The sequence below is a fragment of the Frateuria flava genome (assembly GCF_017837635.1).
In the GTDB taxonomy this organism is placed as follows: domain Bacteria; phylum Pseudomonadota; class Gammaproteobacteria; order Xanthomonadales; family Rhodanobacteraceae; genus Frateuria_A; species Frateuria_A flava.
In genome coordinates this window covers 1-115343 of sequence record NZ_JAGJRS010000031.1, presented here as the reverse complement: position 1 = coordinate 115343, position 115343 = coordinate 1, and the positions used below count along the sequence as shown (strand labels likewise).

At 66.7% G+C, this 115343-nt stretch carries 90 protein-coding genes and 1 riboswitch (1 of these 91 running past the window's edge); of the genes, 48 read left to right on the top strand and 42 right to left on the bottom strand.

What is annotated here, in order from left to right; genetic code table 11:
• On the bottom strand, positions 1-83 hold the 5' portion of the coding sequence (locus J7I44_RS14530) for a glutaredoxin family protein (protein WP_209622388.1). It extends 148 nt beyond the left edge of the window; the window shows 83 of its 231 coding nt (coding positions 1-83); the start codon lies at positions 81-83; the stop codon falls past the left edge of the window.
• Between the two features lie 76 nt (positions 84-159).
• Between J7I44_RS14530 and J7I44_RS14525 the strand changes: the two genes are divergently transcribed.
• The 13 genes from J7I44_RS14525 (at position 160) to J7I44_RS14465 (ending at position 19888) form a co-directional block, all read left to right on the top strand.
• The gene (locus tag J7I44_RS14525; protein ID WP_209622386.1) at positions 160-1542 is read left to right on the top strand and encodes an L-serine ammonia-lyase; all 1383 of its coding nucleotides are present in this window, start codon (positions 160-162) and stop codon (positions 1540-1542) included.
• Positions 1543-1986: 444 nt separating this feature from the next.
• Positions 1987-3690, top strand: a complete 1704-nt coding sequence (gene ilvD / locus J7I44_RS14520) for a dihydroxy-acid dehydratase (protein WP_342451990.1) — start codon at positions 1987-1989, stop codon at positions 3688-3690.
• A gap of 25 nt (positions 3691-3715) precedes the next feature.
• Positions 3716-4717 (top strand): ketol-acid reductoisomerase, encoded by a 1002-nt coding sequence (gene ilvC / locus J7I44_RS14515; RefSeq protein WP_209622384.1) that lies wholly within the window; start codon positions 3716-3718, stop codon positions 4715-4717.
• Positions 4714-6390: an acetolactate synthase 2 catalytic subunit gene (gene ilvG / locus J7I44_RS14510; protein WP_209622382.1), complete on the top strand. Its 1677-nt coding sequence runs from the start codon at positions 4714-4716 to the stop codon at positions 6388-6390. The genes ilvC and ilvG overlap by 4 nt, the downstream gene beginning before the upstream one ends.
• Positions 6371-6610 (top strand): ACT domain-containing protein, encoded by a 240-nt coding sequence (locus J7I44_RS14505; protein WP_209622380.1) that lies wholly within the window; start codon positions 6371-6373, stop codon positions 6608-6610. Before ilvG ends, J7I44_RS14505 begins: the two co-directional genes overlap by 20 nt.
• The gene (locus tag J7I44_RS14500) at positions 6601-7509 is read left to right on the top strand and encodes an aminotransferase class IV (protein ID WP_209622377.1); all 909 of its coding nucleotides are present in this window, start codon (positions 6601-6603) and stop codon (positions 7507-7509) included. Before J7I44_RS14505 ends, J7I44_RS14500 begins: the two co-directional genes overlap by 10 nt.
• A complete protein-coding gene (locus J7I44_RS14495) occupies positions 7451-8509 on the top strand; it encodes a threonine dehydratase (protein WP_425599763.1) in 1059 nt (352 codons plus the stop codon). Before J7I44_RS14500 ends, J7I44_RS14495 begins: the two co-directional genes overlap by 59 nt.
• A 650-nt stretch (positions 8510-9159) precedes the next feature.
• Positions 9160-9942, top strand: coding sequence for a copper homeostasis protein CutC (locus J7I44_RS14490; protein WP_209622369.1), 783 nt, complete (start codon positions 9160-9162; stop codon positions 9940-9942).
• On the top strand, positions 9939-12602 hold the full coding sequence (locus tag J7I44_RS14485) for a beta-mannosidase (RefSeq protein ID WP_209622366.1): 2664 nt from the start codon (positions 9939-9941) through the stop codon (positions 12600-12602). Before J7I44_RS14490 ends, J7I44_RS14485 begins: the two co-directional genes overlap by 4 nt.
• On the top strand, positions 12599-14026 hold the full coding sequence (locus J7I44_RS14480) for a glycoside hydrolase family 125 protein (RefSeq protein WP_209622451.1): 1428 nt from the start codon (positions 12599-12601) through the stop codon (positions 14024-14026). Before J7I44_RS14485 ends, J7I44_RS14480 begins: the two co-directional genes overlap by 4 nt.
• A 73-nt stretch (positions 14027-14099) precedes the next feature.
• Positions 14100-16529, top strand: a complete 2430-nt coding sequence (locus tag J7I44_RS14475) for a GH92 family glycosyl hydrolase (RefSeq protein ID WP_209622363.1) — start codon at positions 14100-14102, stop codon at positions 16527-16529.
• Positions 16530-17689: 1160 nt separating this feature from the next.
• The gene (locus J7I44_RS14470; protein WP_209622360.1) at positions 17690-19354 is read left to right on the top strand and encodes an APC family permease; all 1665 of its coding nucleotides are present in this window, start codon (positions 17690-17692) and stop codon (positions 19352-19354) included.
• Positions 19355-19642: 288 nt separating this feature from the next.
• Complete coding sequence (locus tag J7I44_RS14465; protein WP_209622358.1) at positions 19643-19888, top strand: DUF6582 domain-containing protein; 246 nt, start codon at positions 19643-19645, stop codon at positions 19886-19888.
• 118 nt (positions 19889-20006) lie between these two features.
• On the opposite strand, the gene J7I44_RS14460 is transcribed toward J7I44_RS14465, so the two are convergent.
• The 3 genes from J7I44_RS14460 to metX are packed head-to-tail and all read right to left on the bottom strand — an operon-like array spanning position 20007 to position 23302.
• A complete protein-coding gene (locus J7I44_RS14460) occupies positions 20007-21083 on the bottom strand; it encodes a homoserine dehydrogenase family protein (protein ID WP_209622356.1) in 1077 nt (358 codons plus the stop codon).
• A complete protein-coding gene (metB, locus tag J7I44_RS14455) occupies positions 21080-22267 on the bottom strand; it encodes a cystathionine gamma-synthase (RefSeq protein WP_209622354.1) in 1188 nt (395 codons plus the stop codon). Before metB ends, J7I44_RS14460 begins: the two co-directional genes overlap by 4 nt.
• Before the next feature lie 21 nt (positions 22268-22288).
• Entirely contained in the window at positions 22289-23302 is a 1014-nt protein-coding gene (metX, locus tag J7I44_RS14450) for a homoserine O-succinyltransferase MetX (RefSeq protein ID WP_209622352.1), read from the bottom strand.
• 81 nt (positions 23303-23383) lie between these two features.
• Positions 23384-23498, bottom strand: a riboswitch (SAM riboswitch).
• Positions 23499-23858: 360 nt separating this feature from the next.
• Here metX and J7I44_RS14445 point away from each other — a divergent pair.
• From J7I44_RS14445 to J7I44_RS14410, 8 genes are all read left to right on the top strand, one after another.
• Positions 23859-24578 carry a 2OG-Fe dioxygenase family protein gene (locus tag J7I44_RS14445; RefSeq protein WP_209622350.1) on the top strand — a complete coding sequence of 240 codons (720 nt, stop codon included), beginning with the start codon at positions 23859-23861 and terminating at the stop codon, positions 24576-24578.
• Positions 24575-25240, top strand: coding sequence for a M24 family metallopeptidase (locus J7I44_RS14440; RefSeq protein WP_209622348.1), 666 nt, complete (start codon positions 24575-24577; stop codon positions 25238-25240). Before J7I44_RS14445 ends, J7I44_RS14440 begins: the two co-directional genes overlap by 4 nt.
• Before the next feature lie 176 nt (positions 25241-25416).
• Entirely contained in the window at positions 25417-27018 is a 1602-nt protein-coding gene (locus J7I44_RS14435; protein WP_209622346.1) for a peptide chain release factor 3, read from the top strand.
• Positions 27019-27132: 114 nt separating this feature from the next.
• Positions 27133-28068, top strand: coding sequence for a CPBP family intramembrane glutamic endopeptidase (locus J7I44_RS14430; RefSeq protein ID WP_209622344.1), 936 nt, complete (start codon positions 27133-27135; stop codon positions 28066-28068).
• A 158-nt stretch (positions 28069-28226) separates the two neighbouring features.
• Complete coding sequence (locus tag J7I44_RS14425; protein ID WP_245188214.1) at positions 28227-31790, top strand: response regulator; 3564 nt, start codon at positions 28227-28229, stop codon at positions 31788-31790.
• Positions 31791-31800: 10 nt separating this feature from the next.
• Positions 31801-32655: a CheR family methyltransferase gene (locus tag J7I44_RS14420; RefSeq protein WP_209622339.1), complete on the top strand. Its 855-nt coding sequence runs from the start codon at positions 31801-31803 to the stop codon at positions 32653-32655.
• Complete coding sequence (locus tag J7I44_RS14415; protein WP_209622336.1) at positions 32642-33214, top strand: chemotaxis protein CheB; 573 nt, start codon at positions 32642-32644, stop codon at positions 33212-33214. Before J7I44_RS14420 ends, J7I44_RS14415 begins: the two co-directional genes overlap by 14 nt.
• Positions 33211-34209, top strand: coding sequence for a diguanylate cyclase (locus J7I44_RS14410; RefSeq protein WP_209622333.1), 999 nt, complete (start codon positions 33211-33213; stop codon positions 34207-34209). Before J7I44_RS14415 ends, J7I44_RS14410 begins: the two co-directional genes overlap by 4 nt.
• Before the next feature lie 605 nt (positions 34210-34814).
• On the opposite strand, the gene J7I44_RS14405 is transcribed toward J7I44_RS14410, so the two are convergent.
• The 4 genes from J7I44_RS14405 to J7I44_RS14390 all read right to left on the bottom strand — a co-directional run bounded on the left by J7I44_RS14405 (position 34815) and on the right by J7I44_RS14390 (position 43421).
• Positions 34815-36332 (bottom strand): tryptophan halogenase family protein, encoded by a 1518-nt coding sequence (locus J7I44_RS14405; RefSeq protein WP_209622330.1) that lies wholly within the window; start codon positions 36330-36332, stop codon positions 34815-34817.
• Between the two features lie 110 nt (positions 36333-36442).
• The gene (locus J7I44_RS14400) at positions 36443-39658 is read right to left on the bottom strand and encodes a TonB-dependent receptor (RefSeq protein ID WP_209622326.1); all 3216 of its coding nucleotides are present in this window, start codon (positions 39656-39658) and stop codon (positions 36443-36445) included.
• A gap of 405 nt (positions 39659-40063) precedes the next feature.
• Positions 40064-42535 (bottom strand): acyl-CoA dehydrogenase, encoded by a 2472-nt coding sequence (locus J7I44_RS14395; protein ID WP_209622321.1) that lies wholly within the window; start codon positions 42533-42535, stop codon positions 40064-40066.
• A 1-nt stretch (position 42536) separates the two neighbouring features.
• A complete protein-coding gene (locus tag J7I44_RS14390) occupies positions 42537-43421 on the bottom strand; it encodes an alpha/beta fold hydrolase (RefSeq protein ID WP_209622318.1) in 885 nt (294 codons plus the stop codon).
• 188 nt (positions 43422-43609) lie between these two features.
• Here J7I44_RS14390 and J7I44_RS14385 point away from each other — a divergent pair, with 188 nt between their 5' ends.
• The 5 genes from J7I44_RS14385 to J7I44_RS14365 all read left to right on the top strand — a co-directional run bounded on the left by J7I44_RS14385 (position 43610) and on the right by J7I44_RS14365 (position 48300).
• Positions 43610-44188 (top strand): TetR/AcrR family transcriptional regulator, encoded by a 579-nt coding sequence (locus tag J7I44_RS14385; protein ID WP_209622315.1) that lies wholly within the window; start codon positions 43610-43612, stop codon positions 44186-44188.
• A gap of 125 nt (positions 44189-44313) precedes the next feature.
• Positions 44314-46092, top strand: coding sequence for a phosphoenolpyruvate carboxykinase (GTP) (locus J7I44_RS14380; protein ID WP_209622312.1), 1779 nt, complete (start codon positions 44314-44316; stop codon positions 46090-46092).
• 306 nt (positions 46093-46398) lie between these two features.
• Positions 46399-46950: an RNA polymerase sigma factor gene (locus J7I44_RS14375; protein WP_209622310.1), complete on the top strand. Its 552-nt coding sequence runs from the start codon at positions 46399-46401 to the stop codon at positions 46948-46950.
• Positions 46947-47369 carry a hypothetical protein gene (locus tag J7I44_RS14370; protein ID WP_209622308.1) on the top strand — a complete coding sequence of 141 codons (423 nt, stop codon included), beginning with the start codon at positions 46947-46949 and terminating at the stop codon, positions 47367-47369. The genes J7I44_RS14375 and J7I44_RS14370 overlap by 4 nt, the downstream gene beginning before the upstream one ends.
• 22 nt (positions 47370-47391) lie before the next feature.
• Positions 47392-48300: a DUF4097 family beta strand repeat-containing protein gene (locus J7I44_RS14365; RefSeq protein WP_209622305.1), complete on the top strand. Its 909-nt coding sequence runs from the start codon at positions 47392-47394 to the stop codon at positions 48298-48300.
• Between the two features lie 150 nt (positions 48301-48450).
• On the opposite strand, the gene J7I44_RS14360 is transcribed toward J7I44_RS14365, so the two are convergent.
• Positions 48451-49323, bottom strand: a complete 873-nt coding sequence (locus tag J7I44_RS14360) for a hypothetical protein (protein WP_209622302.1) — start codon at positions 49321-49323, stop codon at positions 48451-48453.
• Between the two features lie 273 nt (positions 49324-49596).
• On the opposite strand from J7I44_RS14360, the gene J7I44_RS14355 reads away from it, so the two are divergent.
• A complete protein-coding gene (locus tag J7I44_RS14355; protein ID WP_209622299.1) occupies positions 49597-52491 on the top strand; it encodes a bifunctional diguanylate cyclase/phosphodiesterase in 2895 nt (964 codons plus the stop codon).
• Between the two features lie 209 nt (positions 52492-52700).
• On the opposite strand, the gene hslO is transcribed toward J7I44_RS14355, so the two are convergent.
• Positions 52701-53600, bottom strand: coding sequence for an Hsp33 family molecular chaperone HslO (hslO, locus tag J7I44_RS14350; RefSeq protein ID WP_209622296.1), 900 nt, complete (start codon positions 53598-53600; stop codon positions 52701-52703).
• A 109-nt stretch (positions 53601-53709) separates the two neighbouring features.
• Between hslO and mtgA the strand changes: the two genes are divergently transcribed.
• The 3 genes from mtgA (at position 53710) to J7I44_RS14335 (ending at position 55895) form a co-directional block, all read left to right on the top strand.
• Positions 53710-54450, top strand: coding sequence for a monofunctional biosynthetic peptidoglycan transglycosylase (gene mtgA, locus J7I44_RS14345; RefSeq protein ID WP_209622293.1), 741 nt, complete (start codon positions 53710-53712; stop codon positions 54448-54450).
• A gap of 3 nt (positions 54451-54453) precedes the next feature.
• Positions 54454-55377: a glycosyltransferase family 2 protein gene (locus J7I44_RS14340; protein WP_209622290.1), complete on the top strand. Its 924-nt coding sequence runs from the start codon at positions 54454-54456 to the stop codon at positions 55375-55377.
• An 89-nt stretch (positions 55378-55466) separates the two neighbouring features.
• A complete protein-coding gene (locus tag J7I44_RS14335; RefSeq protein ID WP_209622287.1) occupies positions 55467-55895 on the top strand; it encodes a CBS domain-containing protein in 429 nt (142 codons plus the stop codon).
• A gap of 85 nt (positions 55896-55980) precedes the next feature.
• Here the strand turns inward: J7I44_RS14335 and J7I44_RS14330 are convergent, their stop codons facing one another.
• A complete protein-coding gene (locus J7I44_RS14330; RefSeq protein ID WP_342451991.1) occupies positions 55981-57204 on the bottom strand; it encodes an NTP/NDP exchange transporter in 1224 nt (407 codons plus the stop codon).
• Positions 57205-57480: 276 nt separating this feature from the next.
• Here J7I44_RS14330 and J7I44_RS14325 point away from each other — a divergent pair, with 276 nt between their 5' ends.
• Entirely contained in the window at positions 57481-58767 is a 1287-nt protein-coding gene (locus J7I44_RS14325; protein WP_209622282.1) for a serine hydrolase domain-containing protein, read from the top strand.
• A 143-nt stretch (positions 58768-58910) separates the two neighbouring features.
• Here the strand turns inward: J7I44_RS14325 and J7I44_RS14320 are convergent, their stop codons facing one another.
• The 6 genes from J7I44_RS14320 to J7I44_RS14295 all read right to left on the bottom strand — a co-directional run bounded on the left by J7I44_RS14320 (position 58911) and on the right by J7I44_RS14295 (position 64869).
• The gene (locus J7I44_RS14320) at positions 58911-59903 is read right to left on the bottom strand and encodes an energy transducer TonB (protein ID WP_209622279.1); all 993 of its coding nucleotides are present in this window, start codon (positions 59901-59903) and stop codon (positions 58911-58913) included.
• A gap of 276 nt (positions 59904-60179) precedes the next feature.
• On the bottom strand, positions 60180-60719 hold the full coding sequence (gene metJ / locus J7I44_RS16940) for a met regulon transcriptional regulator MetJ (RefSeq protein ID WP_209622277.1): 540 nt from the start codon (positions 60717-60719) through the stop codon (positions 60180-60182).
• Positions 60720-61185: 466 nt separating this feature from the next.
• The gene (gene gcvH / locus J7I44_RS14310) at positions 61186-61581 is read right to left on the bottom strand and encodes a glycine cleavage system protein GcvH (RefSeq protein WP_209622274.1); all 396 of its coding nucleotides are present in this window, start codon (positions 61579-61581) and stop codon (positions 61186-61188) included.
• Between the two features lie 85 nt (positions 61582-61666).
• Positions 61667-62767, bottom strand: coding sequence for a glycine cleavage system aminomethyltransferase GcvT (gene gcvT, locus J7I44_RS14305; RefSeq protein ID WP_209622271.1), 1101 nt, complete (start codon positions 62765-62767; stop codon positions 61667-61669).
• A gap of 112 nt (positions 62768-62879) precedes the next feature.
• On the bottom strand, positions 62880-63467 hold the full coding sequence (locus tag J7I44_RS14300; RefSeq protein WP_209622268.1) for an alpha-ketoglutarate-dependent dioxygenase AlkB family protein: 588 nt from the start codon (positions 63465-63467) through the stop codon (positions 62880-62882).
• Between the two features lie 4 nt (positions 63468-63471).
• Positions 63472-64869, bottom strand: coding sequence for an amidase (locus J7I44_RS14295; protein ID WP_209622265.1), 1398 nt, complete (start codon positions 64867-64869; stop codon positions 63472-63474).
• A 150-nt stretch (positions 64870-65019) separates the two neighbouring features.
• Between J7I44_RS14295 and J7I44_RS14290 the strand changes: the two genes are divergently transcribed.
• Positions 65020-66636, top strand: coding sequence for an electron transfer flavoprotein-ubiquinone oxidoreductase (locus J7I44_RS14290; RefSeq protein ID WP_209622262.1), 1617 nt, complete (start codon positions 65020-65022; stop codon positions 66634-66636).
• A gap of 15 nt (positions 66637-66651) precedes the next feature.
• On the opposite strand, the gene J7I44_RS14285 is transcribed toward J7I44_RS14290, so the two are convergent.
• Positions 66652-67566: a glycosyltransferase family 2 protein gene (locus tag J7I44_RS14285; protein WP_209622259.1), complete on the bottom strand. Its 915-nt coding sequence runs from the start codon at positions 67564-67566 to the stop codon at positions 66652-66654.
• Between the two features lie 228 nt (positions 67567-67794).
• On the opposite strand from J7I44_RS14285, the gene J7I44_RS14280 reads away from it, so the two are divergent.
• The 6 genes from J7I44_RS14280 to J7I44_RS14255 all read left to right on the top strand — a co-directional run bounded on the left by J7I44_RS14280 (position 67795) and on the right by J7I44_RS14255 (position 74891).
• Entirely contained in the window at positions 67795-68541 is a 747-nt protein-coding gene (locus tag J7I44_RS14280; RefSeq protein WP_209622257.1) for an electron transfer flavoprotein subunit beta/FixA family protein, read from the top strand.
• 85 nt (positions 68542-68626) lie between these two features.
• Positions 68627-69568 carry an electron transfer flavoprotein subunit alpha/FixB family protein gene (locus J7I44_RS14275; protein WP_209622254.1) on the top strand — a complete coding sequence of 314 codons (942 nt, stop codon included), beginning with the start codon at positions 68627-68629 and terminating at the stop codon, positions 69566-69568.
• 99 nt (positions 69569-69667) lie between these two features.
• Positions 69668-71092, top strand: a complete 1425-nt coding sequence (locus J7I44_RS14270; RefSeq protein ID WP_209622252.1) for a UbiA family prenyltransferase — start codon at positions 69668-69670, stop codon at positions 71090-71092.
• A 45-nt stretch (positions 71093-71137) separates the two neighbouring features.
• A complete protein-coding gene (locus tag J7I44_RS14265; protein ID WP_209622249.1) occupies positions 71138-73366 on the top strand; it encodes a hypothetical protein in 2229 nt (742 codons plus the stop codon).
• Positions 73366-73725 carry an EamA family transporter gene (locus J7I44_RS14260; protein ID WP_209622246.1) on the top strand — a complete coding sequence of 120 codons (360 nt, stop codon included), beginning with the start codon at positions 73366-73368 and terminating at the stop codon, positions 73723-73725. Before J7I44_RS14265 ends, J7I44_RS14260 begins: the two co-directional genes overlap by 1 nt.
• On the top strand, positions 73725-74891 hold the full coding sequence (locus J7I44_RS14255) for a glycosyltransferase family 4 protein (RefSeq protein WP_209622243.1): 1167 nt from the start codon (positions 73725-73727) through the stop codon (positions 74889-74891). The genes J7I44_RS14260 and J7I44_RS14255 overlap by 1 nt, the downstream gene beginning before the upstream one ends.
• Before the next feature lie 82 nt (positions 74892-74973).
• Here the strand turns inward: J7I44_RS14255 and J7I44_RS14250 are convergent, their stop codons facing one another.
• Positions 74974-75843 (bottom strand): hypothetical protein, encoded by an 870-nt coding sequence (locus J7I44_RS14250; RefSeq protein ID WP_209622240.1) that lies wholly within the window; start codon positions 75841-75843, stop codon positions 74974-74976.
• A gap of 34 nt (positions 75844-75877) precedes the next feature.
• A complete protein-coding gene (locus tag J7I44_RS14245) occupies positions 75878-76495 on the bottom strand; it encodes a class I SAM-dependent methyltransferase (RefSeq protein ID WP_209622237.1) in 618 nt (205 codons plus the stop codon).
• A 190-nt stretch (positions 76496-76685) separates the two neighbouring features.
• On the opposite strand from J7I44_RS14245, the gene J7I44_RS14240 reads away from it, so the two are divergent.
• Together J7I44_RS14240 and J7I44_RS14235 are read left to right on the top strand one after the other, a co-directional pair.
• A complete protein-coding gene (locus tag J7I44_RS14240) occupies positions 76686-77630 on the top strand; it encodes a glycosyltransferase family 2 protein (protein WP_209622233.1) in 945 nt (314 codons plus the stop codon).
• 164 nt (positions 77631-77794) lie between these two features.
• The gene (locus tag J7I44_RS14235; RefSeq protein ID WP_209622231.1) at positions 77795-79204 is read left to right on the top strand and encodes a mannose-1-phosphate guanylyltransferase/mannose-6-phosphate isomerase; all 1410 of its coding nucleotides are present in this window, start codon (positions 77795-77797) and stop codon (positions 79202-79204) included.
• Positions 79205-79246: 42 nt separating this feature from the next.
• Here the strand turns inward: J7I44_RS14235 and J7I44_RS14230 are convergent, their stop codons facing one another.
• The 10 genes from J7I44_RS14230 to J7I44_RS14185 form a co-directional block, all read right to left on the bottom strand.
• Positions 79247-80593 carry a phosphohexomutase domain-containing protein gene (locus J7I44_RS14230; protein ID WP_209622229.1) on the bottom strand — a complete coding sequence of 449 codons (1347 nt, stop codon included), beginning with the start codon at positions 80591-80593 and terminating at the stop codon, positions 79247-79249.
• Positions 80594-80597: 4 nt separating this feature from the next.
• Positions 80598-83117: a phospholipid carrier-dependent glycosyltransferase gene (locus J7I44_RS14225; protein WP_209622227.1), complete on the bottom strand. Its 2520-nt coding sequence runs from the start codon at positions 83115-83117 to the stop codon at positions 80598-80600.
• Between the two features lie 86 nt (positions 83118-83203).
• Positions 83204-84097, bottom strand: coding sequence for an NAD-dependent epimerase/dehydratase family protein (locus J7I44_RS14220; RefSeq protein WP_209622225.1), 894 nt, complete (start codon positions 84095-84097; stop codon positions 83204-83206).
• Complete coding sequence (gmd, locus tag J7I44_RS14215; protein ID WP_209622223.1) at positions 84097-85131, bottom strand: GDP-mannose 4,6-dehydratase; 1035 nt, start codon at positions 85129-85131, stop codon at positions 84097-84099. Before gmd ends, J7I44_RS14220 begins: the two co-directional genes overlap by 1 nt.
• 56 nt (positions 85132-85187) lie before the next feature.
• Positions 85188-88649: a glycosyltransferase family 4 protein gene (locus J7I44_RS14210; RefSeq protein ID WP_209622221.1), complete on the bottom strand. Its 3462-nt coding sequence runs from the start codon at positions 88647-88649 to the stop codon at positions 85188-85190.
• 4 nt (positions 88650-88653) lie between these two features.
• Complete coding sequence (locus J7I44_RS14205) at positions 88654-90066, bottom strand: FkbM family methyltransferase (protein WP_209622218.1); 1413 nt, start codon at positions 90064-90066, stop codon at positions 88654-88656.
• A complete protein-coding gene (locus J7I44_RS14200; RefSeq protein WP_209622215.1) occupies positions 90063-91289 on the bottom strand; it encodes an ABC transporter ATP-binding protein in 1227 nt (408 codons plus the stop codon). The genes J7I44_RS14205 and J7I44_RS14200 overlap by 4 nt, the downstream gene beginning before the upstream one ends.
• Positions 91286-92080, bottom strand: a complete 795-nt coding sequence (locus J7I44_RS14195) for an ABC transporter permease (RefSeq protein ID WP_209622211.1) — start codon at positions 92078-92080, stop codon at positions 91286-91288. The genes J7I44_RS14200 and J7I44_RS14195 overlap by 4 nt, the downstream gene beginning before the upstream one ends.
• Positions 92077-93549: a glycosyltransferase gene (locus J7I44_RS14190; RefSeq protein ID WP_209622208.1), complete on the bottom strand. Its 1473-nt coding sequence runs from the start codon at positions 93547-93549 to the stop codon at positions 92077-92079. The genes J7I44_RS14195 and J7I44_RS14190 overlap by 4 nt, the downstream gene beginning before the upstream one ends.
• Positions 93546-94712: a trans-sulfuration enzyme family protein gene (locus J7I44_RS14185; RefSeq protein ID WP_209622204.1), complete on the bottom strand. Its 1167-nt coding sequence runs from the start codon at positions 94710-94712 to the stop codon at positions 93546-93548. Before J7I44_RS14185 ends, J7I44_RS14190 begins: the two co-directional genes overlap by 4 nt.
• 156 nt (positions 94713-94868) lie before the next feature.
• Between J7I44_RS14185 and rfbB the strand changes: the two genes are divergently transcribed.
• The 4 genes from rfbB to rfbD are packed head-to-tail and all read left to right on the top strand — an operon-like array spanning position 94869 to position 98297.
• Positions 94869-95918 (top strand): dTDP-glucose 4,6-dehydratase, encoded by a 1050-nt coding sequence (gene rfbB / locus J7I44_RS14180; RefSeq protein ID WP_209622201.1) that lies wholly within the window; start codon positions 94869-94871, stop codon positions 95916-95918.
• Positions 95919-95929: 11 nt separating this feature from the next.
• A complete protein-coding gene (gene rfbA / locus J7I44_RS14175; RefSeq protein ID WP_209622198.1) occupies positions 95930-96817 on the top strand; it encodes a glucose-1-phosphate thymidylyltransferase RfbA in 888 nt (295 codons plus the stop codon).
• Positions 96814-97371: a dTDP-4-dehydrorhamnose 3,5-epimerase gene (gene rfbC, locus J7I44_RS14170; protein ID WP_209622196.1), complete on the top strand. Its 558-nt coding sequence runs from the start codon at positions 96814-96816 to the stop codon at positions 97369-97371. The genes rfbA and rfbC overlap by 4 nt, the downstream gene beginning before the upstream one ends.
• Positions 97368-98297, top strand: a complete 930-nt coding sequence (gene rfbD / locus J7I44_RS14165) for a dTDP-4-dehydrorhamnose reductase (RefSeq protein WP_209622191.1) — start codon at positions 97368-97370, stop codon at positions 98295-98297. Before rfbC ends, rfbD begins: the two co-directional genes overlap by 4 nt.
• Positions 98298-98415: 118 nt before the next feature.
• Here the strand turns inward: rfbD and glmS are convergent, their stop codons facing one another.
• The 5 genes from glmS to J7I44_RS14140 form a co-directional block, all read right to left on the bottom strand.
• Positions 98416-100245, bottom strand: coding sequence for a glutamine--fructose-6-phosphate transaminase (isomerizing) (glmS, locus tag J7I44_RS14160; protein WP_209622189.1), 1830 nt, complete (start codon positions 100243-100245; stop codon positions 98416-98418).
• 72 nt (positions 100246-100317) lie between these two features.
• Entirely contained in the window at positions 100318-101688 is a 1371-nt protein-coding gene (locus J7I44_RS14155; RefSeq protein WP_209622186.1) for a pyridoxal-phosphate dependent enzyme, read from the bottom strand.
• Positions 101689-101930: 242 nt separating this feature from the next.
• Positions 101931-102158: an HP1242/YdcH family protein gene (locus tag J7I44_RS14150; protein WP_209622183.1), complete on the bottom strand. Its 228-nt coding sequence runs from the start codon at positions 102156-102158 to the stop codon at positions 101931-101933.
• Positions 102159-102494: 336 nt separating this feature from the next.
• Entirely contained in the window at positions 102495-103154 is a 660-nt protein-coding gene (locus J7I44_RS14145; RefSeq protein WP_209622180.1) for a hypothetical protein, read from the bottom strand.
• Positions 103151-103726 (bottom strand): DUF4398 domain-containing protein, encoded by a 576-nt coding sequence (locus J7I44_RS14140; protein ID WP_209622177.1) that lies wholly within the window; start codon positions 103724-103726, stop codon positions 103151-103153. The genes J7I44_RS14145 and J7I44_RS14140 overlap by 4 nt, the downstream gene beginning before the upstream one ends.
• Before the next feature lie 98 nt (positions 103727-103824).
• Here J7I44_RS14140 and J7I44_RS14135 point away from each other — a divergent pair, with 98 nt between their 5' ends.
• Entirely contained in the window at positions 103825-104940 is a 1116-nt protein-coding gene (locus J7I44_RS14135) for a PilT/PilU family type 4a pilus ATPase (RefSeq protein ID WP_342451989.1), read from the top strand.
• 261 nt (positions 104941-105201) lie between these two features.
• On the opposite strand, the gene mnhG is transcribed toward J7I44_RS14135, so the two are convergent.
• Genes mnhG through J7I44_RS14105 form a run of 6 tightly spaced genes read right to left on the bottom strand, consistent with a single transcriptional unit; the run spans position 105202 to position 111076 of the window.
• The gene (mnhG, locus tag J7I44_RS14130; RefSeq protein ID WP_209622174.1) at positions 105202-105543 is read right to left on the bottom strand and encodes a monovalent cation/H(+) antiporter subunit G; all 342 of its coding nucleotides are present in this window, start codon (positions 105541-105543) and stop codon (positions 105202-105204) included.
• Positions 105540-105821 (bottom strand): K+/H+ antiporter subunit F, encoded by a 282-nt coding sequence (locus J7I44_RS14125; RefSeq protein WP_209622171.1) that lies wholly within the window; start codon positions 105819-105821, stop codon positions 105540-105542. The genes mnhG and J7I44_RS14125 overlap by 4 nt, the downstream gene beginning before the upstream one ends.
• Positions 105818-106303 (bottom strand): Na+/H+ antiporter subunit E, encoded by a 486-nt coding sequence (locus J7I44_RS14120; RefSeq protein WP_209622168.1) that lies wholly within the window; start codon positions 106301-106303, stop codon positions 105818-105820. Before J7I44_RS14120 ends, J7I44_RS14125 begins: the two co-directional genes overlap by 4 nt.
• On the bottom strand, positions 106300-107853 hold the full coding sequence (locus tag J7I44_RS14115; protein WP_209622165.1) for a monovalent cation/H+ antiporter subunit D: 1554 nt from the start codon (positions 107851-107853) through the stop codon (positions 106300-106302). The genes J7I44_RS14120 and J7I44_RS14115 overlap by 4 nt, the downstream gene beginning before the upstream one ends.
• Positions 107850-108188: a Na+/H+ antiporter subunit C gene (locus J7I44_RS14110; protein WP_209622161.1), complete on the bottom strand. Its 339-nt coding sequence runs from the start codon at positions 108186-108188 to the stop codon at positions 107850-107852. The genes J7I44_RS14115 and J7I44_RS14110 overlap by 4 nt, the downstream gene beginning before the upstream one ends.
• Positions 108188-111076 (bottom strand): monovalent cation/H+ antiporter subunit A, encoded by a 2889-nt coding sequence (locus J7I44_RS14105; protein WP_209622158.1) that lies wholly within the window; start codon positions 111074-111076, stop codon positions 108188-108190. Before J7I44_RS14105 ends, J7I44_RS14110 begins: the two co-directional genes overlap by 1 nt.
• A gap of 195 nt (positions 111077-111271) precedes the next feature.
• On the opposite strand from J7I44_RS14105, the gene J7I44_RS14100 reads away from it, so the two are divergent.
• The gene (locus tag J7I44_RS14100) at positions 111272-112150 is read left to right on the top strand and encodes a universal stress protein (RefSeq protein WP_209622156.1); all 879 of its coding nucleotides are present in this window, start codon (positions 111272-111274) and stop codon (positions 112148-112150) included.
• 231 nt (positions 112151-112381) lie between these two features.
• Here J7I44_RS14100 and maiA read toward each other — a convergent pair whose 3' ends face one another.
• The gene (gene maiA, locus J7I44_RS14095; protein WP_209622152.1) at positions 112382-113041 is read right to left on the bottom strand and encodes a maleylacetoacetate isomerase; all 660 of its coding nucleotides are present in this window, start codon (positions 113039-113041) and stop codon (positions 112382-112384) included.
• 349 nt (positions 113042-113390) lie between these two features.
• On the opposite strand from maiA, the gene J7I44_RS14090 reads away from it, so the two are divergent.
• Both J7I44_RS14090 and J7I44_RS14085 read left to right on the top strand, forming a co-directional pair.
• Positions 113391-114569, top strand: a complete 1179-nt coding sequence (locus tag J7I44_RS14090; RefSeq protein WP_209622149.1) for a phosphoglycerate kinase — start codon at positions 113391-113393, stop codon at positions 114567-114569.
• Complete coding sequence (locus J7I44_RS14085; RefSeq protein WP_209622145.1) at positions 114569-115213, top strand: HAD hydrolase-like protein; 645 nt, start codon at positions 114569-114571, stop codon at positions 115211-115213. The genes J7I44_RS14090 and J7I44_RS14085 overlap by 1 nt, the downstream gene beginning before the upstream one ends.
• Positions 115214-115343: the final 130 nt, after the last annotated feature.

Below are 115343 nucleotides of genomic sequence, written 5' to 3'. Positions count from 1 at the left end.
GGCGCCCGCGCCGCGGCGAGCACGGCGAGCGCCTGATCGCACAGGTGGCAGTAGTCGCGCTGGTAGAGAACGAGGTCGGCCATGCGGCGGCGAATGGACTGCCAAACGTGAAGGGGGCGCGTAGAATAACGGGTTCACCCCTTTCCACGCAGCGCACTCATGGCCGTCAGCGTTTTCGACATCTTCAAGATCGGCATCGGGCCGTCGTCCTCGCACACGGTCGGGCCGATGCGTGCGGCCGCCCGCTTCGGCGAGCGCTGGCTGGAGGAAAAGGGGGTGCTGGACCGCGTCGTCCGCGTGCGTGCCGAACTCTACGGTTCGCTGGCCATGACCGGCCGTGGCCACGGCACCGACAAGGCGGTGCTGCTGGGCTTCGAGGGCCATCATCCGGACACCATCGATCCGGACCTGATCCCCGACATCCTCGCCCGTATCCGCGCTACCGGCCGCCTGCGCGTGCTGGGCAAACACGAGATCGCGTTTGACGAGAAGGCCGACCTGGTCTTTAACAAGCGCCAGAAGCTGCCGTTCCACACCAACGGCATGCGCTTCTCCGCCTACGACGCCGACGGCAACCAGCTGGCGACCCGCGACTACTACTCGGTCGGCGGCGGCTTCGTGGTCAACCACGACGAAGCGGCCGAAGACCGCATCGTGGCCGACACCACCGAACAGCCCTACCCGTTCTCCACCGGCGATCAACTGCTGGCGCTGTGCGAACGGCACGGCATGACCGTCGCCCAGCTGATGATGGCCAACGAAAGCGTGTGGCGTCCCGAGGCCGAGACCCGCGCCGGCCTGCTGACCATCTGGAAGGCCATGCAGCACTGCGTCAGCCGCGGCCTGCGCTCCCCCGGCACGCTGCCCGGCGGGCTGCACGTGGCGCGCCGCGCCCCGGCGATGGCCGATGAACTGCGCAACCAGCCCGAGGCCTCGCTCAAGGACCCGCTCACCATCCTGGACTGGGTCAACCTGTACGCACTGGCCGTCAACGAGGAAAACGCCGCCGGCGGCCGCGTGGTCACCGCGCCGACCAACGGCGCCGCCGGCATCGTCCCCGCGGTGGGCCATTACTACCTGCGCTTCTGCCCCAAGGCGGACGAGAACGGCATCGTCGACTACCTCCTGACCGCCGCCGCCATCGGCATCCTCTACAAGGAAAACGCCTCCATCTCCGGCGCCGAAGTCGGTTGCCAGGGCGAAGTCGGCGTCGCCTGCTCGATGGCCGCCGGCGGCCTCACCGCCGCCCTGGGCGGCAGCATCTGGCAAGTCGAGAACGCCGCCGAGATCGGCATGGAGCACAACCTCGGACTCACCTGCGACCCCATCGGCGGCCTGGTGCAGATCCCCTGCATCGAGCGCAACGCCATGGGTTCGGTCAAAGCGATCAACGCCAGCCGCATGGCGCTCAAGAGCGACGGCAAGCATCGCGTCAGCCTGGACAAGGTCATCAAGACCATGCGCGACACCGGCCGCGACATGAAGGACAAGTACAAGGAAACCAGCCGCGGCGGCCTGGCGGTCAACGTCATCGAGTGCTGAGTCACACTGTCTATTGCCCGGTGCGACGAGACGGAAGCTGATGAAGTGGGCCGGGAGCAAAACCCTCTATTTCCAAGCTGCGACCCCAACCGGATGCCCTTTTCCGGTCAAGCGATATCGCCTGAGGCGTACCGCTGTGTCGGCTGTTGACAGTTCCCAGTGGGCGTGTTGTTCTAGAAATATGACGCAGCACACCTTCCACCCGCAGACGTCCGCCATGTCCACTGGCATCGGTGCGTCGTCGCGCGTGCTGCCGGCTTCCCTTTCCGCGTCCGTCGCGATCGCCCTGATCAGCATTATTACCGTGCAGCCAAGCGCGGAGATCGGGCACGTCTAGCGACTAGACCACACCGACCAGGTCGAGAAACACAGACCCCGCGCCCGAAACGGCGCGGGGTTTTTGTTTTTGCGGCCTGGAACTTTTCCCTGCAGGAGTTCCCGTTCGTGAAAAGCAACGCCATCAAGCACGGCCCCGCCCGCGCCCCCGCCCGCGCCATGCTGCGCGCCACCGGCCTCGGCGATGAGGCCATCGCGCGGCCGATGGTCGCCGTGGTGCACACCTGGAGCGACGTATCGCCGTGCAACCTCACGCTACGTGACCTCGCGCAGCACGTGCGCGCTGGTGTGCAGGCGGGCGGCGGCACGCCGGTGGAGTTCAACACCATCGCCGTCACCGACGGCATCGCAATGGGTAGCGACGGCATGCGGGCGTCGCTGGCCTCGCGCGAGACGATCGCCGACTCGATCGAGCTTGCCGTCACAGGCCATTGCCTTGACGCGCTCGTGGTGCTGGTCGGCTGCGACAAGACCATCCCCGCCGCCGCGATGGCGGCCGCGCGCCTCGACCTGCCGACCGTGATCCTCTACGGCGGCACGATCATGCCAGGGCATTGCCCGCGCGACGGCCGCGCGATCACCGTGCAGGACGTGTTTGAAGCCGTGGGGGCGCATGCCGCCGGCCACATCGACGATGCGCAGCTGCATGCCGTGGAGTCCAGCGCCTGCCCCGGCGCCGGCGCTTGCGGAGGCCAGTTCACCGCCAACACGATGGCGATGGTGCTGACCTTCCTCGGCCTTTCGCCGCTGCAGCTCAACGACATCCCGGCGCTGCACCCGGATAAGCCTGCCGCCGCCTTCGCCTGCGGCGAACGGGTGATGCGGCTGCTTCGCGACGCCGGGCCGACGCCGCGCGCGCTGGTGTCGCGCGCGTCGCTGCGCAATGCCGCGCGCGCGGTGTCGGCTACGGCGGGCTCGACGAATGCCGCGTTGCACCTGCTCGCCATCGCGCACGAAGCCGGCGTCGCCTTCGACCTGGAGGACATGCACGCTGCCGCGGCCACACCGGTGATCGCCGACCTCAAGCCCGGCGGGCGCTACACCGCAGCGGAATTATTCAATGTCGGCGGCACGGCCCTCGTTGCCAAAGCCCTGCGCGACGCCGGTCTGCTCGACGACACGCCCACCGTCGACGGCCACCTGTTCGCCGCGCTCGATACCGCCGCGCCGGCTCTGCCGCAAGACATCGTACGCAGCGTCGACACACCGCTGAAGCCCGACGGCGGCTTCGCGATCCTCTACGGCGATCTTGCGCCGGACGGCTGCATCGTCAAGCTCGCCGGCCACGGGCGCACGCATTTCGAGGGTCGCGCGCGCGTGTTCGATTCCGAAGAAGCCGCGTTCGCCGCGGTCCAGGCGCGCCGCATCGTGGCTGGCGACGTCGTGGTCATCCGCTTCGAAGGTCCGGCCGGCGGTCCCGGCATGCGCGAGATGCTCGCGGTCACCGCGGCGCTGATCGGGCAAGGGCTCGGCAACGATGTCGCGCTGATCACCGACGGCCGCTTCAGCGGCGCCACACACGGCTTCATGGTCGGGCACGTCGCGCCGGAAGCGGCGCATGGTGGCCCGATCGCGCGGCTGCGCGATGGCGACGTGGTGCGCATCGACATCGCCACGCGTCGCATCGACGTCGGTGCCGACCTCGCCGCGCGCACGCCGGTTCGCCGCGAACCGCGCGTCGACACCGGCGTACTCGCCAAATACGCGCATAGCGTCGGATCGGCCTCACGCGGCGCCGTCACCGCGCCCGGCCCGCTCGATCGCGTGCCGCCGCGCGTCGTTCCCACCGTACTCGACTCCGAATCCGCCTGACCCCTCCCCTCCAAGGACATTCCCAATGACAACGCCCACCCTTCTCCCCCGCGTCGCCGTGCTCGGCTATGGCAGTCAGGGCCGCGCGCATGCGCTGAACCTGCGCGACTCCGGCATCGACGTTGTCATAGGCCTGCGCCCCGGCGGCCCCACGAGCGAGCGCGCACGCGCCGACGGCTTCGACGTCGCATCGCTGCGAGACGCCGTTGCGAGCGCAGGCCTGCTCGCGCTGCTCATCCCCGACATGGGCCAGGCGCAGCTGTACCGCGACGTGATCGCACCGAATGCGCGGCCCGGCGCCTGCCTGCTGTTCGCGCACGGCTTCAACGTGCACTACGGCCAGGTCGTGCCGCGCGACGACCTCGACGTGGTGCTCGTCGCGCCCAAGGGCCCAGGCGCACTGGTGCGGCGCGAGTTCGAGATCGGCCGCGGCGTACCCGTGCTGTACGCCGTGCACCAGGACCGCAGTCGCCACGCGGAAGCGTTCGCGCTCGCCTATTGCGCGGCCATCGGTGGCGCGCGCCAGACGCCGCTGCGCACCACCTTCAAGGACGAAACCGAGACTGATCTGTTCGGCGAACAGGCCGTGCTCTGCGGCGGTGTCACCCGGCTCGTGCAGGCCGGCTGGGACACGCTGGTCGACGCCGGCTATTCGCCGGAGCTCGCGTATTACGAATGCCTGCACGAGCTGAAGCTGATTGTCGACCTGTTCTACGAAGGCGGTGTGACGCGCATGCACGAGGTCGTGAGCGAGACCGCGCAGTACGGCGCGCTCACCCGCGGCAGCCGCGTGGTCGACGATGCCACGCGCGAGCGCATGCGCGCAGTGCTCGCCGAGATCCAGGATGGCACCTTCGCGCGGCAATGGATTGCCGAATACGCGTCTGGCAACGCGCGGTACCGTGCGCTGAAGCAGGCCGATCTCGCGCATCCGATCGAGGACGTCGGACGTTCGCTGCGCGCCCGCATGCCGTGGCTGGCGGGCGCCGCACAGCCTGCGACGAAAAACATGCAGGCCCCGGCATGAACGGCGCGCAATGGCTGGTACAGGCGCTGGTCGCCGAAGGCGTGGACACGCTGTTCGGCTACCCCGGCGGCGCAATCATGCCGTTCTACGACGCGCTCTACGGCGCGTCGCTGCGCCACATCCTCGTTCGCCATGAACAGGGCGCGGCGTTCGCCGCGAACGGGTACGCGCGCGCCAGCGGTCGCGTCGGTGTCTGCGTGGCGACCTCCGGACCGGGTGCGACCAATCTGCTGACCGGCATCGCCGACGCGATGCTTGACTCGGTGCCCATGGTGGTGATCACCGGCCAGGTACCCACACCGCTGATGGGCACCGATGCGTTCCAGGAAGTCGACGTGTTCGGCATGAGCCTGCCGGTGGTCAAGCACAGCTTCCTGGTGCGCGAGGTGGAAGCGTTGCCGGAAGCTGTCCGCGACGCCTTCCGCCTCGCTCGATCCGGCCGCCCTGGCCCGGTGCTGATCGACCTGCCGAAGGACGTTCAGACGGCCGATGCGTCACACCTGCCGCCGCACGCACCCGCACCCGCCGACGCGCTTCCTGCGCCCCTCCACGGCCCACTCGACGACGCGCTCGCGCTCATCGAGGGCGCGCAACGCCCGCTCGTCTACGGTGGCGGCGGCATCGCGCTGGGCGACACGGTCGGGGTGTTCCGCGCGTTCGTCGAGGCCACCCGGCTGCCCACGGTACTCACGCTCCGCGGGCTGGGCGCATTGCCGGCATCGCACCCGCTCAACCTAGGCATGCTCGGCATGCACGGCACCCGCGAGGCGAACCTCGCCGTGCAGGAAGCCGACCTTCTGGTGGTCGTCGGCGCACGCTTCGACGATCGGGCCACCGGCAAGCTGGATCAGTTCGCGCCGCGTGCACGCGTGGTGCATCTTGACGGGGACGCCGCCGAGGTCAACAAGCTGCGCCACGCCGAGGTGGCGGTGCTCGGCGACCTCTGCCTTGCACTGCGACGGTTGACTAGGGCACAGCCCGACTGCGACGACTGGCGCGCGCAGTGCCTTTCGCGCAAGACGGAGTACGCCGCGCGCTACGACGCCCCCGGCCCGTCGGTGTACGCGCCGCAACTGCTCGCGCGACTGTCGGCGCTGGCGCCCGAGGCGGTCGTCACCTGCGACGTCGGCCAGCACCAGATGTGGGTCGCCCAGCACTGGCGGCATACCCATCCGCGCCGCCATCTCACCAGTGGCGCACTCGGCGCGATGGGCTTCGGTTTGCCCGCGGCGATCGGCGCGCAGCTGCAGGACCCAGCCTCGCAGGTGATTTGCGTGAGCGGGGATGGCTCGTTCCTGATGAACGTGCAGGAGCTCGCCACGCTGGGCCGCTACCGGCTACCGGTGAAGATCGTGCTGCTGGACAACCAGCGCCTGGGCCTGGTGCGCCAGTGGCAGCAGCTGTTCTTCGACGGTCGCTACAGCGAAACCGACCTTTCCGACAACCCCGACTTCGGCGCGCTCGCGCACGCGTTCGGCATCGCCGCGTTCCGCCTGGAGCGCGCCGACGGCGTCGAGCACGCACTGCACTGCCTGCTCGCCTGCGAGGGCCCGGCGCTGCTGCACGTGTGCATCGACGCCGATGCCAACGTCTGGCCGCTGGTGCCGCCCAATCGAAACAACGCTCAGATGCTGTTCAACCCGGAGGATGCCGATGCACCGCTTCCAGCTTGACCTTACCCTGCGCCGCGCCGAAGGCGCGCTGGTTCGCGTGCTCGGCACTGTCGAGCGGCGCGGCTTCCGCCCGCTGGGCGTCGAGGGCGAAACGCGTGTCGATGGCGACCGCTGGCATCTTCGCCTGGCCGTCGAAGGCGAGCGCGCGCCCGGCACGCTCACCGCACAGCTGGCCAAGCTGCACGACTGCCTCGCCGTGGAGGCCACGCCATGTCGCTGACCGCCATGCCGACGACTGCCAGGCCCGAGCGCGACGACGGCACGCCGCGCATCTGGTTCGACGGCGCGCTCGTCGACGCCGCCGCCCCACACGCCACGCTCACCACGCACGCCATGCATTACGGCAGTGGCGTGTTCGAGGGCATCCGCAGCTACGCCACCGCAAATGGTGCCGCGGTTTTCCGGCTACCCGAGCACCTGGAACGCATGCGTGCGGGCTGCGATCTGCTCGGCATCCCGTTCGACCCCGCCCAGGCAACCCAGGCAGTCCTCGCCACCCTGCGCGCGAACTCGCATCGCGATGCCTACGTGCGCCCGCTAGCCTGGTGCGGCACCGGTTCGATCGGCCTGGATGTCGCGCCCACGGCCAAGCACCTGATGGTGACGACGATTGCAAGCAAGGTGCACCTGGCCGTCGACCGGGTGCGGCTCACCGTGTCGGCGTGGCAACGCAACCCGTCCACATCGCTGCCGCCGCTCAAACTGTGCGGCGGCTACGTCAATTCGATCCTCGCCAAGCAGGAGGCGCACGCGCGCGGGTTCGACGAGGCATTGTTCGTCGATACGGATGGCCGCGTGGTCGAATGCACCGGTGCGAACGTGTTCGCGGTTCATGACGGACGCATCACGGCGGTCGAGCACCCCGACGCGCTGCCCGGCATCACGCGTGACACAGTGATCGCGCTCAGCGGCGCGGCCTCGCGCGCGATGACGCTGACCGAGCTGCGGGAGGCCGACGAAGTGTTCGTCTGCGGCACCGCGGCCGAGGTGCTGCCGATCGGCGAACTCGACGGTCGCGCGTATGCCGCCGCACGCGTGGGCCGCGAACTCGGCGCGGCCTATGCCGACGTGGTTCGCGGCCGCGATACGACGCGAACCGGATGGCTCACACATGTCTGATAGCGCTCACACCGTCGACGCCGCCGATGTGCTGGCCGCGCAGGCGCGGCTGCGCCGCCATCTGCCGGTCACGCCCTTGCATCGCGCCGAGCGCTTCGACTGCTGGCTCAAGCTGGAGAATCTGCAGCGCACCGGCTCGTACAAGGTGCGCGGCGCGCTCAACGCGCTGCTGGTGGCGCGCGAGCGCGGCGACACGCGGCCGGTGGTCGCCGCATCGGCCGGCAACCATGCGCAGGGGCTGGCCTGGGCGGGGCAGCGGCTTGGCGTGCCCGTGGTCACGGTGATGCCGCGCTGTGCGCCGCAGACGAAGATCGCCGGCGTCGCGCACTGGGGCGCGCAGGTGCGGCTGCATGGCGAAACGTTCGACGAGGCGCGCCTGGTCGCTGCCGAGCTCGCCGGTGAGCACGGCTGGCGCCTGCTGTCTGCCTTCGACGATCCGGACGTGATCGCCGGCCAGGGCACGGTCGGGCTGGAGCTGGGCGAACTGGCGCCCGAGGCCGTGGTGGTGCCTATCGGTGGCGGCGGCCTCGCCGCGGGCGTCGCGCTGGCGTTGAAGAGCCAGGGGGTGCGCATCGTCGGCGCGCAGGTCGAGGGCGTCGACGCGATGGCGCGCGTGCTGCGCGGTGATGACAGTACGCGCGAGCCCCAGGCCACGCTGGCCGACGGCGTGCGGGTCACCGTGCCGGGCCTGCTCACGCGGCGCGTGCTCGCCGCGCAACTCGACGGGATCGTGATCGTGCGTGAGGATGAACTACGCGACACGCTCGTGCGCCTCGCGCTGGAGGAACGCGTGATCGCAGAGGGCGCGGGTGCACTCGCTCTTGCTGCGGCACGGCACGTCGACGCAGGTCACAAGTGTGCGGTCGTATCGGGTGGAAACGTTGATCCCGACGTGTTGGCTCGCCTGCTTTCGGAGCTGAGTCCGGCGGTGCGCGCGAAAGCGGCGCGGATCGGGGGCGCGGCCGACCAGACCCCGGGGCGGCTCAGCGGGTGGTCGTGACTACCGCGATCCTATCGGCCTGGGCCATTTTCGCGCTCCTGTCGTTATGTGGACCTCGCTTCGTTCCGCGACGCGCTGCAGCGGATCGACATGCACATATCGACTTGTGGCGGCGCACTGGTGCGCTCGGGCTTCTGCCTGGCCAGACCGGCTGCCCGATTGCACGCGGGTCAACTGCTCGCATCATCGTTGCCGTACTAGTGTTGGATGTTCTCGTTGGCAAGAAAATGGTGGCGAGCGGGAGGTAGCGCTGCATTCGTATCGAGCGCGACGCGCTCGCTGGCCGCCCGTGGTTCGGGCAAGCATCTGCTTCCACCCAGGAGCGGGTGTCCGCTCGCGAGCTCCAGCCACGGCCCCGTCCGATTCAGCGTCAGCCGCGCTTCCTGATGCCGACAGGAGCAGCAAAGCGCACCCGGGCCAACGGCTACCGTCGAGCCGCGCTGCTTGATGTCTCAGGCCACGGGTCCAGACCGGTAAAACCAAACCCGGATGCGTTACCGCAATGCGGCATGCAAGCTTTTCCAAGCGATGCTACCTTGCCATATAGATCGATCCAAACGGTAGACCATCGTGGGCCATCTGATCCCGTCTCCAGGCGCGTCCGTTCGCGCCAAACATGTTGCGACCGCCGCCTGGAAAGCGGCTTCCTGATGTCTGCACCTCCTCTGCCCGTGCTCGAAGTCGCCGCCAACTCGGTGGCCTCCGCACTGGCCGCGCAGGAGGGCGGTGCCGGGCGCATCGAGCTGTGCGCTGCGCTGGAGCTGGGAGGCGTGACGCCTTCCTATGCCGAGATCGCCACCGCGCGGGATCGGCTGACGATTCCGCTGTACGTGTTGATCCGGCCGCGCGCGGGCGATTTCCTGTACAACGACTTCGAGTGCGAAGTGATGCTGCGTGACGTCGAGGCCTGTGTGGCGCTGGGGTGCGACGGCGTGGTGCTTGGCGTGCTGGACGCCGAGGGTCGGGTCGACCAGGCGCGATGCCGGGCGCTGGTCGGTGCGGCCGGGCGGCTGGGCGTCACGTTCCATCGTGCCTTCGACATGGTCGCGGACCCGGCTCAGGCGTTGGATGCGGTGATCGGGCTGGGGTGCGAGCGCGTGCTCAGTTCCGGCGCGCGGGCGAGTGCGATGGAGGGCGCGGTCGCCTTGGGCGTATTGGTGCAACAGGCGGCCGGGCGGCTGGTGGTCATGCCCGGTGCGGGTATCCATGCCGGCAACATCGCGGCGCTGGCCCAGGCGACGGGCGCGCGAGAGTTCCATGCTTCGGCGAAGCGTGCGTTGCCGTCGGGCATGCGCCATCGGCAGACAGGGCTGGATGGCATGACGACGGGTGAATGGCGAAGCGACGCGGCGGAAGTCCACGCGATGGTATCCGTGCTCCAGGACCTGGCCGCCCGCGACATCGCGGCCTCGGCCCAGCGCGGCGCGTCATGACGATCCCGCCCGCACCCGCCAGAACGCGCCGGATGCCGGGCCTGGCCGGCCTCGTCGGTGCGCTGCTGTTGACGGGTCCGGGGTGGGCGGCACCGGCGACGCAGCGTCTGGACCAGGGCTGGCAGGTCCGCCTCGCAGCGGGCGATGCGCACGAGGTGGAGCACCCGCAAGCGGCCCGTTGGCTCGCCGCCACCGTGCCGGGCACGGTGCAGACCGACCTGATCGCGGCCGGGCTGGTGGCCGATCCTTTCGTGGGACGGAACGAGGCGGCGATCCAGTGGGTGGGTCTGTCCGACTGGGTCTACCGTACGCGCTTCGACGTCGATCAGGCCACGCTGGCGCGCCGCCACGTCCAACTGGTGTTCGACGGGCTGGACACCTTTGCCGAGGTCTACCTCAACGGGCACAAGCTGCTCGACGCGGACAACATGTTCCGGCGTTGGGCCGCACCCGCGAAGCCCTGGCTGCACGCTGGCGGCAACACGCTCGAAGTGCGGCTGTTCTCGCCCATCAAGCGCCTGCAGCCCTGGCTCAAGCGGCAGCCGTACGCGTTGCCGGGCGAGTTCGACTCGGCCTTCGGCGACGAGCCCAAGGGCCTGCAGACGGCCAACTACGTGCGCAAGGCCGCCTACCAGTACGGCTGGGACTGGGGTCCGCGCATCGTGACCGAAGGCGTCTGGCAGCCGGTGCATCTGGACAGTTGGGACGGGCCGCGCGTGGCCGGCGTCCATGTCGCGCAGCACCGCCTGGATGCGCAGGCGGCGCAGTTGGAGGTGCAGCTGGATATCGACTCGGACAGCGGCGCCGCGTTGCCCGCGGACATACGCGTGTACGGCCCGGATGGCCGGCCGGTGGCCCGGCGGCTTGCGGATGTGGAAGTGCTTGCCGGCCACCACCGCGTGGGAATACCACTGACGATCGCCCATCCGAAGCGGTGGTACCCGGCAGGGTACGGCGCGCAGGACCTGTACACGGTAGGCGTGCGGCTGGGTGACAGCGACAGCCCGCTTTACGAAGGTTCGCGCCAAATCGGGTTGCGCACGGTCGAGCTTCGGCGCGACAGGGACCGCTGGGGCCGCAGCTTCGCGTTCGTGGTCAACGGCATCCCGATCTTCGCCAAGGGCGCCAACCTGATTCCGTTCGACAGCTTCCCCACCCGCGTGGATGAGGCGCGCATGCGCCAGACGCTCGAGTCGGCGCGCGCGGCCAACATGAACATGCTGCGCGTGTGGGGCGGCGGCTACTACCTGCCGGACGCCTTCTATGCGATGGCCGACCGGATGGGCCTGATGATCTGGCAGGACTTCATGTTCGGCGGCGCGATCCCGCCACGTGACGCGGCGTTCGCGGCGAACGTGCGGCAGGAGGCGATCGAGCAGGTCGAGCGGCTGTCCGGCCATCCCGCGATCGTGCTCTGGTGCGGCAACAACGAAGTGCAGAGCAGCTGGTTGTCGTGGGGCGACCGCAAGGCACTGCAAGCCTCGCTCGCGCCCGCGGAAAACGAACGCATCAAGCAGGGCATGCGCGACCTCTTCGGCGACGTGCTGCGCGAGGTGGTGGCGCAACACGATCCGGACGTGCCGTATTGGCCAAGCTCGCCCAGCCAGGGCGGCGACGGCTTTGCCAACAGCCTGGACGATGGCGATTACCACTACTGGGACGTGTGGTCGGGCGCGGCCAAGCCGGCAACCGCCTACCTCGACGTGACGCCGCGTTTCCAGTCCGAATACGGCTTGCAGTCGTTTCCCGACATGCGCACGATCCGCGCCTTTGCGGGGCCGGAGCCGTTGCAGGCGGATGCGCCGGTGATGCGTGCGCACCAGAAGTTCGATGGCGGCAACGGCAACCGCCGGCTGCTCGACTACGTACGTCGCGCCTACGGCGAGCCGAAGGATTTTCCCGCGCTGGTGTACCTGAGCCAGGTGATGCAGGCCGATGGCATCGCGCTGGCGGCCGAGCACCTGCGCGCCTCGCGGCCGCGGTCGATGGGCTCGCTGTACTGGCAGCTCAACGACCTGTGGCCCGGCGTGACCTGGTCCAGCATCGATACCTACGGGCGATGGAAGGCGCTGCAATTCCGCGCCCGGCGCTTCTACGCGCCGCTGCTGGTGGCGGCCTTGCGTCATCAGGGCACCACCACCGTGTCGCTGGTCTCCGACCGCACGACCCCGCTTGCCACGCACTGGCGGCTGCGCCTGATGGACTTCGCCGGCCACGTGCGGCGCGAGGAAAACCACGACGTGACACTGGCTCCGCTGGCCAGCACGCAGGTCGCCCGTTATACCGACGCGCAACTGCTCGACGGCGCCGATCCACGCACCACGTTCGCCGCCTTCGAACTGATCGCAGACGGCAAGCGCGTCTCGCGCAACCTGGTGTTCTTCGCGCTGCCGAGGGACCTGCGCCTTCCGCAGCCACACGTCCAAGCGCAACTCGCGCCTGCGACCGGGGGTTACACGCTGACGCTCACCACCGATGCGCTGGCGCGCGACGTGTGGGTGTCTTTCGGCGATCTCGATGCCGGCCTGTCGGACAACGGCTTCGACCTGTTGCCGGGCGAGCCGGTCACGCTGGATGTCGGGAGCAAGGCCGCGGCCGAGGCGCTCCGGCAAGCCCTGCAGGTGCAGGACCTTGCACATGCCATGGAAACTGCGCCATGACCACCCGCCGCGACTTCCTCAAACTGCTGGGCACCACGGCAGCCGCCGGCGCCATCGGCGACGTCGCCATGGCCCGCACGCCCGGCTTTGCCAGCAAGCGCCCGCCGCCGGGCAAGCGCCGCTTCACCAGCGACGTGGTGGAGCGCGAGCTGGCGCGCGTGCAGGGCCTCATCGGCGATCCCAAGCTCGCCTGGATGTTCGGCAACTGCTATCCGAACACGCTCGATACGACGGTCGAGCTGGGCACGCTGGAGGGCGAGCCGGACACGTTTGTGATCACCGGCGACATCGAGGCGATGTGGCTGCGCGATTCCTCCGCGCAGGTGGCGCCCTACCTGCCGCTGGCGAAGCAGGACCGCGCGCTGCAGCGGCTGTTCCAGGGGCTGATCCGCCGCCAGGCGCGCTGCATCCGGCTCGATCCCTACGCCAACGCGTTCCTGCCCGATCCGCACGCCCAGCCGCTGTCGTGGGCGCGCAGCGACCAAACCGACATGAAGCCCGGCGTGGGCGAGCGCAAATGGGAGATCGACTCGCTGTGCTGGCCGATCCGCCTGGCGCACGGTTACTGGCAGGCGACCGGCGACACCACGCCGTTCGACGATGACTGGCGCGCGGCCATGCACCGGGTGGTGCAAACCTTCCGCGAACAGCAACGCCGGCACGGCCGCGGCCCGTACCACTTCCAGCGCACCAGCGACCGTCCCACCGAAACGCTGGCGCTGGAGGGCTACGGCCACCCGACCCGACCCAACGGCATGATCCATTCGATGTTCCGGCCATCCGACGATGCGTGCCTGTACCCGCTGTTCGTGCCGGCCAACCTGTTCGCCGTGGTCTCGCTGCGCCAGCTCGCCGCGATGAGCCGCGCCATCCATCGGGACGCCGGCTTCGCCGACGAGTGCACGGCACTGGCCGACGACGTGGCGAAGGCCACCGAGCGCGACGGCCGTGTGTCCGATGCCGACGGCGACTACTGGGCCTACGAGATCGACGGCTACGGCAACCGCCTGTTCATGGACGACGCCAACGCGCCGAGCCTGCTCAGCCTGCCTTACCTGGGGTGCTGCGCGGCGGACGATCCGCGTTACCGGCGCACGCGCGCGCGCGCCTGGAGCGGACAGAATCCGTATTTCTTCCGCGGCACGGCGGCTGACGGCATCGGCGGCCCCCACGAGGGCCTGCGCATGATCTGGCCGATGGCGATCACCATGCGCGCACTGACCAGCACCGATCCGGCCGAGGTCCGCCAATGCCTGCGCTGGTTGCGCGACACCGACGCGGGCACCGGCTTCATGCACGAGGCGTTCGACCAGGACGACCCGGCCCACTTCACGCGCGCGTGGTTCGCCTGGGCCAACAGCCTGTTCGGCGAGCTGATCGTCAGGCTCGCCGATACGCAGCCGGCGCTGCTGCGCAAGCCATGACCGGCATCACCCATCTTTCCACCCCGGGGCCGGCATTCCGCTTGCCACCCTTCGACCCACAGGAGAATCCGACATGGTGACGCGCAGACGCTTCCTGCAAGGCATGGGCGCCGTGGCCGCACTGGGCGGCACCGGCGCACTGCCGGGGTTCGCGATGAGTCGCTGGAGTGCCGCCCGGGCCCTCACGGGCGCCGGCGAAGGCGTGTCGCGCTTCGTCGACGTGTTCGTCGGCACCGGCGGCCATGGCCACACCTTTCCCGGCGCCGCCCTGCCCTACGGCATGGTGCAGCTCAGCCCCGACACCAACGACGCCGGCTGGGACGCCTGCTCGGGCTACCACCAGCGCGACGGCTCGATCATGGGCTTCTCGCACACGCACCTGTCCGGCACCGGCGCCAGCGACATGCTGGACGTGCTGGTGATGCCGGCGCGGGGGCCGGTGCTGCTGCAGCCGGGCGAGCGCGGACTGCCCGACAGGAACTACCAGTCGCACTTCGACGAGGCCGCGTTCGCCAGCACGCGGCTGCCGCCGGATGCGGTCGGCCAGCCTGGCCACGGCTACCGCTCGCGCTACGACAACGAGCAGGCGCAGCCCGGCTACTACCGCGTGCACCTGACCGACCACGACATCCTCGCCGAGCTCACCGCCACGCTGCGCGCCGGCCTGCACCGTTACACGTTCCACGGCGAAGGCGACGGCCACCTGCTGGTCGATCTGGCGCACGGCTACCACGACGACGCCAAGGTGCCGGCCAAGGTCAGCGACGCCACGCTCCAGCTCGTCGGCGACGACCTGCTGGTCGGCAGCCGGCGTGTGCACCAGTGGGCGAACGGGCGCTACATGCATTTCGCCATGAAGCTTTCCCGCCCGGTCACGCGTACCACGCTGTACGCCGAGGACGCGGCGCTGCCGGCCGGCTCGCGCGAGGCGCACGGCAAGCACCTGAAAGCGGCGCTGCATTTCGGCGACGTCGCCCGCCAGCCGCTGCTGGTGAAGGTCGGTATCTCCGCCGTCGACATCGACGGCGCCCGGCGCAACCTGGAAGCCGAAGTGCCCGGCTGGGACTTCGACGGCGTGCGGCAGCAGGCCGCCGACACCTGGGAGCGCGAGCTCTCGCGCATCCGCATCGACAGCCCGTCCGAGCCGGTCAAGCGCACTTTCTACAGCGCGCTCTACCACACCATGCTCGCGCCGACGCTGTTCAGCGACGTCGACGGCCGCTACCGCGGCATGGACCTGAAGGTCCACACGTTGCCGCAGGGCCGGCACAACTACAGCACCTATTCGCTGTGGGACACCTATCGCGCGCTGCATCCGCTGCTGACGCTGTTCCAGCCCGAACGCGTGCCGGACCTGGTCGACGGCCTGGTGCGGATGGCGGCGGAGAGCCCGGATGGCCCGCCGGTGTGGCCGCTGCAGGGCGTGGAAACCGGCTGCATGATCGGCTACCACTCCGCCGTGGTGATCGCCGAGGCGCAGGCCAAGGGCTTCACCGGCATCGACTACGCCAAGGCCTGGCCGCTCTATCGCAAGCGCGCGATGGAGGACGACTATCGCGGGCTCACCTGGTACCGCAAGCTCGGCTTCATCCCCAGCGACAAGGAATGGGAAGGCGCCAGCAAGACGCTCGAGTACGCCTACGACGACTGGGCAATGGCGAGCCTGGCCGAGGCCGCCGGCGCGCACGAGGACGCGAAGCATCTGCGCGAGCGCTCGCGCAACTACCGCAACCTGTTCGACAAGAAGCTGACCTTCATCCGCCCGCGCGGCAGCGACGGAAAGTGGCTGGAGCCGTTCGACCCGCGCGCGATGGGCCACTGGGACAAGTGGCGCGACTTCACCGAGTCCAACGCCTGGGAAGCGACCTTCCTCAACCAGCACGACCTGTACGGCTACATGCCGCTGTTCGGCGGCGAGCAGGCGTTCGAGCGCAAGCTGGACGAGCTGTTCGAGACCAGCTCGGCGCTGCCGGGCGACGCACCGCCGGACATCGCCGGCATGGTCGGCCAGTACGCGCACGGCAACGAGCCCAGCCACCACGTGGCCTACCTCTATGCCTACACCGGCGCGCACCACAAGACGCAGGCGCGCGTGCGCATGCTGCTGGAGAAGATGTACCGGCCCGAGCCGGACGGACTGGCCGGCAACGAAGACTGCGGGCAGACCAGTGCCTGGTACGTGCTGGGGGCGTTGGGGCTGTACGCGGTCGATCCGGTCAGCACGAACTACGTGTTCGGCAGCCCGCTGCTCGATCAGGCCGAGGTGAGCCTCGCAGGCGACAGGAAGCTGGTGGTGCGCACGCACGGGAACGGTCCGGACAAGCCCTACATCCAGTCGGTGCGCTTCAACGGCAAGCCGTGGACGAAGAGCTGGATCAGCCACGCCGAGCTGGCGGCCGGCGGGACGCTGGAGTTCGAGATGGGGGCTACGCCCAACCTTAGGTTTGGTGCGGCGCCGGGCGACCGGCCGCCGTCGTTCGGGCAGCCCGCACCGGCGGCGTAAGGTCGCCTCCGGCGTGAGGCCGAGGTGCTTCGACTCCACCTGCGCCTGAGTTCGGCACGAACGGGGATCCAAAGCCCCTCTCCCGCCGGGAGAGGGGTTGTCGCAATGGCCGGGTCGCACGCTTAGCCCGAACCCTCACCCGCCCTTCGGGCACCCTCTCCCGAGGGGAGAGGGAGAACAAGCCGTGGGCTGTGGCAAAGTGCTTCGACTCCGGCTTCGCCTACGCTCAGCACGAACGGGGATCTTCCCCCCGAACGGGGATCTGGAGCCCCTCTCCCGCCGGGAGAGGGGTTGGGGAGAGGGTTCGCAATGGCCGGGTCGCACGCTTCGCCCGGACCCTCACCCGCCCTTCGGGCACCCTCTCCCGAGGGGGGAGGGAGAACAAGCCGTGGGCTGTGGCAAGTGCTTCGACTCCGGCTTCGCCTACGCTCAGCACGAACGGAGATCTCAAGCCCCTCTCCCCCGAACGGGATCTGGAGCCTCTCTCCCGCCGGGAGAGGGGTTGGGGAGAGGGTTCGCAATGGCCAGGTCGCACGCTTCGCCCGGACCCTCACCCGCCCTTCGGGCACCCTCTCCCGAGGGGAGAGGGAGAACAAGCCGTGGGCTGCGGCAAGTGCTTCGACTTCGCCTGCGCCTACGCTCGGCACGAACGGAGATCTCAAGCCCCTCTGCCCCCGAACGGGGATCTGGAGTCCCTCTCCCGCCGGGAGAGGGGTTGGGGAGAGGGTTCGGAATGGCCGGGTCGTACGCTTCGCCCGAACCCTACCCGCCCTTCGGGCACCCTCTCCCGAGGGGAGAGGGACAACAAGCCGTGGGCTGCGGCAAGTGCTTCGACTCCGGCTGCGCCTACGCTCAGCACGAACGGGGATCTCAAGCCCCTCTCCCCCCGAACGGGGATCTGGAGCCCCTCTCCCGCCAGGAGAGGGGTTGGGGAGAGGGTTCGGCATGGCCGGGTCGCACCCTTCGCCCGAACACTCGCCCGCCCTTCCGGCAAATCTCCCGAGGGGAGAGGGAATAGAGGCGCGCGGCGCTGCACCTCACCGCAACGGACATCCGGACGTCCAGGGGCCACGTAGCGCCCATTGCAGGTGACAGGTCCTGCCCACTTTGCGACCATCAACGCTTTGGCGCTCAGCGCCTGACAGACACAGGGGCCCTCGATGGCGAACCAGACTTCCATCCGGCGTGACGTCGGTCCTTTCGCGCTCATGTTCACCGGCCTGGGCTCGATCATCGGCTCGGGCTGGCTGTTCGGCGCGTGGAACGCGGCCAAGCTCGCCGGACCCGGCGCAATCTGGGCCTGGGTGCTCGGCGCGGCGATCATCCTGTCGATCGCGCTGACCTACGCCGAGCTGGGCGCGATGTTCCCCGAGTCCGGCGGCATGGTGCGCTACGGCCACTACTCGCACGGCTCGCTGGTCGGCTTCATCGCGGCGTGGGCCAACTGGATCGCGATCGTCTCGGTGATCCCGGTCGAGGCCGAGGCCTCGGTGCAGTACATGGCCGGCTGGAAGTGGCAGTGGGCACAGGATCTCTACCACTCCGTGCCCGGCGCCCATGGCGAGCTCAGTCCGCTGGGCGTGGGCATCGCCGCGGTGCTGGTCATCGTGTACTTCCTGCTCAACTACTGGAGCGTCAAGCTCTTCGCCAAGTCGAACAGCCTGATCACGCTGGTCAAGCTGGTCATCCCGGCGGCCACCGGCGTGGCGCTGATCGCCAGCGGCTTCCACGGCGAGAACCTCGACGTGGGTGCGGCGGGCGGCAGCCATGCGAACGATTTCGCGGCGATCCTCACCGCCGTGGCCACCGCCGGCATCGTGTTCAGCTTCAACGGCTTCCAGAGCCCGGTGAATCTCGCCGGCGAAGCCCGCAACCCCGGCCGCAGCATCCCGTTCGCGATCATCGGCGCGATCGCGCTGGCGACCGTGGTCTACGTGCTGCTGCAGATCGCCTACCTCGGCGCGGTACCGCCGGACCTGCTGGCGCAGGCTGGCTGGAAGGGCATCAACTTCAGCTCGCCGTTTGCCGAGCTGGCGGTGCTGGTCAACCTCAACTGGCTGGCGATCCTGCTCTACGCCGACGCCTTCGTCAGCCCCAGCGGCACCGGCATGACCTACACCGCCACCACCGCCCGCATGATCTACGGCATGGAGCGCAACGGCACGCTGCCGCGCATCTTCGGCCGGATCGATCCGCGCTCTGGTGTGCCGCGCCCGGCGATGTGGCTGAACCTGGTGGTGTCGTTCCTGTTCCTGTTCTTCTTCCGCGGCTGGGACTCGCTGGCCGCGGTGATCTCGGTGGCGACGATCATTTCCTACCTGACTGGCCCGGTCAGCGTGATGACCCTGCGCCGCACCGCGCCCGAGCTGCACCGCCCGTTCAAGCTGGCTGGCCTGCCGGTGATCGCCGGCATCGCCTTCATCATGTCGGCCGAGCTGCTGTACTGGGCCAAGTGGCCGCTGACCGGTCAGATCATCCTGCTGATGGTGGTCGCGCTGCCGGTGTACTTCTATTACACGGCCAAGCACGGCTGGCACGAGTTCGGCCGGCACCTGAAGGGTGCGTGGTGGCTGATCGCGTACCTGATCACGCTGGCGGCGGTGTCGCGCATCGGCAGCGCGAAATTCGGCGGGCTGGACTACATCCCCTACGGCTACGACCTCGCCGTGGTCGGGGTGATCGGCCTGGTGTTCTACGTGTGGGGCGTGGCATCGGGCTGGCGCACGCCGGCCATCGAGGCCGAGCGCGAGCAGGCGGCGCAGCATCCGGATGCGTTGCAGATCCCGCCGGACGAGGAAGAGGCCGAGAAGATCACCGGCCACTGAGCCGGATCTTCATGACGACCCGACGCGCGGCCACGAGCCGCGCGTTTTTTTGCGGGCAGGCCTCACGCCGTCGATACACGCGGCTTACCGGTTACGCGACAACATCCTCGCAGCCGGGCAGCAAGACGCGCTGGGCAGCAGGAAGAACGCCTCACACAGATGGCCAATGCCCTGGCCCGCGGCGAAGGACACCCGTCCGGCATGAAAGCGGTGAAGGCAGTGTCCCGGACACGCCGGTCAAGGCCTTCGCAAAACGCACGATCCCATCCAAGCGGAGGAAACCATCCCATGGCAGAGCTCGATAGCGACGAACGGGACGACCTGTCCCGCGGCCGTTTCGCCTTTCCCGATCAGCGCAAGGAGCCGCTGGAGGACGCCAGCCACGTTCGCAACGCCATTGCACGCTTCGATCAGGTCAAGGGCGTCACTGACGACGAGCGCGACGAGGCGTGGAAGCGCATCCAGGCGGCGGCGAAAAAGTTCGATGTCGACGTAAGCGAGAAGAGCTGGCGGGAGCTGGGCAAGCCATCCTGACGCGCCGCCGCGCCCGCTCCCCTGCCGCCAGCACCGGAAAGATCGCCGGCGGACCGCTGGCGCATGCCCGCCCCGCGACATGCCGCCGGCGGCGCATACCGGTCGGCATGCCGTCGACCTACCTTGCGGACGCCACGGCGAGGGTATCGCCGAGCAAGGCCTGCGCGGTGACGTCCGGCCCCGCGCCCGGGCCCTGGATCACCAGCGGCCGGGTGTTGTAACGGGTGGTGGTGAGGGCGAACTGGTTGTCGGTGCCGTACAACCGCGCGGACGGGTGCGTGGGCGGCACCTCGACCAGCCCGACACGCGCACGGCCGCGCGGGTCGAGGCGGGCCAGGAAGCGCAACACGTTACCGCGTGCGGCCGCCTGCGCGTGGCGCTCGGCCAGCGGTGCGTCGAGCTCGGACAGCCGGTCCAGGAAGGCGCTGGCGTCCAGCGCGCGCAATGCCGTGGGCACCAGGCTCTCCACCTCCACCTCGTCGCTGTTCAACGGGAAGCCGGCATGGCGGGCAAGGATCAGCAGCTTGCGCGCCACGTCCTCGCCCGACAGGTCCGCGCGCGGATCCGGCTCGGTGTAGCCGAGCGCACGTGCCTCGGCGAGCAGCGCGGAGAATGGTCGACTGCCGTCGTACTGGTTGAACAGGTAGGACAACGAGCCGGAGAACACGCCCTCCAGCGTGAGCAGGCTGTCGCCACAACCACGCAGGCGACGCAGCGTCGAGAGCACCGGCAGCCCGGCGCCGACGGTGGCCGCGTCGCCATAGCGCGCGCCGGTCGCGAGCGCCGCCTGCAGCGCACGCCAGCCGGCCAGCTCGCCGCCGGCCAGGGCCTTGTTCGCGGTGACCACGTGGTAACCCTGCGCCAGCCAGGAGGCATGCCGCGCGGCGAGCGCGGCGCTGGCCGTCGCATCGACGATGACCCTGGCCGCCGCGTCGCTGGCGTCCAGCGCGGCGAGCAGTGCCGCGTCGTCGCGAGGGTCGCCCTCGTGACGCAACTGCTCGCGCAGGTTGCGTTGCGCCAACCGCCGCGGGTCGGTCTGCTGGCGTCGGGAATTGGCCGCGCCGACCAGCCGTAGCGACGCCGCCGCCGGGGTGTCGAGCAGCTTGAGCAACGCGCCGCCGACCACGCCGGTGCCTAGCAACACCACCGCGATCGGCGATGCCGGCTGCGGACAGTCGGCCAGCACCGCGCTCATGCGCTCACCCGGCGTTTGGACGGTTGGGCGGCCGCGGCCCGGTCGAGCGCGCGGGAAAGGTCGAGCAGCAGGTCCTCGCCGTCCTCGATGCCCACCGAGACGCGCAACAGCGTGTCGGCGATACCGGCGTTGCGACGCGCCTCCGGCGCCATCGCGGCGTGGGTCATGGAGGCCGGATGCGCGATCAGGCTTTCCACGCCCCCCAGCGACTCGGCCAGCGAGAAGCAAGCCAGTCCATCGACGAAGGCGGCAACGTTGGCCTCGTCACCGGCCAGCTCGAAGCTCAGCATGGCACCGAAGCCCTGCTGCTGGCGCGCGGCCAGCGCATGGCCGGCATGGCCCGGCAGGCCGGGGTAATACACCGTGCTCACCGCCGGATGCCGCGCCAGGTACTCGGCGATGCGCAACGCGTTCTCCTGGTGCTGGCGCAGGCGCACGGCCAGCGTGCGCAGGCCGCGCAGGGTGAGGAAGCTGTCGAACGGCGCGCCGGTCAGCCCCAGGCAGTTGCCCCACCACCTGAGCTTCTCGGCGACGCCCGCGTCGCGCGCGATCACCGCGCCGCCGACCACGTCGCTGTGGCCGTTGATGTACTTGGTGGTCGAGTGCACCACCACGTCCGCGCCCAGTGCGAGCGGCTGCTGCAGCGCGGGCGAGAGAAAGGTGTTATCCACCACCAGCAGGGCGCCGACCGCATGCGCGGCCTGCGCCACGTGGCGGATGTCGGTGATGCGCAGCAGCGGGTTGGAGGGCGTCTCCACCCACACCAGGGCCGGCTTGCGCGCCAGGCCATCGGCCAAGGCCGCACGATCGGTGAGGTCGGCGAAGGCGAGTTCGAAGCGGCCCTTCTTCGCCCATGCGTCGAGCAGCCGCCAGGTGCCGCCGTAGCAGTCGTGCGCCGCCAGCACCAGGCTGCCGGCCGGGACCAGTTCCAGCGCCAGCGCCACCGCCGCCATGCCGCTGGCGGTGACCACGGCGCCCGCGCCCAGCTCCAGCTCGGCCAGCGCGTTGCCCAGCAGGTCGCGCGTGGGGTTGCCGCTGCGCGAGTAGTCGTACGGCCGCTTGCCGCCAAGTCCGTCGAAACTGTAGTTGGTCGACAGGTGCAGGGGCGGCACGATGGCGCCGTGCTGCGTGTCCGTCTCGATGCCGGCGCGCACGGCGCGGGTACAGGGGGCCGATTCGCTCATGGAGGTTGCTCCGTTGGGTGTTCAGGCCAGCGCGGCGCGCAGCAGCGGCGCGAGCTGGTGGGTTTCCTTGAGGCAGCCGTCGTGCCCGTAGGGCGACTGCAGGACTTCCAGCGTGGCGGGGCCATGCAGGCGCCGCTGCAGCTCACACAGGTCGGCCAGCGGCACCAGCAGGTCGGAGGCGAAACCGACCAGCGTGGCGGGAGTGGGGATGCGCTCGGGGGTGACGTCGTGCAGGTCGATCGACTCGGACAGGGCGAGGAAGCGCTCGGCGTCGAAGCGCTCGACGAAGCGGCGACCCTGGTGTTCCAGGTAGTCCTCCACCGGCAGGCGGAAGCGGCCGTCCCGGAACTCCGGCGCGCCGGCGAAGCGGCGGCCGAACTCCTCGCGACTGCGGTAGGTGGTGACCGCAAGCTGGCGCGCCAGGCCGAGGGCTTCGTCAGCCCGGCCGCTGGCCAGCCCGAGCCGCACGATGCCGCGTTGCACGCTGCGCTGGGCGGAGGCCAGCGGATGCGGGCGATGCGCGCCGGCCAGCACGACCAGCCGGTCCAGCGCACGCGGATGGCGCGCGGCAAAGGCCAGCGTCACCATCGCGCCGTAGGAGGCACCGACGAAGGCATGCGCGCGATGGATCCCGAGCGACTCCAGCAGGGCGGCCAGCGCGTCGGCCTGGTCTTCGCTGGAAACCGCCTCGATTCCCAGCTCGGCGGGCGCCAGCCAGTCGATCGACAGCACGCGGTAATGGTCGAGGTCGATGGCAGCGCCGGCGCCGACCAGCGCCTGCCACCAGCCGGACGCGCCGTCGAAAGCGGTGACGTCCCGGCTGGCGGAAATGCCGCCCTGCACGATGACGGTCGGTGCATCGGCCGCGCCACACCAGAGATAGCGCACGTCGACGTCGCGCGCGCCGTGGCCGTACTTCGGGGAAAGCGTCAGCCGGCGGGTGCTGCGCTGCGCGGTGAGGCCACCCATGCGGGCATCCACGCGCGGCGGAACGGCGGCGGGCGAGGCGGGCAGGGGCAGCGGCTGGGCGGTCATGCGGTTCTCCGTGGGCATCGCCCGCGGGAACCGGAAAAGGCCGCCACCCCTCGCCGGCGATATGACGTCGGCGACGAATCACGCCCATCTCTCGGTGGCGACCAGCGCCCCGCAGGAATTGGCACCGTCGCGGGAACGCTTCCCGCAGGTTGCCCCGGCATCAAAGGGCCTATCCCTCCGCCGGTCTCGATGAGTGGGATGATTCTGGGACCTGACAGTAACCCGTGTCAATAGACGTTTAGACGTCTGGATGGCCTTATGCAGATTGTCGCCACGACCTGCTCCCTCTCCCCTCCGGGGAGAGGGCTGGGGTGAGGGGCCACTCTTGCGGTAGCCCAGCTACAGAGCGACAAACGAAACCATGCACGCCGCACGGGCAAGCCTCCCCGCGAGCCCCGACCCCTCACCCAACCCTCTCCCCGGCGGGGAGAGGGCTTCGGATCGCGGCGTGCTGATGGCCGAGGCGAGAGGGCTCCGGATCGCGGCATGATGATGGCTGAGGGAACGGGCGTTCAGATCGGGCGTATCCTGATGCCCCCTCCCCGCCATCCCAGCCATGACCGCCGCACTCCCCGCGCTGCACGACCAGCTCCGCCAGGACGGCTTCGCCTTCGTTGCCGCCGGCCCGATGCAGGTGCTGCTCGACGCGCACGCCCTGCCCGACTGGGCCGCGTTCACCGCCAGCTGGAACGAGCTGGCCCCGGACGCCTACCTGGCCTCCACCGGCCGCCACCGCCGTCGCCGCCACGCGACTTTCTCGGCCGATGCGGGGGGTGTCTGTCGCGAGGCGCATCAGCCGCACTACCAGAGCAAGACCTACAACACCCTGCAGGGCGACATCGAGCGCTGGTTCGAGCCCGTCACCGCCGACGGGCCGAGCCTCCGTCGCATCATCGGGTTCTGCCATGACTGCTTCGGCGCGCTCGCCCCGGACGTGGCGCGCTGGCGCGTGGAGGTCCACCAGTTCCGCATCGAGGCACGCGCCGACGAAGCGGGCGAGCCCACGCCCGAAGGCGTGCACCGCGACGGCGTGGACTTCGTGCTCGTGCTGCTCATCGACCGCAGCAACATCGAAAGCGGCACCACCACCATCCACGCCGCCGACGGCCGGCTGCTCGGCAGCTTCACCCTCACCCGACCGTTCGACGCGGCGCTGGTGGACGACGCACGCGTGTTCCACGGGGTTACCGCGGTCACCCCTCTCGATCCCACCCAGCCGGCGCACCGTGACGTGCTGGTGGTGACCTTCCGCGATGCCGCGCGGAGCCGCGCATGAACCGCGAAGCCGTCGGTCGGCGCTACGACGCGATGCTGATGCAGCGCGCCCGCGAGCGCAGCTGGGCGGTCCTGCAGGACATCCGCCAGCGCATGCAGCCGGGTATCGACGAGGCCGAGGCCAAGGCGATGGCGGCGGACATTTTCACGGCGCACAGCGTGCAACGCCTGTGGCATCCGCCGATCATCCGCATCGGCGCCAACACGACCAAGACCTACCGGCAGCGCTCCCACCCGGACGTGCGACTGGGCGAGAACGACATCTACTTCATCGACCTGGGCCTGGTGTTCGACGGCCACGAAGGCGACGTCGGGGACACCTTCGCCGTTGGCGATGCGCCGGCACTGACGGCGTGCGCGAGTGCCGCCCGCAGCCTGTTCGACGAGGTCGCCTGCGCCTGGCGCAACGACGGGTTGAGCGGCCGGGCGCTCTATGACGTCGCATCGGAGCGGGCGCAGGCGATGGGCTGGCGCTTCAACCACGCGATCAAGGGCCACCGGCTGGGCGACTACCCGCACTCGGTGCACAAGGGCGGCGACCTCGGCACGCTGGAGGGCGCACCCTCGCCCGGGCTGTGGGTGCTCGAGATCCAGATCGCCCATCCGACCAAGCCGTACGGAGCGTTCTTCGAGGATCTGCTGGTCGCGCCCGGAGCGGATTGATCCCTCGCCCCGGGGAAGGGGCGGATGAGCGATGGCTCGCCGGGGAGGCAGCCTTTGTCCCTCGCACGGTAACAGCTCATGCAAGACCCGGCCCTCACCCCAACCCACTCCCCGCAGGGGAGAGGGCGCCTGGGCGCGGTACAATCGGCGGTTCGCATACAAAGCCTGCCCGCCGCATGTCCACGCATCTGTCCGAAACCCGTCGCCGCCGTACCTTTGCCATCGTCAGCCATCCTGACGCGGGCAAGACCACGTTGACCGAGAAGCTGCTGCTGTTCGGCGGCGCGATCCAGATGGCCGGCTCGGTCAAGGGCCGCAAGGCCGCGCGCCACGCCACCTCCGACTGGATGGCGCTGGAAAAGGAGCGCGGCATCTCGGTGACCTCCTCGGTGATGCAGTTCCCCTACGAGGGCAAGATCGTCAACCTGCTCGACACGCCAGGCCACGCGGACTTCTCCGAGGACACCTACCGCGTGCTCACCGCGGTGGACTCGGCGCTGATGGTGATCGACTGCGCCAAGGGCGTGGAGGAGCGCACGATCAAGCTGATGGAGGTCTGCCGCCTGCGCGACACGCCGATCATGACCTTCATCAACAAGCTCGACCGCGAGGGCCGCTCGCCGATCGAACTGCTGGACGAGGTCGAGTCGGTGCTGGGCATCGCCTGCACGCCGGTGACCTGGCCGATCGGCATGGGCAAGCGCCTGAAGGGCGTCTACCACCTGTTGCTGGACGAGGTGCACGTCTACGAGCCGGGCAAGAACTTCACCCGCCAGGACTCGACCATCTTCAAGGGCCTGGATGCACCCGGGCTGGAAGAAGTGGTCGGCGCCCAGATGCTGGCCGAACTGCGGGACGAGCTGGAGCTGGTGCAGGGCGCCTCCAACCCGTTCGTGCTGGAGGATTACCTCGCCGGCAAACTGACCCCGGTGTTCTTCGGCTCGGCGGTGAACAACTTCGGCGTGCAGCTGCTGCTGGACTTCTTCGTCGAGCACGCGCCCAGTCCGCGCCCGCGCGGCACGCTGGGCCGCGAGGTGATGCCGGAGGAGGAGAAACTCACCGGCTTCGTGTTCAAGATCCAGGCCAACATGGACCCGGCGCACCGCGACCGCGTGGCCTTCATGCGCGTGTGCTCGGGCACCTACACCGCCGGTATGAAGATGGTGCAGACGCGCACCGGCAAGGACGTGCGCATCGCCAATGCGCTGACCTTCATGGCCAGCGACCGCGAAATCGTCGAGAGTGCCTACCCCGGCGACGTGATCGGCCTGCACAACCACGGCACCATTTCCATTGGCGATACGTTCAGCGAGGGCGAGCCGGTGTCGTTCACCGGCATCCCCAACTTCGCGCCGGAACTGTTCCGACGCGCGCGCCTGCGCGATCCGCTCAAGATGAAGGCCCTGCAGAAGGGCCTGGCGCAGTTGTCGGAGGAAGGCGCCACGCAGTTCTTCCGGCCGCTGATGAGCAACGACCTGGTCCTGGGCGCGGTCGGCGTGCTGCAGTTCGACGTGGTGGCCTACCGCCTGAAGGACGAGTACGGCGTGGATGCCTCGTTCGACACGGTCGGCGTGGCCACCGCGCGCTGGGTGCATTGCGACGATCCGAAGATGCTGGAGGAGTTCCGCGAGAAGAACGCGATGAACCTGGGGATCGACGCGGCTGGCGAGCTGGTCTACCTGGCGCCTTCGCGGGTCAACCTGCAATTGGCGCAGGAGCGCTGGCCGAAAGTGCGCTTCTCGGCGACACGCGAGCACGCGGCCTCGGTCGAGGTCTAGACCGGCCTGCAGGAGCCCCGCGTGCGGGCTCCTGCGTTTGCGGGGCGTGACCTCCTCCACTGGGACGGCGTCGCGGTCGCTGCTAGCGTGCGCCGTCCACACAGGGGGAATTCCATGTACGGCTACCGCCTCGCTTTCGTCACACCCGCCCAGGCCCCGCGCTGGCAGCGCTGGCTGGTGTTCTCGCCGGTGGCCCGGCTGGTGTTCTTCATCGCGCTGATGGTGGCCGCCAGCATGCTGTTCGGGTTGTTGCCGCATGGCCCGGCCGATAGTCCGGTCGCCAAGGGCCTGCGCGAGTTCGGCTTCCGCGCCCTGGGTCCGCTGCTCGCTTACCTGGCCATGGTCAAGCTGGTCGAGCGCCGGCCGCTGCGCGAGCTGGCGCTACGCCGCCTCGCACCAGAGGGTGGACTCGGCCTGGCGGCGGGCGTGCTGCTGTTCAGCGCCGTCGTCGGCGCCCTTTGGCTGCTCGGCAGTTATGACATCGTCGGCATCAACCCCGAAGCGCACTGGTTGCTCGCCGCGTTGACGGTGGGGCTGGGCGCCGGGATCGGCGAGGAGATCATGTTCCGCGGCGTGCTCTACCGCCTCGTCGAGGAGGGACTGGGCACCTGGGCTGCCTTGCTGGTTTCGGCGCTGTTCTTCGGGGCGGTGCACTTGAACAACCCGGGCGCGACCCTGTGGGCGGGGCTGGCGATCGCCATCGAGGCCGGCATCCTGTTCGGCCTGCTCTATCTGGTCACACGCTCGCTGTGGATCTGCATGGGCCTGCACGCCGCCTGGAACTTCATGCAGGGCACGGTCTACGGCATTCCCGTGTCCGGTACCAAGGCGGACGGCTGGCTGGTCTCCACCCGTAGCGGTCCGGACTGGCTCAGCGGCGGCGTGTTCGGTGCCGAGGCGTCGGTGATCGCCCTGGTGCTGTGTTCGCTGGTGTCGGCCATGCTGCTGACGGTGGCCCTGCGGCGCGGACTGATCGTGCCGCCGCGCTGGCGTCGCCAGGGCGTCGAACCGGTGGCCGCTTCCCTACCCTTGCCCACCGCGGGCAGCTAATCTGGTCCCGTCGTCGGCGGGCACTGCGAGCCGTGGCGGCGATACCCCACGGCCACCGCAACCACGGCGACACCCGCATGCCGGCAGCGACACCCGACGATTCCCGACGCGATCCCTCCCGATACTCCCGGCTGGCCCATCTGCCGACCCAGCGCAAGATGCTGTTTGTGATCGGGCCGCTGCTGGTGGTGTTCCTGCTCGCCAACCTGGCCACGCTGTACTCGCTGCAGGAACAGACGCGCAATCGCCACTGGACCGAACACACCAACCGCGTGTTGCTGCAGATCGGCGCGGCTAAACAGGCGATCCTGACCGCGCAGCTGGGCGCACGCGGCTACATGCTGCGGCAGAGCAACCAGGAACTGGCCAGCTTCGAGCAAGGTACCCGTTCGCTGGCGGCCGGGCTGAAAACCCTGCGTACACTCACCGACGACAACCCGGTGCAGCAGGCGCGCCTGGACCGCGTCGATACGATGGCCACGCGCTGGCAGCGCGAGGTCGTCAGCTACGTCGTCACCCCGATCAGCCAGGGCAACAGCGACGCCGCCGCGCGCGAACGCCTGCAACAGGCGCTGACGGCCAGGCGCACGGTGACCGTGCCGGACATCACGGCCGTACTGAACCAGATGGGCGACACCGAAGAGGCGCTGCTGGCCGAGCGCAACGCTCAGCTGGAGCACACGCTGCGGCTGATGCGGATCTTCAACGCGCTGGCCGCCGTGCTTTCGCTGCTCTACGGCGTCTACGTGGTGCAGCTGACGCGTCGCATCGTCACCCGGCCGCTGCTGCAGATGACCACGCTGATGTCGCGCCTTGCGGCACACGATCACTCCATCGTCGTCACCCGCCAGGGTCGCCGCGACGAGATCGGGCAGATCGCGCGGGCGCTGGAAGTGTTCAAGCAGATGGCGATCCGTTCCAGCGAGCAGAACTGGCTCAAGACCGAGGTCTCGCGGCTGGTGCAGCGCCTGCAGGAAGTGTCCACCCACCAGGAATTCGGCGCGGTGTTGACCAGCGAGGCAGCGCCGCTGGTCAAGGCCGGCGTGGCGCTTTACTACGGCTATGACACGGCCAGCGAACGGCTCGACCTGCTGGGCAGCTACGGCCTTCGTCATTCGTGGAATCCGGTCGAGGCTTACGTGCCGGGCGAAGGCCTGGTCGGGCAGTGCGTGATCGAGCGCAAGCCGATCGCACTGGACCAGGTGCCCGAACGCTACCTGCGCATCCACTCCGGCGCCGGCGAGGCATCGCCCGCCCACGTGCTGATCCTGCCGGTGCTGTTCCGCGGACGCCTGGTCGGTGTGCTGGAGCTGGCGAGCTTCACTCCGGTCTCGCCGTTGTGCCGGCAATTTCTGGACGAACTGTTGCCGATCGTCGCGCTGACCCAGGAGAACCTGACCCGCGCCATCGCCACGCAGGACCTGCTCGAACAGACCCGCGAGCAGGCCGATCACCTGCGCCGTTCCGAGGAGGTGCTGCGCCAGCAGCAGCAGGGGCTGCGCGACGCCAACGCCGCGCTGCAAACCAAGACGCGTGAGCTGGAAGAGCAGTCCCAGCGATTGACCGTTTCGGAAGAAGAACTTCGCGTGCAGGCCGAGGAGCTGCAGGCGTCCAACGAGGAGCTGCGGGAAAAAGGCGACATACTCAAGCAGCAGAAGCAGGCGCTCGAAGCGCTGCAGCGCGAGACGGCGCAGAAGGCGCTGGAGCTGGAGCGCGCCAGCCAGTACAAGTCCGACTTCCTGGCCAACATGTCGCACGAGCTGCGCACGCCGCTCAACAGCCTGCTGATCCTCTCGCGCAGCCTGGCCGACAACGATGGCGGCAACCTGGACGAGGAACAGGTCGAATCGGCACGGATCATCCACGACGCCGGCTCCAACCTGCTGCGGCTGATCAACGACATCCTGGACCTGTCCAAGATCGAGGCCGGCAAGATGGAGCTGGTCATCGACGAGCTGCCGCTGGCGGTGTTCGCGCGCGCGCTCAAGCGCAGCTTCGCCCACGTCGCGCAGGAAAAGGGCCTGGCCTTCGACGTGCAGGTGGACGAAGGGATGCCGCCGGCGCTGCGCACCGACAGCGCGCGGCTGGAACAGGTCGCCAACAACCTGCTCGGCAACGCGTTCAAGTTCACCGCCAGTGGCGGCGTGCGGGTGCGCATCGGCCGTCCGGCGCAGGACACGCGCATCCCGGCGGCGCTGCTCGGCCAGCCGCTGCTGGCCTTCGAGGTCAGCGATAGCGGCATCGGTATCGTTCCGGAGAAGTTCGATCGCATCTTCCAGGCGTTCGAACAGGTCGACGCCGGCACCAGCCGCCAGTACGGCGGCACCGGCCTGGGCCTGGCGATCTGCAAGCGCATCGCGGCACTGCTGGGCGGCGACATCGTGCTGCGCAGCACGCCGGGCGAGGGCAGCACGTTCACCGTGCTGCTGCCGGAGAACGCGCCGACGGTCGCCGCCCCGCCCGCCGCGACACTACCCACGCACGCCCCCGCACCGCCGCCGCGCGCGCAGACCGGCGCGTTGCTGCCCGAAGCGATCGAGGACGACCGCGCGCGGCTGGCGCCCGGCGACACGGTGATCATGCTGGTCGAGGACGACCCGGCCTTCGCCCGCATCCTGGCCGACATGATCCGGCGCAATGGCCACCGCGTGCTGGCCGCCGCCGACGGCGAGGGCGGCCTGGCACTCGCTCGCCAGTACCGCCCTACCGGCGTCCTGCTGGACGTGATGCTGCCCGGCATGGATGGCTGGACCGTGATGGAACGCCTCAAGGCTGACGAAGCCACCCGTCACATTCCCGTGCATTTCATTTCCGCGACCGACGAGGCCGGTCGCGGACGCGACCTGGGCGCCGTGGGCTTCCTCACCAAGCCGGTCAGCCGCGAGGCGATCAACGCGGCGTTCGAGCGCCTGCTGCACTTCGCCGAGGGCAACACGCGCCGCCTGCTGGTGGTCGACGACGATGCCGCCTCGCGCACGGCCGTGCGCACGATGTTGCGCCGCGACGGCGTGGAGATCGACGAGGCCGATTCGGCCGAGGCTGCGCTGCGCATGACGGCCGAGGCAAAGTACGACTGCATCGTGCTGGATCTGGGCCTGCCCGGCATGTCCGGCATGGAGTTGCTCGAACATCTCTCGGCCACGCCTGCCGGCGTGCCGCCGGTGGTGATCTATTCGGGCCGCGATCTGAGCCGCGAGGAAAACCTCAAGCTGCGCCAGTACACCGACGCCATCGTGGTCAAGGGCGCCCGCTCGCCCGAGCGGCTGCTGGACGAGGTCAGCCTGTTCCTGCATTCGATCCAGCACGCACCGCACCGGACTGCCGAGCAGTCGCCGCCTGGCGAGGAACTGAACGGCCGACGCGTGCTGCTGGTGGATGACGACATGCGCAACCTGTTCGCGCTGTCGAAGGTGATGCGCGGCTGGGGGCTAGCCGTGACCATGGCGCAGGATGGCTACAAGGCGCTCAAGGCGCTGGAGGACAACCCGTCCACCGAGCTGGTGCTGATGGACATCATGATGCCGGGCATGGACGGCTACGAGGCGATGCGCGGGATCCGGGCGCAGCCGGCATTCGCGCAGCTGCCGATCATCGCGCTGACCGCCAAGGCGATGCGTGGCGATCGCGAGAAGTGCCTGGAGGCCGGCGCCAGCGATTACCTCTCCAAGCCGGTGGACATCGACAAGCTCGCCTCGCTGCTGCGCGTGTGGCTGCCGCACTGAGCGCCGCGCGATGGACCGGATCGATCCCGCGCTGGAGGACATCGAACTGGAGTTGTTCGTGCGCGCCCTGCGCCAGCGCCACGGCTACGACTTCGGCCATTACGCGCCCGCGTCGCTGCGCCGGCGCGTGCGCCAGCTGGTGCAGACGCACGGCACCGGCACGATCAGCGCGCTGACCGGTCGCCTGCTGCACGAGCCGGAGTTCGTGTTCACCGTCATCGAAGGGCTCTCCGTGCCGGTGTCGGACATGTTCCGCGATCCGCCGGTGTTCCGCGCGCTGCGCGAGCAGGTGCTGCCGCTGCTCGCTTCGTGGCCGCGCATCAACATCTGGCAGGCCGGCTGCGCCAGCGGACAGGAGGTGTACTCGCTCGCCATCCTGCTGGAGGAGGAAGGGCTCTACGAGCGCTGCCAGATCTACGCCACCGACTTCAACCCGGCCGCGCTCAGGCGCGCGCAGGAGGGCATCTACCCCGCCCGCGCCGCGCAGGCGTGGTCGCGCAACTACCTGGAGGCCGGCGGGCGCCACTCGCTGGCCGACTACTACAGCGCGCGCTACGAGTTCATCAAGCTGGACCAGCGCCTGCGCCGCAACGTCAGCTTCGCCAACCACAACCTGGTTACCGACAAGGTGTTCTGCGAGGCGCAGCTGGTGCTCTGCCGCAACGTGCTGATCTACTTCGCCAACCCGCTGCAGGACCGGGTGCTGGGGTTGTTCCGCGACAGCCTGGTGCGTGGCGGCTTCCTGTGCCTCGGGTTGCGCGAGAGCCTGGAATTCGCGCCCAGTGGGGCGGACTTCACCGCGCTCGACGCGAACTTGCGCATCTACCGCCGCAACGTGTTTACCGCGCCCGATGGCAAGGCTTGAGGCGGTCGTGATCGGTTGTTCGGCGGGCGGCCTGGGCGCGCTCAAGCCACTGCTGCGCGCGTTGACGCCGCCGCTTCCGCTGCCGGTGATCGTGTGCAGCCACAGCGCCGAACCGGGTACCGGCCTGCTCGTGCCACTGCTGGCGCGGCACGCGCGGCTGCCGGTGCGCGAAGCACGCGAGCGCTGGCCGGTGGAGGCCGGGATCATCCACCTGGCCCCGCCCGGCTATCATCTGCTGATCGAGCGCGACCGTTGCTTCGCCTATTCGGTGGATGAACCGGTGCACTATTCGCGCCCGTCGATCGACGTACTGTTCGAAAGCGCCGCGGATGCCTATGGCGCGGGTCTGGCCGGCGTCATGCTGACCGGCGCCAGCCCCGACGGCGCACAGGGCCTGGCGCGCATCCGCCAGGCCGGCGGCCTGGCGATCGTGCAGGACCCGGCCGACGCGCTCGCACCGACGATGCCGCAGGCCGCGCTCGACCAGGCCGGCGCCGACCACTGCCTGCCCCTGGCGCGCATCGCGCCGCTGCTCAACGAACTGGCCCACTGCGCATGACCGACACGACGCGACCGAAGATCCTGGTGGTCGACGACACCCCCGCCAACCTGGTGGCGATGCGCCGCCTGCTGGGCCACGCCGGCGCGGACCTGTACGAAGCCGGCAGCGGCAACGAGGCGCTCGCGCTGTGCCTGGACCACGAGTTCGCGCTGATCCTGCTGGACGTCAACATGCCGGACATGGATGGCTTCGAGGTGGCCTCGCTGCTGACCGAGGCCGATCAGCTGCACGAGACGCCGATCATCTTCGTCACCGCCGCCTACGCGGACGACCTGAACCGGCTCAAGGGCTACCGCTCCGGCGCGGTGGACTACATCGCCAAGCCAATCAACGACGTGATCCTGCAGTCGAAGGTGCGCGTGTTCCTGGAGCTCTACGCCGCGCGCGCGAAGCTGGAACTGACGCTGGAGGAGCTGTCCGAACGCAACCACCAGCTGCAGCAGGAGATCGCCGAGCGCGAGCGCGTCGAGGCGCAGGTGCGCCACCAGGCGACCCACGACATGCTGACCGGCCTGCCCAACCGCGTGCTGTTCCATGACCGGCTGGGCGCCGCGCTGCGTCATGCGATCGAGGGTGGGCCGGGCTTCGCGCTGGTGCTGCTGGACATCGACGGCTTCAAGGGCATCAACGACCGCCACGGCCATCCGGCCGGCGACGCGCTGCTGCAGGCGATCGCCGCGCGGCTGAAGCTCAACCTGCGCGTCGGCGACACGGTCGCGCGGCTGGGCGGGGACGAGTTCGCGCTGATCGTGGGCGAGATGCAGGCGTTGCCGGTGCTGCTGCGCCGCTGCGAGGAACTGGGCGCCAGCCTGGCCGAGCCCTATCCGCTGGTGTCGCCGCAGGGCCCTGTCGTGGCGCATGTCAGCGCCAGCATCGGCGTCGCGCCGTGGAGCGCACAGGTGGCCAGCGACGAGGCGATGATCCAGGCCGCCGACCGGGCCCTATACCGGGCCAAGGACGGCGGCAAGAACCGCTGCGTGGTGGCGGACTGACGCACGCGTCGGTGGTGTGAGCCCCAGCCCGCACGAACCCTTGTACGAGCGCACTTGGGCGCGACCACAGCCTCCGGGGTAGCCTCGGACATCGCGGTCGCGCACAGGGTGCGCTCCTACAGGGAGCCTTGGATACCGCAACCTTCGGGGTGTCGCCATGAGGCCGCGTCATTGCCCATGCCAGCGCCAGCATCGGCGTCGCGCCGTGGAGCGCACGGGTGGCCAGTGACGAGGCGCGGATCCAGGCCGTTGTACCGCGCCAGGGATGGCAGCAAGAACCGCTGCGTCGTGGCGGACTGACGCAGCGCGCCCTGGTTGATGGGAGCCTGTGATTCCCAGTCCGCACGTATCCCTGTAGGAGCGCACCCTGTGCGCGACCGCGATGTCCGAGGCTACCCGGGGCCACGGTCGCGCCCGAGTGCGCTCCTGCAGGAACCTTGAAGACCTCGATCGGACGCCCCCCCCCGGAAAGCCGGAATCCACGTGGCTGTCCGGCCAGGATCAAGGTTGACCAGCTTCCGCCGGAACGTTTTCCGCCAGGCGTCCCGGAACCACCCGTGTGTCAGAGCCATCGCATCCGACGTTTTTCGCGCCCGCTCCCGTCGTCAGGCCACGAGCGCCTTGCAGTGCTCGTCGATGTAGTCCCGGTGCGAAGGCATCGCCTCCACGCACGCGGCGATCGTGCGGCGCACGCGCTCGACGAACGCGACCAGGTCCGCGTCGGGGACCTCATCGACGATGGGATGGTAGCCGCGCGGCACGATGCGTTGCCCGAGCATCACCTGCACCCAGCTCGGCAGGGCGAAGAAGTCCTCGCCGTTGCGAAAATAGCGGCCGTCGGTCTGGAACAGCGCGATCGTCTCTCGCAACGGCTCGGGGATCGCCATGGTGCGGCAGTGGTCCCAGAACGGTGTGTCGTTCCGCTCGGTCGCGTGATAGTGCAAGGCCAGGAAATCGCGCACGCGTTCGTGCTCGAAAGCGGAGTCGCGGTTGAAGCGATCGGCCAGCTGCGGATCGAACGCGCGCGTCGGGAACAGCCCGAGCAGGCGCTGGATGCCCGACTGCGCCAGGTAGATGGCGGTTGATTCGAGCGGCTCCATGAAGCCGCCCGCCAGGCCGACCGCGACGACGTTCTTGTCCCATAACCTGCGGCGCCTGCCGGGCGTGAAACGCAGCGGCCGCGGCTCGCCAAGCGCCGTGCCGTCGAGGGTTTCGAGCAAGCTCGCGGCCGCTTCGTCGTCGCTGATGTGCCGGCTGGAATACACGTAGCCGTTGCCGGTGCGGTGCTGCAGCGGGATACGCCACTGCCAGCCCGCCGCCCGCGCGGTCACCCGCGTGTAGGGCGTCAGCGGTCCGGCGCTCGCGCAGGCGACGACCATCGCGCGGTCGCAGGGCAGCCAGCGGCTCCAGTCCTCGTAACCGGCTTTAAGAGTCTGTTCGATCAGCAGGCCACGGAAGCCCGAGCAGTCGATGAAAAGCTCGCCCTCGATGCGCGCGCCGCCCTGCAGCACCACCGCCTCGATGAAACCATCCTCGCCGCGCTGGACGACGTCGACGATGCGGCCCTCGATCCGCTGCACGCCGCGGCGCTCGGCCAGCTCGCGCAGGTAGCGCGCGTACAGTCCGGCGTCGAACTGGTAGCCGTAGGCGATGTCCGCCAGCGGCGACCCGGGCGGCGCATCGACCGCGCTGGCGGTGAACCGGTTGCGCGGGGCCGCGACGGTCGGCAGCGAGAAGACGCCGATGTCGGGCGCACGCCCGGCCAGGAACAGCTTCAGCCAGTACTGGTGGAACGGCAACGGCCCCAGCGAGCGGCCGATGGTGCCGAAGCCGTGCACGTAGCTGTCGCCAATGCGCCCGAAATCGTTGAACTGGATGCCCAGCTTGAAGGTGCCCTGCGTCCGCGCGACAAAGTCGGCTTCCCGGATCCCAAGCACCTGGGCGTTGAAGGTCTTCATGAACGGCACGGTCGACTCGCCCACGCCGACAATCCCGATCTCCTCCGATTCGACCAGGCGGATGCGGGCACCCTTGCCCAGGTAGGTGGCCAGCGCGGCCGCCGCCGTCCAGCCGGCGCTGCCGCCGCCCACGACGACGATGTTGCGGATGCGGTTGTCGTCCATCGCTGCTGCCTTCGCGTGTGATGCGGACAAGAAAACGGCAGCGCCCGGGGAGTACAGGCGACTGCCGTTGGAAGGTTCCCCGTACCTCGCTGCGCGGGGTGAAGGCCTTCCTAGAACTTGTACGTCAGGCCCATGTACACGATGCGTCCGGCGTAGCCATTGGAGTAGAAGCGCGCCCGGGTGTCGTTGCCCAGGTGCGAGCGCGACTCCTCCTTGGTGAGGTTGAGCACCGACGCGGTCACCGTAAACGCCTTGGTGATGTTGTACGCCGCGTTCAGGTCGATCTGCTGGTAGGGCTCCTCGTAGACGTTCAGGCCGTTGACCAGGCCGTCCACCACTTCGCCGCGGCGGTTGTAGGACGCGCGCGCCAGGAAGCGCTCGGTCTCGTAGAACACCGTGAAGTTGGCCTGGTTCTTCGCACTGCCGACCAGCGGCGAGGTGCCGATCTCGGTGCCGTCCTCCAGGGTGATCGCCGCCTCGTTGGTCTTGTTGTAGGTGTAATTCACCTGGAAGCCGAGGCCGAAATCCAGCGTGTGCTGCGCGTACAGCTCGACACCCTTGGAGACGCCATCGCGGCCGCCGGCGGTGGTCGAGTAGTTCTGCACCGTCACGCTCTGGCCGCCGACGTCCATCGAGACGTCCTGTACCACCGGCACCGAGAAGTTGCTGACGTCCTTGCGGAACACGTCGACGCCGAGCACCGAGCCGGGATGGAAGTACCACTCCAGGCCCAGGTCGTACTGGGTGGCCTTGTACGGCTCCAGGCGCTTGTTGCTGCCGGCGCCGTACCAGCCCACTTCGTCGCCGCCGCCGATCAGGCGACGATCGTTGACGTATTCGGGGCTGTAGTACTGCAGGCCACCAGGTGCGGCGATGTCGTTGTAGCCCGGACGCGAGATGACCTTGGAGGCGGCGCCGCGCAGCACCAGGTCGTCGGTCAGGTCGTAGGCGACGTTGAAGCTCGGCAACACGTCGGTGTAGGTGCGGTCGAGCGAGCTGACCACGAACGAGGAGACGTGCCCGGTGGCCGGGTTGGTCTGGCTGTCCGGCAGCGTGGTGAAGCCGCTGACGCAGCCGGAACCCGCCGGTGCGCCGGCGGCCGGCAGGTTGCCGGTCTGGCAGGGCGCCGGATTGCCGTCCGCACCATCGAAGAAATAGTCGTTGTAGTAATCGACCTGATCGGTCGAATCGGCGTGCTGCCGCGTGCGCGCCAGGCGCACGCCGAGGTTGCCGCGCAGGCGCTCGGTCTTGAAGTTGAGCTGTACGTATCCGGAGTAGATCTTCTCGCCGACGTTGTAGATGAAGTTGTTCTCGTTGCGGGTATGCATCCCGCCGTAGGCTTGGTTGAGGTAAGCGACGTAGGCCGGGTAGTTGATCGCCGGAAAGGCGCTGGCGTTGATGCCGCCGGCGAGGTTGCCCAGCGGTTGCCCGTACAGGAACTGCGGCTGGAACACCGAGGCGGTGGGATCGCAACCGTTCTGGAAGCGGTTGTCGTAGTCGGCCGGATCGGTGCCCTGGCAGACCCAGTAGTTGTTGCCGGTACTGCGGTGGGTGCCCCCGTTGCGGTACTTCACGCCGAACTGCAGCGAGTCCATCCAGTCACCATAGGCATGCCAGGAGAAGTCGGCCTGGGCGTATTTCTGTCTGGTCTCGTTGCGGGTCCAGGACGACCCGGTCGAGCCGAGGTCAACTTCGCCGATGCCGTTGCGCAGGTTCGCCATCAGCTCCGGCGAGAAGGTCATCGTCGGCGTTCCGACCAGGCTCCAGGCGCTGGCATAGTTGCCCAGGTCGTAGTCGCCCGATGCATTCTGGCGGCGCGGCTTGATCGGCACGGAAATCTGCAACTGCGGGCCGCCGCTGGCCCAGGTGCGGCCGGCCTTGACGCTGGCGTCGAAGGACTCGCCCACCCACTCGGCACCGATGTCCGCGGTCTGCGACACCGCCTTTTCGTGGTTGTAGCTGCCGGTGATCTGCGGGGTCGGGATGGAGCAGTCGTCCGGGCCGAAGCCGCCGGTGTTGGTCAATCCGTCCGCCGCCGCCTCGTCGCCGCTGCAGTAGTAGGCCTTGCCCGGATGCACCGAGTAATTGGCGCCGGTGACGATGGTGCCGCTGGGGTCGAAGGCCAGCCCGTCGAGCATGCGGCCGCCGGGCCAGTTGCCGTCGCCGGCGTAGCGGGCCAGGTTCCACTCCGGGATCTTCAGCGTGTTGGTCTGGGAATCCTGCGACAGATCGAAGCGGAAGTAGTTGGCCGTCAGGGTCAGGTTGTCGACCGGGCGGAACTGCAGGGTCACCTGCCCGCCCTTGCGCTCGCGGTCCTCATTGGTGAGGTTGAGGTTCACCGAGGTCGGCATCATGAAGTTGCAGTAATAGCCGCACTCCGTCGGCCAGCCATCCTGGAAGGTACCGGTGTAGGGATGGTTCTGGTCGTTGAAGCCGGACTGCCCCCACCAGTAGGACGTCATGCCCGAGGGCTGGCCGTTGACGTCGGTGGCCGGATGGGCGTCGTAGTCATCGCCGTACCACTGCCAGTTCTCGGTGCTGGCGCCCATGGTGCGCGTGGTGCGCTTCTGGCTGGTGTAGCCGACGAGGAAACCGAAGCGCTCGGCCTTGTCGTGCCAGGAGTACAGCCCGGAGAACTGGCCGTCCGTCTTCTTTGTCGTGTCGGCCCAGGTGCCTTCGGCGGAGACGAAGCCGGTGTTCGCTTCCATCTCCAGCGGGCGGCGGGTGTGCAGGATGACGGTGCCGCCGATGCCACCCTCATCGATGCGTGCCTCCGGCGTCTTGAACAGCTCGGCGCTGGAAAGCATGTTCGACGGCAGCAGCGTGTAGTTGAAGGAACGAGTCGGGTCGCCGTTGGACTCGGCCGTGGCGATGTAGTTGCCGTTCAACTCGGTCAGCGTGAGCTCGGCCGCCAGGCCACGCACGCTGACGTTCTTGCCCTCGCCACCGTCGCGCGAAATGATCACGCCGGGCACGCGCTGCAGCGCGTCGGCCACGTTCTTGTCGGGGAACTTGCTGACGTCTTCGGCCGTGATGACCTCGACGATCGCATTGGCTTCGCGCTTCTGATCCAGGCTCTTCTCAATCGAGTAGCGGTAGCCGGTGACCTGCACCTTGGACAGCGAGACGGCCTGATCCGGCTGTGCCTTGGCGCCGGTGTCGGCCTGGCCCTGCCCGGACTGGTCTTGCTGGGACTGGCCCTGCCGGGACTGGTTCTGTTGGGACTGGTTCTGCGGCTCCGGCGTCTGCGCCTGGGCATTGCCGCAGTAAAGCGCTGCCAGGACGGCCGCGGCCAACAGCGTGACCGGCACGAATGGGCTTTTCATGGTTCCCCTCCCGAGAGAATTTAGATCGTTACAAATTCAGAGCAAACCGCTTCCCCTGCGCTCGACCTGGATCCGCCTTCGTCAGTCCGTACCGACCCTGCGATTTAGATCGATCTAAATCAAACGACTCCAAACATAGCCCAATTGCCTGACGATGTAATGCTGCGGAACAGCAAGGCGCTCGCCGTGCCCCGAACGGCCGTGCAGCGCCCGGGAGGCAGCGACCGGGTGAGGCCTGCGCACCGTCACGCGCGGAACCGGGTCGCGCCGGCTCTCAACGAACGGGCGCCTTTTTCCGATCCTCGGAAGCGGCCTCGCGACCGCGCCCGCCCGGCCCTTCATTCGGGGAGGCGCCGGGCGAGAGGGAGCCCGTCCTGGGCCCGCCCTGCCCGGGTCCGTCAGGCGTCAGGCCACGGCGACCGAACGCGGCTTCTTGTCCGCCCGGGTCACTGCGGTGCCCAGCTCGGACGGATCGAAGTCATCCACCGAGATGAACTCGAACACGCCATCGCGCACGCGCTTGAGCAGTGCGGCCTCGGCCTCGGTGATCACGCCCTCGCGCACCGCTTCGGCCAACTGGCCTTCGTAGTCGTGCGCCTGCAGCTGGCCGGCCTTGAGCGCCTTGCCGAACTTGCGCTCGACCGGCTCGGCGGCGATCACGTCCGGCAGCAGCGCGTTCATGCGGCCGATGGTGTTGTTCGGCGTGGGCGTGAGGTAGACCCAGTCGATCAGGCGGTCGCGTGCCTCGCCCGGCGCGGTGAGGATGGCGGCCACGCGGCGGCCCAGGCGATCGGAAGGCGGCACTTCGCGCCGGCCGAACGGGAACACCAGCACGCGCAGCAGGAAGCCCACCGGCTTGACCGGGAAGTTGCGGATCGCACCGTCCAGCGCCATCTGCGTGCGCCACATGCATTCGTGGAAAGCCCAAGCGAGCAGCGGACGATCCGCTTCCGGGCGGCCGGTGTCCTCATAGCGCTTGAGCATGGCGCTGGCGATGTACAGATACGACAACACGTCGCCCAGCCGCGCGGAGAGCTTCTCCTTGAACTTCAGCTTGCCGCCCAGCACGCCCATGAACACGTCGGCGCACAGCGCGAGCGCGGCCGAGTAACGGTCGAGCTTGCGGTAGAAGCGGCGCGTGTAGGCATCACCCGCGCTCTGCCCGATCGACGCACCGGTGACACCGAGCACGAAGCTGCGCACGGCATTGGAGACGCCGAAGCCGACGTGGCCGAACAGCAGGCGGTCGAAGGTGCGCAGCTTTTCGCCGTAGTCGGCGATGGAGAGCGCCTGCATTTCCTTGAGCACGTACGGATGGCAGCGGATCGCGCCCTGGCCGAAGATCATCAGGCTGCGCGTCATGATGTTCGCGCCTTCCACGGTGATCGCGATCGGCACGCTTTCCCAGCCGCGCGCGGCATAGTTCTTCGGGCCCAGCTGCACGGCCTTGCCGCCGTGCACGTCCATCGTGTCGCTGGCGACCTGGCGCGCCCATTCGGTGGCGTGGTACTTGGCGATGGCCGAGGTCACCGCGGGCTTCTCGCCGCGGTCGACCGCCGCGGCGGTGGCGCGCGAGAGCGCCGCGGTGGCGTAGGTCAGGCCACCGATGCGCGCCAGCGCTTCCTCCACGCCTTCGAAACGCGCGATCGCCAGGCCGAACTGCTTGCGCATGCGCGCATAGGCGCCGGTCGCCGCGGCGGAGGCGCGCATCGCGCCGGTGGCGTTGGAGGGCAGCGAAATGGCGCGGCCCACCGACAGCACCTCGACCAGCATGCGCCAGCCGTGGCCGGCCATCTGCGGCCCGCCGATGATGGTCGACAGCGGCGCGAACACGTCCTTGCCGCGCACCGGGCCGTTCTGGAACGGGATGTTGAGCGGGAAGTGACGGCGGCCGACCTCCAGCCCCGGGGTGGTGTGCGGCAGCAGCGCCAGCGTGATGCCCAGGTCCTCGGTCTCGCCCAGCAGGTGCTCGGGGTCGTACATGCGGAAGGCCAGGCCGATGACCGTGGCGATCGGCGCCAGCGTGATGTAGCGCTTGTCGAAGTTGAGCTTCACGCCCAGCGTCTCGACGCCGTCGACCACCTGTTTGCAGACGATGCCGTAGTCGGGAATCGAGGTGGCGTCGGAGCCGGCGTAAGGGCCGGTCAACGCGAAACAGGGAATCTCTTCGCCGACCGCCAGGCGGGGCAGGTAGTGGTTCTTCTGCGCCTCGGTGCCGTAGTGCAGCAGCAGTTCGGCCGGCCCCAGCGAGTTGGGCACGGCCACCGTGGAGGACACTGTCGCCGAAGCGGTCGACAGCTTCTGCAGCACCGCCGAATGCGCCAATGCGGAGAACTGCAGGCCGCCGTACTGCTTGGGAATGATCATGCCGAAGAACTTGTTCTTCTTGATGAAGGCCCAGACCTCCGGCGGCAGGTCGGCCAGCTCGTGGGTGATCTGCCAGTCGTCGATCATCGCGCAGAGCTCTTCCACCGGGCCGTCGAGGAAGGCCTGCTCTTCGGTGCTCAGCTCGGGTTTGGGCTGCTTGAGCAGTTGCCGCCAGTCCGGCTTGCCCGAGAACAGCTCGCCCTCGAAGCCGACCGTGCCGGCCTCCAGCGCGGTCTGCTCGGTGGCCGAAAGTGTGGGCGTGGCGCGGGCGAACATTTTCAGCAGCGGCGCGCTGATCTGACGGCGGCGGAAGGCCGGCATCAGCAGCGGCACGGCGATGAGCAGCTCGATGACCAGCAGCACGGTCATCGTCACCCAGGCGCCGGTCAGCACGCCCACCACCAGCGTGGCGGCCACCGTGGCGATCGCCCAGGTGCGCAGGCTCGTGCGGTGGTAGGCACAGGCGCCGGTCGCCACGATGGCGGCCAGCAGGGTCAGGAACACGGACATGTCAATGCACCTCTTGCGGAATGGCGGGGCGGCGGGTGGGGCCGCCCGGGAAAACATCTTGGATGAAAGCGGCGATTTCGCGCGTAAATGCGTCGTTGGCGTCACCCGCAAGCATGTGCGTGGCACCGGCGACCTCCACGTGGCACGCGTGCGGTACCAGCCTGAGGAACTCGGCCACGGTATCGCGCGAGACCACGTCGCTGCGTTCGCCCGACAGCAGCAGGACCGGCACCTCCACGCGCGCGGCCGCCGCCAGCAGGCGTGGCTGGTAGCGCTCGCTTTCGCTTACCACCCCGGCGAGCAGGGCCGGGTCCCAGTGCCAACGCAGGCGACCGTCTGCCCCTTCGCGCAGCAGCGGCTTGAGCTGGTCTTCGCGCTTGCGCTCGCGTCGTTGCGGCAGATAGGCGGCGACCTGCGCTGAGGCCTCGGCGTAGTCGGCGAAGCCGTCGGGATGGGCCTGCATGAAAGCCAGGATGCGTTCGACGCCCGCCGTTTCCCAGCGCGGCGTGATGTCCACCAGGATCAGCGCGCGGAACGGCACCGGGCGCGCCTCACCCGCCAGCACCAGCCCCAGCAGGCCGCCCATCGAGGCGCCGATCAGCACCGGCGGCTCCGGTTGAGCCCGCGCCAGCGCCTGAAGGTCGCCGGCGAACTGGTCCATGTGGTAATCCCCGCCCGCGACGCGGCCGCTCTCGCCGTGGCCACGGCTGTCGAAGCTCACGCAGCGGTAGCCCCGGGCCGCCAGCACATCGGCAGCCCCGTTCCAGGCGCCGCGGGTCTGGCCGAAGCCGTGGGCGAACAGCAGCGTCGGCGCGCCACCGTCATGGCGTGTTTCAACCGCCAGGTCCAGGCCGTCGGGAGCGTAAAAGCGATCAACTGATACCATACGCAAGAGTATGGTTTGGCGACAGGGCGAGGTCAACTCCCGCCTCACGACTTCTGCAGGAGCCCGCTTGCGGGCGATGCCCTTTCGCCAAGGTTGGGTAAGGCATCACCCGCAACCAGGCTGCTACGAGAAGACGCCGCTGTCGCGCCCGCCTGTCGCCTGCCCTCCCACAGCGCTACCATGCGCTGATGAACGCCAGCAGCAAGCCCGAACGCACTCGCCTGTCCGCCGAGAACTGGGAAGACGCCGCCCTGGACCTGATCGCCGAACAGGGCGTCGGGGCGTTGGCGGTGGAGGCCCTGGCCCGCCGTCTGGGCGTGACCAAGGGCAGCTTCTACTGGCATTTCCGCACCCGCGAGGCGCTGCTGCAGGCGGCGCTGGAGCGCTGGGAACAGTACGGCGAGCGCGAGGTGATCGCGCAGATCGAGGCGATCGCCGATCCGCGCGAGCGGCTGCCCGAACTGTTCCGCCGCGTTGCTCACGAACTGCGTCCCCATCGCGTCTATGCGGCATTGCTCAAGGCACTGGATCACCCGCTGGTGGTGCCGGTGATGGCACGCGTGTCGCAGCGGCGCACCGAGTTCCTGGCCACCGCCTTCCGCGAGGCCGGCCTGCCCCCGCCGCAGGCGCTCAACCGCGCGCGGCTGACCTACGCCGCCTACGTCGGTTTCCTGCAACTCAATTTCACGCTGGGCCTGCCTCGCATCAGCCACGAGGACTTCGACGCCTACGTGGAACACATGATCGCGACATTGATTCCGGCCTGATAAGGCCTCGGGGGCCGGTTACGCGCGTCTGCGCGCGCCTTGTTGCTGCGCTCAACCTTGCAATACCAGTGCACGCAAACTAGCGTTCCGGAACCCTTTTTTCCTAAGACCTTGAAGAGGACATCATGGCCAGCAAGCTGGAAGCGCTCGAGCGCTGGGTGAACGAGGTGGCGGCGCGCACGCGGCCGGCGAAGATCCATTGGTGCGACGGCTCGGAGGCCGAGTACCAGCAGCTGGTGAAGGAGATGCTTGCCGACGGCACCCTGATCGAGCTCAACCAGGAAACCCACCCGGGCTGCTACCTGCACCGCTCCAACCCGTCCGACGTGGCGCGCGTGGAGCACCTGACCTTCGTCTGCCACAAGAACCAGGACGACGCCGGCCCGAACAACCACTGGATGGATCCGACCGAGGCGCACGCCAAGATCGATGCGCTGTTCGACGGCTGCATGGAGGGCCGCACCATGTACGTCATCCCGTACTGCATGGGCCCGATCGACTCGCCGCTGTCGCGTTGCGGCGTGGAAATCACCGACAGCCCGTACGTGGTCGCCAACATGCGCATCATGACGCGCATGGGCAAGGCCGCGCAGGAACGCATCGAGCGGGAGGGCTCGTTCGTGAAGGGCCTGCACTCGACCGGCGAGCTCGACCCCGAGCGCCGCTTCATCATGCACTTCCCCGAGGAGCGCACGATCAAGTCCTATGGCTCCGGCTACGGCGGCAACGCGCTGCTGGGCAAGAAGTGCCATGCGCTGCGCATCGCTTCGAACCAGGCCCGCGACGAGGGCTGGCTGGCCGAGCACATGCTGATCGTGGGCATCGAGAACCCGCAGGGCGACACGCACTACGTCGCCGCCGCCTTCCCCTCGGCCTGCGGCAAGACCAACCTGGCCATGCTCATTCCGCCGGAGGGCTACCGCAAGGACGGCTGGAAGGTGTGGACCGTGGGCGACGACATCTGCTGGATGCGCCCCGGCGCCGATGGCCGCCTGTACGCGATCAACCCTGAGGCCGGCTTCTTCGGCGTGGCGCCGGGCACGAGCACGTCGACCAATTCCAACGCGCTGCAGTCGATCTCGCGCAACACCATCTTCACCAACGTGGCCGTCACCGCCGACAACCAGCCCTGGTGGGAAGGCCTGCCCGGCACGCCGGTCACCGACTGGCAGGGCCGCCCCTACGATCCGGCCAACGGCCCGGCCGCGCACCCGAACTCGCGCTTCACCGTGAGCGCAAAGCAGTGCCCGACCTGGTCGGAGAAGGCCGAGGACGCGCAGGGCGTGCCGATCGATGCGATCGTCTTCGGCGGCCGCCGTCCCTCGCTGCTGCCGCTGGTGATGGAAGCGCGCGACTGGGCGCACGGCGTGCTGATGGGCGCGGCGATGGGCTCGGAAACCACCGCCGCGGCGACCGGCGCGGTCGGCGTGCTGCGTCGTGACTCGATGGCGATGAAGCCGTTCTGCGGGTACCACTACGGCGATTACTTCGCGCACTGGCTGTCGTTCGACAAGCCGGGCATGAAGCTGCCGAAGATCTTCCACGTCAACTGGTTCCGCAAGGGCAAGGACGGCAAGTTCCTGTGGCCGGGCTTCGGCGAGAACCTGCGCGTGCTGGAATGGATGATCAACCGCGCGGACGGCAAGGCCCGTGGCATGGAGACACCGATCGGCATCATCCCGGCCGAGGGCGAATTGAAGCTCGAAGGCCTGAACCTCCCGCGCGAAGCCACCAGCGAACTGCTGGACATCGATACCGCCGGCTGGCAGGCCGAGCTGGACGCGATCGGCGAGTACCTGGCCAGCTTCGGCTCGCGCATGCCCGAACGCCTGCACCAGGAACAGCAGCGCGTGGCCCGTGGGCTGTCCGCTGCCGAATCCGCGCCCCGCGCTGCCACGGCCTGAGTGCCTGGAGCCCCTCTCCGCAGGGAGAGGGGTGGGTGAAACACGCCTAGTTTTCCAGCCTGCCGCAAGCCAGCTCCCTCTCCCCTCCGGGGAGAGGATTGGGGTGAGGGGCCACCCTCGCCAGAGCGCTTGAATGGGCCACGGCAAAAAGCGCGGCCCGTCAGGCGAGCGCCTACCGCGACAATTGTCCGATCACCCCAGCCCACTCCCCGATGGCGAGAGGGAGCACAGGCATTAAACGCTCCGCCACTTCCGTGCATCCAAACTGGCAAGATGGAAGCCGCCTGCCTCGCCACTGGAAGCCCGATGCCGCCACCGCCTGTCGCGTGGTCCGACGCCGATGACGCGCGCGCCGCGGCCAGGGGCGATCGCCATGCGTTCCAGCGGCTGTACCGGCAGCATGTCGACCGTATCTACGGTGCGGTCTACCGGTTGGCCGGCTACGACCATGCGCGTGCCGAGGACCTGACCCAGGACGCTTTCGTGCGTGCCTGGCAGAAGCTGGCCGACTTCCGCCACGAGAGCGCCTTCGGTACCTGGCTGTACCGGCTGGCGGTGAACGTGGCGCTGATGGACATCCGTTCGCGCGGGGCGCAGCCGGTCGGTTTCGTCGGCGAGGAGGACCTGCCCGACCCTGGCGAAGTGCCCTTCTGCGCCGCCGAGCGGGAGGAACTGGAGCGCGCCATCGCCAAATTGCCGCCGCGCGCCCGCGCGGTCCTGGTGCTGCATGACGTGGAAGGCTGGCGCCACGAGGAGATCGCCGGCGAACTGGACATGGCCGTCGGTACGTCCAAGGCGCAATTGCACCGTGCACGCGGGCTGCTGCGCCGGATGCTCGAACCCGGAGAGTCGTCATGAACGAATTCGAATGGCGTCGACAGCTGCGCGAATTGCGCGCGCCAGTCGCACCGCGCCACGACCTGTGGACGCGGATCGACGCCGCGCTGGAACCGGCCGAACCGGTGCACGGCAGCTCGCGCCCGGGCTGGCTGCTCGCCGCCAGCTTCGCGGGGCTGAGCCTGCTCGCCGTGTCCCTGAGCCTGCGCCAGGGCGCGTTGCCCGATCACCCGCAGACCTCCGTCACCGCGTCGGCGCAGGCGCCGTGGAAGCCGGACGATCCGCGTCTGGCCGGTGCGGCGATCGAACTGGACGCCGCGCGCCTGGAACTGAGGCAGGCACTGGAACAGGCCCCCCATTCACCGGCACTGCAGCGACTGCTGTCGCGCACCCGCCAACAGCAATCGCGGCTGCGCCAGCTCGACCAGCAGGCAGGCTGAGCCATCCTTGAGGAGTCAACCCATGAAAACCGTACGCTACCTACCCCTGCTGCTCGCCCTGTGCATCGGCCAGGCGCTGGCCGACACGCCGATCAATCTGCGCCACCCGGCCAATGCCGACGCGCGCATCAGCGTGAGCAACGTCAAGGGCCAGGTCACCATCACCGCGTGGGATCGCAACGAGGTGCAGGTCACCGGTTCGCTTGGCGAGGGCGCCGCGCCGCTCGCGATCGACGGCGACAACGGTGACCTGGAGATCAAGGTCAAGCCCAGGGGCGACGGCTCCAAGGGCTGGTTCAACTGGAACGGCGACAACGCGATGGGCGATACCACGCTCGACCTGCACGTGCCCAAGGGCGCCACGCTGGACGTGGAAGTGGTCAGCGCGCCGCTGGGCATCGACGGCATGGACGGTGGCGAGCTTTCGGTCAATTCGGTCAGCGGCCGCGTGCGGATCAATGCCCGCACGCCCGACCTGTCGGTTCAGAGCGTGAGCGGCACCGTGCAGCAGTCCGGCCATGCCGAGCGTGCCGACCTGCAGACGGTGAGCGGCGACATCCTCGCCCCCTCGCTGGGCAACCAGGCGGACCTGCAGACGGTCTCCGGCCGCATCCAGGCCAGCGGTGGGCCGTGGAAGAAATTCAACCTGAGCACGGTTTCCGGCGACGTGCAGCTCAGCGGCGGCCTCGCCGAGCACGGCAGCATCGACGTTGACAGCATGAGCGGCGACGTGCAGATCCAGGTGCCCTCGAACCTGTCCGCCTCGATCCACGCCAGCAGCTTCAGTGGCGACCTGCGGAGCGACTTCGGCCAGGCCATCGAACACGATCACGGCCCGGGCAGCGAACTCAACGTCGAAGTGGGCGGTAGCAAGGGCCGCATCCACGTGGAAACCTTTAGCGGCGACCTGCGCATCCGCAAGAAGGATTGAGGGCCGCGCTCCAGGTTGGTGTGGATCGGGCGCCTCATGTCGGGGTGGATCTTGGCCGGCGCGGAATGCAGCGCCAGGTCGATACCACGGGACAAGCAACCAAACAAAAAGGCCGTCGCATGCGACGGCCTTTTTTTAGTCGAAGGTGGCTTACAGGTCCTGGTGGTACTGCACGTACGGTGTGCGCGACTGATCGGGTTCGGGGCCCGCGGGCGTAGGCACCGAGGTTCCGGAGGACCACAGGTTCTGCGCGCCGATGCTCAGTTCGCCCTGCCACGGCAGCCGCAGGGTGACGCCAAGGTCGATGCTGCTCCACCGTTTGTCGCCGTAGTAGCCGCCCGGCAGCGTCGGCTGCATGGTGCGACCGACCAGCGTGCCGCTCAGCGGACCGTGGTCGACGCCGAAGGTCAGCGCCTTCTGATCCAGCGAATTGACGCCCAGTTCGTTGCCCGGCAGCAGGCGGATGCGGCCCACGCTGGCCCCCAGGTCGATACCGCTCTGTCCGCCGACCGCCACACGGCCGCGCGCATTGAGCTGGGCGCTGCTGTCGAAGTCGGGCAGTCCGTTCACGCCGGGCGTGGCGCCCGGCAGGACGCGCGGCAGGCGCTGGTCGGGTGTGCTGTCGGCGCCCACGCTCACGCCCAGGGTGTAACGGCCGAGGTTGTAGGTGGCACCGACCTCGCTGCCGACCACCCGCGCGCTGCGGGATGTCCCGTTGTGCTCGCTGACGCCGGCGTGGATCTGCAGGTGCGGATCCAGTCCGTACTGCAGGTCGGTCGACGTCACGCTGCCGATATCGGTCGCGGGGAACGACAGCGGCGCATCGGCACGCTGGCTCGAACCGACCGACTGCGCGCCCGCCTTGAGCATGAGCATGCGGCCATCGCGGTCGCGCACGACGACCCCGGAATCGGTTGCCTGGCCGGTCGCCGGACCCACCAACGGCTGCGCCAGGGCATGCCGATTGGCGTCCAGCGACTGCCCTGCCGCGGCGAGCGGCATCAGCAAAGTCAGCAGGGGCAACAGGCGGCGCATAAGTCGTTGTAAGCAGTCGGAAGGTGGCAGGCAGACGTATGCCATTGGTTGGGGGCAAGTATAGCCCCTTTACGTTTAACTAACACCCTGTCAGGCGGGGAGGCCTCTCAAACGGTGAACCCAGGCACATATCCCTTGAGCATGGACCCTGACGTGAAAAGAGGGTTCCCCGAACATGAAAATCAGGCAAAACGAACCTCCGACAACGCGCCGCGCACGATATAGTCACGCCACGGCCCAGCACGGAACCTGAGAACCTCCATGAACCCGGCTCCTCCCACCCGCGAGGCCGCGGCCTTCCCGGCCGACCGGGAAGTCTTGCATCGCGCGGTCGAGCGGCTGTTCGGGGCGCCGGACGCCGGCAGCGTGGCGGCCGTCTGTGAAACCCTGCTGTCGGACTGGCACGTGCGTGCGCGCCTGGGTTGGCGGCCGTTGGGTGTCGAGGAGCCCCCCTTCGCCGCGGGTCGGATGGAGCTTGCCGAGGACCCGCAGGGGCTGCGTGTGCTGGTGCTGGAACCGGAATCGCCCCTCTCCGAGCCCTTGCGCGAGCGCCTTGCCTGGTTTGGTCGACTGGCCGGTACCCGGATGCGTCAGCAAGCCGAGACTGCGCGGCTGTACGAGGCCATTTCCCGTCTGGCACTGGCCGAACGACTGCAGCGCGCGTTGTTCGCGATCGCCGAACAGGCGGGGACCGAACGCAACATGGGCGAGATGATGCGCTCGCTGCACGCCATCGTCGGCAGCCTGATGTATGCGGAAAATTTCTACATCGTGCTGTACGACGAGAGCACCGACAGCGTGCGCTTCCCGTATTACGCCGACGCCGCCGACCGCGACCCGCCCTCGCCCGAACGCAGCGTGCCGCTGTCCGACCTGGAACACAGCCTGACCTGGAACCTGCTCAAGAGCGGTCGCGCCATGATGGGCTCGATCGAGGAGCTCAACCGCACCGTGCCCGACCGCCTGGTGCTGATCGGCCCGGACTGCGAACACTGGCTGGGCGTGCCGCTGCTGCGCGAGGCCAAGGTGGTTGGCGGCATCGTGATCCAGAGCTACCGCGCCGACACCCAGTACACCACGCAGGACCGGGAGCTGCTCTGCTACGTGGCCCAGCACGTGCAGGCCGCGCTGGAGAAGCGCCAGGCGCAGGCCGAACTCGAGCGGCGCGTGGCCGACCGTACCGCCGCCCTGCGCGAGGCCAATCGTGTGCTGCGCCAGCAGGTGCTGCAGCGCCAGCGCGGCGAGCGGCTGCAGGCAGCGCTGTTCCGTATTGCCGAACTGGCGAGCACTTCCGAGGGCCTCGATACCTTCTATTCGGCCGTGCACCGGGTGATCGGCGGGCTCCTGTACGCACGCAACTTCTATATCGCGCTGGTCGACGAGGACAGCGGACAGCTGACCTTCCCCTATTCGGTCGACGAGGTGGACAACGTGCCGGCGCCGCGCCTGCACGGCCGCGGCGCCACCGAATACGTGCTCCGCCACGGCAAGCCGCTGCTGGCCGACTCCGCCGAACTGGAACGGCTGACCGCGCTGGGCGAGATCCAGCGCCAGGGCACCCATTCGCTGTGCTGGCTGGGCGTACCGCTGGTGTGGGGCGAGAAGGTGATGGGCGTGCTGGCGGTGCAGAGCTACACGCCCGAGCACACCTACAACGAGCGTGACCAGGAACTGCTCACCTTCGTCAGCTACCACATCGCCAACGCCCTGCAGCGCAAGCACACGGCCGAATCGCTGAAGCAGGCCTACGCCGGGCTGGAGCGCCGCGTCACCGAGCGCACCCGCGCGCTGGCGCTGGCCAACCGCGACCTGCGCGAGCAGATCGCCGAGCGCGAGCGGGTCGAGCGCCGCCTCAAGTACGAAACCCTGCACGACTCGCTCACCGGCCTGCCCAACCGCACGCTGCTGTTGCAGCGCATGGAACAGGCGCTGGAACGCTATCGCGGCGAACCGGACGAAGGTGGCTTCGCCGTGCTGTTCATCGACCTGGATCGCTTCAAGGTCATCAACGATTCGGTCGGCCACCTGGTCGGCGACGACCTGCTGTTCCAGGTTGGCGGGCGCATCCGCGCGTGCCTGAAGACCCGCGACGTGGTCGCGCGCCTGGGCGGCGACGAGTTCGCCGTGCTGCTGGAGGGCATTGCCGACCCGGCGACCGCGGTGGCGGTCGCCGAACGTGTCATCGGTGAACTGCAGGTGCCGTTCCGCCTGGGCGCCAAGGAAATCTTCACCTCCGCCTCGATCGGGGTGGCCCTGCCGGGCCCGCACTACCAGAAACCGGAAGAGCTACTGCGCGACGCCGACGCGGCGATGTATCGCGCCAAGGACGAAGGCCGCCACCGCGCGGCGGTGTTCGACGACCGCCTGCGCCGCGAGGCGCTCTCGCTGCTGGAACTGGAAAGCGATCTGCGCCGCGGCCTGGCGCGCAACGAATTCGTGCCGTTCTACCAGCCCATCGTGGCACTGGAAGACGGCCATGTGGTGGGCTACGAGGCACTGCTGCGGTGGCATCACCCGGACCGCGGGCTGCTCGCCCCGGGCGAGTTCCTGGTGATCGCCGAGGAAGCCGGTTGCGCCGAGAGCATCGACTGGCAGATCTTCGAGCAGGTCTGCGTGCAGGCGCCGGCGCTGTTGGGCAAGGACGGCTTCGTCAGCATCAACGTGTCCGGCCGTCACTTCCGCTTGCCGGATCTGGACGCCCGCCTGCTCGCCCTGCTCGCCGAGCACAGCCTGCCGCCGCGACAGGTCCGCATCGAGGTCACCGAGCGCGCGCTGCTGGATAACCCGGCGCAGGTCAAACGCATCCTGGAGAACATGCGCAGCCGCGGCGTGCGGGTGGCGCTGGACGATTTCGGTACCGGCTACTCCTCGCTGAGCTACCTGCACCAGTACCCGTTCGAGACGCTGAAGATCGACCGCTCCTTCATCACGGAGCTGCCGCGCGAGGGGGATGGCCAGGGCCTGGCCGTGGTGCGTGCGATCCAGGTGCTGGCCGACTCGCTGAACATGCTGGTGATCGCCGAGGGCATCGAGGAAGAACACCAGCGTCAGGCGCTGATGCGCGTCGGCTGCCGCTACGGTCAGGGCTTCCTGTTCGCCCGCCCGCAGCCGATCAGCGTGTGGTTGCCGGCCGATCCGACGCCGGCCGTGGCGTGACGGCCCGGATGGCTCCGTAGGGTGGGCTTCAGCCCACCGCAGGCTGCGGCGATGGTGGGCTGAAGCCCACCCTACGGGCTTACGGCAGCGTGTGCACGCCCCATGTGCGTTGTCGCTGCGCCCCGTCCGCGTGTCATTGCCCGCCGCAGCGTGACGGGCATAGGGCGACGCAGGAGCTTAAGCCCACGCTGGAGCCCCTCCTCCAGCCCCTACTGCGACGTCGTCGACGTATCCGCGCCCACTCCGCCGCTCAGCACATGCTCGGCATCGATGCGGTCGAAGGTATAGCGCTGCGCACAGAACTCGCAGATCACCTCGATCTCGCCATCGCGCGCCGCCAGCGCGGCTTCCACCTCGTCGCGCCCCAGCGAGCGCAACATTGACTCCACCCGCTCGCGCGAGCAACTGCAGCCGAACGCCAGCGGACGCGGTTCGAACATCCGCACGGTTTCCTCGTGGTAGAGGCGGTACAGCAGCTGTTCGGGCGCAGTGGCCAGCATTTCCTCGCGGCCGAGCGTGCCCGTCAGGTGCAGGACGCGACTCCAGGCATCCTCGTCCTCGACGGCATCATGGCCACCCTCGCCGGGCAGCTTCTGCAGCATCAGCCCGACCGCATGCTCGCCGTCGGCCGCCAGCAACAGGCGCGCCGGCAGCTGCTCGGACAGGCGAAAGTAGTTTTCCAGTGCACCGGGCAATTCCGACTGGCTGAGCTCGACCAGGCCCTGGTAGCGCTGGCCGCGCTCGGCGTGACCGATCGTGATGGCCATGACCGCCCCGGGCAACGCGGACAGGTCCAACGGCTCGGGCAGCGGATCATTCCACCGCGCCAGGCCGCGCAAGCGCCCCTGATCGCTGCATTCGGTGAACAGCAGGCGCAACGCACCGCTGCTCTTGAGCTCGATCGACAGCGCGCCCTCCAGCTTGATGTTGCCGGTCAGCAGCGCGCTGGCGACCAGACTCTCGCCCAGGAGCTCCCGCAGCGGCGCCGGGTAGTCCGAGCGCCCGGCGACCTCGCGCCAGGCGGCGCCCAGCCGCACCAGCACGCCACGCACGCCGGCACGTTCCAGCACGAAGCGATGCAGCACGTCCTCGACAAGCACGGTTTCCACAGAAGTGACCTCGACACGGGGAATCGATTCAGATGGGGACGGCGCCGGCACGGAACAATAGGCCGCTTATACTTTCGTCGGATCGCAACCGAAGGTCGACGCCAAGACGATGCCACCACTGCGCACCGCCCTCCGCCGCCTGCTGCGGCCACTCGCCATTCTGGTGGTCTCCTGGCTGGCGCTGTCCTGGCTGGTGGTGCTGGTGCTGCGCTTCGTGCCACCGTGGACCTCGGCGGTCATGATGGAGCGTCGCATCGACGCCTTGTTGCACGACGAGCCCGATTTCAGGTTGCGCCAGCACTGGGTCCCGTGGGGGCGCGTGTCGGGGTACGTGCCGCTCGCCATGGTCGCCAGCGAAGACCAGAAATTTCCGTTCCACCATGGTTTCGACCTCGAACAGATCCAGGATGCGCTGGACGACGCCGACGACGGCAAGCGGCTGCGCGGCGCCAGTACGATCAGCCAGCAGGTCGCCAAGAACCTGTTTCTGTGGAATGGCCGCAGCTTCATGCGCAAGGGGCTGGAGGCGTATTACACCGTGCTGATCGAGCTGACCTGGCCCAAGCGGCGCATCCTCGAGGTATACATGAACATCGCCGAGCTCGGCGACGGCATCTACGGCGTGGGAGCGGCGAGCGAGGCCTACTTCCATGTGCCACCGGCGCGACTCGGGCCGGCGCAGGCCGCGCGCCTGGCCGCCGTATTGCCCAGCCCGCGCCGCCTGCATGCCGACCGCCCCAGCGCCTACGTCCAGCGCCGCACGCAATGGATCCTGCGACAGATGCAGCACCTGGGTGGCCCCGGTTACCTGGACGCCAACCATCCCCCGCGCGTGCGGCGAGGACATTGACCCATGAGCGAACTGACCGTCGTCGTCCCCGCCTACAACGAGGCGGCCGTGCTCGACGCCTTCCACCAGCGCCTGTGCGCCGTGCTCGACTCGTTGGCGCTGGACAGCGCCGTGCTCTACGTCGACGACGGCAGCACCGACGGCACCTGGCCGGCGATCGAAGCGCTGCGGGTGGGGGATCGGCGCGTGCGCGCGCTCAAGCTCTCGCGCAATTTCGGCAAGGAAGCCGCGCTCACGGCGGGACTGGACCACGTCACCCGGGGCGCGGCCGTGGTGATCGACGCCGACCTGCAGGACCCGCCCGAACTGATCCCCGAGCTTGTCGCGCAATGGCGCGCCGGCTTCGACGTGGTCTACGCCACCCGCAGCGCGCGCGCCGGCGAAACGCGGTTGAAGCGTCTCACCGCCGCCGGCTTCTACCGCGCCATGGAGCGGCTCTCCGATACCCCGCTGCCGCGCGACACCGGCGACTTCCGCCTGCTTTCGCGCCGCGCGCTGGATGCACTGGCGACACTGCGCGAGCGTCAGCGCTTCATGAAAGGCCTGTTCGCCTGGATCGGCTACCGCCAGACCGCCGTGCGCTACCAGCGCGAGCCACGCCACAGCGGTCGGACCAAGTGGAACTACTGGCGCCTGACCCAGCTGGCGATCGAGGGCATCACCTCGTTCTCCAGCGCGCCGTTGCGGCTGGCCACCTGGGTCGGCCTGGGCTCCTCGGTGCTGGCTTTCGTCTATGGGCTGTGGGTGCTGACCAAGGCGCTGATCTGGGGTGACGCGGTGCGCGGCTACCCGACGCTGATGCTGGTGATCCTGTTCCTCGGTGGCGTGCAGTTGCTGGCGCTGGGCGTGATCGGCGAGTACCTCGGCCGCAGCTACGCCGAAAGCAAGCAGCGCCCGCTGTACTTCGTGGAAGAAGAACACCTGTAAGGCCCGTTCCACGCCACCGGCCGGCATCTACACACCCTGCCGACGCCGCGGCGCTAGACTCCGACGCAGGCCGAAGAGGAGCACCGGGCATGCGTCAGGTAAGGCATCTTCTGCAAAGCAAGGGCAGCGACGTCTATGCGATCGCACCCGAGGCGCCCGTACTGGACGCCATCCGGCAGATGGCCGAGCGCCGCGTCGGCGCACTGGTGGTGATGAAGGACGCCGCGCTATCGGGCATCGTTTCCGAGCGCGACTACGCTCGCAAGGTGATCCTGCAGGGGCGCTCCTCCGCGCAGACCGCGGTGGCCGACATCATGAGCAGCGAGCCGCTCACCATCTCGCCCGAGACGGACGTGTTCGACTGCATGCGCCTGTGCACCGAACGACGCGTGCGCCACCTGCCTGTGGTCGAGGACGGGCGCGTGGTCGGGGTGATCTCGATCGGCGACCTGGTCAAGGCCGTGATCGATGCGCAGGCCGAACAGATCGAGCAGCTGCAGCGCTACATCACCAGCTGACGCATGGTCTTCGCAGGGTGGGCTTAGCCCACCTTGCAGGGTGCGAGGTGGTGAGCTGAAGCCACCCTACGCTTGCGGACCCTGCTCAGTCCCGGGCCAGGTCCGGCGATCGCCCGGCACGTCGCGCGACCCACGCCGACATCGACGCCACGCCCGCGCCGATCAGCCCCATGCCGCCCACGCCCACCCCCAGCCAGGCCAGCAGGCTCACGCCACTGGTCACCAGCACGTCGCCAAAGCGCCACACGGCCGTCTCGACGAAGTTCTTGCCCTTGTAGCGCGTCTCACGCGGCACGCGGGTGTACAGCGCGTCGACCGCCGGCTTGGTCATGCCGTAGGCAAAGCCGCGCGTAGTCACCAGCATCACAGCCAGTAACGGCACGGCCAGGCCCAGCACGCGCACGTCGCCCGGGCCGAATACGGCGACCATCAGCAGCAGGCCGATGTTGACCAGGGCGGGTACCACCAGGCCCCAGCCGGCACCGAAGCGGACCAGCAGCCAGCGGGTGAGCGTCAACTGCAGCAGCGCGCCCAGTGCGTTGGTGACCAGGTCCAGGTCGTTGTAGAAGGCGGTGCGCGCCACCCGATCAACGAAGTGTGCCTTGGCGTAGTCCGCCATCAACGCATACGCCAACGTGCCGATGCCATCGCCCAGCAACATCAGCATGGCCATGTAGCGCAGGAACGGCCGTGACCACAGCTCACTCAGTCCGGCCCACAGCGAACCACCGGTCCCCTGCGCCGCGCGGCCGTCGCCCGCCTGTTCATCGCGCGCGGACAATCGCAGCAGCAGCAGCAGCGCCAATCCGAGCGTCACTGCCGACACTGCCAGCAAGGGAGCAACGCCCAGTACATGCACCAGCAGCCGGGTCAGCAGCGGACCGAAGACCGCCCCGCCCATACCGCCCAACGCGATCAGCGGAAACACGCGGCGCGCCTGCCGACTGGCGAAGACGTCCGCCATGAAGCTCCAGAACAGCGACACCACAAACAGGTTGAACACGCTGCCCCACACGTAGAACACCACGCCCAGCAGGCGCGCACCGATGCGGTCCTGCACCACGAATGCGGGCACGAAGGCGAGCAGGCAGGCAATGAAAAAGCTGTAGCTCCACGCCAGCAGCCGCCGCCGGGAAACGTTTGCCACCAGCCAGCCGAACACCGGCGTCAGCAGCATGATCACGGCGAAGACCGCCCCGTAGAACAGCGGCAACGACTGCGACCCGACTGCGCCGCCCAGCTGATCGCGCACGGGCCGGATCATGTAGTAGCCAGCCATCACCAGGAAAAAGGCCAGCGTGGAGAGGATCAGGCCGCTGCGCTCGTCGGCGCGGGCGTTGTGGCGCAGGCTCACGGAGAGTCCAGCCTTGTGGGGAACGCCAGAGCCTAGCATGCGCGACCCGCTCGGCTGTCTCCCGCGGCACGCGGTGCCCGCGCAAGCGGGCGATCGGCTGAACACCAACAGCCTGGCGCCTGTCTCTCCACGTTGTAGAGCTGGCCCGCGTGTCCCACAATCGAAGGCATTGCGCCTCCCCGGGCCTCTTTTTCTTCACCTATTCCAAGGCTTCGCCGGACTCTTCCAGGCATGCAGCTTCGTACGCTTCCCTTGCTGATCGCCGCCCTGCTCGGCGCAGCGACGATCCCCGCACCGGCCCGCGCCTCCACGCCAGTTTCACCCTCCGCCACCGCCCCTGCCGCCGACTCCGGCGCGCAGTCGCTGCCACCGGCACGGGTGGAGGCCACACTGCAGGCGTACAAGCAATGGCTCGGCAAGCTCGACCAGCGTGATGCCGTGGCCGGGTTGGCCACCGCGGTCGTGGTGAACGACAAGGTCGTCTTCGAGGGCACCATCGGCTACGCCAACGCCGCCGACAAGGAACCGGTCAAGCCCGATACCGTGTTCCGTCTGGCCTCGCTGTCCAAGGCGTTCGCCACCGGCCTTACCGCCATCCTGGTGCAGGACGGCAAACTGGCCTGGAACACGCGGCTGGTCAACGTGCTGCCCTTCTTCAAACTCAAGAACGTGCCCGATACGCAGCGCGCGACCGTCGCCGACATCCTTGGCCAGCGACTGGGCCTGCCGCGCAACACCTACGACAACATGCTCGAGGACGATGTCCCGTACGAGGAGCTGGTGCGCAAACTCGACCAGGTCGACATGGCCTGCGGCGTGGGCAAGTGCTACGGCTACCAGAACGTCGCCTTCAGCCTGATCGGCGACGTGGTGTACGCGATGACGGGCAACTTCTTCTACAAGCTGGTGGACCGGCGCATCTTCCTGCCGCTGGGTATGACCACCGCCAGCTACGGACGCGCGGGATTGGAATCGAGCGAGAGCTGGGCTCGCCCACACCGGCGCACGCGGCGCGGATGGGTGCCCTTCGAGCCGAAGGAAAACTACTACCGGGTCGCGCCGGCGGCGGGCGTCAACGCCAGCCTGCGCGACATGGAGAAGTGGCTGATCGCGCAGATGGGCGGGCGCCCGGACGTGCTCTCCCCCGCGACGCTGGAAGCGCTGCATGCACCGGGCGTGCGCACGCCAAGCGAGCTCCATTCCTCGCCCTGGCGCAACGGCCGCGTCACCTCGGCGGCCTATGCGCTGGGCTGGCGCGTATTCACCTATGGCGGCGAAACGCTGGTCTACCACGCAGGCGCGGTGGAGGGCTACCGCACCATGATCGGCTTCTTCCCCAAGTACCACACCGGCGTGGTGACGATGTGGAACGCCGGCGTCCCCACACCTTCAGGCCTGATGCCGATGGTGTTCGACAGCCTGCTTGGTCTGCCGCACGTGGACTGGGCCGGGCTGGAGAAAAGCGTTCCGGACCATCCGCGCACCCGGACCCACGCGCGACGTCACCGTCGCCACTAGATCGCTCGGGCTCCGATTCCACAGGCGTCCGCGGCGGAGCTCACGCCCGCCGGCGGAAGTCGCGAGTCGATCCATTGCATTTGCGCCGCGCAAAAAAAAGCGGCGCCAGGCGCCGCCTTTCTTCGCAAGCCTTGGCCTTCGCCTCAGAGCTTGAACTCGATCTTCTTCTGCATCTTCGCTTCCACCGGCGTGCCATTGCGCGTGGCGGGCTTGTACTTCCAGCGCTCGACTGCGTTGACCGCCTCGCGGTCGAACAGGTGACGCGGCTGGGCGTCGACGACCTGCACGCCACTGACATTGCCTTCGGTATCAACCGTGTAGCCCACCAGCACCCAGCCTTGCGTGCGCGCGCGTTGTGCCTGGGTCGGGAAGCGCGGCTGGACGTACTTGGTCATCACCGGGTCGGTGGTCACCACCCGCTGGGGTACCGGATTGGGTTCGGCAGTGGCCGGCGCATTGGCGGCCGCGACCTCGGTCTGCGGCTTCTGCTCGGCCGGCTGTGCCTTCTGCTGGGCCGCCAGCTTCTCGGCCGCGGCCTTGTCCGCCGCGGCCTTGTCGGCGGCCAGTTGCTGCTGGCGCTGCTGCTCGAGCGCCTGCTGCTGCTCCTTGTCCAGCAGCTTGCGCTGCGCGTCGAGCTTGGAGCGGAGGATGGTCAGCGTGTAGTTGGCCGGGTCCGCCTTGGCGAGCAGATCGATCTCGCGCTGGGCTTCGCCGAAGTCACGCCCGTTGATGGCCTGCTCGGCGCCGCTGGCGGCGAACGGGAAGGTCTCGCGCAGGGCATCGGTGGCCACCGGGTTGCCCGGCTGTTTCTCCAGCGCCTTGAGATAGAACTCGAACGCGTTGTTGCCAGCCGGCGCAAGCACGCGATGGTCGTTCATCGCCTTGCGCGCTTCGGCAAGCAACTGGTTCAAGTCCATCGCCTCGACATTGGCGGGCGGCGCCACGGCAATCTTGTCGGTCGAAACCGGCGTGGACGGATGTCCGCCGCCATCCTGCATGACCAGTTCCTGGTGCGGCTGCAGGATGAGGAACCAGCTGGCCACGGCCAGCAGGATGAAAATGGCGATAACGGCGATCAACGTGGGCCGGGCGGCCCCGCGCGCATGCGCGCGCATAGAACTGGTACGGGTATCCATGGGACGTTCACCATAGGCTGGCATGAGATACCCGCGCTTTTTCCCCCTGTAGGAGCGGCCGTCCCCCTGGACGTGCGCGGCGCGAGTACGCACAAGTTACCGCCAATGTGCCATTGCGGCAAATACTTGGGCGATCGGCAGACCCACCTGTTTCGGGGGCCCGGAAACGAAGCGTCCCGGCCATGGCCGGGACGAATCGCTCTTCGAAGTACCCTCCCCGCGCTGGGCACCGCAGGGAGAGAAAGTCGATACCGCTTGTTGGTCTTTTTAGAGAGCTTACTTCTTGGCCTTGGTGGCCTTGGCGGTCTTGGTGGCCTTCACCACCTTGGCCGGTGCAGCCTTCTTGGCGGCCGGCTTCTTGGCGGCAACCTTCTTCACGGCAACTTTCTTGACGGCAGCCTTCTTGGCGGCGGCCGGCTTCTTGGCGGCAGCCTTCTTCGGGGCGGCCTTCTTGGCAGCGACCTTCTTGGTCGCCGGCTTCTTGGCGACCGGCTTCTTCGCGGTAGCCTTCTTCACGGCGGTCTTCTTGGCGGGCGCCTTTTTGGCGGCCGGTTTCTTCGCAGCGGTTTTCTTGGCAGTGGCCATTCGTCTCAGCTCCTCATCAGTTGGCAGTGGTTGCCCAGTAAAAGCGTGCAGGAACGCCTCCACCAGCAGGTCGCTGTTGGTGGCGTGCCGAAGATTGTTCACTTGACGGCGCGTGCGCTCGTCGGAAAGCAGACGCAGGACATGCAGCGGGATCGACACGGTGATCTTGCGCACCGCGCCGGCCTTCTCGCCGTGGTCGATATACGGCGTTATGAATTTCGATGCTGCCATGTGGACCCGTTCCCCTGATCTGAAGCGAAAGCTATTCCTGAAGATTTCAACTGTCAATTGATTTCGACCAGAAAATTCAACCGGTCAAAAGCCCCTCCGGGAGCCCGCAAAGGGCCGCGCGGCAAGGGTTGGCGGATTAACGAAGGTATTATCAATTGGACGTATAGACGTCCATAAGCAAACCACACAAAAACCGCCCTTGCCGCGCAAAGCCTTGCCCCACAAGGGTTTGAGGCACATGCGCCACTATCGCCGAGCTGGTGCTCCGCGCGCCATCCCGTCTCGCGGGACACGTCCTGCGAGATGGGATGGGAGCCTTCATTCGAATGAATGGGAGTCGACCAGCGGCACGATCGATGGTGATCGCGGATCGTCCCTGGCGCCGCCCGGCCCTCCCTTGTCCGGAGGAAAGAAGAGCCGGCAGGTCGATCGTGCGCCGTCGATGCGGCGCACGATCTTCAGACCATCAGTGGTCCTCGTTCTCGATCTGCTCGGCGTAGGCGTCGGCGTCGAGCAGTTCATCCAGCTCGGCGCGATCGGAGATGCGCACGGCGAAAATCCAGCCGTCGCCGAAGGCGTCTTCGTTGATCGTCTCGGGCTTGTCGTTGAGCAGCTCGTTGACCTCGACGATCTCGCCCGATACCGGCGAATAGATGTCCGAAGCAGCCTTCACCGATTCGACCACCGCCGTGCCCGTGCCGGCCTGCACGCTGGCGCCGATCTCCGGCAGCTCCACGTACACCAGGTCGCCGAGCTGGCCCTGCGCGTGGTCGGAGATGCCCACGCGCACCACGCCGTTGTCTTCGACGCGGGCCCATTCGTGGGATTTGAGGAACTTCAGGTCGCCGGGAATCTCGCTCATGGTCAGGTCCAGTCGTTGCGTGGGAATGGAGCGGCGATTCTAGCCGCTCGGGCGGGAACTCTATTAAAGAAATGGCGGGTGTGAATCAGATGCCTTCGCAGGGCTTGCCGTCACGCACGAACGGATATTTCACCATGCGCACCGGCACCTCGCGGCCGCGGATGTCCACCCGCACGTCGCCCGGATTGCCGGCCGGGATACGCGCGAAGGCCACCGCCTTGTCCAGCGTGGGCGCAAAGCTGCCGGAAAGGATCTCGCCCTCGCCGTTGGCGGTAAGCACCTTCTGGCCGTGGCGCAGCACGCCCTTCTCGTCCAGCACCAGGCCAACCATCACCCGCGGCACGCCCGCGGCCTTCTGTGTTTCCAGCGCCTTGCGGCCGATGAAGTCGCGCCCTTCGTCCAGCGCGATCGTCCAGCCCAGGTTGGCTTCCCACGGGGACACCGTTTCATCCATGTCCTGGCCATAGAGGTTCATGCCCGCTTCCAGGCGCAGCGTGTCGCGCGCGCCCAGGCCGGCCGGCTTGACGCCCGCGTCGGCCAGCGCCTGCCACAGGGCGATCGCCTGTTCGACCGGCACGATGATCTCGAAGCCGTCTTCACCGGTGTAGCCGGTGCGCGCGATGAACAGCGGCATGCCGTGCGGCCCCTGCGCGGCGGCGGCGGCGAAACGGCCAAGCTTCTCGATGCGCGGACGGTCGACCTCGTGCAGCAGGCCGATCACTTTCGCGCGCGCGTTGGGGCCCTGCACCGCGATCATCGCGAAGTCGGGACGCTCCTTCACTTCCACATCGAAGGCCCTGGCCTGCTGTTCGATCCACGCCAGATCCTTGGCGCGCGTGGCGGCGTTCACCACCAGCCGGAAGTGCGCCTCATCGAAGAAGTACACGATCAGGTCATCGATCACGCCGCCCTGCTCGTTGAGCATGCACGAGTACAGGGCCTTGCCCTGCACCTTGAGCTTGTCGACGCTGTTGGCGAGCAGATAGCGCAGGAACTCGCGTGTGCGCGGTCCGTGAAGGTCCACCACGGTCATGTGCGAGACGTCGAACATGCCGGCGTCGCGGCGCACCGCGTGGTGCTCCTCGATCTGCGAGCCGTAGTTGATCGGCATGTCCCATCCGCCGAAATCGACCATGCGGGCGCCCGCCGCGCGGTGGGTGTCGTTGAGTACGGTCTTCTCGGTCATCGCACGGGCACCTTGGGGAAAGCAAGGATTATCGCCGGCGCCCCGGTGCAAGCCAAGGTGCCAACGCTCTGTGCGCGACCGCAGGGCGCCAGGTCGCGCACAGGGTGCGCTCCTACAGGATCCGGCGGAAGGTGAGGTTGATGCGTGGCGCTTGTCCCTGCGCCGTGCGCGGCAGCGCATGCTGGTAGAGGCGCTGGGTTGCGCCGGCCATGCGCAGCAGGCTGCCGTGCGGCAGCTCCAGTTCCAGCATGGCGCGCCCGCGAGCCGCCTTCGACCGGAAGGTGAAACGACGTGCCGCACCCAGGCTGATCGAAGCGATCACCGGTGCCGGACCGAGTTCGGGCTCGTCGTCACTGTGCCAGCCCATCGCGTCGCGACCGTCGCGGTAGAGGTTGGCAAGCACGCTGTTGAAGGTGCTGCCGCAGGCCCGCTGCAGGCGCGGGCGCATCGCGGCCAGTGCAGGCGGCCACGGATGCGGTTCGAAGCGCGTGCGCGAATAGACGTAGCTGGCGCCCGGGTCGCCGATCCAGCAGCTCAGACGCGGCGAAGCGACCTCGCGGCCGAACATCCGGATGACGTGGATTTCCCAGGACACCGATTCGAGCAGCTCGACGAAAAGCGCATCCGCCTCGACCGGCGGCAACCAGTCCGCCCAGAGCGCGAGCTCGGCGCCCTCCAGCGCGAGCGACTGCCAGCCCACGCGCTCAGGCGATCGCCGGGTAGGTCGGCTCCACGTCCAGCGTCGAGGCGCACACCGCGGCCAGCTCCAGCAGACGCAGGTCCGAACCGCGCGCGCCGACGAACTGCATGCCGATCGGACGTCCGTCCGGCAAGGCGCCCATCGGGATGCTCACCGCCGGGCAGCCGGCCAGGCTGGCGAAACTGGTGAGGTCGGCCGCCGAGTCGGGCGCGGGGCCGTCCAGCGGGAACGCGCCTTGTGGCGTGGTCGGCAGCACCAGCACGTCGATCTGCGCGAACAGGCGGCGCATCTTGAGCGTGGCCGCGTCGAGCACGCGGTCGGCGATGGCGTAGTCGGCGGCGCTCTTGCGCGCGGCGTAGCCGAGCATCTCGCGCAGCCGCGGCGAGACCGGGTGCGTGGTGTCGGCCAGGTCCTCGGCGAAGGTGCCGAGCATCTCCGCCTCCATCAGCAGCAGGCCGGCGCGGCGGGTGCGCGCGAAGTCCCAGTCGGAGAAGTCCACCGTGCGCCGCTCGCCGAGCTCGCGCGGCAGGCGGGCCAGCGCCGCCTCGAACACGTCGATCACCTCCGGCTCGACGCCCACCGCCGCCAGGTCCGGCAGCAGGCCGGCGCGCAGGTTGCCCGGCTCCCAGTCCGGCGGCGAGAACGCCACGCGGCGGCGGCGCGAGCGTGCGTCGTCGGCGTCGTAGCCGGCCAGCACCTGCAGCAGCACGGTCAGGTCGTTGGCGCTGCGCGCGAGCAGCCCAACGGCATCGAGCCGTCGCGCCGCCGGCAACATGCCGCGGGCGGAAATCTCGCCGTGGGTGGGCTTGAGCGCATACACGCCGCAGTAGCTCGCCGGGATGCGGATCGAACCCAGGCTGTCCGACCCCACCGCTGCCGCGGCAAGCCCGGCCGCCACCGCCGCGGCCGCACCGCCGGAAGAGCCGCCCGCGCTGTAACCGGGCTTGAAGGGATTCTGCGCCGGGCCGTAGTGCGGATTGTCGGTGGCCGCGCCAAGGGCCGCCTCGTCCATGTTGGTCTTGCCCACCAGCACCGCGCCCGAGGCACGCAGGCGGGCAACCACATGGGAGTCGTCCTGCACCGGCTGCCCGCGCCCCGGCAAGCCGGCGCGGGTCGGCCAGCCGGCCATGTCGAAGTTGTCCTTCAGCGCGATCGGAACACCATCGAGCCGGCCGAGCACGCCGTCGCGCCGGCGGTTCGTCGCGGTGCGCGCCTGCTCCTGCATGAGCCCCGGGCGCAGGTCGACGTAGGCATTGATTTCCGGGTTGATGCGCTCGATCGCCGCCTGGTAGACATCGGCCAGCGCCTGGGGCTGCACGCGCCCTACCGCCAGCCAGTGCAGGAGCTGGCACACGCTGGCGCGGCGCAGGTCGATGTCGGCGATCGGCGGAGTCGAATTCATGCATCGTCCTTCAGGGTGTATCGGGGGATTATCGCCACGGTCCGCAAAGCGATTGCAAGCGGCCGTTAGTGAAGAGTCCGGTTTGCCGTAGGGACCGCGAAAAAGGGACAATGCCGCTCTTACCTTATAAGACCCCGCACGGAGTCCGCCATGAGCGAACGCGAAACGATGGAATACGACGTGGTCGTCGTCGGCGCCGGCCCGGCCGGGCTGTCGTTCGCGATCCGCCTCAAGCAGCTGCAGCCGGACACCACCGTCTGCGTGATCGAGAAGGCTTCCACGATCGGCGCGCAGATCCTTTCCGGCGCCGTGATCGAGCCCGGCCCGCTGGACGCGCTGCTGCCCGGCTGGCGCGACAACCCGCCGCCGATCTGCGTGCCCGCCCGCGAGGACGAGTTCTGGATGCTCAGCAAGACCGGCGGCCACAAGCTGCCGGTGCCGCCGGGCATGCGCAACCACGGCAACTTCATCGTTTCGCTCGGCGCCATGTGCGCCTGGCTGGCGCCCCAGGCCGAGGCACTCGGCGTGGACGTGTTCCCCGGCTTCGCCGCCGCGGACAACATCTACAACGAGGATGGCTCGGTCGCCGGCGTGCGCATCGGCGACATGGGCGTGGCCAAGGATGGAACCCACAAGCCCAGCTATACGCAGGGCATCGACATCAAGGCGAAGGTCACCGTGCTGGCCGAGGGTGCGCGCGGCAGCCTGACCAAGCAGCTGATCAAGCGCTACGCGCTGGACAAGGACAGCGACCCACAGGGCTACTCGATCGGCATCAAGGAGCTCTGGCAGGTGCCGGCCGGTCGCGTCACCCCGGGCAAGATCGTGCACAGCCTCGGCTGGCCGGCCGACAACGACACCTACGGCGGCAGTTTCCTCTATCACCTGGACGGCGACCGCATCGCGCTGGGCTACATCAGCGGGCTGGACTACCGCGACCCGAACTACAAGCCGTGGGAAGCCTTCCAGCAGTGGAAGAACCACCCCCACGTGAAGCCGCTGCTCGAGGGCGGCAACATCCTCTCGGCCGGCGCGCGCGCCATCGTCACCGGCGGCTACCAGTCGCTGCCGAAGGTCGAGATGCCGGGCGCGATCCTCATCGGCGATACCGCCGGCCTGCTCAACGTGCCCAAGATCAAGGGCACCCACCAGGCGATCCGCAGCGGCATGCTCGCCGCCGAGTACCTGGCCGCCAACGGCCTGGACGCCGCCGGCTTCGACGCCGCCCTGCGCGCGTCGCCGGCCATGGCCGAGCTGAAGCGGGTACGCAACATCAAGCCCGGCTTCAAGAAGGGGCTGTGGTTCGGTCTGCTCAATGCGGCCTGGGAAACCGTCACCTTCGGCGCCTCGCCCTGGACACTGAAGAACAAGCCGGACTGGTGCTCGCTGGAAAAGATCGGCGAGTACGAGGAACCCCGGCGCGACTACGTCACGCGCGACCTGCCCCCGCGCGACCGCCTGGCCGGCGTCTACTTCGCCGCCACCGAGCACGACGAGGACCAGCCGATCCACCTGCACGTGGCCGACACCAACATCTGCATCGACCAGTGCACGACCGAATACGGCAACCCCTGCACCCGCTTCTGCCCGGCGAACGTCTACGAGATCGTGGAAGACGCCATGCCCGATGGAAGCAGCAGCAAGCGCCTGCAGATCAACGCCGCCAACTGCGTGCACTGCAAGACCTGCGACATCAAGGACCCGTACGAGATCATCACCTGGGTCACGCCCGAGGGTGGGTCGGGGCCGAATTACCAGAATCTGTAAGCCCGGCCACAGGCCTCAGCCGATTGGGCAACGCCCACGCCTTCCCCGCAAGCCGTCACCAAGTCCCCGCAACATGAAACGCAGATTGTCCCACCGCGGACCGATCAGGACGCCGAACAGGAAGAGTTTGACCAGTATCCGGGGTAGATCCTGGGCCACCCATACCAGCGGCGTGTGTTTCATCCGATAGAGCAGGAGCCGATTGCGCATGATGTAGTAGAGGCGTGCTGGTCCATGCACCACCACGTGCCCCAGTCCCAAAGGCATCGCTCGTCGCGCATCACCGAGGCGATGGTGCATGGTGGCTCCGCACACCCCCAGAAGGGCGTAACCTTTTGACTTGGCGCGGAAGCACCACTCCAGATCCACATTATCGATAAACAGGCCGGCATCCATGTCTCCGACCGCCTCCAATGCCGGTATGGGTATGAGTGAGCCGGAACTGATCAGGAAGTCACAAGGCATTACCTGGCTGGCCGAGTGGCACCATAGCTTGCGGCTTACTGGAAAACCCAGACGCACGAACGGAGCATCACGCGCTTCCCGGGGGTCGTGGAAGCGCGGTCCGATGGCGGCCACCGGCTCGGGCGAGCGCGTGCGCGCCAGCGCATCCAGCAACACCTCGACCATGTTTTCATCAGGCGTGCTGTCCTGATCCAGAAGAAGGACAAACGCGTAACCCCTTCCGCGAGCCCAGGATATCCCTAAATTCTGCGCGGCAGCCAATCCGACGTTGACGGACTGCGCAAGCACGTGCACACCGTCAGCCAATCCCGGTAGATCGTTTGCGTGCCCAGACCCACTGTTGTCCACCAGCACGACTGCGCCGACCTGCGGGGTGACGGATTCCACAAGCCTGCGCAAGGTAGCGGATTCGGGGAAGTAGCTCACGATAACCGCGCATACGGCCTTTGCCTTAGTACTAGTCATGCATCCATCCTGAAGCCGGCGTCGCGCCTCGTATGCGCGCGGCCGCACGCCGGGTGAAATGGACATGTTGGCACGCTCCCTTGTCCGAGAACAGCCGAAGACCCTTGCGCCCCGCCGGCGGGCGTCCCACATGCCCGACCGTGTCGGGCAAGACGTTGGAGCCGCGACCGGCTAAAATGGGTGATGATTTTCCGTCGTTCCCGGCGGAACGCAGACAAGGGATTCCGCATGAAGATTCTGGTCGGCTACAAGCGCGTCGTGGACTACAACGTCCGCATCCAGGTCAAGCCCGACGGCACCGGCGTGGTGACCGAGGGCGTCAAGCTCTCGGCCAACCCCTTCGACGACATCGCACTGGAAGAAGCCCTGCGCCTGCGCGAGAAGGGCGTGGCCGAGGAAGTGGTCATCGTGGGCATCGGCCCAGCCGACCTCACCGCGCACCTGCGCAACGGCCTGGCCATGGGCGCCAACCGTGCCATCCACGTCACCACTGCCGAGGCCATCCAGCCGCTCACCGCCGCGCGCACGTTCCTCAAGCTGGTCGAGAAGGAGCAGCCGGGCCTGGTGATCCTGGGCAAGCAGGCGATCGACGACGACGCCAACCAGACTGGCCAGATGCTGGCCGCGCTGTGGGACCGCCCGCAGGCGACCTTCGCGAGCAAGGTGGAGATCGCCGAAGGCAAGGCCACCGTGACCCGCGAGGTCGACGCCGGCCTGGAGACCATCGAGGCCGAGCTGCCGGCGGTGATCACCACCGACCTGCGCCTCAACGAGCCGCGCTTCATCAAGCTGCCGGACATCATGAAGGCCAAGTCCAAGCCGATCGAGGTGATCGAGTTCGCCTCGCTCGGCGTCGAAGCCGGCGGCCACCTGAAGACCACCCACTACGCCGCGCCGCCCAAGCGCAGCAAGGGCGTGATGGTCAATGACGCAGCCGAACTGGTCGCCACGCTCAAGCAGAAAGGCCTGCTGTAAACCCATTCCCCCTGCAGGAGCCCACCTGTGGGCGACCGCGGGCTCCACGCCGACGCGCACCTGCAAGGACCACGGAGAAGAATTTATGACCAAGATCCTCGTCATCGCCGAACATCTCGACGGCAAGCTCAACCCCTCCACCGCGCGCGCCGTGAGCGCCGCTGCGGCGGTCAAGCCCGAAGCCATCGATGTGCTGGTGCTGGCCGACAATGCCGATGCCATTGCCGCCGAGGCCGCAAAGATCGAAGGCGTGACCCGCGTACTCACCGCCAACCGCACCGAAAACGCGCACGCGCTCGCCGCCGTGCTGGCGCCGCAGGTGGCCAAGGCCGCCGCCGGCTACAGCCACGTTTTCGCCCCCTCCACCACCTTCGGCAAGGACTTAGGCCCGCGAGTCGCCGCCCTGCTCGGCGTGCCACAGGTCAGCGACGTGATGACGGTCGAGGGCAGCCACACCTTCAAGCGTCCGGTCTACGCTGGGAACGCCATCGTCACGGTAGAAGCCGACCCTGCGCTGCCCGTGGTGGCTACCATCCGGACCGCTTCTTGGCCGGCGGCAGCCATCGGCGCCAACAGCGCCCCGGTCGAGGCGTTGGGCCTGGATGTCGCCCTGCCCTCGCACACCCGTTTCGTCGAGCTCAAGCAGGGCAAGAGCGACCGCCCCGACCTGCAGAGCGCCAGCAAGGTCGTCTCCGGCGGCCGCGGCGTCGGCTCGAAGGAGAACTTCGAGATCATCTACAAATTCGCCGACCGGATCGGCGCCGCCGTGGGCGCCTCGCGCGCCGCCGTCGACGCGGGCTACGTACCCAATGAAATGCAAGTAGGCCAGACGGGCAAGATCATCGCGCCGGAGCTGTACATGGCCATCGGTATCTCCGGGGCCATCCAGCACCTGACCGGCATCAAGGACGCCGGCACCATCGTGGCGATCAACAAGGATGCCGAGGCGCCCATCTTCGAGGTGGCGGATATCGGGCTGGTGGGCGATCTGTTCAAGATCATCCCAGAATTGGAAAGCGCCCTTTAACTTGGCTGATTAATTATTACCCGGACCCGCAGCCACCGACTGCGATTGAATGCTTCCAATACCGACAGGATAATTGGCAGCACGGATCTGTGAGAGCGAATGGAAGACACAATACGTCCCTTATGCGTAGATCTGGACGGGACCCTCATTCACACAGATCTGTTGATTGAGTCCGCCCTGCTGCTGTTGAGAAGCAATCCGCTCTTTGTTTTCGCAATGCTGGCGTGGCTATTCAGGGGGCGCGCCGTCCTCAAGCGCGAAATCGCGGCCCGGGTCACTCTCGACCCCAAGTCGCTTCCTTATAACACCCACCTTCTGGCTTGGCTAAAAAAGGAGGCGACTTCCCGACCACTGGTTCTGGTGACCGCGTCGGACGCCCAATTTGCGCACGCAGTCGCCAGCGAAGTTGGTCTTTTCGAGCACGTCATCGCCAGTAACGGCAGGCAGAACATGTCCGGGTCGGCCAAGGCACGTCGCTTGCTCGAGCTTTATGGGCACCGGCAGTTCGACTATGCGGGCAACGAGGCCGTGGATCTTAAGGTATGGACCCATAGCCATACAGCAATTGTGGTAAGCACCCACGCAGCCCTGCGTCGAAAGGCCGCCCAGCTTGCCAACAAGACAGTGTTATTCGCGGGAAGGAAGTCCACGTCCCGCCATTGGATCAGAGCACTGCGGCTTCATCAGTGGGTCAAAAATTTCCTGGTCTTTGTTCCATTGCTTGCAGCGCATCAGCTTTTGGTCGGCCCGGCCTTCTGGGCGGCCGCGATGGCCTTTCTGTCGTTTGGCCTTTGCGCCTCTGGCGTCTACGTGCTGAACGACTTGCTTGACCTATCTTCCGACCGAGCGCACCGAACCAAAAGGAACAGGCCCTTTGCAGCTGGGACCCTGGACCTGAAAGCCGGCATTATCGCAATACCAGCACTCACAGCCGCTTCGCTTGGACTCGCGCTCAGCTTCCTGCCTCGGCAGTTCCTGTTGGTGCTTCTGCTGTATCTCGCCACGACGGTTCTTTATTCTTTTAAACTCAAACGGGTACCCTTGCTCGACGTTGTCGTCCTCGCCGGCCTCTACACTGTTCGGATCGTTGCCGGCACGGTAGCCATTGCAAGCGTGCTTTCTTTCTGGCTGCTTGCGTTTGCCATATTCATCTTCTTGAGCCTGGCGACCATGAAGCGTTGCGTCGAGCTCTATTCCGCAAAAGAGCGCGGGCTAGTGAATATTCCCGGCCGTGCTTACCAGCCCGACGACCTATTCATCCTACGCCCCATGGGAATGGCTGCTGGATATCTCAGCGTGCTGGTACTTGCGCTCTATATCAACAGCCCAACCAGCAACATGCTCTACCGCCATCCTCAATGGCTGTGGCTGATCTGTCCCTGTCTGCTGTACTGGGTGAGTCGTGCATGGTTTATTGCTCATCGTGGCCTGATGACGGATGACCCCATCGTCTTTGCGGTCCGCGATCGCACGAGCCAGCTAGTGCTCGCCACTACGATGGGCCTCGCACTTCTGGCTCTATGATTACCTGCGACCGAAACCGCCAGCTCCGGCACGGAAAATATGTTCTTGACGCGCTTACTGTTTGAGGTCGCGATTTGCGTCGTCGGCTTATCCCTTGTTGGTTATCCGCTCACCCGGCACAACCCGGCGATAAAAGGTGCTGAGCGACTCCCATGGGCACTGATACTCGGCATCTGCACGACCATCGTTTTAGTCCGTTCGGTCAACGCGGTGGCCCCCATTGGGCAAGCGAGCCCGTGGATTGCCGCAGGCCTTGTCGCCTGGCTGGTCTATAGCTGGCGCGACGGGGCCCTGCGCGACTTGTTCTTCGGTGACCTGCGCGCACTTGATCCGATCATGAGCGCCGTTTGGCTGACCGCGCTCGTAGTGTTGACTGTGGCCCTGAACATCCCTGTGTTTTCGCACAAGGCCTTGGTCGCTGAGGCCTCGTCAAACCATGACGCCATTTACTACGTCACTAATGCCCGCTGGATGTTGGGCCATCGGTTTGGAGACACTGTCACCTATAGCGCAGACCACCCTTTGTTCTGGATGGCGAGATCAGCGTTTGGCGCAGCTCCGTCACTCGGGAGAGTTGGAGCAGAAGGCCTGCTCGCTTTCGTCAGCGCAATTTCGGCACAGGACCCCGTGACCCATTTTCTGGCGCTGCAGACAGTCGCCGTGATCGGAGGCACCTCGGCCAGTGCTCTGTTGATCCCACGCCGCCTTGCCTTATTTTCGTCGCGGCCGACCGCCGCCAAGGTCCTCGCAGCTGGCTCGGTCGTGTTTGCCCCGGCGCTTGTTCAGATATTCATCAACTCCAGCTTCGCTAACGCGTACGGCGTAGTGCTCATGACGTCGTTCGTCCTGATCTCTATACGAAGCAAGGCTTGGAGCCTGAGGGTGCAGCAACCTTTGTTGTTCGCTGGCATGCTCGCGACATACCCGGAACTGTCGCCAATCGCCCTGATCATTATTGGCAGCATATTCCTGTTCGAACTTCTCCTGCGCGGTGAATCATTTCGCGAGCTGCTCATGAGTGGATTTCAAATCCTGGCATCCGTTGCGATAGCAATCGTGGCGGTGCCCTGGATATCGTCCGTAGCCGCGATGACACTGAAGACAGTCTATTTCGTCGCCAGCACGCAAGGCAATTCGTGGCCGGACCCCTACGCCGGGCTCTCAGCCCTCCAGTTGCCGTTAGCCGTATTCTCTACCAGCCAAGGGCTGGCAACCATTGTTCCTGGCGCATTTTTTGTGGCATTTGCGGGGCTTCTTTGTATAACACTTGCGAGATCCACGGTACGTTCCCCGGATAGTTCCTTGCCGTTAGGGGTCGCGCTCGCTCTCACTGTGTTCCTAAGCTACATCTTCCACAAAGAATTCAACTACGGAAAGCTCAAGATACTCGAATACTTTTCGTTGTTTTTAGCCCCCTCTTTGATTGCCGCTTGCGGTGTAGCCACTTCCGGCGGCAAACACGAGGGTCTTCATCGCATAGTGCAGCACCTGGCGATTCTAGGGGTCGCAGCGATGAATATCGGCGCATGCTATCTGCTTCTGCAGAAAGGTTCTCTTACCGCTGGGCGGCGTTATGTAGCAAATGACCTCGTTAACGCCGTAAAGGCGGCCGACCAATGGTCGGGGCAACGCAGCGTGGCCGTGCGTTTCGGAAGCGAACCATTTCTATATTCAATGTGGACCGCCTACTTTTCGAACAGGCCGCTGGAGTTTTCGGCGGTTTATGGCTCCGGCGGTTATCTTGAGCCGTTTGTCAGCACACACCCTGCCGTGCCTCGCGGCTCGTCTCAAGTGATGATCACCGACGCTATCGGAGGCTCCACCCTACTAGGAGAAAAGATCCTCGCGCGCTATGGACGTTTTGAAGTGGTAGACGTCACCGACGGCACCCGCATCTCGGGCCTCTATGGCGACGAAGGTGGTTGGTCTTGGATGGGGCGGAAATTACTACTGAACATCGTTGGCCAGGGTGCGAAATTCCTGAATCTGGTTTTAGCGAACCGTTTCGCCCCAGCCGCTGCCTCCGAAAAAGTTGCCGTCACTGTCGACGGCGCTCGTTGTGAGCTCACCATTTCAACCGAACCCCACCAGCTAACGCTGGCAATACCCCCGGGACACGAGCATCAGGTGACGATCGTACCTTTGGGGCCCGTACGAAGCCCTGCGCTGCTTGGTCAATCGGTCGACACTCGGGAGCTGAGCTATCAGGTCTCTGGACTCAGCCTGTCGATCAACCCCCGATTCCCAACCCTTACCTGCCGGAGCGAACCCTGATGCCCTTGGTTATCCTGCTGCCGCTCGTTTTCTTGGGAGCTTTGCTGAGTGCCATCGGAGGCCTTTTACTTAAAGCTGGAGCCGTCCGCCTTCCGCCCATCCATGGCGTACTGGACCTTTGGTTCATCTTTCTCAACTGGCGAATCCTTGCAGGACTGGCCCTCTATTTCATTCCCGCTGTCCTGTGGATCCTTCTTTTGCGTAAGGTTGACCTCAGCCTGCTTCAACCACTGATGTCAATGGTCTATGTGATAACCCCTGTACTGGCGCTCTATATCTTCAAGGAACACGTCTCTACACTGCGTTGGGCCGGAATTGGAGTGATTATGATCGGCGTGGCCTTGATCTCGAGGTCATGATGGCAGTCCGCAAAAACATTCTTATCGTACTTAGCTATTACCATCCCTACATAAGCGGAGTGTCGGAGTACGCAAAAATGCTCGCGGAAGGAATCGCGAAGTACCATGATGTTACGGTGCTGACAGGGATGCACCTGAACTCGCTACCACCACAGGAGAAGATTGCCGGGGTCAATGTAGTGCGTGCTAAACCGCTGCTATTCCTCCACAAGGGGTATATAAGCGTAGACATGATCCGTCAGTTCCGGGGCCTCGCGAGGAACGCGGATGTCATTAATTTTCATTTGCCCATGCTGGATGCAATCTGGCTGACGCGACTGGCTCCTAAGCATGCTCGCTTGATCACGACATATCAATGCGATGTTCAAGCCGTCGGCGGGTGGTTCGATAGGCTCGCAGTTGGCGCAGTCAATCAGGGATCCCAACTGTGCATTAAACGGTCCGAAAAAGTCGTGGTCTTGTCTAAAGACTACGCGGCCGGATCAGCGGTCCTGAAACCGGACGCGCCGGTCGTCGAGGGCTTCGCGCCCATCAAAGACCCTGGCCTGTTGACCCCAGCTCGACCCAGCAGCGACGGCAAGTCTCTCGTTATTGGTTTTTTGGGACGGTTCGTGGCCGAAAAGGGCATTGACGTCCTGATCCGCGCTTTTGAGCGCATCCGCACACGACACCCGTCTGCTCGCTTGCTTTTGGCGGGCGACTATAGAGCCGTTGCAGGTGGCTCCATCTATCAACAACTCAAACCGAGAATTGACGCCCTAGGCGATAGCGTCCAACTTCTGGGCCGTATAGACGAGACGGAGTTGTCACGCTTCTACGCACAACTGGACGTCCTGGTGCTTCCTAGCGTCAACGCCTACGAAGCCTTTGGCATGGTGCAGGTCGAGGCCATGCTGGCAGGAGTCCCGGTTGTCGCTAGCGATATGCGCGGCGTACGGATACCGGTTCAACTAACCGGAGCCGGTAATCTGGCCCCTCCGGGCTCTGACGAAGGCTTGGCGTCAGCCATATTGGATACCGTTGCTACCGAGCGGTGCAGGGATCGCCAGGCCATTCGGCAAGCAGCCCTCGACGTATTTTCGAATCAGGCGTTTATAGAACGTTATCTTAGTCTTATCGACAGTAAGCCAAGCCCAAACCTGAGCGGCCCCGGCTCTCGCAAATAGGTACGCTTGGCGTTTGCTCGCAAAAGCATTAAGAGTCTTTCTTTAGGGAACCGTTTTCGCGCGGACGGGATCCGCGGCCCGTTTATATGGGACGGCTGCGAAGAATCACCCCCAGGAACATGAAAACGATGTCCCCACCAAATGTGACTATTCTGAACACGGCCGCCAGCAAGAGAATATCCTTTTCCGGCATGTGCCCGTGCAACAGAGCGAGAAACACTACCTCCCGCACCCCGAGTCCGCCCGGTGCGCCGATGACGACGAAACCTGCTACCCAGCTGGCCGCCGCAGCAGCCGGCAATAGCCAGACGTCCGCGGCATCTTGCAGCAGCACCTGAGCGGGCGCCATCAGGGATAGCGCCATTGCCCCGAACAGAAGCAGCTGCAGCGGCAGTACCGGCAGCATCCAGCTTGGCGCGTGCAAGGGAATCCACGCCTCCACCCTGGAATTGCGACGGCGCCACCATTGCAGCGCGATGAAGGCGGTCCCGATGCAGACGCATTCGACAAGCGCTACTTCACCCGTCGTTACGGAGAAGGGCAGCCAGGGTGCAAGCACGCCTATGGCGTCGGCGGCCCACACCAGCGAGGCCAGCACGAGAAGGCCCGCTTCGGCGAACGTGGCTAGCAGCAGGGCGCGGTGACTCATCCCGAGATTGCGCATCAACAGATGGCGCCCGACATAGTGGCCGACGTTGCCCGGCAAATACTTTGCGAACTGCGTGACTGCATAGGCCGAGAACAACGGACGCAGTCGCGGCCGGTCGGCAAGAAATGCCGTTTGCAGGCAGCACCAGGCGAGCCCAGCAGAACACAACCCTGCGGCATAGATGGGAATGGCGATGCCGATGGACCCGACGAGGCTGCCGAGGTGGGGCGAGTTCCACAACTGCTTCAGGACGCCTGTCTGCACAAAGCGCAGAAGTATCCAGCCGACGCAGCCCAGCGCCACCAGCCCTCCTGCGACGCGTGAAAGAGCTCTTACGTTACTGGACACGGCAGAGCGCGAGCGTCCACGGAAGCGGTGAGCGCACGGCGACGATCTGTACTCGCTGCTGCAGCAGCGAGAGAAATGCGCGTTTCGACCAGTGCTGGATGTGCCCGGGTGTATTACCGAATTCCTTCCAATAGCAGCCCCTGGCCATGTTGAGCGCGCGCCAGAGCGGCTCCCTCGGCACACTGACAAGCAGATATCGGCAGCTCAGCCCGGCCAGGATATCGAGCGCAATGGCGGGCTCTTCCAAATGCTCCATGACCTCGCAGCAGACGACTAAATCGCTGCGACCGCATGCCTCCTTTGCGCTGAAGATGTCCAAAGTACGGAATGGGATTGGCAAGCCCGCAGCAGCGGCACGCCGGCGCGCCTCATCCACTGCGTCTTCGGAAATGTCGCATCCCTGTACCTTCCATCCCCTGCCCGCCAACCGCATGGACAACTCGCCCTCCCCGCAACCGATTTCAATGGCCGTGCCCACCGGTTCGGCGATCACGGCCAGCTCCACGAACGACCGCAGAAACCCCTGCATCATTGATCGCGCGATCGGGTTGCGGGTGTTGTACTTGTCGTAGTAGTTGCCCGAGGGTTGAAAGACCTTGCCGTTCATCTTCAGCTCCGACGCCGGTGCGGTCAGACGATAGCCGCTGCCCAAGGAAGGAAGAAAGCCCCTCGACCCGAGTGGACTCGTTGCTGCGTCAGCGATGACAAAAAATTCACAACTTAGGCGCATGCTAGAGCTTGGCTTGAACGATACGCCCGTCCCGCGTACGGGCCCATGCTTGCCCACGAGTGCGGCAATGAAGCTCGTCATCCAGATCCCATGCTTCAATGAGTCTGCGACGCTAGCCATCGCCCTCGCCGCACTGCCCCGGATGCTCGAGGGGATCGATACGGTCGAATGGCTGATCGTCGATGACGGCTCCCGTGACGGAACCGTGGAAGTCGCGCGCAGGCTGGGCGTGCACCACATCGTCCGCCATACGGCAAACCGCGGATTGGCGCAGGCCTTCATGACTGGTATTGATGCCTGCCTGAAAGTGCATGCCGATGTCATAGTCAACACCGACGCAGACAATCAATACCAGGCCGATGACATCCCTGCGCTGATCGCCCCGATACTCGCTGGCGAGGCGGACATAGTCATCGGCGCCAGGCCGATTGGCGATACGACCCATTTTTCCTGGATGAAAAAAAAGCTTGAGCAGTTGGGCAGCTGGGCCGTACGCATGGCCAGCCAGACCGAGGTGATGGACGCCCCGAGTGGCTTTCGGGCTATCACCCGTGAGGCAGCCATGCGACTCAACGTGTTCAACGCGTACACCTATACGCTGGAAACCATCATCCAGGCGGGACAGAGCAACATGCGCGTCGCCAACGTGCCGATTCGCACTAATCCCGACCTCCGACCATCGCGGCTCGTGCGCAGCATTCCCGCGTACGTGGGCCGGTCGGTGCTCACGATCTTGCGGGTATTCGTGATCTACAAGCCGCTCAAGTTCTTTGCGTTCTTCGGGACGGTGTTCCTGTTGGTCGGTCTGGCCGCCGGCGCGCGCTACCTCTGGTTCTTCTTCGAAGGCAACGGCGCCGGCCATGTGCAGTCGGTGATCCTTTGTGCCTTGGCTGTGATCGTCGGCCTGCTATTCTTTTTGATGGGCATCATCGGCGATCTTATCGCTACAAACCGCAAGTTGCTCGAGCGCATCCATCTGCGCGTGCAGCGCCTGGAGCACCGGCAAGAGTGATCGCGTAGCTGACACACCATGGGCCAACTGCCCCCAACGGATATATCGACGCGCATCCCCTAGTTTTCCGACGATCCCACGCTGGCGCCTGATCGCGTGCTTTTGGATAATGAGTGGTTCACGGCGCCGTGTCCCAGTCTGGCGCCCTTAGTAGGAGCGCTTGCATGTTAATCCCGGTCGTCCTCAGCGGTGGTAGCGGTACCAGGCTCTGGCCTTTGTCCCGCAAAAACCTGCCAAAGCAGTTCCTTACGCTGGCCGGAGATTCCAGCCTCTTCCAGCAGACTATCGGGCGCACCCTCGGCCTGATAGAGGCGACGGCCCCGATCGTGGTATGCAGTGAAGACCATCGGTTCCTGGTCGCTGAGCAATTACTCGAACTGGAGGTCAAGGGTGCGACCATCATGCTCGAGCCTCTGCCGCGAAACACCGCGCCAGCCATCGCACTGGCCGCGCTTCAGGCACTCGCCCGCGACCCTCATGCCATCGTTCTGGTGCTGCCGGCCGATCACCTCATTGGTGACGAGCAGAACTTCCGAAACGCCGTCGCCAGCGCCTTGCCGGTGGCCGAGGAAGGTTGGCTGGTGACCTTCGGAATCCGGCCTGACGGTCCCGAGACCGGGTTCGGCTACATCCGTCGTGGCGAAGCCGTTCCGGGCGCGTTTCGCGTCGACCGCTTCGTCGAGAAGCCCGATCTGGCAACTGCCCAGGCATACATCAACGATGGAAACTACGATTGGAACTCGGGGATGTTCATGTTCCGGGCAAGCCGGTTCCTCGAGGAACTGGAACGCCATGCTCCGGCAATCCTCAAAGCCGTGCGCGGATCATTCGAATCCGCATCGGTGGATCTTGATTTCGTGCGCATCGACAAGGCTGCCTTCGTTGGCAGTCCGGAGGATTCGATCGATTATGCGGTGATGGAAAAGACGGATCGCGCGGCTGTTGTTCCGGTCAGCTGCGGTTGGAGCGACATCGGGTCCTGGGGTGCGCTTTGGTCCGCAGCGGAGAAGGACGCCGACGGCAACCGCCTGGAGGGTGACGTGCTTGCCATCGACAGTCATAACTGTCTTGTCCGCTCATGCGACCGCCGACTCGTGGCAACCATCGGCGTCCAGGACCTGGTGATCGTTGACACCCCGGATGCGACTCTGATTGCCTCGCGAGAACGATCGCAGGACGTGAAGAAGCTCGTTGACCAGCTCAAGGCTGCAAACCGGCCCGAGCATATGTTCCATCGCAAGGTCTACCGGCCATGGGGCAGCTACGATTCCATCGATATGGGCGAGCGGTTCCAGGTCAAGCGGATCGTCGTCAAGCCGGGCGCGGCGCTTAGCCTGCAGAAGCACCACCACCGAGCCGAGCACTGGATCGTAGTCTCGGGAACCGCGCAAGTGACGCGCGATGAAGAGGTGTTCCTGCTCAGTGAGAACCAGAGCACCTACCTACCGCTGGGGAGCGTGCATCGGTTGCGCAACGTGGGGAAAGTGCCGTTGGAGCTGATCGAAGTCCAGTCCGGCAGCTATCTTGGCGAAGATGACATCGTGCGCTTTGAGGATGTCTACGGTCGGGCGTGACCTCGATGTGCAGGGGCGATGACCCGCCCCTGCACCGTCGCGTCAGCCTTCGATCAAGCGACGCAGCTCTGCGGTTTTTTCATCCATCAGCGCGATGCTCCCCCGCGCCTCGACGTTCAAGCGCAGCAACGGCTCGGTGTTCGACGAGCGGACATTGAAGCGCCAGTCCGCAAAGTCCACGCTGAGCCCGTCGGTATGGTCCACCACTGCTGACGGCATCGTGGCATAGCGATCCTGAAGCCGGCCGACGACGGCCGCTGCGTCTGCCACCTCGAAATTGATCTCGCCGCTGCACGGGTACGCGGCAATGCGCTGCTCGACCATCTGGGCCAGAGGCATCTCCATGCGGCTTAGGCGTTCGGCAATCAGCAGCCACGGAATCATCCCAGAGTCGCAATAGGCAAAATCGCGAAAATAGTGGTGCGCACTCATCTCACCGCCGTAGAGCGCATCCTCCATCCGCATCCGCTCCTTGATGAATGCGTGACCGGTCTTGCTCATGATGGGCACGCCACCGGCGGCCTTGGCCATGTCGATGGTGTTCCACGTCAGGCGCGGGTCATGCACGATCTTGCCGCTGGGATGCTTCTCCAGCAGCTGAGCGGCCAGCAGGCCGACCAGGTAGTAACCCTCGATGAAGCGCCCTTCGGCGTCGAAGAAGAAGCAGCGGTCGAAATCGCCGTCCCAGGCGATACCAAAATCCGCCCCGCTGCTACGCAATGCCTCGGACGTGGCGGCGCGATTCTCCGGCAGCAGCGGATTCGGAATGCCGTGCGGAAAACGACCGTCCGGTTCGTGATGGATGCGGATGAATTCGAACGGCAGGTGCGGCGCCAGCTCGTCGATTACCACGCCTGCCCCGCCGTTGCCGGCGTTGACCACGATCTTCAGCGGCCGCAGGGCGCTACGATCAACGTAGCCGAGCAGATGCTCGATAAACGCAGACTTGTCCGCTTCCACCCGCAACGAACCGATCGTAGCCGTCGGGGAAAATTGGCCCGACTCAGTCAGCGCTTCGATATCGCGTAGTCCGGTATCGCCGCTGATTGGACGCGAGCCGTCGCGCACCAGTTTCATTCCGTTGAAGTCCATCGGATTGTGGCTCGCGGTCACCATGATGCCGCCATCCACGCCGCGGTGTGCCGTCTGGAAATAGACCTCCTCGGTGCCGCACAACCCGATATCGATCACCGATGCGCCGGCGTCGTTGAGCCCGCGCGCCACGGCCGCGGCCAGCGCTGGACTATCCAACCGCACGTCACGACCCACCACCACCTCGCGCGCCCGAAGTGTCTGCGCGAACGCGCGGCCGATGCGGTAAGCGATATCATCATTCAATTCACCCGGGACGCGGCCGCGGATGTCGTAGGCTTTGAAGCACTTGAGCACTGGCTCACTTCCCGTTGAGTATTGTGGATGGACTGGATTGGCTAGAAGCCGGAGAGACTGAGGGGTACGCCGTAACCGATTTCAGGCCCAAGGCAAGCATGCGCCCGTCCCCTCCCATACCAATGGCTTGCGGCGAGACAGCATCGGGCAGATCGAAACCGATGATCAGCTTTCCCGCTTCGCGAAGCACACTCTCTGGCAGGACGACATCAAAGGCCAAGGCCGATTGGGGGAGGGCCACCTCACGCTGGGCGACCGACCTGCCATTCAGGGTGATATCGATGCGTTGACGTGAATGCTGGGGTGACACCAGCGCGTTGGCCTCGAAGTGCAGGCGAATGCCACCTGCAGTCGCAGGCAACTGGCGGGGATCCAACGACAGTTCCGCATGCTTACCCAGGCTCCACGTGCCCCACGTCTCCGGGCTGCTCCAACCGCTGGCCAGCCACGCATTCCAGGCCCCTTTGGTGTTGAAGGATTGCGCCTGCGAAAGCGGAAGCATCGAACGCTTGAGGCGATAAAGATACAGCCGCCTCTCCGCGGCCAACGTGAACTCATGAGGAAACAGGAAGCTCGACGCGAAGCCCCAGACCTTCAACCGCTCGCTGTTGACCAGATCGAACCCCCGCGGGGAGGAAGGGCTGGCGGAGAGCAGGTACACGTCGTCGAAGCGGGCATCCAGGGCGGCGATATATGCACTATCGGTCAATGAGCTGTTGCTGACATTGATGACTTCGCGGCCGAAGGTGTACAGAACCGGGGTTTTGATCTGACTGATGGCGGGCGGCCCCGGCTGCGAAGTGATCATCAATACCAAGTCGCTAGTCCCTACTGGCGCCAACATACGCTTCAGCGAACCGTAGAGTCCCGCGTTCTCATTCTTGCCGAGCTGACCCGCGCTAGCCACCGCCATGTAAAACATCGAGACACCAAGAAGCCAAGTTGTAGCCGTCTTCTGCCAGCCCGCCCTCATCCCCGCCCACACGAGTACGGTGAACAACAACAGGTAAGGGACGTTCTCGCTCAGGAGATAGCGTGCGTAGTAAGGACCGTAAGGAACGGTCCACTGCAGCAAGCAGGCGTAGACAAGGAACCCGGCCGCGAAAAGACGCAGAAACTCGACCCGGGGATCGCTCTGCCTATGCGTCAGCGCAACTACTCCTGCAAGGAGGACGGGACCCGTATAGACCAACAGCTGGAACAGGCTGGATGCTTCGACCGCTACCCATCTCGAACCGGCCAGATGCCACCGCAGGCTCAGCCAAGCATCCGGCATGAATCGACCGGTCCAGCCGAGCTGGTAGATCTTGAAAAGTCCCATCAGCAGCGAGACCACAACGACCAATCCAACGACGCGCCGTACGGGTGTGAGAACGTACCGGCTCATCTGCTCCTGTCGAGGTTCCGATCGCGTCGTCGCTGCGGTGCCCAGCCAGGCAGCCAGGCCCGCGGCGGCAGCTATGGACACTCCTGCCGGCCAACGGTCAGAAAACAAGCGCTCAAAAGAAAGACGGTAGATGTCGCTGGAATACGAACCAGACCAACGCAGCCCATACCATACGGAGAGTGCGTACAGCACCATTACGCCAGCGCACCACCCGAACATTGCCCTACGACAGTAGCGATCCCGATCCGCGATCGCGCTTGCCATTGCGGCCGCGAGGACAAATGGCATGTACATGAAACCGCTTATCCTGGTAACGAACAAGCAGCCAAAACTGGCCATGGACAACCATAACCACCGAGCTCCAGAAGCTTGGCCCCGCCCATCACGGAAGAAGGCAAGGAAGGTGAAGCCGGCGAGCGAGAAGGCGAGCGCAGGCACCTCCGTTACCGGAAACTTGGAAAAAAATGCATGCAGGGGATTGACCGCGAGCAACGCGCCCGTAATCAGTGCCGCCATTCGTGACCCCGATACAGCCAGCGCCAGACGATAGATAAACACCGTCGACAGCCAACTGAAGAAGGTCAGTGCGTAAACCCCGAAGGTGGCGCCGAACAAGCCCTCGAAGATGGCCATCCAGACCGGAAACAGGTGATAGAACTGGAATTGAAGCAGCGGTCCTGAGCGCTCAAGCGCATAAACGCCTGGCAGGTAACCCGCGTCCCGGTTTTCCCTCAGGTAAGTAGCAGTCAGGGACGGATCGTCAAGCTGCTCAAACGCCGTATCCCGTACCTCGATGCCTCCCGTGCGTGCAATATGGTGTGCCATATTGACGTACACACCTTCGTCTTGGCCGCCCAGTACGTAGTGGTAGGCCGGCAGCCGGAAGAACAAGCAGACGAGTGTCAGCAGCGCCAGGTGCCGCCAATCCGCGGTCACCCGAGATGTCGTGCCGCGTTCCCTCGTAAACCAGGCGTACACACCGGCCACCAACAGCGAAGCCAGGCAGACCTGGAGCGCAAGGAAATGGCCCGCCAGGGCAGTGATCAATCCAAGCACGCTCGTCGACAGAATCCAGGCGACAAGCAGTTCCAGGCACCTGTCAATCCGCTCGTTTACGCTCAGATCGGGCTGAATCATCCCTTATACCCCTCGCCTGGTACGTGAACGAATTGCCTCGCAATGGTCTTTCGGAAAGGGTGCCATGAATCGGCGACCAGTTGATATCAGTCGCCCGAATACATCCACGCAAGCGTTTCATTGAGGGGAATAGTCGTCTGGAGATTCATTGCGCTTCTGAACCGCGAATTCGAACCCACCAACCGATGAACCTCATTTGCGCGCACAAAGGCCGGATTGATCTGTTTCGTGATTTGATAACCAGCGATGTCGACCATCATGGCAATCACATCGTCAAGCGAATGGCCCACGCCGCCACAGAGATTGAAAATCTGCCCGACGGGCTTTTTTTCCGCGATTCTCCGATAGCTCCGGGCCACATCGCGAACATCACTGAAGTCCCGAATTACGTCGGTGTTGCCTAGCTCAATGGTCTGATCTCGACGTTTGAAATGCGCCACGATCTTGGGGATCAGGAACTGTTCGGACTGGCCGACACCGGTGTAATTGAACGGTCGGGTGATGACGATGGGTAGCTTGTCCATCCACAATCGGGCCATGTATTCCATAGCCAACTTGCTTACCGCATAGTCATTGGCCGGCGCCGGCGGCGTGTCCTCGGTAATAGGCTCGACCTTGGCGTTACCATAAATGTTGGCACTGCTGGCAAGGATGACGACTTCCGGTTTTTTGGACGAAGCCGCCAGCGCCTCAAGCAGATTGCGGGTGCCGACGACGTTGACCCGATACATCTCATCGACGTCGCCGTGCGCCACGAAAGCGATCGCGGCCAAGTGCAGCACCACATCAGGTCTGACGGCCTCCACAGCCAGCCGCATCGCTTCGCGATCCAGCAAATCGGCCCGGATAGATCCCAGCGCACCGCCTTCACCGTGATTGGACAGGCCGAACACCTCGTAGCCGGCCTGTTCCAATTCGCAAGTGACATAGCGGCCGGTGAATCCGCTGCGGCCGGTAAGCAATGCGCGCGGCTTCGCCATCAGAACGATGCGCCACATTCGTTGCGGACGAGATCGGCCTCGACCATCATGCGGCACAGATCTTCCAGCGAGGTCTTCGCTTCCCAACCGAGCTTATCGCGTGCCTTGGCGGCGTCGCCGATCAGCAATTCCACTTCGGCGGGACGGTAGAAGCGCGGATTAATGCGCACCAGCTCGCGCCCGCTTGCAGCGTCGACACCGCGCTCTTTCTCCGCGTTGCCGCGCCAGTCGAGATCGATACCGACGGCCTTGAACGCCATGGTGACGAAGTCGCGCACGGTTTCCGTTCGGTTGGTTGCCAGCACATACGTATCCGGCTCATCGGCCTGCAGCATCCGCCACATGCCCTCGACGTATTCCTTCGCGTAACCCCAGTCGCGCTTGGCATCGAGGTTGCCGAGCTCGAGCACATCGAGCTTACCCAGCTTGATCTTTGCAACGGCGTCGGTGATCTTGCGGGTCACAAATTCGCGCCCACGCAACGGCGACTCGTGGTTGAAGAGGATGCCGCTGCTCCCGAAGATGTCATAGGACTCGCGATAGTTCACCGTCATCCAGTGCGCATACAACTTGGCAACACCGTAGGGACTGCGCGGGTAGAACGGGGTCGACTCGGTCTGCGGCACTGCCTGCACTTTGCCGAACATCTCGGACGTGGAGGCTTGATAGAATCGGATGTTGCGATTCACCGTGCGGATGGCCTCGAGCATGTGGACCGCGCCGATGCCAGTGATATGGCCCGTGGTGATCGGCTGGTCGAACGAGACACCGACGAAACTCTGCGCGGCCAGATTGTAGACCTCGGACACGCCGGTGTTCTCAAGCAGGCGAATGCTCGAGCCGAGATCTGTCAGATCGTATTCGACGAGCGAAAGATTGGGGTGACTCTCAATGCCCAGTTCTTCGATACGCCAGAAATTGACCGAGCTAGTCCGCCGATACGTACCGTAGACCCGGTATCCCTTCTCCAGCAGCAGCTGGGTCAGGTATGCACCATCCTGGCCGGAAACGCCTGTGATCAAGGCCGTTTTCATGAAAGACTCCTGTTGAATTCGATTGAAAAATGTTCCGCCATGCGCCAAGGCTGGACTCAAACTGTCGTATTTTCACCGCCACGGTCGCCGACGGCAATGGAGCATCCGGAAACCGGCGCTACCTCGACCTGAGTCACCCAGATACTGGTATTGGCCTCCACCGAGATGCGCACCTCGAGATCGGTGACATCCAAGTCCAGAGGCAGTTCGACCTCGACCAACATGGAACCGACTCGGCGGTCATCGGCAACGAACGCGCGCTCCGCATGGATCGTGGCACCGGCGGAACTGCATACGTCCAGCAATGCCGGGCCGGAGCCTCCACCGTAGATCCGGACGCTGTATCGCCCGGCGCGCAATGGCACGTAGGGGCCGTACAGCAACTGGCCCGCGATCCCGCTTGACATCATGCGGCCACGCGCAAGGTGCCCTACTTGCGTGAGAAAGCGGTAATCGAATGCATTGTAGCGACGCAAGGAACCGGGCATCCATCGGTGATCCCAGCGCTCGTTGGAAAGCACGTCCACCAATTGAGCGGTGGCATCCTTCCACGTATTCCAGCGCATGCCGCTGGACTGCGGCGCGCGATCCCTCGCGTCGAGCTCCAGCCAGGCTCGCAATGCACCGCCGAGATCCTCGGCATCGTAGCCGGAGAAATAGTGAGCATGCTCGGCGGCGATCTCCCGGAATACCGGCAGGTCGCGTGCAATCAGCGGCAACCCATGATGGGCACCCTCGATCAACGGCAGACCGAAACCTTCGCCCTCCGAAGCCATGATCAACGCGGACGCGCGCCGATAAGCCGCGAGCAGCAGATCATCGCTGGCCTTCTGGAACCAGAAGAGCCGCTTGCCGTGTTGCGGGTGCTCGGCCATGCGCTGGAGCAGGTCGTCGACCAGCCAGCCAGGCTTGCCGATTACCAGCAGGTTGACCTCCACACCCTCATTCCATAGCAATTCGCAGGCAGCCAGCGCCTGGGCGTGTCCCTTGCGGGGCTCCACCGTTCCGACCATCAGAAAGGTTGGGCGGTCGCCCAGTTCCGGCAAGCGGGCGGGAGGCTCGGCGTCGCTGATCTGCCCCGCGTTGGCCGGGGCAAGATCGGCGCCCAGATGGAACCAGCCGACGCCCAAGGGGCGCTGCCGCGCCGGGCGCGCCTGATGCAGCCACGACTCGAACTCGTCGGCGACCGCCTTGGAAATGCAAATCACGCTATCGGCCACTTCGGCCACCGCTTCGTACCAACTACGAAACAGTGGCAATAAGTGGGGTTCAAAGCAGTCGGGTCGGAAGAGCGGCAGAAGATCGTAGACAATGAAATGCTGCCGGATTCCTCGATTCCTCAATCGCCGGAAGACCTCGATATGCGCAGGAATCAAGTGAGCAACCAGATCAAGCCCAAGATAGACGTCCGAGGGGGTAAATTCCACCGGCTCATCGGGTGGCAAGACTTCGTTCTTGAAGTAGCGACCTTGGCAGTAATTACGCGCATAGCGAAAGACACCATCGTCACCTAGCCGAACCGGCTCTACCCTATAGCCGGTGGGTGGCGACGCGAAGAGCTCGTCTAGCACGTGGCGCACCACACGCTGGATGCCTGTGCCCGCATCGTGTATGGCTAAATTTGAAATATCCACGAGCCACTGTGGTGTGCCGCCAGCCACCGGCATAGTGGTGGAGAGCGCTTCCACAGCATTGGACCAGTCCTCTGCGGAGGGTGCCCCCGCCCGCTCCGCCTCAATTAACCCCGTGATGGACTTTCGCGCGTTTTCACGCCAGGCCAGCGCACCGCTCCGATCTATCGGGCTGCTCCCAGAAAATACCTGACTTCGGCCCAACGTGGTGAGGCTTCGGGGAGTTATCAAGCTTCCCAGAAGTTCATCTGAGAACATGCCATCGACGGCGGCCTGCAGCGCGTGGTATCCGCCTGACCCGTATAGAAGGGCCACTACCAACTTGCGACCTTCATCGTGCGAGGCAAGCGCTTGCAGCGCTGCGCCAAACGTTTGATCGCGCAGGATGATGTCGACCGCGCCGGTGGCAGCGAGTGCCAGCGTCTTTGCGCAATAGACGTCATTCGCGAGCTCCAGGACAATCCGATCAAAAGCGCCGGAATCACGGTCGCGGAGGAAGTCCGCCAATGTACGTTGGGCAGAAACACCAGCACAGTCGCCGTCCGCATAGGTCGTGACGGGGCCGGACAGAAGGCATCCGATCGTCGAATGCGGTGCAGGGAGGAATGCGGCAGGACGTGAGTTTGTAGATTCTGGACAGGGCACAACGAAAGAGTGAACTCGTCCGCGACGTTCCACTGCGAACTCGAACGCATCCAAGGCGCGTTGGGCCGACTCTTCCCAGGAAAACCTCCGACACTGTTTTTTGCCGTGCTCGCGTAGCTTCGCGCGGAAGTTAGTGTCAGTTAGCGCCAATGCCATCGTGGCGGCTATGGAACCATCGTCGCGCGGATCGAACAACGCCTCCGCGCAGCCGATGACCTCCGGCAAGCTCGACGTATTGGATCCAATGACGATTGCTCCGCTCGACATAGCTTCCAATGCCGGCAACCCGAAACCTTCGTGCAAGGATGGGAACACATACAACGCGCACAGGTTGTAGAGCTTTACAAGATCACTGTCCGGAACGTAGCCGGCAAATACCACCTCGCCACCGTTCAACCCCAGTTCTTCAATAAGCGCGTTCAAGGTCTCGCGCTCCGTCGGGGGGGCTCCACCGACGATAACCAGTTGATGCGTTGTGCGGACGCTCATAGGGAGCAACGCAAAAGCGCGTATCAGCGCCCCGATGTTTTTTCGTGCATCGAACCCGCCCGCGTACATGACGAACGAGTGCTGCAACCCATATCGGTGCATCAGCTCTTGACGGAAAATTTCCGCGTCGTCCATTCGCACAAAAATATCGTCAACGGCCCCGGATATGTCAGTAAGCCGGTCGCGGGGAACATCCAATAGCTGTACTGCTTCATCGCAGGTATACCGAGAGATCCCGAGAAGCACATCGGCTTTGCGCAGGTGTGCGACTTTCTCCATGTACCAACGCCTCACACGTTCGTCACTAAGGTACGTTCGCTCATGCGCGAGCGGTATGAGGTCATAAAGAGTGATGGCACTCAGATATTCCTCACCAGGCTGAACCGTTGCGACAACATCGTCTGCCAGCCCCTCGAAAAGACTGGCTACGTGAACGACATCCGGCTTCAGCTGCCTTAGCGCTTGCGCACGCACCACCTCCGAAGCTCGCAAGCGAAATGAGTTTTCAGGATTGACGAAGGCTGTCGGCGCTAGCGCTTCCCAAGTGACTAGCCGCTGCTGAGGCAGCAGCGAGTCAAACTGGCTGCGCAGATGTTCGACCGAATCGCCCATCGCATCGTTCAGCAGGATGGTGATTTCATGGCCCCGGGCATTCCGAACCATCGCCTTAGCCAACGCTAGCGAGTATCTCCCGATGCCGCGACGCCGACTTTCCGGCGATTGGCACGCCTGCAGATCCAATACGATGCGCATGCAGCTATGCCTCTCCGGGCCGCGCGGGGCGATCGCCATCGCTACGCTGTTTCGTGTCCTGAATCTCGTCAGATAGCTGTCTTGCTCGCTTCGTCATCGGCGCACTCGATCGTCCCAGATCAGGCGCATCCCCCGCCCGGGCCTCCGGTTGTGCGCCAAAGAGAAACAGGCGTGCATGTCTAGTCAAGGCCGAATCAGACCCTGCAAGTCGCGTTGCGATCGAGCGCAGCCGTGGTTGCATTGCCGTCTTGCGAAGCAGTGGCCGGGCAAGGCGCGCGGGCCATCGCAATACGAAATAGAGAATTTGCCCCGCTGCCTTTACCAACCTGAACGCAAAGCGCTTCAGGAAGCGGAGCGGGAAAGTGACTCGCCATGAGGTGCTTCGGTGAATGGCGAGTATGAAGTTGTGCAGGCGCGCCACCTCTGCGTCGCGGAGACGGACCTCGCTGTGCAGGCGATGCACTTCCCGGTCACGGAGAAGAATCTCGCCGTGCAATCGGGTCAACTCCGCCTGCATGAACGATTCGCGTTCGATCGATTCATTGACCAGTCGCCGCTGTTCGGCCAACGCGGCCGTGCTGAGTGCCTCACGCTCTTTGAACTCTGCGAGTCGTGCGCGGTGCTCGACCAGCGCTGCTTCGCGCCGCTCGTTTTCGTTGTGAAGGTGGTCGACGCTATGACGCAGACTCGCCGAAGCCGCGCGCAGCCCCTCCAGTTCATCGCGTGCAGCTGCTTCCGACGCGCGGACAAAGCGATCGAAGACGTTCGGCGGATAGGAAAACGCCCCGTCCAACTCGGCGTGTTCGTCGGCAACGTAGAAACGATTGAGGCCGTCCTCGTAGACGAAATGGTATCCGCGGCTGGTGAGCAGGGGCTCCCATTCTGCGTAGGCGGGGGTCTGGCTGTTGGGTTCGGTAGCTTCCAGCAGGATGATCCAAGGCCGGACTTGCTGGAGCGCAATCCCCCGCAGCGCGGCGGCCTCGGCTCCCTCGCAATCGATTTTGAGAAAATGGACGTCGCTCACGCGGTGACTGTCACAGATGCTGTCCAACGTGACGCAGGCCACGTCCGATTCCCGTATGAGGTGCCCGGCGCTGGCGTGACGGCTTGCGAAGTGGGTGTCCGTCGTGGAGAGGCCGCTATCGACGACCTCGAACAGGTGCAGCGTTCCGGGCCGCTCGGACACGGCAAGTTGCAGGTTGATGTCACGCGGGCGATCGGCGCAAAGTTTCTCGAACCAGTGCGTCACCGGCTCGACATTGATGCCACGCCAGCCCTGGTCGTAAAGCGCCTTGGTCACGGAATCGTTGACTGGATCCTGCGCACCGACGTCAATGTAGAAGCCCTGCTCGACGCCGCGCAGCGCACGCGCGAGCATCACATCCTCGTAATTCTGAGCGTAAGAAATGAAGCTCATGCGCTCGCGACCTCGATCTGCGGTGGGACCCAGGCCGACCCCACAAAGACTTGGCGCGACAGGTTGGAGACATTGAAGACGAGCGCGAGATCTCGCCATTCGTAGTTGTTCACCAAATGGGTCTCGGTGCTCACCAGGGCAGTGGATATCGAATAGCTCCCCGGACCAAAATTCATCGGGAAATTGATTCGGAACTCGATGCGCTGACCCGGGCGGACTTCCTCCAGCTCCTGGTGGGTATGGTGGGTGTTGGTGCCGAACACAGCCTGCCCCAGCCTGTCCTTGATCATGTATCCGAGGACCAGGCGCGGAATGTCCGCGTGTGCTGCCACGCGAATGCGCAGTGTCACAGGCTGGCCGACATCGACGAATTCCACAGGCTCACCCTGGGTGTTGAGGAGCACCACGTCTTCCACACGAGCTTCGCCGGTACCCGATATCGTCTGCTCTCGTCCGCTGGCATGGCTGGTCACGCTGACGCTGCTGTTTTCGCGCTCGGCAATCAGCGCGTTGTACAGATCCATCACCGCGGCAGGCTCGCCGTCCTTCACAAGGTTTCCATTTTCGAGCAGCAGCGCGCGGTCACACAGGCTCTGTACGGCACTGCTGTCGTGCGACACGATCAACAACGTTGTGCCCTGCTCCCGGAATTCGCGGATGCGCTTGAAACACTTATGCTGGAAATAGGCATCGCCAACCGACAGGGCTTCATCGACGATGAGAATGTCGGGACGGAATGCGGTGGCGACGCTGAAGGCCACTCGCATCTGCATGCCGCTAGAGTAGGTGCGGACGGGTTCGTCGAAATATTCGCCGATCTCCGCGAAAGACTCGATGTCCGTCATCGCCGCACTTATCGCTGCCCGCGCGAAGCCCATCAGCCCCGCCGCGTGGTACACGTTCTCGCGCCCGGTGAGGTCGGGATCGAATCCCATCCCGAGTTCCAGGATCGCGGCAATCCGGCCACCTACCCTGACCGAGCCTTCGCTTGCGCGCATCGTGCCGGTAATCAGCTTTAGCAGGGTGCTCTTGCCCGCACCGTTCTGGCCGACGATGCCGATCGACTCTCCGGGAGCGACATCGAAGGACAAGCCACGCAGAACCCATTGCTCCGAGCGCACGCTGACCGCGACGCCCAGCCAGCTTGCGAAGCGCCGCCATTCGCTGCCGTAGTCCCGGTAGGCCTTGCCAAGATTGCGCACGCTCAACAATGTGTCACTCATAGGACATCCACCATTTCGGGCGCAGCGCGGCGGAACAGGATGAGGGCGAAGGCCAGCAGCACCAGAGATGCGCCGCCGATCACCACCAGGCCCAGCAGTCCGGGCGCCTTCCCGTAGAGGATCACGCTCTGAAAATCAGCCGCGAGGTGGTACATGGGGTTGAACGCAAGGATCTTCTGCAGCTGCACCGGAAGAATGGTCGGCATGTAGACGATCGGGGTCAGCCAGAACAGCAGCTGCAACACCACCGTCATCACCTGGGCGATATCGCGCACGAATACGTTGAGCACGCCCAGGACGAGCCCGACCCCCAGAGCGAAAACCAGGTTGACACCCACGAGCACCGGCAGCCATAGCATGCTCCAGCTGGGGGGATGGCCAATGAGGGCAAAAACCCCCGCCGAAGCCAGCAGCAGGAGGAAGTTGTTCACAAGCGCGGACCCGGTCGTGACCAGCGGCAGGCACACCCGCGGGAAGACGATCTTCTTCATCAGGTTGCCGTTGTCGACGAACATCGTCAGCGAGCGCGTAAGGACCTCGCTGAACAACGCCCACGCGATCATCCCCGCCATCAGATAGATCACATACCCATAGCGGCTATCGATGCCCGGCAGCTTCGCCGCCATGATGCGCGACAGCACGAGGGAATAGATGGCCACCTGGGCCAGCGGTTGCAGGATCATCCACAGCGCGCCCAGCTTGCTGCGGGCGAATCGGGAGCGCAGATCGTTCTTTACCGACGAGACAATGAAGTGGCGGTAGCTCCACACCGCCGCCAGCATGTCGTTCATGGGGCACCTTCGTTCATAGGGTTGGCATCGGCACCCCTTCCGGACGCGCTCGGGGCGGATGCCGCTGATGCAATCTGGGTCAGCCTCTGGATGAGCTTGCCCGCCACAGCCTGGGGGGACAGCTTTTCAAGTATGTCCGATGCTGCCTGACGGCCGATTCCGGCCGCGTACCCAGGTTCATCCACCAAGCGACGCATGTATGCTGCCGCGTGCTCGACGTTGGGCTGCGCCCATCGCTGACCCTCGTGGTAGAGGTATTCGCCTTCGGACACGCCGACCATCTCGTAGTCGACTAGGCAGCTGTTCTCGGGCGTCATGAATTCCATGTTGCCGGACCAGGCCGTTGCTATGACCGGCTTGCCAAGCCGCATGCATTCCGCGAGCCCCAGACCAAAGCCCTCGGACCGGTGCAGCGAGATGTATGCATCGGCGCAACGCTGCAGTGCCTGAACATGGGCGCGGTCGATCACGTCGTCGCGCACCAGGATGCGCTTGTCGCCGCCGGCCGCATCCAACAGTTCACGCAACCGATCCGGATGACGGTGTCCGTTGCTGGATTTGATCAGCAGCTGGACGTCCCGCCGACCATCGTCGAAAGCGTTACGGAACGCCCGAATCGTCGCCAGGGGATTTTTGCGAGCCTGGAACGAATTGAAATCGAAGCTGTTCAAAAACACGAATGCGTCGTCACGAAGCCCGAAATCCGCTCGCGTCAGGCCACTGTCCGGCATTTCCAGAACCGGCAGGGGCACGTGCAGCAGGGGTTTGTCTGTAGCGCGCCCGACCACCTCATGAATGAACGCGGACGAGACCATGACCTCGTCGACCTCCGCCAGTGCCACCAACCATTCCCGCGGGAACGTCTCCAGCTCCCAGAACCAGCAGCCGATCGTGTAGCGACCGCCCAGTCGCTCCCTGCCGATGGTGGCGATGGCCGCGTCCAGGTAGTCGGGATTGACGAAAACCAGGTTGATCCCATTCGGCGTATCCGTGCCGATATGCTGCTCCAGGCTGGTGTCGCCCATGCTGTGAGCCATATCCAGCGCAATGTCGTATACGGCCACCGGATAGCCCGCCCCCAGCAACGCGCGCGCATATAGCCGCGCGCTCTCGGCCAGGCCAAATTGTCCGCGCGCGTAGGCGAAAATGTTCACCCCGGCCGCCGCACCGAATCGGACATCCGCCGGAGCGACGGGCTGGGCAAGTGCGGGCAGCGAGGCCGCCAACGCCCACCGCGAAGTGCGCTTGAATCTGACCCGCTCTCCAGCGCGGCGCGCAAGCGCCTGGGACACGCCCATGCGCCAGGCCATCGGCAAACGGCGATAGATCGTCCTCAGCCATTCCTGCCGGCGTATCCATGCCGAAAGATTGAGGAGTGCCAGTCCAGGACCCGGCTTCTGCTTACCGCCAATGCTCACGGCGTTTTCCGCATGCAAATCATTGCTGGCATCCGCGTCGTGCAGCTTCATTGACCAAGCGCACTCGAAAGCTCCGCACGCAGGTCGGCAATATCCTCTACCCCCACTGACAAGCGGATCAAGCCATCACTGATCCCCAAACGCTTGCGGTTGGCTGCCGGTACCGAGGCGTGCGTCATGATCGCAGGGTGTTCAATGAGGCTCTCCACACCGCCCAGCGACTCCGCCAGCGCGAAGAGCTCGCAACGCTCGAGCATGCGACGGGCCTTTTTCAGCCCACCTTTTACCTCGATGGTGACTATGCCGCCGAAACCGTCCATTTGGCGAAGAGCCAGCGCATGCTGGGGGTGGCTTCGAAGTCCCGGATAAATCACTCGCTCGACGGCCGGATGTTTTTCGAGCCACTGCGCCAGCTCCAGCGCGCCCCGGCAGTGTGCCTCCATGCGCAAGTGCAGGGTCTTGAGGCCGCGCATGGCAAGAAATGCGTCGAACGGACCGGCGATGGCGCCGACGGAGTTCTGCAGGAATGCCATCCGTTCGGCCAGCTCATCGCTGCCGGCCACCACCATGCCACCGACCATGTCTGAATGGCCGTTGAGGTACTTGGTGGCCGAGTGCAGCACCAGATCGGCGCCAAACTCGAGCGGGCGCTGGACCATCGGCGAGCAGAAGGTGTTGTCCACCACCAGAATGAGCCCGTGCTTCTTCGCAAAGGCGGCGATCTTGGCCAGATCGACCAACTTGAGCATCGGGTTGGTGGGCGTCTCGGCCCAAATCATGCGGGTGTTCGGCTTGAGCGCAGCCTTCAATGCCTTCGTGTCGTTGAGGTCGATGAAATCGAAATCCAGCCCGGCCGAACGCCGGCGCACCCGTTCGAAGAGCCGGTAGCTGCCGCCATAGAGGTCATCCATGGCGATCACGTGGCTGCCTGAATCTAGCAGGTCCAGCACCGTGGCCGCCGCGGCTAGACCCGAGGCGAAGGCGAAGCCGGCCAAGCCGCCCTCGAGGTCCGCCACGCAGCGCTCGTAGGCCATGCGGGTGGGGTTCTGCGTTCGCGAGTACTCGTAGCCTTTATGCTTGCCGGGGCTTTCCTGCACGTAGGTCGAGGTGGCGTAGATCGGCGTCATGATCGCGCCGGTGCTCGGATCCGGATGCTGGCCGGCGTGGATGGCGCGGGTTCCAAGTCCGAGGGGGGCGGCGTTCTTCTTGGTCATGATGGTTCGGCAGCAGGGCGGCGCGAGTGGGGCTGCCATCTTAACCGCGAACCCCGCTTTTTCCTTAACTTTCAGCTCGCCGCTAGCCAGGCACGGGTCCCGTTGTAGACCGGTCGTTCAGGCACAATGGGCAATGGGAATCAAGCAGACATGCGCATGGAAACCTTGCTCGTCACCGGCGGCGCCGGCTTCATCGGCGCGAATTTCGTGCTGCAGGCGGTCGCCGACGGCCTGCGCGTGGTCAACCTGGACAAGCTGACCTACGCCGGCAACCTGGACACCTTGGCCTCGCTGGAAGGCAGCGACCGCCACGTGTTCGTGCAGGGCGACATCGGTGACCGCGCCCTGGTGGCGCAATTGCTGGCCGAACACCGACCGCAGGCGATCGTGAACTTCGCCGCCGAATCTCACGTGGACCGCTCGATCGACGGGCCAGCCGCCTTCGTCGAGACCAACGTGGTCGGTACGCTAGGCCTGCTCGAATGCACCCGCGACTATTGGCGCGGCCTGGAAGGCGATGCGCGGGACGGCTTCCGCTTCCTGCACGTGTCCACCGACGAGGTGTACGGCTCGCTCGGCGCCGAGGGCAAGTTCACCGAGACGACGCCTTACGCGCCCAACTCGCCCTACTCCGCCTCCAAGGCGGCCTCCGACCACCTGGTGCGCGCGTTCCACCACACCTACGGCCTGCCGACGCTTACCACCAACTGCTCGAACAATTACGGTCCGTACCAGTTCCCGGAGAAACTCATCCCGCTGGTGATCCAGAAGGCGCTGGCCGGGGAGCCGCTGCCGGTCTACGGCGACGGACTCAACGTGCGCGACTGGCTGTACGTGGGCGACCACTGCAGCGCCATCCGGCGCGTGCTGGAGGGCGGCCGCGTGGGCGAGACCTACAACGTCGGCGGCAACGCCGAGCGCGAGAACCTGACCGTCGTCAAGACGATCTGCGCCCTGCTTGATGCCCGGCGCCCGCTCGCCGACGGCCGCCCGCGCGAGTCGCTGATCACGTTCGTCAAGGACCGGCCCGGCCACGACCGCCGCTACGCCATCGACGCCGGCAAGCTGCAGCGCGAGCTCGGCTGGTCGCCGACGCAGACTTTCGAGAGCGGCATGGCGCATACCGTCGACTGGTACCTCACCCACCAGCCGTGGGTACAGCGCGTGCTGGACGGCAGCTACCGCATGGAACGACTGGGCTCGTAGGGAGGCGACACATGAGTGCACGCAAGGGCATCATCCTGGCCGGCGGTTCCGGCACGCGGCTGTATCCGATCACGCAGGGCATCAGCAAGCAGCTGCTGCCGGTGTACGACAAGCCGATGATCTACTACCCGCTGGCGATGCTGATGCTCGCCGGCATCCGCGAGGTGCTGGTGATCAACACGCCGCACGAGCAGGCGTTGTTCCAGCGGCTGCTGGGGGACGGCTCACAGTGGGGTATGGACATCCAGTACGCGGTGCAACCCTCGCCGGATGGCCTGGCCCAGGCGTTCCTGATCGGCCGGGAGTTCCTCGGCGGCGCGCCGAGCTGCCTGGTGCTGGGCGACAACATCTTCTACGGCGTGGGCCTGACCGAGCGCCTGCAGCGCGCGGCCGCACGCGAGCGCGGCGCCACCGTGTTTGGTTACTGGGTGCGCGATCCGGAGCGCTACGGCGTGGCGGAGTTCGATGGCGACGGACGCGTCGTGGACCTGGAAGAAAAGCCTGCCAGCCCGAAATCGAACTACGCCGTCACCGGGCTGTACTTCTACGACGAGCGCGTCAGCGACTTCGCCGCCTCGCTCAAGCCCTCGCCCCGCGGCGAACTGGAAATCACCGATCTGAACCGTTGCTACCTGGCCCAAGGCGACCTGCATCTGGAACAGCTCGGCCGCGGCTATGCGTGGCTGGACACCGGTACGCACGAGTCGCTGATGGAAGCAGGCAACTTCATCCAGACCATCGAGCACCGGCAGGGCCTGAAGGTGTGCTGCCCCGAGGAGATCGCCTTCCTCAAGGGCTGGATCGACGCCGAGCAATTGCTGCGGCTGGCCGAACCGCTGGCCAAGACCGGGTACGGTCACTATCTCAAGAACCTGACCCGGCAGGGCCCCGTGCGATGAAGGTCGTCCATACCGCGCTGCCTGATGTCGTGGTCATCGAGCCGCAGGTTTTCGGCGACGACAGAGGCTTCTTTTACGAGAGCTACAACGAGGCGAAGTACCGCGAAGCCGGCATCGACCGCCGCTTCGTGCAGTCGAACGTCTCGCGCTCGGCGAAGGGCGTGTTGCGCGGGCTGCACTACCAGTGGCCCAACCCCCAGGGCAAGCTGGTCAGCGTGCTCGAGGGCGAGGTCTACGACGTGGCGGTGGACATTCGCCGCGGCTCGCCCACCTTCGGGCGCTGGGCGGGGGTGATGCTCACCGCCGACAACCACCGCCATTTCTGGATCCCGGAAGGCTTCGCGCACGGCTTCTGCGTGGTCTCCGGGTTCGCCACTTTCAGCTACCAGTGCACCGCGCTGTACGATCGAGAGGCCGATGCCGGCATCCGCTGGAACGATGCGGACATCGCCATCGACTGGCCGGTCAGTGCGCCGCTGCTGTCGGAAAAGGACATGCGCGCGCCGTTCCTGAAGGACGTGCCGACCGAGCGCCTGCCCGTCTACGCGCCATGAAGATCCTCCTGCTGGGCGCCAATGGCCAGCTTGGCCGTACCTTCGTCGAAGATGGCGGGCTGGCCGCGCGCAGTGAACTGGTGGTCGCCACGCGCGATGGCACCCTCTGGAACGGCGAACGCGCCGAGGTCGCCGACCTCGCCACTCCCGGGTGGGACGCGCTGCTGGAGCGCGTGCGCCCGGATGTGATCGTCAACGCCGCCGCCTATACCGCTGTCGACCGCGCCGAACAGGACGAGGCGCTGGCCACGCGCATCAATGGCCAGGCGGTCGGCGAGCTGGGCGCCTGGGCCGCCGCCCACGGTGCGCTGGTGCTGCACTACTCGACCGATTACGTGTTCGACGGCAGCGCAAGCGCGCCCTACCCCGTCGATGCGCCCACCGGCCCGCTGGGCGCCTACGGCCGCAGCAAACTCGCCGGCGAGCAGGCGCTGCGCGACAGCGGCGCCGACCACCTGATCCTGCGCACGGCCTGGGTCTATGCGCCGCACGGGCACAACTTCCTCCGCACCATGCTTCGGCTGGGTGCCGAGCGCGAGGAACTGCGCGTGGTGGCCGACCAGCTCGGCGCGCCCACCTCCACCCAGCTGATCGTGCGCACGAGCCTGGCCCTGCTCGACCGCTGGTTCGCGCACCCGGACGCGCGTGCGGAGCTGCGCGGCACGCATCACCTGGTCGCCAGCGGCCATACCAGCTGGCACGGCTTCGCCACTGCGATTTTCGAGGAAGCCCATGCCCGTGACCTGCTTTCCCGCATGCCCCGGGTGCTCCCGATCGCGACTGCCGACTACCCGACCCCTGCCCGGCGGCCGGCGTGGTCGGTGCTGGACAACAGCGACACGGCACAGAAGGCAGGGTTCGCATTGCCCGACTGGCGCAATGGGCTGGCCGATGTCATGGAACAGCTGGCTCACCGGACGCATTAGTCCCACGACGCCTGTAGGAGCGCTGTGCGCGACTGGAAGCCTGGCGGTCGCGCACAGGTGCGCTCCTGCATGCGATCACCGCTCGCCGGGCAACGGCAAGCGCAGACCTGGGTGCCTCTTACTCCACCGTCACCGACTTGGCCAGGTTGCGCGGCTGGTCGACGTCGGTGCCGCGCAGCACGGCGACGTGGTAGGCCAGCAGTTGCAGCGGCACGGTGAACACGGCCGGGGCGATGAAGTCGCCGCCGCCGTCGATGCGCAGGGTGGTGCCGTTGGCGTTGCCGGCGTCCATCGGCGCGGTGGCATCGGCGAACACGATCAGCCGGCCGCCGCGGGCGCGCACTTCCTGCAGGTTGGACTTGAGCTTGTCCAGCAGCGGGCCGTTGGGCGCCACCGCGACCACCGGCATGGACTCGTCGACCAGCGCCAGCGGACCATGCTTGAGCTCGCCGGCGGGGTAGGCCTCGGCGTGGATGTAGGAGATTTCCTTGAGCTTGAGCGAGCCTTCCAGCGCGACCGGGAACTGCGCGCCTCGGCCGAGGAACAGCGCGTGTTCCAGCGGCACGAACAGCGTCGCCAACTCGACGATCTGCGGCTCGAGCTTGAGCGCATCCTCGATCGCGCGCGGCAGGTGCGCAATCTGTGCGCACAGGTCGGCGTAGCGCGCCCCGTCCAGCCCGCGCTGCTCGGCGAGCGTCAGGCACAGCAGGGCCAGTGCGGCCAGCTGGGTGGTGAAGGCCTTGGTCGAGGCCACGCCGATCTCGGGGCCGGCGCGGGTCATCAGCTTGAGGTCCGCCTCGCGCACCACCGAGGACTCGGGCACGTTGCAGATCGCCAGCGTGGCCAGATACCCGCGTCGACGCGACTCGCGCATCGCCGCCAGGGTGTCGGCGGTTTCGCCGGACTGAGAGATCGCCACGAACAGCGTGCCATCGGGCACCACGGTGTCGCGGTAGCGGAATTCGCTGGCCACCTCGACGCTGACCGGCAGGCGGGCGTGCTCCTCGATCCAGTACTTGGCGACCAGGCCGGCGTGGTAGCTGGTGCCGCAGGCGATGATGTGGACGCCCCTGGCCCTGGCCAGCAACTCGTCGCCACCGACGCCGAAGATGTTGGGCAGCACGCCGTGCGGGCCGATGCGCGCTTCCAGCGTGTCGTTGATCGCGCGCGGCTGCTCGTGGATTTCCTTCTGCATGTAGTGGCGGTAGTCGCCACGCTCGACCGCGTCGGTGGACAGCTCGCTCTGGTGCACCGCGCGCTCGACCGGCGCGCCGTCCAGGCCGTAGACCTGCACGCGCTCGCGGGTGATCTCCACCACGTCGTCCTCGTCCAGGTAGACCATGCGGTTGGTCACCTGGATCAGCGCCTGGGCATCGGAACCGAGGAAGTTCTCGCCGATGCCCACGCCGACCAGCAGCGGTGCGCCGCGGCGGGCGCCGACCACGTGGCCGGGCTGGTCGCGGCTGATCACCGCGATGGCGTAGGCGCCCTCCAGCGAACGCACGGTGGCGAGCACCGCCTGGCACAGGTTCATGCCGCCGGCGATGCGCTCCTCGATCAGCGCGGCCATCACCTCGGTATCGGTCTCGGAGGTGAACACGTGGCCGCGCGCCTGCAGTTCGGCGCGCAGCGCGGCGTAGTTCTCGATGATGCCGTTGTGCACGAGCGCCACGCGGCCGACCATGTGCGGATGGGCATTGGCCTCGTTGGGCACGCCATGGGTGGCCCAGCGGGTGTGCGCGATGCCGGTGCCGCCGCGCAGCGGGTCGGCCAGGTACAGCGCCTCCATCTCGCGCACCTTGCCCTTGGCGCGCACGCGGCGGATCTCGCCGCCGTCGAGCACGGCCAGGCCGGCCGAGTCGTAGCCGCGGTATTCGAGCGCCTTGAGGCCGGCGATCAGCAGCGGGGCGACGTCGCGCTGGGCGGTGGCGGCAACGATTCCACACATGGGGTCTGGCTTCCTTCGGGGCGAGGGCGGAGCGTAGTTACGGTTTTGCGAAGACGGCGTCGCGGCGGGTGCTTAGTGCACCTTGCGCCGCAGGTAGTTCAACAGGTCGATGCGGGTGATCAGCCCCAGAAACTGGTCGCCGTCGACCACGATCGCCACGTGCCCGCGCTCGAACACCGGCAGCAGCGCCTCGATCGGCGAGTGGACGTCGAGCTTGGTGAGGGAAGTGATCATCGCCGTGGACACCGGGTCGCGGAAGCGCACCTCGTTGGCGTGCACGTGCATCAACACGTCCGACTCGTCCAGGATGCCGACCAGCTTCTGGCCGTCCATGACCGGCAGCTGCGACACGTCGTACAGCTTCATGCGGGTGTAGGCGGTCATCAGCAGTTCGTTCGGGCCGACCACCACCGTGTCGCGCTGCGCGAACGGGCGCAGCAGCAGGTCGCGCAGGTCGCCGTGCTGCTGGCGCTCGAGGAAGCCGTTGTCGAGCATCCAGTAGTCGTTGTACATCTTCGACAGGTACTTGTTGCCGGTGTCGCAGACCAGCGTCACCACGCGCCTGGGGGTGCCCTGCTCGCGGCAGTACCTGAGCGCGGCGGCGAGCAGCGTGCCGGTGGAGGAGCCGCCCAGGATGCCCTCCTTCGCCAGCAGTTCGCGGGCGGTGAGGAAGCTCTCCTTGTCGGAGATGGCGTAGGCCTTCTTCACGCGCGAGAAGTCGCTGATGGTCGGCAGGAAGTCCTCGCCGATGCCCTCGACCATCCAGCTGGCGGACTTGTCCGAGAGCGTGCCTTCGTTGATGTACTGGGCCAGGATCGAGCCGACCGGATCGGCCAGCACGATCTCCGTGTCCGGCGAATGCTCGGCGAAGAACTGCGACAGGCCGGTCATGGTGCCGGAGGAGCCGCACCCGACCACCACCGCGTCCACGCGGCCGTCCATCTGCGCGAGGATTTCGGGACCGGTCGTCTGGATGTGCGCGCGCGGGTTGTCCGGGTTGCCGAACTGGTTGATGAAATAGGCGCCTGGGGTCTCCCGAGCGATCCGCTCGGCCATGTCCTGGTAATACTCGGGGTGGCCCTTGGCCACGTCCGAACGGGTCAGCACCACCTCGGCGCCCATGGCCTTGAGGTTGAAGATCTTCTCGCGGCTCATCTTGTCCGGCACCACCAGGATCAACCGGTAGCCCTTGGCCTGCGCGACCAGCGCGAGTCCAAGGCCGGTGTTGCCGGCGGTGCCCTCGACCAGGGTGGCACCCGGCTTGATCCTGCCGGCCTTTTCCGCTCCCTCGATCATCGACAGGCCGATGCGGTCCTTGATCGAACCGCCAGGATTGGCGCTTTCGAGCTTCAGGAACAACTCGCACAGCCCCGTGTCGAGGCGCTGGGCTTTCACCATCGGGGTGTTCCCGATCAGCTCGAGCACGCTTTGGTTGACCGTCATGGCGACTCCGTGAATGGCCGGCGCCGGGGCGCTGGCAGGACATCGCATGATAACCGAGGCTCCTGACGAACCGCTTGCGTCCCCTCCCCTGTGAACCCTGCGTGCGGGCGATGCCTTTGGCCGTCGCCACCAGCAACGCATCGCCCGCAAGCGGGCCTCTGCAAAAACAGCGCCGTGCCAAAAAAAGCGCGGCCCCGGTGCTTCGCAGAAGCACGGGGCCGCGTAAAAGACGGTTTGGGGATTCAGTGGATCTGCGGGACTCGCGCATCCCACATGCGTTGCAGGCGTTCCTTGGCGTGGAGTTTTTCCTTCTTCATGCCGGCCAAGGTGACATCGTCGATGGGAAGCACGCCGATTTCGGCATCGTGCACCTTGCTTTTGAGTTCGCGGTGGTGCTGGAAAAGCCGCCGGAATTCGGCGTCGGCTTTCATCAAGGCTTCGACATCGTCACGCTGCTGGTTTTCGAACATGATCCGACCTCCTCGCGAGATGAGCGGGCGCGTGATCGGCACGCCCGCGGGCGGATGAAGCGCGCGCGCCCACGTCCCGTACGCATGGCGCGAAACAGGGACCAACAGTGCGGGGGAAATGGGCGCATGTTTCAGGTCAGTGAGCCGTGGAACGGGTGTGCCATGGCAGCCCTGACCCTACTCCCGCCCCCGGGGCCGTGCAAGCCACCGCGGGAAAGCGCGAAGGCACGCGATTTCGACGGTTGAGCTCGGCTGTTGCGGCCATCGCTTGCAGGAGCGCCCTTGGGCACGACCGGGATGGCGGTCGCCCCAAGGGCGCTCCTACAGGGGCCAAGCTCAGTGGCCCTTCGTGCCCTTGCTGGAGCTCTTCTTCGGGGCAGGTTTGTCGGCTGCGGGCGTGGGCGACTCGTCACCTTGCATCTGCGAGCGCATCGCGCGGGCAGCCTGGGCGGCCGCTTCGGCCTCGCGGCGGGCGGCGCGGGCGACGCGGCTTTGTGCGGCGGCCAGTTTCTTGGCGCGCTCGGCTTCCGCGCGTGCCTGCTCGGCGGCCTGCGAGGCCTCCATGCCCTGCTGCTGCAGGCGGGCGGCCTCCTCCTGCGCCATCTGGTACTGCATGCGCTGGCGCTCCAGCTCCATCCGGGCGGCTTCCGCCTCCCGGCGGCTGGCCTCCAGCAGGATCTGCGCATGTTCGCGATCGAGCTGGTCGAGCTTTTCGCGGGCGTCCTGCAGCTGCGCGGCGGCCTTGGCCAGGTCGACCCGGCGCTCGGCCAGGTACAGCGCATGCGGGCGCTCGCTGCGGCTGGCCTGTTCCAGGCGGTCGATCGCCGCGTGGGCGAGCGCCTGCTCCGCCTGGGCGTAGGTGCCCAGGGTCGGATCACTGGCCAGCTGGTTGAGGCTGGAGTTGAGCCGGTTCACGTCCATGTCGTCCTGGCGCGCCAGGGCGGGGCCGGCCAGGGCCATCAGGCCGATCAACACGGTGGTGGCAAGGCGCTTCATCGCTGGCCTCCGTCATTCGTCCGGGTGCTCGTCGAAGGCGCGGGCATCGGCTGGAAGCCGCCGCCCTGCGGCAGGGGCGCGGACAGCACCGAGGCCGAGGGCGCCGGCATGTCCTGCAGGGTCTCGGGCGAACTGCTGGCCGGAGCCGGCGCGGGGGCCGGGGCCGGTCTGGCGTGGGCCTCGGTCTGCTCGCGCAGACGGGTGTTCTCCTCGACCTTGGCCTGGATCTGCGCCCGGGCGCTGCCCAACTGGGCGCGGGTACGGGCCAGTTCGGCGTCGGCGCGGGCCTCCTCGGCCAGATTGGCGGCGTCGGCGTACTTGCGGGCCGCCATCGCCGACTGCGCCTGCTGGAACTTGGCCTGGGCGAACCCCAGGTCCACCGGGTCGTAGTCGGCCGCACCGGCGTCGCGCGCCGACTGCAGCAGCGCCTGGGCCTGGTTCATCGACGCGTCCGGCGGGGGCACCGTGGCGCAGCCGGCCAACGCCAGCATGGCCAGCCCCAGGGTCAAGCCCCCGGCCGCCCGGCCGATACGCTTCAAGCGCCCGGGCGGCCGGGAAAAGATGTGCACCATCACTCAGTCCTCGCGCAGTGTCGCCGCGTATTGTGGGCAGGCATAATCTTGCTTTGCAACGCGCCAAGCGGCGGCGCGATTACTTTCAGGGGTCCTTCGTGGATATCGGTTACTTCCTCAAGCTGATGGTAGACAAGGGCGCGTCGGACATGTTCCTGACCACCGGCGCCCCGGTGAACATCAAGGTCGAGGGCAAGCTCTACCCGCTTGGCAACACCGGCCTGCCCGGCGGCATGGTCAAGAAGATCGCCTACTCGCTGATGGACGAGGGTCAGGTGCCGCAGTTCGAGCGCGACCTGGAACTGAACATGGCGCTGGCGGTGAAGGAAGCCGGCCGCTTCCGTATCAACGTGTTCAAGCAGCGCGGCGAAGTCGGCATGGTGATCCGCGCGATCAAGAGCGAGATCCCTTCGATCGACCAGTTGCAGCTGCCAACGATCTTCCGCGACCTGATCATGGAGCAGCGCGGCCTGATCCTGGTGGTCGGCGCCACCGGCTCGGGCAAGTCGACCACGCTGGCGGCGATGCTCGACCACCGCAATTCCAATTCGCCGGGCCACATCCTCACCATCGAGGATCCGATCGAATACCTGCACCGGCACAAGAAATCGATCATCAACCAGCGCGAAGTCGGGCTGGACACGCACAGCTATCACGAGGCGCTGAAGAACGCGATGCGTGAAGCGCCGGACGTGATCATGATCGGCGAGATCCGCGACACCGACACGATGGAGGCCGCGGTCGCCTTCTCCGAAACCGGTCACCTCTGCCTGGCCACGCTGCATTCGAACAACGCTGACCAGACGCTGGAGCGCATCCTCAACTTCTTCCCCGAATCGGCGCACAAGAACGTGCTGATGAACCTGGCGCTCAACCTGCGCGCGGTGATCAGCCAGCGCCTGGTGATCGGCAAGGACGGCCGTCGCGTGCCGGCGGTCGAAGTGTTGCTCAACACACCGCTGATCCGCGACATGATCCGCCGCGGCCAGATCCACGAGATCAAGGAAGCGATGGACCGCAGCCTGCAGGAAGGCATGCAGACCTTCGACCAGTCGCTGTACAAGCTCTACAAGAGCGGACGCATCGAGCTGGAGGAGGCGCTGGCCAAGGCCGACTCGCGCGATGGCCTGGCGCTGAAGATCCGGCTGTCCGAGGGTGGCGGCGCGGAATCCACCGAACTGGTCGGGAATGATCCGTACGGGCTGGGCTTCTGAGGTTTCAGGACAGTTGGACGCGAAAGGGCGCAGCAATGCGCCCTTTTTCTTTGCTCCTCTCCCTTGGAGGCGAAAGTTGGCTCATCGTTTCTTCGGGCGTCATTCCCGCGAAAGCGGGACTTCATCCGCTTGCGTGCACGAAGCCGACATGAGGTTCCCACTTTTTGCGGGAATGACGTCCAGTGGGGCGGTCGAGACTCCCCACCGGGACTCGACGCTGAGCAGGCGGAAAGGGAGAGGCGCGGCGCGTTGTGCAAGGCCCTACCGCGGAGGCATCTGCCGTCCGTCCTCGACCCGATGGCGATACAGCGCCGCACGCACCAGCAGCATCAGCGTGATCGGAGTGGTCAGGGTGAGGAACACGCCGATCAGGATCACGGGCAGCACCGGCCGTCCCTGCAGGATCGAGAAGCAGACCACCGAGGCGGCCACCATGAAGAACGTGCCGAGCGTGCTGCCCAGTGTCGGTGCATGCACGCGCTTGTAGAAGTCGCGCAGTCGCACCAGTCCGAGCGAACCGATGAACGCGAAGCCGGCGCCGAGCAGCACCAGGACGCCCACCAGCACGGCGGCCCATGGCGGCAGGCCGTCGAGATGGTTCATTCGATTACCTCCCCGCGCAGCAGGAATTTGGAAAACGCCACCGTACCGGCGAAGCCCAGCAGCGCGATGATCAGTCCGGCCTCGACGTACAACACGCTGCCGGTGCGGATGCCGATCGACAGCAACAGCAGCATTGCGTTGACGTAGAGCGCATCCAGCGCCAGCACGCGGTCCTGCGCGCGTGGCCCGCGCACCATGCGGATGATCGCGCAGGCCATCGCCAGCAACAGCAGGAGCTGGGCGACGACCACGGCGATCGCGAGGAAGCCGTGACTCACTGGAAGATCTCCTTGAGCGGTTGCTCGTAGCGACGCTTGATCGTGTCGATCCAGATCGACTCGTCGACCAGGTCCAGCACGTGGATCATCAGCACGTTGCGGCGCGAATCGTGGTCGACCCAGATCGTGCCTGGCGTCGAGGTGATGATGCAGGCCAGCGCAGCCAGGCCGTAGGGATCGGTGAGCTCCAGCGGGATCTGAACGAAGCCGGAAACGAAGCGACCGCGCCGGCGCAGCACGATGCCCGCCACTGCCAGGTTGGAGCGCACGATGTCGCCGATCACCCGCAGCAGCAACCGCACCATCAGCGGCACGTTGCGAACCCGCGCCGGCGGCGCCCGCAGTTTGCCGAACGCCCAGGCCAGGCCCAGCGCGATCGCCAGGCCGGCAAGCAGCGTGCCCGGCGCCAGGCTCTGCTGCAGCAGCAGCCAGGCCAGCAGCAGGAAGCCGGCCATCAGCGGATGCGGCACAAGGCGGCTCACGGCAGCACCGCGCGAATGTAGTGCGCCGGCGCATGCAACTGCGCCGCCGTATCGGTCAGGTAGCGCAGCGGTGCCTCGGCCAGCACGGTCAGACCCAGGCACAGCGCCAGCAGGATCACCACCGAGGCCGCCTCGCCCGCGCGGATGGCCGGGAACACCCAGTCCTCGTCGGCCCAGAAGATCTGGATGCCGGTACGGCACATCGCGATCACCGTGCACAGGCCGGCCGCCACGATCAGCGCGAACAGGGTCACCGCGCCCGGGCCGCCGCCCAGCATCGGCGCCAGCAACGCGAACTTGGCCAGGAAGCCGGACAGTGGCGGCAACCCCGCCAGCACCAGCGCACAGACCAGAAAGCATGCGGCCAGCAAGGCCACTGGCGCCGGCAGGCCGGCCTGGCTTTCGTCCTCGTCGGCGTAGAGCGCCATGCCGGTCGGATCGTAGGGTTCCAGCAGCGAGGCGCCCTCGGCGTCCTCGCGCGGCGCGATCAGCCCGGCGAGCAGGAAGAACGCGGCGATCGCCAGCGTCGAGACGACCAGGTACGCCAGTGCACCGGCAGTCACCGCCGGCTGCTGCAGGCCGACCGCGCCGAGCAGGCTGCCGGAGGAAACCAGCACGTTGTAGCCGGCGAGCTTGCCCAGCTCGCGCGCGCCCAGCATGCCGACCACGCCCACTGCCACCGTCGCGATCCCGCCCCACAGCAGCCAGCCGGCGCCGAAATGCGCGGACGCGGCGCCGGCGCCGCCGCCGAACAGCAGCAGGCTCAGCCGCAGCAGCACATACACGCCGACCTTGGTCATCACCGCGAACATCGCCGCCACTGGCGCCGGCGCGGCCGCGTAGGTGCGCGGCAGCCAGAAACCCAGCGGCCACATCGCCGCCTTGACCAGGAAGGCGATGCCCAGGATCGCCGCGCCGGCGTGCAACAGCGCGCGCGTGTTGTCCGGCACCCGTGGCACCAGCTGCGCCAGCGCCGCCATGTTGAGCGTGCCGGTGACGCCGAAGATCAGGCTCACCCCGACCAGGAACAGCATCGAGGCCAGCAGGTTGACCACGATGTAGTGCATGCCGGCGCTGACCCGCCGCGCGCCCGGCCGGTACAGCGCCAGCCCGTAGGAGGCGGCCAGCAACACCTCGAAGAACACGAACAGGTTGAACAGGTCGCCGGCCAGGAAGGCACCGTTGAGCCCCATCAGCAGGAACTGCACCAGCGGCTGCACCGGCCCGCCCGGCCGCCGTCGCCGACCCAGCGCGCTGGGCAGCAATGCCAGCGCCAGCACGGCGGTCAGAAGTAGCATCAGCGCCGAGAGCCGGTCGGCCACCAGCACGATGCCGTAGCGCGCCGGCCAGTCGCCGATGCGATAGACCGCGGCAGGTTCGTCCCCCGCGCCCACCCGCAACAGCAGCGCCACGGCCAGGCCCACCAATGCCACGCAGGAGGCCGCGCCCAGCGCCGCCACCGCACCGCGGCGGCGTTCGCCCAGCAACAATTGCAGCGCACCGACCGCCAGCGGCAGCACGATCGGCCAGACCAGCAGGTGCGCGCTCATGGCGTGCCGTCCTTGCCGTCGACGTGGTCGTTGCCGGTCAACCCGCGCGAGGCGAGCAGCACCACCAGGAACAAGGCCGTGGTGGCGAAGCCGATCACGATCGCCGTGAGCACTAGCGCCTGCGGCAGCGGGTCGGTGTACTGCGAAAGATCGGCGCCGTCGCGCAGCACCGGGTCCGCGCCCGTGCGCAGACCACCAATGCAGAAGATGAACAGGTTGACCGCATACGAAAGCAGGGTCAGCCCGATGATCACCTGGAACGTGCGCGGGCGCAGCAGCAGCCACACCCCGCAGCCTGCCAGCACGCCGATCGCCAGGGCTAGCACCAGTTCCATCAGCGATCCTCCGGGACGTCATCGGCGGGCGCACGCGGCCGGCGCAACGACTGGTGCGCCAGCGCCACCAGCATCAGCGAAGTCGCGCCCACCACCACGCAGAACACGCCCAGGTCGAACAGCATCGCCGAGGCCAGCGGCAGCTCGCCCAGCAGTGGCAGCGTCAGGTGGCGCGAGTGCGAGGTGAGGAAGGGAAAGCCCAGCAGCATCGAGCCCAGGCCGGTCGCCACCGCCAGCAGCAAGCCGGCGCCGATCCAGCGCACCGGCGCCACGCGCAGGCGCGTCTCCACCCAGCGCGCGCCCCGCGCCATGTACAGCAGGATCAGCGCCACCGACACGGTGATGCCGGCGGCAAAGCCGCCGCCGGGAAGATCGTGCCCGCGCAGGAACAGGTGCACGCCGAACAGCACGATCACTGGCGCCATCAGCTGGATGATCAGCCCCGGGATGCGCAGGTAGTCGGCCAGCGCCGGCCGCGCGTCCGCACCGGCCGCCGCGTCCCAGGCCGCCTGCAGACGCTGTTGCGCGGGCGCGTCCACGCTCTCGACGGCGGGGCGGAAGCGCCGCAACAGCGCGAAGACCGAAAGCGCCACGATCGCCAGCACGGTGATCTCGCCCAGCGTGTCGAATCCGCGGAAATCGACCAGGATCACGTTGACCACGTTGTGTCCGCCGCCTTCGCTGTAGGCCCGCTCCAGGAAGAAGTGCGAGATCGAGTCGGCCACCGGATGGCGCATCGCTGCGTAGGCCAGCGCCGCCAGGCCCAGCCCGGCGCCAGCGGCGACCAGCGCGTCGCGGTAACGGCGAAACCGCGCGCGCGACGTGTCCAGCGCCAGCCCCGCGATGCGCTTGGGCAGCCAGCGCAGCCCGAGCAGGATCACGATGGTGGTGACCACCTCTACCAGCAGCTGGGTCGCGGCCAGATCCGGCGCCGACAGCCACAGGAAGCTCACGCACGACACCAGCCCGGCGCCCCCGGTAAGCACCAGTGCGGCCAGCCGGTGGAACTTGGCCTGCCACGCGGCGCCCACCGCGCAGGCGGCGCCGAGCAGCCACAGCAGCGCGAAGGCCGGGTCCACGCCCGAGGCGCGCAGGCCGAAGCGCAGTGGCGTGCCCCACATCGCAAGCCCCGCCGCGACCATCGCCGCCAGCACGATCAGCAAGAGCTGCGGCTGCAGCCGGCGCCCGGGGAAGGTGCCCTCCAGCGCGCCCGGCAGGCTGGAGGTGAGCAGCGCCAGCACGCGCTCGAACAGCAGCCGCCCGCTCAGCCGCCCCAGCAGCGGCACGGTGTCGCGCGTGGCGAACCAGTGCCGTAACGCCGCGTAGGTCGCGCAACCGGCGGCGAACGCCACTGCGCTCATCAGCAGCGGCGCGTTCAGCCCGTGCCACACCTTGAGGTCGAACGCCGGCGTGTCCTCGCCCAGCACTGCGCGCGCCGCCGCGTGCAGGAACGGCCCGATCACCCGCGCCGGTAGCACGCCCACCAGCACGCAGGCCAGCGCCAGCAGGCCGATCGGCAGGCGCATCCAGCGCGGTGGCTCGTGCGGCTGGCGCGGCAGCACCGAGCGCGGCTGGCCGAAGAACACGCCCACCACGAAGCGCAGCGAGTAGATCACCGAAAAGGCGCTCGCCAGCACCGCGATCGAGGCCGTCAGCACGTCCACCACCGGTCCGCGGTGAGTGGACACCGCCACCGCGAAGAACATCTCTTTCGACAGGAAGCCGTTGAGCAGCGGCACGCCGGCCATCGCTGCGGCGGCGATCACCGCGAGCGTGGCGGTGATCGGCATCGCGTGGCGCAGGCCGCCGAGCCGGCGCAGGTCGCGCGTGCCGGCCTCGTGGTCGACCGCGCCGGCGGCCATGAACAGCGACGCCTTGAAGGTGGCGTGGTTGACGATATGGAAGATCGCCGCCACCGCACCCAATGCGCTGCCCAGGCCCAGCAGCATGGTGATCAGGCCCAGGTGGCTGATCGTCGAATAGGCCAGCACGGCCTTGAGGTCGCGCTGGAACACCGCCGCCGCCGCGCCCAGCAGCAGGCTGAGCAGGCCCGCGCCGCCAACGATCCAGAACCAGGCATCGGTGCCCGAGAGCACCGGCCAGAAGCGCAGCAACAGGAACACCCCGGCCTTGACCATCGTCGCCGAGTGCAGGAACGAGGACACCGGCGTGGGCGCGGACATCGCCTGCGGCAGCCAGAAGTGGAAAGGGAACTGCGCGCTCTTGGTCAGCGCGCCCAGCAGCACCAGCACCAGCATCGGCGTGTACAGCGTCGAGGCCCGCACGCGCTCGCCAGCGGCCAGGATCACATCCAGGTCGTAACTGCCGGCGATGCGCCCCAGCAGCATCATGCCGGCGAACAGGCAAAGGCCGCCGCCGGCGGTGACGATCAGCGCCATGCGCGCGCCCTCGCGCGCCGAGGCGCCCTGGTTCCAGTAGCCGATCAGCAGGAACGAGAACAGGCTGGTCAGCTCCCAGAAGAACACCAGCTGGATCACGTTGCCGGACATCACCACGCCCAGCATCGAACCCATGAAGGCCAGCAGCAGCGCATAGAAGCGCGAGAGCGGGTCCTCCGGCGGCATGTAGTAGCGCGCGTACATGCCCACCAGCAGGCCGATGCCGCAGACCAGCATCAGGAACAGCCAGGAAAAGCCGTCCACCCGCAGCACCAGTTCCAGTCCCAGCGACGGCACCCAGGGGATCACGCTGCGCAGCGCCGTGCCGTCGGCCAGGGCCGGATGCAACGCCGCCGACAACACCAGCCCGACCGCCGCGGTGACCAGCATCCATGCGGTCGCCGCCCGACGCCCGCGCAACCACGGCGCCACCAGGCTTGCCGCGAACGGCAGGCAGAGGATGGCGAGCGAGGCTGTGTCGTAGGGCATCAGGCCACCGTTCGTGGAGGGGCGCCCACCGGCGCGGCGGTGCGCGAACACCCGCGGCGCATCCGTTGGGGGAACGGGGCGCACGGGTGCTGGTGGAAGGCCGTCGGACCGAGTCTACAGGCCGCCTCACGCCCCCGGAAAGCTCTATAGTCGGGCAGGCCGCCACGCCCCCAACCGCGACCCGGGAGAGCGCGCATGAACGAACCCGTCACGTCACCGGCGCCGCCGCAGCGGATCCTGCTGGCGACCGACTTGAGCAGCCGTTGCGATCGCGCGGTGGACCGCGCCGTGCAACTGGCCCGGCAATGGCAGGCCACGCTGCACGTCGTGCACGTGTTGGCCGCGGGCAATGAAGACAGCTGGCCCACGATGCCGGCGCCCTCCTGGCGGCATGCACCGACCACCGCGGCGGTGGCCGAGCGGCAGCTTCGTCGTGACCTCGGGGACGACGCGGCCGGCCTGGTGCTGCACGTGATCGAGGGCGACCCGGCCGCCACCCTCCTGGACACCGCCACGCGCGAGCGCTGCGAACTGATCGTGCTCGGCGCTGGGGAAACGCTGGCACACGGCACGCTCGGCCACGTCACGGAGTTCCTGCTGCGCAGATCGCCCGCCTCGTTGCTGGTGGTGCGCGAGCGCCCGCACGGCGCTTATGCGCACGTGCTGGTGGGTACCGATTTCACCGTCGAGTCGCGGCATGGCCTGACCGCTGCCGCCGGATGGTTTCCGGCCGCCCGGCTGGCGCTGATGCACGTGCTGGACATTCCCTACAAGTCGCTGTGGCTCGACGCGGGCCACGGCGAGGAACTGGCGCGGATGGAGATGGCGACGATGCAGTCCTTCCTGGCCGACACGCCGCTACCGGACGAGGTCCGTGCGCAGGTGCTGTCGCTGGTCGAGCATGGCCATCCGGAGGTGCTGCTGCGCGAGTACGTGGTGGAGAAGGAGGCGGACCTGGTGGTGATCAGCGCCTTCCGCCGCGGGCTGGCGTTCCACCTGCTGGTAGGTGGAACCTCGCGACGGATCGTGCCGGCGATTCCCACCGACGTCTTGCTGGTGCGCGCACCGGCGTGAGCGCACGGTCGTACATGTAGGCCGCCGACATGCGCCCTTGCGGGAGGAGGACTTGGCGAACCATCCGCTCCCCCTCCCCCGGGCGAGGGCTGGGGTGAGAGGTTCACCCCACGACAAGGCAGCGGGTGCCACCCAGGGCGCAAGCAGGACCTGGCAAGGAGGTTCGCCGCGAGCCCCGGCCCTCACGCCGACCCTCCCCCGGAGGGGAGAGGAAGCAGAGCCGGGAAGCGCCTACGGCGCGTCCGGCTGGCGCTCGGGCATGGCCCGCTGGAACGCCTCCAGTTCGTTGCACGCGGCGTGGATGCGCTCGATCGTCGGCCAGCGCTCCATCGGCAGCTGCCAGCGCAGCGCGTTGTAGACCTGCGGCACCAGGCAGGCGTCGGCCAGGCCGGGAGTGTCGCCGTGGCAGTAGCGACCGGTGGCGCTGCTGTGGGCCAGCATCGCCTCCAGCGCATCGAAGCCGGTTTCGATCCAGTGCCGCGACCACGCCAGCTTCTGACCCTCGTCTGCGCCCAGCTTTCCTTCCAGGTACTGCAGCACGCGCAGGTTGCCCAGCGGATGGATGTCGCAGGCCAGCGCCAGCGCCAGCGCACGCACGCGGGCGCGGCTGCGCGCATCGGCCGGCAGCAGCGGCGGTTCGGGCACGGTTTCTTCCAGATATTCCATGATCGCCATCGACTGGGTGATCACCCGCTCGCCGTCACGCAGGCAGGGAATCAGCTGCTGCGGGTTCAACGCGCGGTAGGCGTCGCCGTGCTGCTCGCCACCGTCGCGCAGCAGGTGCACCGGTCGTGTCTCGTAGCGCAGCCCCTTGAGGTTGAGCGCGATGCGCACGCGGTACACCGCGCTGGAGCGCCAGTAGCCGTACAACGCCAACAGTTCCGCTGCCATGGAGATTCTCCTGTCGATAGTGGCCGGCAGGATAAACCGGGCGGGCGCCACGGGTGTCACCGCCGGCAACGTGGGCCCTGCGGCCATCGCAGGATGGCTTCTGCCCACCATTGCAGGGCTGACGCCCGGCATCGCGGTGGGACATGGTGGGCTGAAGCCCACCCTACGCGAGCTTGGCCTTGTTGCTTCGCGGTGCGTGGGCTCTGCGCCGTGCCCGCTCGCTGGCGGGACGGCGCGCGCCGGTTGCCGCGTTGCATCATGGCAACGCGCGCCGGACAATAGGCGGTTCGCGCCCTGCACGGGTGCATCCGGTCGAATTGCAATCCCCTTTTTTCCCAGGAGTGGCGCCGTGTCCATCACCCGCATGAGCGATCTGGAGCTGCGCGGCAAGCGCGTGCTGATCCGCGAAGACCTGAACGTGCCGATCGATGACGGCCGCATCACCTCGACCCAGCGCCTGGACGCGGCCCTGCCGACCATCAAGGCCGCGCGGGACGCGGGCGCGAAGGTGATGGTGATCTCGCACCTGGGCCGTCCGAAGGAAGGCCAGTTCGACGCCGAGTCCTCGCTCGCGCCGGTCGCCAGGTGGCTCGGCGACAAGCTCGGCACGCCGGTGCGCCTGGTCGCCGACTACCTCGACGGCGTCGACGTCGCCGAGGGCGAGGTGGTGGTGCTGGAGAACTGCCGCATGAACGTCGGCGAGGGCAAGGACGACGAGGCGCTGTCGAAGAAATACGCCGCGCTGTGCGACGTGTTCGTCATGGATGCCTTCGGCACCGCGCACCGTGCGCAGGCCTCCACCCATGGCGTGATCCGCTTCGCCCCGCAGGTCGCCGCCGGTCCGCTGCTGTCGGCCGAGCTGGACGCGCTGGGCAAGGCGCTGGAACAGCCGGCGCACCCGCTGCTGGCGATCGTGGCCGGCTCCAAGGTGTCGACCAAGCTCACCCTGCTCGACAACCTGATCGGCAAGGTCGACCAGCTGATCGTCGGCGGCGGCATCGCCAACACCTTCATCGCGGCCGCCGGCTACGGCGTCGGCAACTCGCTGTACGAGCCCGACCTGCTCGACGCGGCGAAGAAAGTCATCGCCGACGCCAAGCGCCGCGGCGCCGAGGTTCCGCTGCCGGTCGACGTGGTGGTGGCGCCGGAGTTCTCCGCCAACGCCTCGGCCACGGTCAAGCCCGTCGATGCGGTCAAGGACGGCGAGATGATCCTGGATATCGGGCCGGAGACCGCGCGCCGCTACGCCGAATTGATCGCCAACGCCGGCACGGTGGTCTGGAATGGTCCGGTCGGCGTGTTCGAATTCGATGCGTTCGGCAAGGGCACCGAGACGCTGGCGCATGCGATCGCCGGCTCCAAGGCGTTCTCGATCGCCGGTGGTGGCGACACGCTGGCCGCGGTGGACAAGTACGGCATCGCCGACAAGGTGTCCTACATCTCCACTGGCGGCGGCGCGTTCCTGGAATTCCTCGAAGGCAAGGAACTGCCGGCGGTGGCCGCGCTCAAGGCACGCGCGGACGGCTGATGCTCTGCCTTTTCGACCTCGACGGCACGCTGATCGATTCCGAGCACGGCATTACCGCGTGCGTGAAGCACGCGCTGGAGCGCCTGCGCGTGGCGATCCCGAGCACGGAGGAACTGCGCCGCTGGATCGGCCCGCCGCTGCGGCACAGCTTCGCGCCGCTGCTGGGCCATGACACGGCGCGGGTCGAGGCGGCGGTCGAGCATTACCACGAGCGCTTCGATGTGCACGGCTGGCGCGAGCACAGCGTCTATCCGGGCATCGAGCCACTGATCGGACGCCTGCTCGACGCGGGGCATCAGTTGGCCATCGTCACCGGCAAGCCGCATCGGCATGCCGAGCCAATCCTGGCGCAGTTGCCGTTCGGCCACGCGTTCCTGCGTCTGTACGGGCCCGACCCGTCCAGTGCGCACAGCGAGAAGGCGGACATGATCGCCGCTGCCATGGCCGATTTCGGCGCGACGGCGGAAGAAACCGTGATGATCGGCGACCGCCACTTCGACATCGAAGGCGCGGTAGCCAACCGCGTGCGGGGCATCGGCGTCCTGTGGGGCTTCGGCAGCCGCACGGAGCTGGAACAGGCCGGCGCCGCGGCGATCGCCGCCACGCCCGAGGAACTGGGCACCCTGCTCGACCCGGGCGCCTGACACCCACGGCCGTTGCAGGAGCGCACCCTGTGCGCGACCGCCCGGGGCGGCAGGTCCCGCGGTCGCGGGGAATCCTACAGATGCGCACGTCCCTGTAGGAGCGCCCTTGGGCGCGACCGTACTGCGCGGT

Coding starts and splice junctions, on each gene's coding strand:
- J7I44_RS14525 (WP_209622386.1), top strand. CDS start 160: ATGGCCGTCAGCGTTTTCGACATCTTCAAGATCGGCATCGGGCCGTCG.
- ilvC (WP_209622384.1), top strand. CDS start 3,716: ATGACAACGCCCACCCTTCTCCCCCGCGTCGCCGTGCTCGGCTATGGC.
- ilvG (WP_209622382.1), top strand. CDS start 4,714: ATGAACGGCGCGCAATGGCTGGTACAGGCGCTGGTCGCCGAAGGCGTG.
- J7I44_RS14505 (WP_209622380.1), top strand. CDS start 6,371: ATGCACCGCTTCCAGCTTGACCTTACCCTGCGCCGCGCCGAAGGCGCG.
- J7I44_RS14500 (WP_209622377.1), top strand. CDS start 6,601: ATGTCGCTGACCGCCATGCCGACGACTGCCAGGCCCGAGCGCGACGAC.
- J7I44_RS14495 (WP_425599763.1), top strand. CDS start 7,451: ATGCCGACGTGGTTCGCGGCCGCGATACGACGCGAACCGGATGGCTCA.
- J7I44_RS14490 (WP_209622369.1), top strand. CDS start 9,160: ATGTCTGCACCTCCTCTGCCCGTGCTCGAAGTCGCCGCCAACTCGGTG.
- J7I44_RS14485 (WP_209622366.1), top strand. CDS start 9,939: ATGACGATCCCGCCCGCACCCGCCAGAACGCGCCGGATGCCGGGCCTG.
- J7I44_RS14480 (WP_209622451.1), top strand. CDS start 12,599: ATGACCACCCGCCGCGACTTCCTCAAACTGCTGGGCACCACGGCAGCC.
- J7I44_RS14475 (WP_209622363.1), top strand. CDS start 14,100: ATGGTGACGCGCAGACGCTTCCTGCAAGGCATGGGCGCCGTGGCCGCA.
- J7I44_RS14470 (WP_209622360.1), top strand. CDS start 17,690: ATGGCGAACCAGACTTCCATCCGGCGTGACGTCGGTCCTTTCGCGCTC.
- J7I44_RS14465 (WP_209622358.1), top strand. CDS start 19,643: ATGGCAGAGCTCGATAGCGACGAACGGGACGACCTGTCCCGCGGCCGT.
- J7I44_RS14460 (WP_209622356.1), bottom strand. CDS start 21,083: ATGAGCGCGGTGCTGGCCGACTGTCCGCAGCCGGCATCGCCGATCGCG.
- metB (WP_209622354.1), bottom strand. CDS start 22,267: ATGAGCGAATCGGCCCCCTGTACCCGCGCCGTGCGCGCCGGCATCGAG.
- metX (WP_209622352.1), bottom strand. CDS start 23,302: ATGACCGCCCAGCCGCTGCCCCTGCCCGCCTCGCCCGCCGCCGTTCCG.
- J7I44_RS14445 (WP_209622350.1), top strand. CDS start 23,859: ATGACCGCCGCACTCCCCGCGCTGCACGACCAGCTCCGCCAGGACGGC.
- J7I44_RS14440 (WP_209622348.1), top strand. CDS start 24,575: ATGAACCGCGAAGCCGTCGGTCGGCGCTACGACGCGATGCTGATGCAG.
- J7I44_RS14435 (WP_209622346.1), top strand. CDS start 25,417: ATGTCCACGCATCTGTCCGAAACCCGTCGCCGCCGTACCTTTGCCATC.
- J7I44_RS14430 (WP_209622344.1), top strand. CDS start 27,133: ATGTACGGCTACCGCCTCGCTTTCGTCACACCCGCCCAGGCCCCGCGC.
- J7I44_RS14425 (WP_245188214.1), top strand. CDS start 28,227: ATGCTGTTTGTGATCGGGCCGCTGCTGGTGGTGTTCCTGCTCGCCAAC.
- J7I44_RS14420 (WP_209622339.1), top strand. CDS start 31,801: ATGGACCGGATCGATCCCGCGCTGGAGGACATCGAACTGGAGTTGTTC.
- J7I44_RS14415 (WP_209622336.1), top strand. CDS start 32,642: ATGGCAAGGCTTGAGGCGGTCGTGATCGGTTGTTCGGCGGGCGGCCTG.
- J7I44_RS14410 (WP_209622333.1), top strand. CDS start 33,211: ATGACCGACACGACGCGACCGAAGATCCTGGTGGTCGACGACACCCCC.
- J7I44_RS14405 (WP_209622330.1), bottom strand. CDS start 36,332: ATGGACGACAACCGCATCCGCAACATCGTCGTCGTGGGCGGCGGCAGC.
- J7I44_RS14400 (WP_209622326.1), bottom strand. CDS start 39,658: ATGAAAAGCCCATTCGTGCCGGTCACGCTGTTGGCCGCGGCCGTCCTG.
- J7I44_RS14395 (WP_209622321.1), bottom strand. CDS start 42,535: ATGTCCGTGTTCCTGACCCTGCTGGCCGCCATCGTGGCGACCGGCGCC.
- J7I44_RS14390 (WP_209622318.1), bottom strand. CDS start 43,421: ATGGTATCAGTTGATCGCTTTTACGCTCCCGACGGCCTGGACCTGGCG.
- J7I44_RS14385 (WP_209622315.1), top strand. CDS start 43,610: ATGAACGCCAGCAGCAAGCCCGAACGCACTCGCCTGTCCGCCGAGAAC.
- J7I44_RS14380 (WP_209622312.1), top strand. CDS start 44,314: ATGGCCAGCAAGCTGGAAGCGCTCGAGCGCTGGGTGAACGAGGTGGCG.
- J7I44_RS14375 (WP_209622310.1), top strand. CDS start 46,399: ATGCCGCCACCGCCTGTCGCGTGGTCCGACGCCGATGACGCGCGCGCC.
- J7I44_RS14370 (WP_209622308.1), top strand. CDS start 46,947: ATGAACGAATTCGAATGGCGTCGACAGCTGCGCGAATTGCGCGCGCCA.
- J7I44_RS14365 (WP_209622305.1), top strand. CDS start 47,392: ATGAAAACCGTACGCTACCTACCCCTGCTGCTCGCCCTGTGCATCGGC.
- J7I44_RS14355 (WP_209622299.1), top strand. CDS start 49,597: ATGAACCCGGCTCCTCCCACCCGCGAGGCCGCGGCCTTCCCGGCCGAC.
- mtgA (WP_209622293.1), top strand. CDS start 53,710: ATGCCACCACTGCGCACCGCCCTCCGCCGCCTGCTGCGGCCACTCGCC.
- J7I44_RS14340 (WP_209622290.1), top strand. CDS start 54,454: ATGAGCGAACTGACCGTCGTCGTCCCCGCCTACAACGAGGCGGCCGTG.
- J7I44_RS14335 (WP_209622287.1), top strand. CDS start 55,467: ATGCGTCAGGTAAGGCATCTTCTGCAAAGCAAGGGCAGCGACGTCTAT.
- J7I44_RS14325 (WP_209622282.1), top strand. CDS start 57,481: ATGCAGCTTCGTACGCTTCCCTTGCTGATCGCCGCCCTGCTCGGCGCA.
- J7I44_RS14320 (WP_209622279.1), bottom strand. CDS start 59,903: ATGGATACCCGTACCAGTTCTATGCGCGCGCATGCGCGCGGGGCCGCC.
- metJ (WP_209622277.1), bottom strand. CDS start 60,719: ATGGCAGCATCGAAATTCATAACGCCGTATATCGACCACGGCGAGAAG.
- gcvH (WP_209622274.1), bottom strand. CDS start 61,581: ATGAGCGAGATTCCCGGCGACCTGAAGTTCCTCAAATCCCACGAATGG.
- gcvT (WP_209622271.1), bottom strand. CDS start 62,767: ATGACCGAGAAGACCGTACTCAACGACACCCACCGCGCGGCGGGCGCC.
- J7I44_RS14295 (WP_209622265.1), bottom strand. CDS start 64,869: ATGAATTCGACTCCGCCGATCGCCGACATCGACCTGCGCCGCGCCAGC.
- J7I44_RS14290 (WP_209622262.1), top strand. CDS start 65,020: ATGAGCGAACGCGAAACGATGGAATACGACGTGGTCGTCGTCGGCGCC.
- J7I44_RS14285 (WP_209622259.1), bottom strand. CDS start 67,566: ATGACTAGTACTAAGGCAAAGGCCGTATGCGCGGTTATCGTGAGCTAC.
- J7I44_RS14280 (WP_209622257.1), top strand. CDS start 67,795: ATGAAGATTCTGGTCGGCTACAAGCGCGTCGTGGACTACAACGTCCGC.
- J7I44_RS14275 (WP_209622254.1), top strand. CDS start 68,627: ATGACCAAGATCCTCGTCATCGCCGAACATCTCGACGGCAAGCTCAAC.
- J7I44_RS14270 (WP_209622252.1), top strand. CDS start 69,668: ATGGAAGACACAATACGTCCCTTATGCGTAGATCTGGACGGGACCCTC.
- J7I44_RS14260 (WP_209622246.1), top strand. CDS start 73,366: ATGCCCTTGGTTATCCTGCTGCCGCTCGTTTTCTTGGGAGCTTTGCTG.
- J7I44_RS14255 (WP_209622243.1), top strand. CDS start 73,725: ATGGCAGTCCGCAAAAACATTCTTATCGTACTTAGCTATTACCATCCC.
- J7I44_RS14245 (WP_209622237.1), bottom strand. CDS start 76,495: ATGAACGGCAAGGTCTTTCAACCCTCGGGCAACTACTACGACAAGTAC.
- J7I44_RS14240 (WP_209622233.1), top strand. CDS start 76,686: ATGAAGCTCGTCATCCAGATCCCATGCTTCAATGAGTCTGCGACGCTA.
- J7I44_RS14235 (WP_209622231.1), top strand. CDS start 77,795: ATGTTAATCCCGGTCGTCCTCAGCGGTGGTAGCGGTACCAGGCTCTGG.
- J7I44_RS14225 (WP_209622227.1), bottom strand. CDS start 83,117: ATGATTCAGCCCGATCTGAGCGTAAACGAGCGGATTGACAGGTGCCTG.
- J7I44_RS14220 (WP_209622225.1), bottom strand. CDS start 84,097: ATGGCGAAGCCGCGCGCATTGCTTACCGGCCGCAGCGGATTCACCGGC.
- gmd (WP_209622223.1), bottom strand. CDS start 85,131: ATGAAAACGGCCTTGATCACAGGCGTTTCCGGCCAGGATGGTGCATAC.
- J7I44_RS14210 (WP_209622221.1), bottom strand. CDS start 88,649: ATGCGCATCGTATTGGATCTGCAGGCGTGCCAATCGCCGGAAAGTCGG.
- J7I44_RS14205 (WP_209622218.1), bottom strand. CDS start 90,066: ATGAGCTTCATTTCTTACGCTCAGAATTACGAGGATGTGATGCTCGCG.
- J7I44_RS14200 (WP_209622215.1), bottom strand. CDS start 91,289: ATGAGTGACACATTGTTGAGCGTGCGCAATCTTGGCAAGGCCTACCGG.
- J7I44_RS14195 (WP_209622211.1), bottom strand. CDS start 92,080: ATGAACGACATGCTGGCGGCGGTGTGGAGCTACCGCCACTTCATTGTC.
- J7I44_RS14190 (WP_209622208.1), bottom strand. CDS start 93,549: ATGAAGCTGCACGACGCGGATGCCAGCAATGATTTGCATGCGGAAAAC.
- J7I44_RS14185 (WP_209622204.1), bottom strand. CDS start 94,712: ATGACCAAGAAGAACGCCGCCCCCCTCGGACTTGGAACCCGCGCCATC.
- rfbB (WP_209622201.1), top strand. CDS start 94,869: ATGGAAACCTTGCTCGTCACCGGCGGCGCCGGCTTCATCGGCGCGAAT.
- rfbA (WP_209622198.1), top strand. CDS start 95,930: ATGAGTGCACGCAAGGGCATCATCCTGGCCGGCGGTTCCGGCACGCGG.
- rfbC (WP_209622196.1), top strand. CDS start 96,814: ATGAAGGTCGTCCATACCGCGCTGCCTGATGTCGTGGTCATCGAGCCG.
- rfbD (WP_209622191.1), top strand. CDS start 97,368: ATGAAGATCCTCCTGCTGGGCGCCAATGGCCAGCTTGGCCGTACCTTC.
- glmS (WP_209622189.1), bottom strand. CDS start 100,245: ATGTGTGGAATCGTTGCCGCCACCGCCCAGCGCGACGTCGCCCCGCTG.
- J7I44_RS14155 (WP_209622186.1), bottom strand. CDS start 101,688: ATGACGGTCAACCAAAGCGTGCTCGAGCTGATCGGGAACACCCCGATG.
- J7I44_RS14150 (WP_209622183.1), bottom strand. CDS start 102,158: ATGTTCGAAAACCAGCAGCGTGACGATGTCGAAGCCTTGATGAAAGCC.
- J7I44_RS14145 (WP_209622180.1), bottom strand. CDS start 103,154: ATGAAGCGCCTTGCCACCACCGTGTTGATCGGCCTGATGGCCCTGGCC.
- J7I44_RS14140 (WP_209622177.1), bottom strand. CDS start 103,726: ATGGTGCACATCTTTTCCCGGCCGCCCGGGCGCTTGAAGCGTATCGGC.
- mnhG (WP_209622174.1), bottom strand. CDS start 105,543: ATGAACCATCTCGACGGCCTGCCGCCATGGGCCGCCGTGCTGGTGGGC.
- J7I44_RS14115 (WP_209622165.1), bottom strand. CDS start 107,853: ATGAGCGCGCACCTGCTGGTCTGGCCGATCGTGCTGCCGCTGGCGGTC.
- J7I44_RS14110 (WP_209622161.1), bottom strand. CDS start 108,188: ATGGAACTGGTGCTAGCCCTGGCGATCGGCGTGCTGGCAGGCTGCGGG.
- J7I44_RS14105 (WP_209622158.1), bottom strand. CDS start 111,076: ATGCCCTACGACACAGCCTCGCTCGCCATCCTCTGCCTGCCGTTCGCG.
- J7I44_RS14100 (WP_209622156.1), top strand. CDS start 111,272: ATGAACGAACCCGTCACGTCACCGGCGCCGCCGCAGCGGATCCTGCTG.
- maiA (WP_209622152.1), bottom strand. CDS start 113,041: ATGGCAGCGGAACTGTTGGCGTTGTACGGCTACTGGCGCTCCAGCGCG.
- J7I44_RS14085 (WP_209622145.1), top strand. CDS start 114,569: ATGCTCTGCCTTTTCGACCTCGACGGCACGCTGATCGATTCCGAGCAC.